This window comes from Salinispora cortesiana, from assembly GCF_000484695.1.
Lineage (GTDB): Bacteria > Actinomycetota > Actinomycetes > Mycobacteriales > Micromonosporaceae > Micromonospora > Micromonospora cortesiana.
In genome coordinates this window covers 1-106,874 of sequence record NZ_AXVR01000011.1, presented here as the reverse complement: position 1 = coordinate 106,874, position 106,874 = coordinate 1, and the positions used below count along the sequence as shown (strand labels likewise).

97 protein-coding genes are annotated in these 106,874 nt (G+C 71.3%); 26 read left to right on the top strand and 71 right to left on the bottom strand.

Annotated features, from left to right (window positions below; translation table 11 throughout):
* Window positions 1-374 precede the first annotated feature (374 nt).
* The 3 genes from K228_RS0107925 to K228_RS0107915 form a co-directional block, all read right to left on the bottom strand.
* A complete protein-coding gene (locus K228_RS0107925; protein WP_025617949.1) occupies window positions 375-1,259 on the bottom strand; it encodes an acyl-CoA thioesterase in 885 nt (294 codons plus the stop codon).
* A gap of 52 nt (window positions 1,260-1,311) precedes the next feature.
* Complete coding sequence (gene pyk, locus K228_RS0107920) at window positions 1,312-2,760, bottom strand: pyruvate kinase (protein WP_025617948.1); 1,449 nt, start codon at window positions 2,758-2,760, stop codon at window positions 1,312-1,314.
* Window positions 2,761-3,132: 372 nt separating this feature from the next.
* Window positions 3,133-3,990, bottom strand: coding sequence for a lipase family alpha/beta hydrolase (locus tag K228_RS0107915; RefSeq protein WP_025617947.1), 858 nt, complete (start codon window positions 3,988-3,990; stop codon window positions 3,133-3,135).
* A gap of 263 nt (window positions 3,991-4,253) precedes the next feature.
* Here K228_RS0107915 and K228_RS0107910 point away from each other — a divergent pair, with 263 nt between their 5' ends.
* Genes K228_RS0107910 through K228_RS0107900 form a run of 3 tightly spaced genes read left to right on the top strand, consistent with a single transcriptional unit; the run spans window position 4,254 to window position 6,341 of the window.
* Window positions 4,254-5,231: an ABC transporter ATP-binding protein gene (locus K228_RS0107910; protein WP_025617946.1), complete on the top strand. Its 978-nt coding sequence runs from the start codon at window positions 4,254-4,256 to the stop codon at window positions 5,229-5,231.
* Window positions 5,228-6,079, top strand: coding sequence for an ABC transporter permease (locus K228_RS0107905; protein WP_025617945.1), 852 nt, complete (start codon window positions 5,228-5,230; stop codon window positions 6,077-6,079). Before K228_RS0107910 ends, K228_RS0107905 begins: the two co-directional genes overlap by 4 nt.
* Window positions 6,080-6,089: 10 nt before the next feature.
* A complete protein-coding gene (locus K228_RS0107900; protein ID WP_025617944.1) occupies window positions 6,090-6,341 on the top strand; it encodes a helix-turn-helix transcriptional regulator in 252 nt (83 codons plus the stop codon).
* 91 nt (window positions 6,342-6,432) lie between these two features.
* Here K228_RS0107900 and K228_RS0107895 read toward each other — a convergent pair whose 3' ends face one another.
* The 8 genes from K228_RS0107895 to trpC all read right to left on the bottom strand — a co-directional run bounded on the left by K228_RS0107895 (window position 6,433) and on the right by trpC (window position 19,097).
* Complete coding sequence (locus K228_RS0107895; protein WP_025617943.1) at window positions 6,433-7,230, bottom strand: SGNH/GDSL hydrolase family protein; 798 nt, start codon at window positions 7,228-7,230, stop codon at window positions 6,433-6,435.
* A gap of 169 nt (window positions 7,231-7,399) precedes the next feature.
* Complete coding sequence (locus K228_RS0107890; RefSeq protein ID WP_025617942.1) at window positions 7,400-8,905, bottom strand: glutamate synthase subunit beta; 1,506 nt, start codon at window positions 8,903-8,905, stop codon at window positions 7,400-7,402.
* Window positions 8,898-13,619, bottom strand: a complete 4,722-nt coding sequence (gltB, locus tag K228_RS0107885; RefSeq protein WP_025617941.1) for a glutamate synthase large subunit — start codon at window positions 13,617-13,619, stop codon at window positions 8,898-8,900. The genes K228_RS0107890 and gltB overlap by 8 nt, the downstream gene beginning before the upstream one ends.
* 197 nt (window positions 13,620-13,816) lie before the next feature.
* On the bottom strand, window positions 13,817-15,004 hold the full coding sequence (locus K228_RS0107880; protein WP_025617940.1) for an FAD-dependent oxidoreductase: 1,188 nt from the start codon (window positions 15,002-15,004) through the stop codon (window positions 13,817-13,819).
* A gap of 14 nt (window positions 15,005-15,018) precedes the next feature.
* Window positions 15,019-16,116, bottom strand: a complete 1,098-nt coding sequence (gene lgt / locus K228_RS0107875) for a prolipoprotein diacylglyceryl transferase (RefSeq protein ID WP_025617939.1) — start codon at window positions 16,114-16,116, stop codon at window positions 15,019-15,021.
* A 105-nt stretch (window positions 16,117-16,221) separates the two neighbouring features.
* Window positions 16,222-17,025, bottom strand: coding sequence for a tryptophan synthase subunit alpha (gene trpA, locus K228_RS0107870; protein ID WP_025617938.1), 804 nt, complete (start codon window positions 17,023-17,025; stop codon window positions 16,222-16,224).
* Between the two features lie 4 nt (window positions 17,026-17,029).
* Window positions 17,030-18,262: a tryptophan synthase subunit beta gene (gene trpB / locus K228_RS0107865; protein WP_025617937.1), complete on the bottom strand. Its 1,233-nt coding sequence runs from the start codon at window positions 18,260-18,262 to the stop codon at window positions 17,030-17,032.
* A 31-nt stretch (window positions 18,263-18,293) separates the two neighbouring features.
* Entirely contained in the window at window positions 18,294-19,097 is an 804-nt protein-coding gene (gene trpC / locus K228_RS0107860) for an indole-3-glycerol phosphate synthase TrpC (RefSeq protein WP_025617936.1), read from the bottom strand.
* Between the two features lie 468 nt (window positions 19,098-19,565).
* Between trpC and K228_RS0107855 the strand changes: the two genes are divergently transcribed.
* Window positions 19,566-19,799: a hypothetical protein gene (locus K228_RS0107855; RefSeq protein ID WP_025617935.1), complete on the top strand. Its 234-nt coding sequence runs from the start codon at window positions 19,566-19,568 to the stop codon at window positions 19,797-19,799.
* Between the two features lie 14 nt (window positions 19,800-19,813).
* On the opposite strand, the gene K228_RS0107850 is transcribed toward K228_RS0107855, so the two are convergent.
* The 3 genes from K228_RS0107850 to hisI are packed head-to-tail and all read right to left on the bottom strand — an operon-like array spanning window position 19,814 to window position 22,370.
* On the bottom strand, window positions 19,814-20,380 hold the full coding sequence (locus tag K228_RS0107850; protein ID WP_025617934.1) for a Trp biosynthesis-associated membrane protein: 567 nt from the start codon (window positions 20,378-20,380) through the stop codon (window positions 19,814-19,816).
* Window positions 20,377-21,930 (bottom strand): anthranilate synthase component I, encoded by a 1,554-nt coding sequence (locus K228_RS0107845; protein WP_025617933.1) that lies wholly within the window; start codon window positions 21,928-21,930, stop codon window positions 20,377-20,379. Before K228_RS0107845 ends, K228_RS0107850 begins: the two co-directional genes overlap by 4 nt.
* A complete protein-coding gene (gene hisI / locus K228_RS0107840; protein ID WP_025617932.1) occupies window positions 21,927-22,370 on the bottom strand; it encodes a phosphoribosyl-AMP cyclohydrolase in 444 nt (147 codons plus the stop codon). Before hisI ends, K228_RS0107845 begins: the two co-directional genes overlap by 4 nt.
* Before the next feature lie 118 nt (window positions 22,371-22,488).
* On the opposite strand from hisI, the gene K228_RS0107835 reads away from it, so the two are divergent.
* From K228_RS0107835 to K228_RS0107825, 3 genes are all read left to right on the top strand, one after another.
* Complete coding sequence (locus K228_RS0107835) at window positions 22,489-23,226, top strand: ABC transporter ATP-binding protein (RefSeq protein WP_025617931.1); 738 nt, start codon at window positions 22,489-22,491, stop codon at window positions 23,224-23,226.
* Window positions 23,223-23,978 carry an ABC transporter permease gene (locus K228_RS0107830; protein ID WP_025617930.1) on the top strand — a complete coding sequence of 252 codons (756 nt, stop codon included), beginning with the start codon at window positions 23,223-23,225 and terminating at the stop codon, window positions 23,976-23,978. The genes K228_RS0107835 and K228_RS0107830 overlap by 4 nt, the downstream gene beginning before the upstream one ends.
* 89 nt (window positions 23,979-24,067) lie before the next feature.
* Window positions 24,068-24,664 carry a TetR/AcrR family transcriptional regulator gene (locus K228_RS0107825; protein ID WP_025617929.1) on the top strand — a complete coding sequence of 199 codons (597 nt, stop codon included), beginning with the start codon at window positions 24,068-24,070 and terminating at the stop codon, window positions 24,662-24,664.
* Window positions 24,665-24,745: 81 nt separating this feature from the next.
* Here K228_RS0107825 and K228_RS0107820 read toward each other — a convergent pair whose 3' ends face one another.
* Window positions 24,746-26,512: an ABC transporter ATP-binding protein gene (locus K228_RS0107820; protein ID WP_033776645.1), complete on the bottom strand. Its 1,767-nt coding sequence runs from the start codon at window positions 26,510-26,512 to the stop codon at window positions 24,746-24,748.
* A gap of 96 nt (window positions 26,513-26,608) precedes the next feature.
* On the bottom strand, window positions 26,609-28,486 hold the full coding sequence (locus K228_RS0107815) for an ABC transporter ATP-binding protein (RefSeq protein WP_029723408.1): 1,878 nt from the start codon (window positions 28,484-28,486) through the stop codon (window positions 26,609-26,611).
* Between the two features lie 129 nt (window positions 28,487-28,615).
* Here K228_RS0107815 and K228_RS0107810 point away from each other — a divergent pair, with 129 nt between their 5' ends.
* Entirely contained in the window at window positions 28,616-29,245 is a 630-nt protein-coding gene (locus K228_RS0107810; protein ID WP_025617926.1) for a TIGR03085 family metal-binding protein, read from the top strand.
* 92 nt (window positions 29,246-29,337) lie between these two features.
* On the opposite strand, the gene yczR is transcribed toward K228_RS0107810, so the two are convergent.
* The gene (gene yczR / locus K228_RS0107805; protein ID WP_025617925.1) at window positions 29,338-30,795 is read right to left on the bottom strand and encodes a MocR-like transcription factor YczR; all 1,458 of its coding nucleotides are present in this window, start codon (window positions 30,793-30,795) and stop codon (window positions 29,338-29,340) included.
* A gap of 61 nt (window positions 30,796-30,856) precedes the next feature.
* On the opposite strand from yczR, the gene yczE reads away from it, so the two are divergent.
* Both yczE and K228_RS0107795 read left to right on the top strand, forming a co-directional pair.
* Window positions 30,857-31,504, top strand: a complete 648-nt coding sequence (yczE, locus tag K228_RS0107800) for a membrane protein YczE (RefSeq protein ID WP_025617924.1) — start codon at window positions 30,857-30,859, stop codon at window positions 31,502-31,504.
* Between the two features lie 143 nt (window positions 31,505-31,647).
* Window positions 31,648-32,109: a hypothetical protein gene (locus tag K228_RS0107795; protein ID WP_025617923.1), complete on the top strand. Its 462-nt coding sequence runs from the start codon at window positions 31,648-31,650 to the stop codon at window positions 32,107-32,109.
* Between the two features lie 34 nt (window positions 32,110-32,143).
* Here K228_RS0107795 and hisF read toward each other — a convergent pair whose 3' ends face one another.
* The 10 genes from hisF to hisD all read right to left on the bottom strand — a co-directional run bounded on the left by hisF (window position 32,144) and on the right by hisD (window position 39,565).
* Window positions 32,144-32,911 carry an imidazole glycerol phosphate synthase subunit HisF gene (gene hisF, locus K228_RS0107790; protein ID WP_025617922.1) on the bottom strand — a complete coding sequence of 256 codons (768 nt, stop codon included), beginning with the start codon at window positions 32,909-32,911 and terminating at the stop codon, window positions 32,144-32,146.
* A 112-nt stretch (window positions 32,912-33,023) separates the two neighbouring features.
* Window positions 33,024-34,028 (bottom strand): NADP-dependent oxidoreductase, encoded by a 1,005-nt coding sequence (locus K228_RS0107785; protein WP_025617921.1) that lies wholly within the window; start codon window positions 34,026-34,028, stop codon window positions 33,024-33,026.
* Between the two features lie 5 nt (window positions 34,029-34,033).
* Window positions 34,034-34,483 (bottom strand): MarR family winged helix-turn-helix transcriptional regulator, encoded by a 450-nt coding sequence (locus K228_RS0107780; RefSeq protein WP_025617920.1) that lies wholly within the window; start codon window positions 34,481-34,483, stop codon window positions 34,034-34,036.
* Between the two features lie 150 nt (window positions 34,484-34,633).
* Window positions 34,634-35,359, bottom strand: coding sequence for a bifunctional 1-(5-phosphoribosyl)-5-((5-phosphoribosylamino)methylideneamino)imidazole-4-carboxamide isomerase/phosphoribosylanthranilate isomerase PriA (gene priA, locus K228_RS0107775; protein WP_025617919.1), 726 nt, complete (start codon window positions 35,357-35,359; stop codon window positions 34,634-34,636).
* Window positions 35,360-35,374: 15 nt separating this feature from the next.
* Window positions 35,375-35,698, bottom strand: coding sequence for a hypothetical protein (locus tag K228_RS0107770; RefSeq protein WP_025617918.1), 324 nt, complete (start codon window positions 35,696-35,698; stop codon window positions 35,375-35,377).
* Window positions 35,695-36,360, bottom strand: a complete 666-nt coding sequence (gene hisH, locus K228_RS0107765) for an imidazole glycerol phosphate synthase subunit HisH (protein WP_025617917.1) — start codon at window positions 36,358-36,360, stop codon at window positions 35,695-35,697. Before hisH ends, K228_RS0107770 begins: the two co-directional genes overlap by 4 nt.
* Complete coding sequence (locus K228_RS28770) at window positions 36,357-36,530, bottom strand: hypothetical protein (protein ID WP_188116178.1); 174 nt, start codon at window positions 36,528-36,530, stop codon at window positions 36,357-36,359. The genes hisH and K228_RS28770 overlap by 4 nt, the downstream gene beginning before the upstream one ends.
* A gap of 31 nt (window positions 36,531-36,561) precedes the next feature.
* Window positions 36,562-37,173 (bottom strand): imidazoleglycerol-phosphate dehydratase HisB, encoded by a 612-nt coding sequence (hisB, locus tag K228_RS0107755; RefSeq protein ID WP_025617916.1) that lies wholly within the window; start codon window positions 37,171-37,173, stop codon window positions 36,562-36,564.
* Window positions 37,170-38,246, bottom strand: coding sequence for a histidinol-phosphate transaminase (locus K228_RS0107750; protein WP_025617915.1), 1,077 nt, complete (start codon window positions 38,244-38,246; stop codon window positions 37,170-37,172). The genes hisB and K228_RS0107750 overlap by 4 nt, the downstream gene beginning before the upstream one ends.
* Entirely contained in the window at window positions 38,243-39,565 is a 1,323-nt protein-coding gene (gene hisD / locus K228_RS0107745) for a histidinol dehydrogenase (protein ID WP_025617914.1), read from the bottom strand. Before hisD ends, K228_RS0107750 begins: the two co-directional genes overlap by 4 nt.
* Before the next feature lie 107 nt (window positions 39,566-39,672).
* On the opposite strand from hisD, the gene K228_RS0107740 reads away from it, so the two are divergent.
* On the top strand, window positions 39,673-40,371 hold the full coding sequence (locus K228_RS0107740) for an LON peptidase substrate-binding domain-containing protein (RefSeq protein ID WP_025617913.1): 699 nt from the start codon (window positions 39,673-39,675) through the stop codon (window positions 40,369-40,371).
* Here K228_RS0107740 and K228_RS0107735 read toward each other — a convergent pair.
* The 24 genes from K228_RS0107735 to mraZ all read right to left on the bottom strand — a co-directional run bounded on the left by K228_RS0107735 (window position 40,286) and on the right by mraZ (window position 65,635).
* Window positions 40,286-41,113: a DUF2567 domain-containing protein gene (locus tag K228_RS0107735; protein WP_025617912.1), complete on the bottom strand. Its 828-nt coding sequence runs from the start codon at window positions 41,111-41,113 to the stop codon at window positions 40,286-40,288. The two genes, K228_RS0107740 and K228_RS0107735, sit on opposite strands and share 86 nt — an antisense overlap.
* A 57-nt stretch (window positions 41,114-41,170) precedes the next feature.
* On the bottom strand, window positions 41,171-42,754 hold the full coding sequence (locus K228_RS0107730; RefSeq protein ID WP_025617911.1) for an AAA family ATPase: 1,584 nt from the start codon (window positions 42,752-42,754) through the stop codon (window positions 41,171-41,173).
* A 41-nt stretch (window positions 42,755-42,795) separates the two neighbouring features.
* The gene (locus K228_RS0107725) at window positions 42,796-44,028 is read right to left on the bottom strand and encodes a hypothetical protein (RefSeq protein WP_025617910.1); all 1,233 of its coding nucleotides are present in this window, start codon (window positions 44,026-44,028) and stop codon (window positions 42,796-42,798) included.
* Window positions 44,029-44,076: 48 nt separating this feature from the next.
* Window positions 44,077-45,021 carry an RluA family pseudouridine synthase gene (locus K228_RS0107720; RefSeq protein WP_025617909.1) on the bottom strand — a complete coding sequence of 315 codons (945 nt, stop codon included), beginning with the start codon at window positions 45,019-45,021 and terminating at the stop codon, window positions 44,077-44,079.
* The gene (lspA, locus tag K228_RS0107715) at window positions 45,018-45,731 is read right to left on the bottom strand and encodes a signal peptidase II (protein ID WP_025617908.1); all 714 of its coding nucleotides are present in this window, start codon (window positions 45,729-45,731) and stop codon (window positions 45,018-45,020) included. The genes K228_RS0107720 and lspA overlap by 4 nt, the downstream gene beginning before the upstream one ends.
* Window positions 45,732-45,793: 62 nt before the next feature.
* Window positions 45,794-46,213 (bottom strand): TraR/DksA family transcriptional regulator, encoded by a 420-nt coding sequence (locus K228_RS0107710; RefSeq protein WP_018251665.1) that lies wholly within the window; start codon window positions 46,211-46,213, stop codon window positions 45,794-45,796.
* Window positions 46,214-46,765: 552 nt separating this feature from the next.
* Complete coding sequence (locus K228_RS0107705) at window positions 46,766-47,086, bottom strand: DUF167 domain-containing protein (RefSeq protein ID WP_025617907.1); 321 nt, start codon at window positions 47,084-47,086, stop codon at window positions 46,766-46,768.
* The gene (locus K228_RS0107700) at window positions 47,073-47,621 is read right to left on the bottom strand and encodes a hypothetical protein (protein ID WP_188116180.1); all 549 of its coding nucleotides are present in this window, start codon (window positions 47,619-47,621) and stop codon (window positions 47,073-47,075) included. The genes K228_RS0107705 and K228_RS0107700 overlap by 14 nt, the downstream gene beginning before the upstream one ends.
* Before the next feature lie 112 nt (window positions 47,622-47,733).
* Entirely contained in the window at window positions 47,734-48,546 is an 813-nt protein-coding gene (locus tag K228_RS0107695; protein ID WP_025617905.1) for a DivIVA domain-containing protein, read from the bottom strand.
* A 41-nt stretch (window positions 48,547-48,587) separates the two neighbouring features.
* Window positions 48,588-48,896 (bottom strand): YggT family protein, encoded by a 309-nt coding sequence (locus K228_RS0107690; RefSeq protein ID WP_025617904.1) that lies wholly within the window; start codon window positions 48,894-48,896, stop codon window positions 48,588-48,590.
* 30 nt (window positions 48,897-48,926) lie between these two features.
* Complete coding sequence (locus K228_RS0107685; protein WP_025617903.1) at window positions 48,927-49,613, bottom strand: cell division protein SepF; 687 nt, start codon at window positions 49,611-49,613, stop codon at window positions 48,927-48,929.
* 187 nt (window positions 49,614-49,800) lie between these two features.
* Window positions 49,801-50,547 carry a YggS family pyridoxal phosphate-dependent enzyme gene (locus K228_RS0107680; RefSeq protein ID WP_025617902.1) on the bottom strand — a complete coding sequence of 249 codons (747 nt, stop codon included), beginning with the start codon at window positions 50,545-50,547 and terminating at the stop codon, window positions 49,801-49,803.
* A gap of 9 nt (window positions 50,548-50,556) precedes the next feature.
* Window positions 50,557-51,672, bottom strand: a complete 1,116-nt coding sequence (gene ftsZ, locus K228_RS0107675; RefSeq protein ID WP_018730744.1) for a cell division protein FtsZ — start codon at window positions 51,670-51,672, stop codon at window positions 50,557-50,559.
* Window positions 51,673-51,898: 226 nt separating this feature from the next.
* Window positions 51,899-52,681, bottom strand: coding sequence for a cell division protein FtsQ/DivIB (locus K228_RS0107670; RefSeq protein WP_025617901.1), 783 nt, complete (start codon window positions 52,679-52,681; stop codon window positions 51,899-51,901).
* A gap of 32 nt (window positions 52,682-52,713) precedes the next feature.
* Window positions 52,714-54,258, bottom strand: a complete 1,545-nt coding sequence (gene murC / locus K228_RS0107665; protein WP_025617900.1) for a UDP-N-acetylmuramate--L-alanine ligase — start codon at window positions 54,256-54,258, stop codon at window positions 52,714-52,716.
* Complete coding sequence (gene murG / locus K228_RS0107660) at window positions 54,255-55,361, bottom strand: undecaprenyldiphospho-muramoylpentapeptide beta-N-acetylglucosaminyltransferase (RefSeq protein ID WP_025617899.1); 1,107 nt, start codon at window positions 55,359-55,361, stop codon at window positions 54,255-54,257. The genes murC and murG overlap by 4 nt, the downstream gene beginning before the upstream one ends.
* Window positions 55,361-56,767, bottom strand: a complete 1,407-nt coding sequence (locus tag K228_RS0107655; RefSeq protein WP_425414504.1) for an FtsW/RodA/SpoVE family cell cycle protein — start codon at window positions 56,765-56,767, stop codon at window positions 55,361-55,363. Before K228_RS0107655 ends, murG begins: the two co-directional genes overlap by 1 nt.
* A 227-nt stretch (window positions 56,768-56,994) precedes the next feature.
* Window positions 56,995-58,119 (bottom strand): phospho-N-acetylmuramoyl-pentapeptide-transferase, encoded by a 1,125-nt coding sequence (gene mraY / locus K228_RS0107650; RefSeq protein ID WP_025617897.1) that lies wholly within the window; start codon window positions 58,117-58,119, stop codon window positions 56,995-56,997.
* Window positions 58,116-59,531, bottom strand: coding sequence for a UDP-N-acetylmuramoyl-tripeptide--D-alanyl-D-alanine ligase (locus tag K228_RS0107645; RefSeq protein ID WP_025617896.1), 1,416 nt, complete (start codon window positions 59,529-59,531; stop codon window positions 58,116-58,118). Before K228_RS0107645 ends, mraY begins: the two co-directional genes overlap by 4 nt.
* The gene (locus K228_RS0107640) at window positions 59,528-61,111 is read right to left on the bottom strand and encodes a UDP-N-acetylmuramoyl-L-alanyl-D-glutamate--2,6-diaminopimelate ligase (RefSeq protein ID WP_025617895.1); all 1,584 of its coding nucleotides are present in this window, start codon (window positions 61,109-61,111) and stop codon (window positions 59,528-59,530) included. Before K228_RS0107640 ends, K228_RS0107645 begins: the two co-directional genes overlap by 4 nt.
* 52 nt (window positions 61,112-61,163) lie before the next feature.
* Complete coding sequence (locus tag K228_RS0107635) at window positions 61,164-63,314, bottom strand: peptidoglycan D,D-transpeptidase FtsI family protein (protein WP_025617894.1); 2,151 nt, start codon at window positions 63,312-63,314, stop codon at window positions 61,164-61,166.
* A 2-nt stretch (window positions 63,315-63,316) separates the two neighbouring features.
* Entirely contained in the window at window positions 63,317-63,904 is a 588-nt protein-coding gene (gene ftsL, locus K228_RS0107630) for a cell division protein FtsL (RefSeq protein ID WP_025617893.1), read from the bottom strand.
* The gene (gene rsmH, locus K228_RS0107625; protein WP_029723406.1) at window positions 63,894-65,000 is read right to left on the bottom strand and encodes a 16S rRNA (cytosine(1402)-N(4))-methyltransferase RsmH; all 1,107 of its coding nucleotides are present in this window, start codon (window positions 64,998-65,000) and stop codon (window positions 63,894-63,896) included. Before rsmH ends, ftsL begins: the two co-directional genes overlap by 11 nt.
* Before the next feature lie 206 nt (window positions 65,001-65,206).
* Window positions 65,207-65,635 (bottom strand): division/cell wall cluster transcriptional repressor MraZ, encoded by a 429-nt coding sequence (gene mraZ, locus K228_RS0107620; protein ID WP_018721518.1) that lies wholly within the window; start codon window positions 65,633-65,635, stop codon window positions 65,207-65,209.
* A 351-nt stretch (window positions 65,636-65,986) separates the two neighbouring features.
* Between mraZ and K228_RS0107615 the strand changes: the two genes are divergently transcribed.
* Genes K228_RS0107615 through K228_RS0107605 form a run of 3 tightly spaced genes read left to right on the top strand, consistent with a single transcriptional unit; the run spans window position 65,987 to window position 68,704 of the window.
* A complete protein-coding gene (locus K228_RS0107615) occupies window positions 65,987-67,234 on the top strand; it encodes a MurT ligase domain-containing protein (RefSeq protein WP_025617891.1) in 1,248 nt (415 codons plus the stop codon).
* Entirely contained in the window at window positions 67,224-67,946 is a 723-nt protein-coding gene (locus K228_RS0107610) for a type 1 glutamine amidotransferase (RefSeq protein ID WP_025617890.1), read from the top strand. Before K228_RS0107615 ends, K228_RS0107610 begins: the two co-directional genes overlap by 11 nt.
* Window positions 67,943-68,704 (top strand): TVP38/TMEM64 family protein, encoded by a 762-nt coding sequence (locus K228_RS0107605; protein ID WP_025617889.1) that lies wholly within the window; start codon window positions 67,943-67,945, stop codon window positions 68,702-68,704. Before K228_RS0107610 ends, K228_RS0107605 begins: the two co-directional genes overlap by 4 nt.
* Window positions 68,705-68,859: 155 nt before the next feature.
* Here K228_RS0107605 and leuS read toward each other — a convergent pair whose 3' ends face one another.
* From leuS to mbhE, 7 genes are all read right to left on the bottom strand, one after another.
* Complete coding sequence (gene leuS / locus K228_RS0107600; RefSeq protein ID WP_025617888.1) at window positions 68,860-71,724, bottom strand: leucine--tRNA ligase; 2,865 nt, start codon at window positions 71,722-71,724, stop codon at window positions 68,860-68,862.
* A gap of 295 nt (window positions 71,725-72,019) precedes the next feature.
* A complete protein-coding gene (mnhG, locus tag K228_RS0107595) occupies window positions 72,020-72,376 on the bottom strand; it encodes a monovalent cation/H(+) antiporter subunit G (protein WP_025617887.1) in 357 nt (118 codons plus the stop codon).
* The gene (locus tag K228_RS0107590; RefSeq protein ID WP_025617886.1) at window positions 72,373-72,630 is read right to left on the bottom strand and encodes an MrpF/PhaF family protein; all 258 of its coding nucleotides are present in this window, start codon (window positions 72,628-72,630) and stop codon (window positions 72,373-72,375) included. The genes mnhG and K228_RS0107590 overlap by 4 nt, the downstream gene beginning before the upstream one ends.
* A gap of 3 nt (window positions 72,631-72,633) precedes the next feature.
* On the bottom strand, window positions 72,634-73,020 hold the full coding sequence (locus K228_RS0107585) for a Na+/H+ antiporter subunit E (RefSeq protein ID WP_025617885.1): 387 nt from the start codon (window positions 73,018-73,020) through the stop codon (window positions 72,634-72,636).
* The gene (locus tag K228_RS0107580; protein WP_025617884.1) at window positions 73,017-74,501 is read right to left on the bottom strand and encodes a monovalent cation/H+ antiporter subunit D family protein; all 1,485 of its coding nucleotides are present in this window, start codon (window positions 74,499-74,501) and stop codon (window positions 73,017-73,019) included. The genes K228_RS0107585 and K228_RS0107580 overlap by 4 nt, the downstream gene beginning before the upstream one ends.
* Entirely contained in the window at window positions 74,480-74,803 is a 324-nt protein-coding gene (locus K228_RS0107575; protein ID WP_025617883.1) for a sodium:proton antiporter, read from the bottom strand. Before K228_RS0107575 ends, K228_RS0107580 begins: the two co-directional genes overlap by 22 nt.
* Window positions 74,800-77,550 carry a hydrogen gas-evolving membrane-bound hydrogenase subunit E gene (mbhE, locus tag K228_RS0107570; protein ID WP_025617882.1) on the bottom strand — a complete coding sequence of 917 codons (2,751 nt, stop codon included), beginning with the start codon at window positions 77,548-77,550 and terminating at the stop codon, window positions 74,800-74,802. Before mbhE ends, K228_RS0107575 begins: the two co-directional genes overlap by 4 nt.
* Window positions 77,551-77,874: 324 nt before the next feature.
* Here mbhE and K228_RS0107565 point away from each other — a divergent pair, with 324 nt between their 5' ends.
* Genes K228_RS0107565 through K228_RS0107555 form a run of 3 tightly spaced genes read left to right on the top strand, consistent with a single transcriptional unit; the run spans window position 77,875 to window position 82,697 of the window.
* Window positions 77,875-78,927, top strand: coding sequence for an AAA family ATPase (locus K228_RS0107565; RefSeq protein ID WP_025617881.1), 1,053 nt, complete (start codon window positions 77,875-77,877; stop codon window positions 78,925-78,927).
* A 1-nt stretch (window position 78,928) separates the two neighbouring features.
* On the top strand, window positions 78,929-80,224 hold the full coding sequence (locus tag K228_RS0107560) for a DUF58 domain-containing protein (protein ID WP_025617880.1): 1,296 nt from the start codon (window positions 78,929-78,931) through the stop codon (window positions 80,222-80,224).
* A gap of 16 nt (window positions 80,225-80,240) precedes the next feature.
* Window positions 80,241-82,697 (top strand): transglutaminase TgpA family protein, encoded by a 2,457-nt coding sequence (locus K228_RS0107555; protein WP_025617879.1) that lies wholly within the window; start codon window positions 80,241-80,243, stop codon window positions 82,695-82,697.
* A gap of 52 nt (window positions 82,698-82,749) precedes the next feature.
* Here K228_RS0107555 and K228_RS0107550 read toward each other — a convergent pair whose 3' ends face one another.
* From K228_RS0107550 to K228_RS0107510, 9 genes are all read right to left on the bottom strand, one after another.
* The gene (locus K228_RS0107550) at window positions 82,750-83,145 is read right to left on the bottom strand and encodes a DUF3040 domain-containing protein (protein WP_018730718.1); all 396 of its coding nucleotides are present in this window, start codon (window positions 83,143-83,145) and stop codon (window positions 82,750-82,752) included.
* 114 nt (window positions 83,146-83,259) lie between these two features.
* Window positions 83,260-84,519 carry a DNA polymerase IV gene (locus K228_RS0107545; RefSeq protein ID WP_025617878.1) on the bottom strand — a complete coding sequence of 420 codons (1,260 nt, stop codon included), beginning with the start codon at window positions 84,517-84,519 and terminating at the stop codon, window positions 83,260-83,262.
* Window positions 84,520-84,580: 61 nt separating this feature from the next.
* On the bottom strand, window positions 84,581-85,819 hold the full coding sequence (locus K228_RS0107540) for an alkaline phosphatase family protein (protein WP_025617877.1): 1,239 nt from the start codon (window positions 85,817-85,819) through the stop codon (window positions 84,581-84,583).
* A complete protein-coding gene (locus K228_RS0107535; RefSeq protein WP_033776637.1) occupies window positions 85,816-86,586 on the bottom strand; it encodes a methyltransferase domain-containing protein in 771 nt (256 codons plus the stop codon). Before K228_RS0107535 ends, K228_RS0107540 begins: the two co-directional genes overlap by 4 nt.
* A gap of 29 nt (window positions 86,587-86,615) precedes the next feature.
* Window positions 86,616-86,795 (bottom strand): hypothetical protein, encoded by a 180-nt coding sequence (locus K228_RS0107530; RefSeq protein ID WP_025617875.1) that lies wholly within the window; start codon window positions 86,793-86,795, stop codon window positions 86,616-86,618.
* 97 nt (window positions 86,796-86,892) lie between these two features.
* The gene (locus K228_RS0107525; protein WP_025617874.1) at window positions 86,893-90,267 is read right to left on the bottom strand and encodes an error-prone DNA polymerase; all 3,375 of its coding nucleotides are present in this window, start codon (window positions 90,265-90,267) and stop codon (window positions 86,893-86,895) included.
* Window positions 90,268-90,291: 24 nt separating this feature from the next.
* On the bottom strand, window positions 90,292-91,878 hold the full coding sequence (locus tag K228_RS0107520; protein ID WP_025617873.1) for a DNA polymerase Y family protein: 1,587 nt from the start codon (window positions 91,876-91,878) through the stop codon (window positions 90,292-90,294).
* Window positions 91,875-92,657: a hypothetical protein gene (locus tag K228_RS0107515; RefSeq protein WP_025617872.1), complete on the bottom strand. Its 783-nt coding sequence runs from the start codon at window positions 92,655-92,657 to the stop codon at window positions 91,875-91,877. Before K228_RS0107515 ends, K228_RS0107520 begins: the two co-directional genes overlap by 4 nt.
* Before the next feature lie 125 nt (window positions 92,658-92,782).
* Window positions 92,783-93,232 (bottom strand): SAV_6107 family HEPN domain-containing protein, encoded by a 450-nt coding sequence (locus tag K228_RS0107510; protein WP_025617871.1) that lies wholly within the window; start codon window positions 93,230-93,232, stop codon window positions 92,783-92,785.
* Window positions 93,233-93,787: 555 nt separating this feature from the next.
* Here K228_RS0107510 and K228_RS0107505 point away from each other — a divergent pair.
* Genes K228_RS0107505 through K228_RS0107480 form a run of 6 tightly spaced genes read left to right on the top strand, consistent with a single transcriptional unit; the run spans window position 93,788 to window position 99,160 of the window.
* Window positions 93,788-94,276, top strand: a complete 489-nt coding sequence (locus tag K228_RS0107505; RefSeq protein WP_025617870.1) for a YbaK/EbsC family protein — start codon at window positions 93,788-93,790, stop codon at window positions 94,274-94,276.
* Window positions 94,277-94,282: 6 nt separating this feature from the next.
* Window positions 94,283-95,041: a hypothetical protein gene (locus tag K228_RS0107500; protein ID WP_025617869.1), complete on the top strand. Its 759-nt coding sequence runs from the start codon at window positions 94,283-94,285 to the stop codon at window positions 95,039-95,041.
* Entirely contained in the window at window positions 95,038-95,607 is a 570-nt protein-coding gene (locus K228_RS0107495) for a GNAT family N-acetyltransferase (RefSeq protein ID WP_025617868.1), read from the top strand. The genes K228_RS0107500 and K228_RS0107495 overlap by 4 nt, the downstream gene beginning before the upstream one ends.
* On the top strand, window positions 95,604-96,482 hold the full coding sequence (locus K228_RS0107490; RefSeq protein ID WP_025617867.1) for a carotenoid biosynthesis protein: 879 nt from the start codon (window positions 95,604-95,606) through the stop codon (window positions 96,480-96,482). The genes K228_RS0107495 and K228_RS0107490 overlap by 4 nt, the downstream gene beginning before the upstream one ends.
* Before the next feature lie 52 nt (window positions 96,483-96,534).
* Window positions 96,535-97,662: a glycosyltransferase family 2 protein gene (locus tag K228_RS0107485; RefSeq protein ID WP_025617866.1), complete on the top strand. Its 1,128-nt coding sequence runs from the start codon at window positions 96,535-96,537 to the stop codon at window positions 97,660-97,662.
* A 10-nt stretch (window positions 97,663-97,672) separates the two neighbouring features.
* On the top strand, window positions 97,673-99,160 hold the full coding sequence (locus K228_RS0107480) for a phytoene desaturase family protein (RefSeq protein ID WP_025617865.1): 1,488 nt from the start codon (window positions 97,673-97,675) through the stop codon (window positions 99,158-99,160).
* 139 nt (window positions 99,161-99,299) lie between these two features.
* Here K228_RS0107480 and K228_RS0107475 read toward each other — a convergent pair whose 3' ends face one another.
* Window positions 99,300-99,989 (bottom strand): CDP-alcohol phosphatidyltransferase family protein, encoded by a 690-nt coding sequence (locus tag K228_RS0107475; protein ID WP_025617864.1) that lies wholly within the window; start codon window positions 99,987-99,989, stop codon window positions 99,300-99,302.
* 44 nt (window positions 99,990-100,033) lie between these two features.
* Complete coding sequence (metF, locus tag K228_RS0107470) at window positions 100,034-100,951, bottom strand: methylenetetrahydrofolate reductase [NAD(P)H] (protein ID WP_025617863.1); 918 nt, start codon at window positions 100,949-100,951, stop codon at window positions 100,034-100,036.
* Window positions 100,952-101,132: 181 nt separating this feature from the next.
* Here metF and K228_RS0107465 point away from each other — a divergent pair, with 181 nt between their 5' ends.
* Window positions 101,133-102,215: a polyprenyl synthetase family protein gene (locus K228_RS0107465; RefSeq protein WP_025617862.1), complete on the top strand. Its 1,083-nt coding sequence runs from the start codon at window positions 101,133-101,135 to the stop codon at window positions 102,213-102,215.
* Between the two features lie 53 nt (window positions 102,216-102,268).
* Here the strand turns inward: K228_RS0107465 and K228_RS0107460 are convergent, their stop codons facing one another.
* The gene (locus K228_RS0107460; protein ID WP_025617861.1) at window positions 102,269-102,649 is read right to left on the bottom strand and encodes an Rv2175c family DNA-binding protein; all 381 of its coding nucleotides are present in this window, start codon (window positions 102,647-102,649) and stop codon (window positions 102,269-102,271) included.
* 208 nt (window positions 102,650-102,857) lie between these two features.
* Here K228_RS0107460 and pknB point away from each other — a divergent pair, with 208 nt between their 5' ends.
* Window positions 102,858-104,843 (top strand): Stk1 family PASTA domain-containing Ser/Thr kinase, encoded by a 1,986-nt coding sequence (gene pknB / locus K228_RS0107455; protein WP_025617860.1) that lies wholly within the window; start codon window positions 102,858-102,860, stop codon window positions 104,841-104,843.
* Window positions 104,840-105,703: a deoxyribonuclease IV gene (locus K228_RS0107450; protein ID WP_025617859.1), complete on the top strand. Its 864-nt coding sequence runs from the start codon at window positions 104,840-104,842 to the stop codon at window positions 105,701-105,703. Before pknB ends, K228_RS0107450 begins: the two co-directional genes overlap by 4 nt.
* A gap of 18 nt (window positions 105,704-105,721) precedes the next feature.
* On the opposite strand, the gene K228_RS0107445 is transcribed toward K228_RS0107450, so the two are convergent.
* Window positions 105,722-106,741 (bottom strand): threonine aldolase family protein, encoded by a 1,020-nt coding sequence (locus K228_RS0107445; protein WP_025617858.1) that lies wholly within the window; start codon window positions 106,739-106,741, stop codon window positions 105,722-105,724.
* Window positions 106,742-106,874 lie beyond the last annotated feature (133 nt).

The window sequence follows — 106,874 nt, the reverse complement described above, 5'->3', positions numbered from 1 at the left end:
CCCACAGGGGGTCAGGCGGCAAAAGGGGTGCAAGCACCGTCCGGCGCTCAAAAGATCACAAGAAAAAGAGGGCGGCGACCGCGGGTCTCACGGGGGACGCGCACGGCGCCGGGTCCAGGTGTAACGACCGGCCGGCCACCATCATTCCCGGCGACCCGCACCCGGCGTCACCCACCTGAGCGAGGCGCCTGCTCGGCCGTACGCAGGGTGTAACACCCCCACGCCCCCCGAGATTCCACCACCACCATGCCCCCGACCACACCCCAACCGACACAAAACGGTCATCGGGCGCTGCGGGTCGTGAGCTGTTGGGGCCAGCCCTTTCCGGCGGTGAATCGGTGGAAAGGGCCAGCCCTCCCTTGATAGGTAGCGCGTCAGGCCCCAACCTTTCGCAGCAGGCCCTCCTGCACCGCGCTGGCGATCTGCCGGCCGTCCCGGGTGAACATCCGACCGGCCGCCAACCCACGCGCTCCGGATGCCGACGGGCTCCAGCAGTCGTAGAGGAACCACTCGTCGGCGCGGAACGGCCGATGGAACCAGAGGGCGTGATCGAGACTTGCGCCCACCACCCCGCCGGGTCCCCACACCTCTCCGTGCACTGAGAGCACCGAGTCCAGCAAGGTGAGGTCGGAGGCGTACGTCAGGGCACAGGCGTGCAGCAGTGGATCATCCGGGAGCTTGCCGTCGATCCGCATCCACACCCGCTGGTTCGGCTCGGCCGGACGGTCACCGGGGCGCACCCAGCCGGGCTCGCCGACGTAGCGGACGTCGATCGGCCGGGGAATCAGTGCCCAGATACCCAGCCGCTCCGGGTAGCGGGCGAGCCGGTCGGTCATCGTCGGCACCTCGTCCGGGCCGGGCACGTCCGGCGGGGAGGGCGCGTGATGGTCCAGCCCCTCCTCCTGACGTTGGAAAGACGCCGACATGAAGAAGATCGGTTTGTCGTGCTGAAGCGCCACCGACCGGCGGACGGAGAAGGAACGACCGTCGCGGACGCACTCGACCTGGTAGTCGATGGGCTCACTCGGATCGCCCGGTCGCACGAAGTAGCCGTGCAGGGAGTGCACGGAGCGCTCCGGATCAACCGTCCGCCCGGCGGCGACCAGCGCCTGGCCGGCGACCTGCCCCCCGTACACCCGCTGTGGGCCGACCTGCGGGCTCATCCCCCGGAAGGTTCGCTCGCCGGTCGGGCTGAGGTCCAGCACCTCCAGCAGTTGATCGACCGCGGCCTGACCGACCACCGCGCCAGGCTCGCTCACCGGGCCTCCAGTCGCGACCAAGGGGATCGCGGGCCCGGCTCGCTCCGAACGCTCACTGGAGCGCCCGGGCCGCAGCGAGGTCGACCAGCGACCCGAGCTGATGCACGCGCAGGGTGTTGGTCGAGCCGGGGGTTCCGGGCGGGCTACCGGCGACGATCACGACGTAGTCGCCGGGGTTGGCCCGACCGAGGCCGAGCAGCGCCTCGTCGACCTGCCGAAACATGCCGTCGGTGTGCTCAACGAAGGGCATCAGGAACGTCTGCACCCCCCAGGAGAGGGCGAGCTGGTTGCGCACCTCCGGCACCGGGGTGAACGCGAGCAGCGGCAGGTCGCAGTGCAGCCGGGAGAGTCGCCGGACGGTGTCGCCGGTCTGCGAGAACGCCACCAGGGCCTTGGCGTCGATCGCCCGGGCGATCGACGACGCGGCGATGGTGAGCGCGCCCCCGTGGGTACGCGGATCGTGCTGGAGCCGCGGCACGCCGATCGAGCCCGCCTCCGTCGTCGCCACGATCTTTGCCATGGTGCTCACGGTGAGCACCGGGTACTTTCCGACGCTGGTCTCGCCGGAGAGCATCACCGCGTCCGCGCCGTCGAGCACGGCGTTGGCCACATCGGAGGCCTCAGCCCGGGTGGGCCGGGAGTTCTCGATCATCGAGTCGAGCATCTGGGTGGCGACGATGACCGGCTTGGCGTTCTCCCGGCAGAGCTGCACCGCGCGCTTCTGGACCAGGGGCACCTGGTCCAGCGGCATCTCCACGCCGAGGTCGCCACGGGCAACCATGATCCCGTCGAAGGCCAGGACGATCGCCCCGAGCTGATCCACTGCCTCTGGTTTCTCCACCTTGGCCAGCACCGGCCGGTGCACGCCCTCCTCGGCCATGATGGCGTGAACCAACTTAATGTCGTCGGCGGAGCGGACGAAGGAGAGCGCCACCAGGTCGACACCGAGGCCGAGGGCGAACCGCAGGTCCTCGGTGTCTTTGTCCGAGAGCGCGGGGACGCTGACCGCCACGTTCGGCAGCGACACACCCTTGTTGTTGGAGACCGGTCCGCCCTCAGTGACCAGGCAACGGATGTCGTTGCCGGTGACGTCGGTGACCTCGACCACGACCCGGCCGTCGTCGATCAGCAGCCGGTCGCCGGGCTTCACCTCCTGGGGAAGCTTGCGGTAGGTGCAGGCGACCCGGTCCCGGGTGCCGAGAATGTCATCACTGGTGATCACCACCGAGTCACCGGTACGCCACTCGTGCGGGCCGTCGGCGAACCGGCCGAGCCGGATCTTGGGGCCCTGAAGATCGGCGAGAACCGCGACCGGCCTCCCCGCCGCCTCGGCCGCCTCCCGAACCAGCCGGCAGACCGCCTCATGATCGGCGTGGCTTCCGTGGCTGAAGTTGAGCCTCGCCACATCCATTCCGGCCTCAACAAGGCCACGAATACGCTCCGGTGAGGAGACGGCGGGGCCAAGTGTGCAAACAATCTTTGCGCGGCGTGTCACGCCCATCAGGCTAATCTCTCCTCCGGGCCGGTCCGCGGGCCGACCCCTGTCGCAATGCGAACACGTTCTCCGACGTTGCGCGGCTGCACGGCCGGCAGCGGATAACCGCCGGGAACGTCGTGGGGGGGCGGGCGTCGGCGACCGCGCGCCCCGAGATCGTACCGCCCGCGGTAAGTCCGTCAGAAAGGCATGGGTGAACAGCGCGGAGACATTCGACCTCGGTCGCTGGCTTTCCCGTTCCCCGCCCCACTGCGACCAGGGAAGCGCACGCCCCGGGAGAGCCGAAGCAAACTGGCACGCGTCCTGGGAGACAACCGGACGGTCCGGCACAGCCTGGTGGGGCGGTCGACGATGCCGACCGCCCCACCAGGAACGCGCCTAGACTGCCCAGCAGTTGGGGCGGATCGACTCGTCGCGCAGCGCCTGCCGAATCACCGTGTAGGTGGTCCCGTCCAGCACCAGCCCGAGGTGCCCGACCAGCCGCAGCGGACACCAGGACTGGATCAGCACGTTGCTCGCCCCGTCAGCCAGCGCGGCGTTGCCCACCGGCCGCACCAACTGGTCCTGCCACGAACGGATCGTGGTGTAGCTGACCGAGCCGGGGGTGTCGTCACCGGCGTTGAGGTCGGCCAGGAAGTCCGAGCCGATCGTCATCTGCTGACAGGCCACCACGCCGGCGCAGCTGCCGAGCCCGAGGAAGGCGATGATGTTGGCCACGTACGTCCCGTACTGCGGGCTGCCGAGGCTGACGTATCGACCGACGGCTCCGGTGCCACCGAGTCGCTTCAGGTAGTAGCGGGCCACCAATCCCCCCTCGGAGTGCCCCACCAGATCCACCCGGGCGGCACCGGTGGTGGCGCGCACCTGGTCAACATAGTCGGCGAAGGCGCGGGCCGAGGTCGGGATGTCGCCGAAGCCCAGCCCCGGCAGTTCATAGATGAAGGGGCGGAAGCCGTCGGCGTCCAGGCGGGCGGCGAGTGGCTCGTAGGCGAAGGCGAAGCCGCTCAACCCGCCAACGATGATCACGGGGTTGTCGGCTACGTCAGCCGGGCCGACTGCGTCGGAACTGCTCGCCGGGGCGTGGTGGGTGGACGTTTGCTCCGCCGTAGTACCGGCGGGTGCCGCACTGGCGGCGCCCCCCGGGACGGCGGGTGCTGCGCTGGCGGCGACGCCCGGGACGGCGACGGTGGCGCCGAGCGCGAACGCAAGCACGATGGCGGTCTTTCGAAGCAACATGGCTGCACCTCCATGAGGGTGGTGGGTGCGGTGCGTCCGATCGACCGGTGCGAACGATGATGCGGGCAGAAATTCTTATTCGTCAATGCCTGGCTACCCTCCAGTAACCTGTTGTTCCATCAACGGCACACTCCGGCCGTCCGGACAAAGACCCCATAGGGGAAAGCAACTTCGCGGAACCACCGCACCACGGCGCAGGCACAACCCCTCCAGGTGAGAGTCGCTGTACCTAGATCTGTAGTAGAGGTGCTATCTTCCAGAGTATGACTACAGTCGAATGGTCGGAGGCGGTCGAGGCCCCCCGAAATCCCGACGATCGCCTGGTCCTCGACGTTCGAGACCTACGCATGCGCTACGGCACTGTGGACGTGCTGAACGGCATCGACCTCACCGCCCAACGAGGCGAGGTGATCGCGCTGCTCGGGCCGAACGGTGCCGGCAAGACCACCACCATCGAGATCCTTGAGGGGTTCCGGCTGTCCTCAGCCGGAACGGTCCGGGTGCTCGGTGTTGATCCCGCCCGCGGCGACGAGCGGTGGCGCGCCCAGATCGGCGTGGTGCTCCAATCCTGGCGTGACCACGGCCGATGGCGGGTGCGGGACCTCCTCTCCCACCTCGGCGACTACTACGCGCCGTACGCGACCGACCAGATCCAGCGCCCGTGGCCGGTGGACGACCTGCTGGCCGCCGTCGGGCTGACCGCACATGCCAACGCTCGGGTGTCCCGGCTCTCCGGTGGACAACGGCGGCGACTCGATGTGGCGGTCGGCATCGTGGGCCGGCCAGAGCTGCTCTTCCTGGACGAGCCGACGGTCGGCCTCGACCCGGCGGCCCGACGCGAGTTCCACGAGCTCGTGCACCGCCTCGCCGACCTGGACCACACCACCATCCTGCTGACCACCCACGATCTGGCCGAAGCGGAAAAGCTCGCCGACCTGATCGTCATCCTGGCCAACGGCCGGATCATCGCCCGGGGCTCGCCGGACCAGCTCTCCCGCCGGCTGACCACCGATGCGGAGATCCGCTGGACCTGCGACGGCCAACGCCACGTACACGCCACCATGGACGCCACCGGCTTCCTGCGCGACCTGCTCCGCGACCACGGCGACGGGGTACAGGAACTGGAGGTACGCCGCGCCAACCTGGAGGACGCGTACCTGGCCCTGGTGCACGAGGAAGAAACCGGAATCCGTACCGGCCGGGCCGAACGGGTGTGGCAGCAGCAGGAGGAGAACCGATGAACCCGAAGACCACCGCCCTCCGGGCCGGCCTACGGCGCGGCGTGATCGAGTTGCGCAGCACCTTCACCAATGGCCAGGATCTATGGAACTACTTCTTCCCCACGGTGGTGCTGCTGGTCGCCGTCTTCTTCATGCGCGGGGCGACCGTGCCCGGCACCGACTTCTCCCTCGGCGCGCGGACCCTGCCCAGCGCGCTGGGCATGGGCCTGCTCTTCGGCGGGCTGCTCGGGTTGGCCCAGCACCTCGTCGTGGACCGGGAGGACGGCACCCTGCTACGGGCCAAGGCCATTCCGAACGGGATGCTCGGCTACCTGATCGGCAAGCTGGTGCTGGTCTCGTCGGTCGCGATGATCGGCCTGGTCATCCAACTGACCCCCGGGATGTTCTTCCTGGACGGGCTCCGGCTGGGCGACCCCAGCGCCTGGCTCACCCTGGCCTGGGCGGTGCCGCTCGGGCTGATAGCGACGCTCCCGCTGGGCGCGATGATCGGCTCTCTGATCGAGAACCCGCGCAACATGGGGCTGTTGGTGCTGCCGGTGATGGGCCTCATCGCCGTCTCCGGCATCTTCTACCCGATCGACGGTCTGCCCGGCTGGCTCCAGGGTGCCGCCCAGGTCTTCCCGCTCTACTGGCTAGGCTTGGGTATGCGCTCCGCGCTGCTTCCGGCTGACCTGGCGGCGGTCGAGATCGGCGGGTCCTGGCGCCATCTGGAGATGGTTGCCGTCCTCGGGGCGTGGGCGGTGCTCGGGCTCGTGCTGGCGCCGGTGCTACTGCGCCGGATGGCCCGCCGGGAGTCCGGCTCGCGCGTCGCGGCCCGACGGGAGCAGGCCATGCAGCGGGTCGGATGAGAGGGCAGCAATGAGCGAGACCGTGCACAACCGAATCGCGGTGCTGCGCGCCGAACGGGGCATCTCCCGACGGCAGCTCGCCGACGGGCTCGGTGTGCACTACCAGACCATCGGCTACCTGGAGCGGGGAGAGTTTCGACCCAGCCTACACCTGGCGCTGCGAATCGCCGCCTACTTCGAGGTGCCGGTCGAGGTGGTCTTCTCGATCGAACCGTTTCCCCGCATCGGCGACCCCGCCATCGGGAACCGTCGCCCAGCGTGAACCAGGAGCGGCGGCCAGCGCCGCCAGCGTCCGTACCTGCCCCCGCGGTCGGTCGGCAGCCCATCAGGGACTGCCGACCGCCGGACAGAGGTCAGCCGGTGACGGCGTTCAGCGCCGGCAGGTAGCCGTCGCGGTAGCCCTCGTCGTTGGGGTGGTATGCCTCGATGAGCCTGGTGACGTCGTTGATCCAGGGCTCGTCGCCGCAGACGCCGTGGCCGGCGAAGTAGGCACGAGGGTCGGCGAAGGTGGCACCGGCCGCGGCGGCGCGGCCGGCGATGATGTTAGTGAGAAGGTCGGCGGCCTCGTTGAGCTGCTGCCGCTTGGTGGCGCTCATCCCGAACAGGCCACACCAGCCGGTCTCGAAGAGGCGCGGGTAGCCGAGCACGATCAGCCGGGCGTTCGGCGCCCGGTCCCGGATCGCCGCGTAGGTGGTGTCCAGCCGGCCGGGCAGGGTGGTCTGGGCGAAGTCCCGGGCCTCGTCGACGGCCTCCGTGCAGGCCGAGGTGCTGCCGAACCGGCAGGTGAGCATCACGCTGGCGAAGCCGGCATCATTACCACCGATGGTGACTGTCACCATCGTGGTGCTGGCGCTGAGCGAGTCGACCTGGCTGTTGATGACATCGGCGGTGACCGCGCCCCCACAGGCCGGGAACTGGAAGCTGGTCACCGCATTCGCCGCAGCCCAGCGCGGGGCGTAGGACTTCTGACTGCGCAGGCAGCTAGACCCGTCGTACGGGCCGGCGCCGACGCCGGAGGAGTACGAGTCGCCCAGCGCGACGTAGTTGATGGTCGCGGCCTGCGCGGCGCTGGGGACCAGCACCGCGCCGACAACGGCGACGCAGAGGGCGACCAGGGCCGCCAGGGCACGGGCGGGCGCACGGGGTGGCATGTGGACCTCCACAGGGCCGGGGGTGGGGAGCCCAGAGACCGCGCGCGTGGCCAGGGTAGAGCTTGCTACTAGCTGGTAATACTACCGAAACAATTCACTAATGTGAATACGCCGTGCCGCTGGCCGTCCCCGGCGGCCAACGGTGGAAGCAGCCGCGCCCGCAGCCCCCTCAGCCAGCGAGCGGCCGAGCATCCGAAGCCACCGGTGCCGGCAGCGAGCCCCGCCCGTCCAGGTACGAATGGATGGCGGCAGCGGCGGCCCGGCCCTCGGCGATCGCCCACACGATCAACGACGCGCCCCGGTGCATGTCCCCGGCGACGAAGACGCCGTCCACGTCGGTCTGCCAGTCCGAACGGGCCTCCACCGCGCCCCGTTCGGTGCGGGACACCCCGAGCTGCTCAAGCAACGGCTGCGGCTCGGTGCCGTCGAAACCGATCGCCAACAGCACCAGGTCGGCCGGCAGCTCCCGCTCGCTGCCCGGCACCGGGGTGACGACCCGCCGGCCGGCGCTCTTCTCCACCGTCACCTCGGCGATCCGGACCGCCCGCACCGCCCCGCTGCCGTCGTCCACGAACTCCTGCACGGCGACGGCGAAGACCCGCTCCCCGCCCTCCTCGTGCGCCGGGTACTCGCGCAGGATCCACGGCCAAGTTGGCCACGGATCCCGTGCCTCGTCCCGCTCCCGGGACGGCTGCGGGTAGAGGTCGAGCTGGTACACCTCGGCGGCGCCCTGCCGATGCGCGACGCCGAGGCAATCCGCGCCGGTGTCGCCGCCACCGATGATGACGACGTTCCGGCCGGCCGCATCGATCGGCGTATAGTCCGGCAGCACCGCGGTGGCCGGCGGGTTGCCCCGCGCGGCGGCGACCACCCGGTTGGCCGCAACGAGATACCCCATCGCCTGGTGCACACCGCGCAGCGATCGCCCGGGGGTTGCCGGGGTGTCCCGGCTGGCCAGGGCACCGCAGGCGAGCAGCACCGCGTCGTGCTCGGCCCGCAGCTGCTCGGCGGTCACCTCGACACCGACCTCCACCCCGGTCCGGAAGCGCACCCCCTCGGCGGCGAGCTGCGCAAGCCGCCGGTCGATGTGGTGCTTCTCCAGCTTGAAGTCCGGGATGCCGTACCGCAGCAGGCCACCGAGGGCGTCGTCCCGCTCGTACACAGTGACCGCATGCCCGGCCCGGGCCAGCTGCTGCGCGGCGGCGAGCCCGGCGGGCCCGGAGCCGACCACCGCCACCGAACAACCGCTGGCGGACGGCACCGACCAGGGCCGTAGCCCACCGCGGGCCACGGCAGCGTCGGCGATCTCCACCTCAACCTGTTTGATCGTGACCGGCTGCTGGCCGCCGAGGCCGAGTACGCAGGCCGCCTCGCAGGGGGCCGGGCAGAGCCGACCGGTGAACTCCGGAAAGTTGTTGGTGGCGTGCAGCGTCTCCACTGCGGCGTCCCAGCCACCGGTGCGGACCAGGTCGTTCCAATCCGGGATGCGATTGCCCAGCGGGCAGCCATCATGGCAGAACGGAATGCCGCAGTCCATGCAGCGGGTGGCCTGCTCCCGGATCAGCTCCTCACCGGCCGGTGGGTAGACCTCCCGCCAGTCCATGATCCGCACCGGCACGGGCCGCCGGGCGGGAAGCTGCCGGTCGTACCGCAGGAAACCAAACGAATCAGGCACGAGCTACCTCCTGAACGGCCACCCGCGCGACGGGCGACACCGGCGTGGACGGTGCGGACGACGCGGGCTGCGCTGCCGGCACCGCCAGGGCGCTCATCACCGCGTCGTCCACGTCGTAGCCGGCGGCTTCGGCAGCCCGCATGATCTCCAGCACCCGGCGATAGTCCCGGGGCACCACGGCGGTGAACTCCTCCACCGCCTCCGACCAGCGCTTGAGCAAGTCCTCGGCGACCGCGGAGTCGGTCTCGGTGTAGTGCCGCTGGACCAGGTCGTAGAGGGCTGCCTGCTCCTGCTCGCTCAGGGGCGCCAGGTCCACCAACTCCGTGTTAACCCGCCGACGATCCAGCCGCCACACGAACGCGGTCCCACCGGACATCCCGGCCGCGAAGTTCCGCCCCGTCGGCCCCAACACCACGACGGTACCGCCGGTCATGTACTCGCAGCCGTGGTCGCCGACGCCCTCGACGACAGCAGCCGCCCCGGAGTTACGCACCGCGAACCGCTCCCCCGCCCGACCGCGGAGGAAGACCTCACCTGCCGTGGCCCCGTAGAGGATGGTGTTGCCGGCGATGATCTGATCCTCCGCCCGCCGACCCGGCATGGCCTCCGCGTTGACGAAGGGCGCGGCCCGATCCGGGCGGAGCACCAGCCGCCCACCGGAGAGCCCTTTGCCGACATAGTCGTTGGCGTCGCCGTGCAGGCGCAGGGTGACCCCGGACGGCAGGAACGCACCGAACGACTGCCCGACGGTGCCGTACAGGTCGAACTCGATCGTGTCGGTGGGCAAGCCGGCCCCACCGTGACGACGGACCACCTCGCCCCCGAGCATCGCGCCGACGCTGCGGTGCTCGTTGCGCACCGACACCTGCGTCCGCACCCGGGTGCCGGAGCGCAGCGCCGGCTCGGCGAGTGCGATCAGCTCGTTGTCCAACGCCAGCCCGAGACCGTGGTCCTGGGCGCGGACGCCCCGCCGAGCGGTCTCCTCGGGTAGCTCCGGCAGGCGCAGGATGGGGCTCAGGTCGATACCCGCCGCCTTCCAGTGATCAACTGCGGGGGCGACATCGAGCAACTCGGTCCGGCCGATCGCCTCGTCGATCGAGCGCAGACCCAACTCGGCGAGGTACCCACGGACCTCCTCGGCGAGGAAGAGGAAGAAGTTCTCCACGAACTCCGGCCGGCCGGTGAACCGCTCACGCAGGACCGGGTTCTGGGTGGCGATGCCGACCGGGCAGGTGTCCAGATGACAGACGCGCATCATCACGCAGCCCTCGACGATCAGCGGGGCGGTGGCGAAGCCGAACTCCTCCGCCCCGAGCAGGGCCGCGACCAGCACGTCCCGCCCGGTCTTGAGCTGGCCGTCAACCTGCACGGTGACCCGGTCCCGGAGCTTGTTGAGCAGCAGGGTCTGCTGCGCCTCGGCCAGGCCCAGCTCCCACGGGGTGCCCGCGTGCTTGAGCGAGTTCAGCGGGGACGCACCGGTGCCGCCATCGTGCCCGGAGATGAGGATGACATCGGCCTTCAGCTTCGCCACACCCGCCGCCACCGTACCCACCCCGACCTCACTGACCAGCTTGACGTGCACCCGCGCCGCCGGGTTGACGCACTTGAGGTCGTGCACGAGCTGGGCCAGGTCCTCGATGGAGTAGATGTCGTGGTGTGGTGGCGGAGAGATCAGGCCGACGCCCGGGGTGGCGTGGCGGGTCCGGGCGATCCATGGCCAGACCTTGTTGCCGGGAAGTTGACCGCCCTCGCCGGGCTTGGCACCCTGCGCCATCTTGATCTGCAGGTCATCGGCGTTCACCAGGTACTCGGTGGTGACCCCGAACCGACCGCTGGCGATCTGCTTGACCGCGGAGCGGCGGGTCGGATCGTGTAGCCGCTCGACGTCCTCACCGCCCTCGCCGGTGTTGGACTTGCCGCCGAGCCGGTTCATCGCGATCGCGAGGGTTTCGTGCGCCTCCACCGAGATCGACCCGTAGGACATGGCGCCGGTGGCGAAGCGCCGAACAATCTCGCTGGCCGGCTCGACCTCCTCGATCGGCACCGGCGGGCGCACTCCGGTACGCAGCGTGAACCGACCCCGCAGCGCACCCCCTTGGGCGGCCAACGCGTCAACCTTCGAGGTGTACGCCCGGAACACGTCGTACTGCCGGCTGCGGGTGGCGTGCTGGAGCAGGAAGACGGTCTCCGGGTTGAACAGGTGCAGCTCGCCCTCACGCCGCCACTGGTACTCGCCGCCAACATCCAGCCGGTCTGTCGTCGCCGTCCCCGGCTCCGGCCAGGCGTGGGCGTGTCGAGCGGCGACCTCAACGTGGATCCCGTCCAGGTCAACCCCGCCGATCTTACTGGGAGTGCCCCAGAAATACCGCTCGATCAGCTGGCTGTCCAGCCCAACCGCCTCGAAGACCTGGGCGCCGCAGTACGACGACACGGTCGAGATGCCCATCTTGGACATGATCTTCAGGACACCCTTGCCGAGCGCCTTGACGTAGTTGCGAACCGCGGTGCCCGGCTCGACGCCGACCAGCGCCCCAGTCGAGATCATGTCTTCCACCGACTCGAACGCCAGGTACGGGTTGACCGCCGCCGCGCCGTACCCGACCAGCACGGCCGCGTGGTGCACCTCCCGGCAGTCGCCGGACTCCACGATCAGCGAGACCTGGGTCCGGGTCTGCTCCCGAACCAGATGCTGGTGCACCGCCGCGGTGAGCAGCAACGACGGGATCGGGGCGAGGTTGGCGTTGGAGTCCCGGTCAGAGAGGACCAGGATGCGCACGCCGTCCTCGATGGCCTCGGAGACGTGCCGGCAGATCTCGGTCAGCCGCGCCCGGATGCCTGCGCCACCCTCCCGGATCCGGTACAGGCCAGAGACCCGGACCGCCTTGAATCCGGGGAGATTCCCGTCCTCGTCGATGGAGAGAATCTTCGCCAGCTCGTCATTGTCGATCACCGGATAGGGGACCACGAGCTGCCGGCAACTCGCCGGCCCCGGCTCGAGCAGGTTGCCCTCCGGCCCGATCGTGGACTGGAGACTGGTCACCAACTCCTCCCGGATGGCGTCCAGCGGCGGGTTCGTGACCTGGGCGAAGAGCTGGTGGAAGTAGTCGTAGAGCAGCCGAGGTCGGGTGGACAGCGGGGAGATCGGGGTGTCCGTTCCCATCGAGCCGATCGGCTCGGCGCCGACCCGCGCCATCGGCGCGAGGAGAATCTTCAGCTCCTCGTCGGTGTAGCCGAACGCCTGTTGCCGGCGGCGTACCGAGTCGTGGGTGTAGACGATGTGCTCCCGCGCCGGCAGGTCGGTCAGCTCGATGAGGCCGGCGTGCAGCCACTCCTCGTACGGCTGGGCCGCCGCCAGCTCGGCCTTGATCTCGTCGTCGTGCACGATCCGGCCGCCCACGGTGTCCACCAGGAACATCCGACCGGGCTGCAGGCGCCCCTTGGCGACCACGGTGGCCGGATCCAGGTCCAGCACGCCCGCCTCACTGCCGAGCACAACCAGCCCGTCGGAGGTCTGCCACCAGCGGCCGGGACGTAGGCCGTTGCGGTCCAGCACCGCCCCGACAATCTCGCCGTCGGTGAAAGCCACCGACGCCGGCCCGTCCCAGGGCTCCATCAGGCTGGCGTGGAACCGGTAGAAGGCCCGTTGCTCAGCGGGCATGTCCGGGTCGTTCTCCCAGGCCTCCGGAATCATCATCAACACCGCGTGCGGCAGGCTTCGCCCCGCCAGGTGCAGCAGCTCCAGGACCTCGTCAAAGTTGGCGGAGTCGGATGCCCCCGGCGTACAGACCGGGAATATCCGACGAATGTTGCCAGGCAGCGCCGCACCAGTTCCACGGGCGAGCATCGACTCTCTCGCCTGCATCCAGTTCCGGTTGCCACGGATGGTGTTGATCTCGCCGTTGTGGGCGATGAATCGGAACGGGTGCGCCAGGGGCCAGGACGGGAACGTGTTCGTGGAGAAGCGGGAGTGCACCAGCGCGATGGCGCTGCACATCCGCTCGTCGGTCAGCTCCGGGTAGAACTCCGGCAGCTGGTCCGGGGTGAGCATGCCCTTCCAGACCATCGTGCGGCCGGAGAGCGACGGAAAGTACGCCGGTACGCCGCGCTCCGCCGACTCCCGCTCGGCCTGCTTGCGGACGCGGTACGCCACCCGCTCCAACTCGAGCCCGGTCAACCGGGAACCAGCCGGGCCCGTCGCCGAGTCGGTGAGCCGGTGCGCGGTGACGAAGAGCTGCCGGACCCGGGGCATCGCCGCGAGCGCCGTCGCGCCCAGGCCAGCCGGATCCACCGGCACGTTCCGCCACCCAAGCAGGTCGACGCCCTCGACCAACGCGTACTTCTCCACCACCTGGCGGGCCCGGAGCTCGGCCTCGTCGTCGTCCGGCAGGAAGACCAGGCCGGTCGCGTATTCGCCGATCGGGGGCAGTGGGAAGTCCACCACCGCGCGCAGCAGCGCGTCCGGCACCTGGATCAGGATGCCCGCACCGTCACCGGTGTTCGGCTCCGCACCCCGGGCACCCCGATGGTCCAGCCGACGCAGCGCGGCGAGCCCGTTCGCCACCACCCCGTGCGACCGCCGGCCGCGCAGGTCCGCCACGAACGCCACGCCACACGCGTCTCGTTCGTACGCGGGGTCGTAGAGCCCGGCTGTGGACCCGTTCGGGTCGGAGTGCGGGACCTGCTGCGGGATGTGGTGCGGGTACGGAACGGCCACCCGGGCCTCCTGTCGTCACTCAGGCTGAATCTTGGTCGGGACGACGTCGGCCCTCAAGGGTCATTTGAGTCTACGTTAGGGGGGGCCGCACAAGGCCAGTGCAGATTGATCACACCTTCCAGAGTGTGAGAAAGATACTCATCCCTACCCCACACCGCCCTCGGCCGGCTTCCCCGCAGGTTGGCGGCCGGAGCTGGTCAGGACGGGGGATGCCACTTGTCGGCGGTCGTGCCGGCACTGCCCAGCAGCCGGGGGGTGAGGGCACCGAGGACAGCATCGCGGGCGCGGAGCGCGAGCCGACCACGGGCCTGGAGCACCGCCGACATCCGTCGGGTCTGCCGAACCGTCGCCGCCACCCGGGGCCGTCGGGTCCGGTCGTAGGCGACGACCGCGTCCGGCAGCCGGGACTCCCGGAGCAGCGCGGCCAGGGTGGCGGCGTCCTCGAAGGCGAGGCAGGCCCCCTGCCCGAGGTGCGGGGGCATGCCGTGCGCCGCGTCACCGAGCAGCACCGCCCCGCCAGGACCGGTGGGGAAGCCGTACGTGCGGGGCAGCGGACGTAGTTCGCGGATCTCCCGCTGGACCAGGTCGGCCGGGTCGGTGGCGTCGAGCAGATCGGCGATGGGTGCGGGCCAGCCGGCGTACCAGCGACGCAGGAGGGCGAGCTGGGTCTCTGGCGACTCCGGCCGGGGCGCACCGGCGGCGGTGGCCACCCAGTAGATCCCGCCGCGGCTGGAGGCCCCGGAGGAGCCCCGTTCGCCCAGCGACACGTAGATGAAGCGGTACCCGGCACCGAGGATCTCCCCGGTCGGCGGCAGGTCGGCGGGGAGATGGGGCGTCCGGTACCACGGGATCACCGCCCGCCACGCGGCCGAGCCACAACTGACCACCGCTGCCTCCGGTGCGAGTTGCGCGCGAGCCACGCTGTCGAGGCCGTCGGCGGCGACTACCAGGTCCGCCTCGTAGGTGTGCCGGCCGTCACCGACCGACGGACGGGCGCCCGGCTCCGCGCGAACCGAACGGAGGGTCACGCCGGTCCGCAGTTCAACACCGTCGCCCAGCCCGGCGATCAGCGCATCGTGCAGGTCCTCCTGGTGCACCACCACCGGGCTTCGGTCCGCCGGGACCGGGCGGGGACGCACCAGTTGGTGTCCGTCGGGTCGGCGCACCCCGCTGCTCGACAACGGTGTGGCGATCGCGTCGAGCCCGGCCCCGAGGCCGAGGGCGCGCAGGGCGCGCACTCCGTTGGGCCAGAGCACCACCGCGGTGGGTTCCGGACGGATCCGATCGGCGCGCTCGACCAGCGTGACCTGCCAGCCGGAGCGCGCCAACGCACCCGCGACCGCAAGGCCACCGACACCGGCGCCGACCACGACCGCGCTACGCATGCGGCCCTCCTCGCTCAGCTGTCGCGCTGGTCGGCGGAGCGGGCGGCATCCGCCGGCCGGTCGGTGGGCGGGTCGTCACCGGAGCGCCCGGTCTCCGGCCCCGACGGTGCCTCGCCCGTCTCCTGCCAGTGCCGGAACTGCTCCTCGCTGACCACCTGGTAGCCCTCCGGGGCTCCCGGCTGGGCACTCGCCTCACGAGCGGAGAGGTCGACCTGCGACACGTCAGACTCGGGCGCGGACGCCGACACCTCGTGAATCGGGATCAGGTATTCGCGCGGCCCGCGCACCCGCACGAAATAGATCAGCGCACCGAGAAAGACCACCGCCGCGGTCCAGACGTTCAGCCGTAGGCCGAGGATCATGTTCGCGTCGTCGGTACGGATCATCTCGATCCAGAACCGGCCGGCCGTGTAGCCCAGCACATAGAGCGCGAAGGCCCGGCCGCGGCCCAGCTTCAGCCGCCGGTCGAGGAGGAAGACGAGGGTGGCCACACCCAGGTTCCACAGCGCCTCGTAGGCGAAGGTCGGATGGTAGAGCCCGGCCTCGAGGATGGGTGTCCCGGCGTCGTCGCGCAGGGCTCGGCCCGTCTCCGGGTCCATCCGGTGGATCTCCAGGCCCCAGGGCAGGGTGGTGAGCCCGCCGTAGAGCTCATTGTTGAACCAGTTGCCGAGCCGCCCGATCGCCTGGGCCAGCGGCAGTCCCGGGGCGAGGGCGTCGGCCACCACCGCGAACGGAATACCGAGCTGACGGGCGGCATACCACGCACCGAGCGCGCCACCGGCCACGGCACCCCAGATACCGAGACCCCCCTCCCAGATGGCGAAGGCCTTGAGCGGCTCGCCACCGGTGCCGAAGTATTTCTCTGGTGAGGAGATCACGTGGTAGATCCGGGCACCGATGATGCCCGCCGGCACCGCCCACACGGCGATGTCGAGCACCGCCCCCGGCGCCACCCCGCGTTGCCGCAGCCGCCGCTCGGTGACCCAGCAGGCCACCACGATGCCGACGAGAATGCAAAGCGCGTACGCACGGATCGGCACCGGGCCCAGCTGCCACACCGCGGTGGTCGGACTGGGCAGGGCCGCCAGAGGGGTCTGCGAGGCGAGGGTCACGAGTGAACAGGCTACCGCCGATCGGCCCCGCCGTGGCACCCCGGCCCGCGCGACCGGTGGCGCTCGCCTCGGGACCGCCGGGCCGATGGGTGGCCCGGTCGGGCGTCAGGAGGCCGGGGTCCGGACGCCAGCCGCGAGTTCGGCGCTCAGCTCACGCAGGGCGGTCAGCCCCGCCGGCAGGCTCGCGGCATCGAGCAGGCAGCGGATCAGGGCACTGCCGACGATGACGCCGTCGGCGAACCCGGCCGCCGTACCGGCCTGCTCCCCGGTGCCGATCCCGAGGCCAACACCGACCGGCAGGTCGGTGACTGCCCGGACCCGGGACACCAGCACCGGAGCCGCCGCCGAAGCCTGCGTACGGGCCCCGGTGACCCCCATGATCGCGGTGGCGTAGACGAACCCCCGGCAATGCTCGACGGTCATCCGCAGCCGAGCGTCGGTGGAGGAGGGCGAGACGAGGAAGGTTCGGTCCAGCCCGTACGCGTCGGAGGCGGCCAGCCACTCCTGTGCCTCGTCGGGAATCAGGTCGGGCGTGATCAGCCCGGTGCCGCCCGCTGCGGCGAGGTCCCGGGCGAAGGCGTCAACACCGTACTGCTCGACCGGGTTCCAGTAGGTCATCGTCACCACGGGTGCGCCGGTGGCGGCGACCGCGTCAACGATGCGCAGCGTGTCGGCGACCCGTACCCCGCCGGCCAGGGCGATGTCACTGGCCCGTTGGATCACCGGACCGTCCATCACCGGGTCGGAGTACGGAATCTCCACCTCGATGACGTCCACGCCCGCTTCGACCATGGCGGTCATCGCGGCGATGCTGCCCTCGACGGTCGGGAACCCGGCGGGCATACAGCCGACCAGGACGGCCCGGCCCTCGGCCCGCGCCTGGTCGAACGCGACCCCGATGCGACTCACGCTGTCACTCCTTGTCGAGGACGCCGAAGTACTCCCCGGCGGTGTGTACGTCCTTGTCACCACGGCCGGAGAGGTTGACCACCACGACCGGCTCCCGACCCAGCTCGGCGGCGAGCTCCGGGGCGATCGAGACCGTGCCGGCCAGCGCGTGCGAGCTCTCGATCGCGGGGATGATGCCCTCGGTACGGCAGAGCAACTCGAAGGCGGCCATCGCGTCGGCGTCGGTCACCGGCCGGTACGTCGCCCGGCCGGTGTCGTGCAGCCAGGCGTGCTCCGGCCCGACGCCCGGATAGTCCAACCCCGCCGAGATCGAGTGCGACTCGACGGTCTGACCGTCGGCGTCCTGAAGCACGTAGGTCCGGGTCCCATGCAGCACGCCCGAGGAACCACCGGTAATGCTGGCCGCGTGCCGGCCGGTCGCCGGCCCGTCCCCGCCGGCTTCGAAGCCGTACAGGCGCACGCTCGGGTCGTCGACGAAGGCGTGGAAGACACCGAGCGCGTTGGAGCCGCCGCCGACGCAGGCGGTGACCGCGTCGGGCAGCGCACCGACCAGGTCAAGGCACTGCTGGCGGGCCTCGTCGCCGATGCCTCGGACGAAATCGCGGACCAGGGCGGGGAAGGGGTGCGGACCGGCCGCCGTACCGATCAGGTAGTGGGTGTTGTCGACGTTGGCGACCCAGTCCCGCATCGCCTCGTTCATCGCATCCTTGAGGGTGCGTGACCCGGTGGTGACCGGCACCACGGTGGCGCCCAACATCCGCATGCGCGCCACGTTCAGCGCCTGCCGTTGGGTGTCCACCGCACCCATGTAGACCACACACTCGAGATCGAACAAGGCGGCAGCGGTGGCGGTGGCCACCCCGTGCTGACCGGCGCCGGTCTCGGCGATGACGCGCCGCTTGCCCATCCGCTTCGTCAGCAACGCCTGGCCGAGCACATTGCGGACCTTGTGCGCCCCGGTGTGGTTGAGGTCCTCCCGCTTCAACAGCACCTGTGCACCGATCTTGGCGGAGAGACGCTGGGCGGGGTAGAGCAACGAGGGGGCGCCGGCGTAGTCGCGGAGCAGGGCGGCGAACTCGGTCTGGAACGACTCGTCCCCCATCGCGGTACGCCAGGCGCTGTCGAGCTCGTCCAGCGCGGCCACCAGGGCCTCGGGGACGAACCGGCCGCCGAACCGGCCGAAGTGACCGGCGGCGTCCGGGTATCGACCGGTCGCGGTGGGCGTGTCGACGCTCATCGCGGCTCCCTTCGTTCTGACCAGCGCGCGCTCAGCGCACCGGACGGGGTGTCGCCGGGTGGTTACCGGCGTTGACCAGCTCGGCCACCGCCTCCCGGGGGCTCTTCTGGGTGACCAGGCCCTCGCCGACCAGGACCGCGTCGGCACCGGCCGACGCGTACCGGATGAGGTCGTGGGGGCCGCGCACCCCCGACTCAGCGATCTTGACAACCCGGCTCGGCAGGCCGGGCGCGATCCGCTCGAAGACCGAACGGTCGACCTCCAGCGTACGCAGGTCGCGAGCGTTGACTCCGATCACCTGGGCGCCGGCCTCCAACGCCCGGTCCGCCTCCTCCTCGTCGTGCACCTCGACCAGGGCGGTCATGCCCAGCGACTCGATCCGCTCCAGCAGGCCGACCAACACCTTCTGCTCCAACGCCGCCACGATCAGCAGCACCAGATCGGCGCCGTGCGCCCGCGCCTCATGCACCTGGTAGCTGGAGACCACGAAGTCCTTCCGCAGCACCGGAACATCAACCGCGGCCCGGACGGCGGCGAGATCGTCCAGCGATCCGCCGAACCAGCGCCCCTCGGTGAGCACGCTGATCGCCCGGGCACCACCAGCGGCATAGTCGCTGGCGAGGTCGGACGGATCGGTAATCTCCGCCAGCCGCCCCTTGGACGGTGAGGAGCGCTTTACCTCGGCGACCACCGCCACGCCGGGCCGACGCAGGGCCGCGTACGCGTCCAGCGGTGGCGGGGCGGCGGCGGCCAGTTCTCGAATGCGCTCCAGCGGGACCTGCTCCTGCCGCCGAGCCACATCCTCACGCACTCCGGCCAAAATCTCATCCAGCACGCTGGGCTTCGCCGAACCGGCGTCACTTCCCCCCGCGTGCGCATGCTCCGCAGTCACCAACGCTCCCCTCTCCGGGCGTCATGGGCCGATGCTAGGCGGCGTACCCGACGCAGGCCGCCGGGGGTATGGCGCTTCTCACGAATCGGCTTGCGGCATAATGCCCAACCTCCAGTGAAGGCGAGCTCACACACAGCCACCACCTCCCGGTCACCGATCGAGGCCGACGATCACCGACCACAGCCATCGTGGGCATTGATGTAATGCTATCCGGCAGGGCGATCGCCGGCCGGATGCCCCGGGGCAGGGCTGTGAGCAAGCTCAAGGCCAGCGGACTCTTCCCAGGTCAGCGCCGCGGAGGCAGAGTTGACGCGGCGGACACCCCGACGAAACGTGAGTCGACGAGCATTTCCCTCGGGCAGACTCGATTCGGCATCCGCCCGCGCCACCCAACGATCTCCGGGATTGATCATGAGCACTGGGAGCATCGACCTCACCACCATCTCCCGTACGGTCGCCTCGCTCGCCGTCGGCATGGTGCACACGCTCGAGCGCGCCGTGGTCGGCGAGGCGCAGATGCGCACCGCGCGGGGCAACGCGTGGGAGGCCGTCTGCGCCGACCGGGCCCGCGCCGACCAGCGGGCCGAGTTGGACCGGATCGTGGCCGAGCTCACCGCAAGCCACGAGCCGCGGCCGATGGGCTGAGGCGACGGACGGCGTCAGTCGTCCGTCGGATCCGCACCCCGATCCAACGCGTCCCAGGCGTCACTGGTGCTCCGGCCCGGCACCGGGCCGGTCACCGCCCCCGCAGACCGCTCGTATCGGGCGCCCATCACCGACCAGCGGTCCCCCCGGGCCGCGGTCAGCACACCGGCGGCCGCGGCGCACCCGCCGCCGAGCAGGCAGAGCAGCGGCCACTGCCGACTGACCTCGCCGCTGAACCCCGCGAGCAGGCCATACCCGCCACCAACCGCCACCGCCACCGCGAGCCCGGTCAGCACGCCACCCAACAGCCGCCGTACCCGGCCCCGAGTGGCCAGCACCGCGCCCCATCCGGCGAGGGTGACCAGGGCCAGTGCGGGCAGCCAGGGAAGTAGCTGCACACCGGTGCGGGCAACGCGGACCGGGGGCAACGGGGCGGGGCGGGGCGCCAGCTCGACCACCCAGGCCCGGGTCACCGCCCACATTGAAAGGCCCGCCCCGGCCACCCCGAGGAGCACGGCGTAGACGAGTTCCCGCCGGGCGGTCCCGGGCCGCCCCGGACCAGCCTCGTCCCGGGCGCTCACCGGGCCGCACGCAGGGTCTCGGCCGCGGCGATGGCGGCCAGCACCGCGGCAGCCTTGTTCCGCGTCTCCTGCTCCTCGGCGGCCGGATCCGAATCCGCCACCACGCCCGCGCCAGCCTGCACGTGGGCACGCCCGCCGTGGATCAGGGCGGTACGGATCGCGATCGCCATGTCGAGGTCACCGCCGAAGCCGAAGTAGCCGACGGTGCCGCCGTAGAGCCCACGCCGTACCGGCTCCAGCTCCTCGATCAACTCCATCGCCCGCACCTTCGGGGCACCGGAGAGGGTGCCCGCCGGGAAGGTCGCGACCAGCGCGTCAAAGGCGGTGCGGTCCGCGGCGAGGACGCCGACCACTGTGGAGACGATGTGCATCACATGGCTGTACCGCTCGATCGTGGCGAACTCGGGCACCTCGACCGTGCCAGGTCGACAGACCCGCCCCAGGTCGTTGCGGCCCAGGTCCACCAGCATCACGTGCTCCGCGCGCTCCTTCGGGTCGGCGAGCAGCTCGGCGGCGAGTTGGGCGTCGGCCTCCGGCGAGCTGCCACGCGGCCGGGTGCCGGCGATCGGATGCAGCAGGGCACGCCGCTCCCCGTCCACCTCGGTGGTCACCTTCAGGTGCGCCTCGGGAGACGAACCGACGATGTCGAAGCCGTCGAAACGCAGCAGGTACATGTACGGGCTGGGGTTGGTGGTCCGCAGCACCCGGTACACGTCGAGCGGGTCGGCGTCGGTCGCCCGTTCGAATCGCTGCGACAGCACGATCTGGAAGCACTCACCGGCCCGGATCGCCTCCTTGGCCGCCAGCACCGCCTTCTGGTAGCCACCCTCGGGCGTTCGGCAGCGCACGTCCCCGACGGGTGCTGCGCCAACGGTGGAGGCCATCGGGGGAATCGGCCGGGACAGCGCAGCAGTCATCGCGTCCAGCCGCCCGACCGCGTGGTGGTATGCGGCGGTGACCGCCGCCGCCCGATCCGGCGCCTCCGGCGGTGGCAAGACGGCGTTGGCCACCAGGAGCGCCGAGCCGTCGTAGTGGTCGAGCACCACCAGGTCGGTGGCGAGCATCATTCCCAGCGCGGGCAGGCCGAGGTCGTCCTCGGTGCGCTCGGGCAGCCGCTCGAAGTGCCGGACCAGGTCGTACCCGAGGTAGCCGACCATGCCGCCGGTCAGCGGCGGCAGCCCGACGGTGTCGTCGGGAGGCGGCCCGGCGAGAGCGGCGACGGTGTCCCGAAGCACCGCGACCGGGTCACCGGCCGTGGGTAGCCCCGCCGGGGGCTGCCCCGTCCACACCGCGGCACCGTCGCGTTCGGTCAGGGTCGCCGCGCTGCGGACCCCGATGAAGGAGTACCGGGACCAGGTCATGCCGGTTGAACCGACACCCTGCTCGGCAGATTCGAGCAGGAAGGTGCCCGGACCGCCGGCCAGCTTGCGGTAGACGCCGACCGGCGTCTCCGCGTCGGCGAGCAGCCGCCGGGTGACCGGCACGACCCGCCTTCCGGCGGCCTGCTCGGCGAAGGTCGTCGCGTCCGGACGGACGATGCCGTCGGTCATGGCCGGACCTGCCGTTCGTCGGCGGACGCACCGGTGACCGGCAAGCTGTTGTGGAAGCAGGATCGCCGGCCGGTGTGACACGCCGGGCCGACCTGATCAACATCGACCAGCAGGGCGTCTCCGTCACAGTCGAGGGCGACGGCGCGGACGTACTGGTGGTGTCCGGAGGTCGCGCCCTTGACCCAGTACTCACCGCGGCTGCGGGACCAGTAGGTGGCCCGACCGGTGGTCAGCGTCCGATGTAGCGCCTCGTCGTCCATCCAGGCGAGCATCAGCACCTCGGCGGAGCCGTGCTGGCGGACCACCGCGGCGAGGAGCCCGTCCGACGTACGGCGCAGGCGCGCGGCGATGGCTGGGTCCAGGTGGGACGGCCGGGCCGGACCGCCGCTCGGGTCCGAGCCGGGCTGGGCGCCGGGTGACGGCGCGTCAGGTACGGGCATAGTCACTCATTCTCCGATACCCGATGGGCGGGTGGTAGGGCACCCGTGTGCCTTGCCCACCCAACAGAATTCAACTACCGTTGAGTTCAACAGTCGATCTTCTACCCGGAGGTGCGCAATGCAGGACGCCATCGCCCTTCGTGACCTGGTTGTCGACCGGGGCGGGCGACAGGTGCTGTCCGGAATCAACGCCACCGTGCCGCACGGGACGGTGACCGGCCTGCTCGGGCCGAGCGGCAGCGGAAAGACCACGCTCCTGCGGGCACTGGTCGGGGTGCAGGTCGTCACCGCCGGCACGGTCACCGTCCTGGGCCACCCGGCTGGCGCCCCACAGCTACGCCGCCGGGTCGGCTACCTGACCCAGGCGCCGAGCATCTACGCGGACCTGACCGTCCGGGAGAACGCCCGCTACTTCGCCGCCCTACAGGGGCGGGGCACCACCCAGGCCGATCAGGCCGTGACCGACGTCGGGCTGCGGGCAGCCGCCGGTCAGCTGGTCGCCACCCTCTCCGGTGGCCAGCGCAGCCGCGCCTCACTGGCCTGCGCGCTGGTCGGCGACCCCGAGCTGCTCGTGCTCGACGAGCCGACCGTCGGTCAGGATCCGGTGCTGCGCGCGGAGCTCTGGGCCCGGTTCCACGCGATGGCCGCGGCCGGCACCACCCTGCTCATCTCCAGCCACGTGATGGACGAGGCCGCCCGCTGCGACCGACTCCTGCTGATCCGCGAGGGGCGGCTGATCGCGAACGACACACCAGCGGCGGTACGTGCGGCAACCGGCGTGGACGACCTGGAGGAGGCGTTCCTACGAATGATCCAAGCAGGCGAGGCCGGTACGGCCGGCCAGGAGGCGTCGTGAATCCCCGGATCCTCGCCGCCACCACCGGCCGCATCCTGCGCCAACTGCGCCACGACCGGCGCACGGTCGCGTTGCTCGTGGTCGTGCCCGCAGCCCTCCTCACGGTGGTCTACTACATGTACGTCGACCAGCCGACACCACCGGGCCAACCGGCGCCGTTCGATCGGATCGCACTGGTGCTGCTGGGATTCTTCCCCTTCATCATCATGTTCCTGGTGACCAGCATCGCCATGCTGCGCGAACGCACCAGTGGCACGCTGGAACGGCTACTCACCACCCCGTTGGGCAAACTCGACCTGCTCTTCGGATACGGCATCGCGTTCGGCCTGGCCGCCGTGGTACAGGCGGCGGTCGCAGCCGCGGTGGCCTACTGGCTGTTCGATCTCGACACCGCCGGTAGCAGCGGGCTGGTCATCCTGATCGCGGCGGTCAACGCCGTGCTCGCCGTCGCGCTCGGGCTCCTCTGCAGCGCCTTCGCCCGGACCGAGTTCCAGGCCGTACAGTTCATGCCGGTCGTGGTCGCCCCGCAGCTGCTGCTCTGCGGGCTCTTCGTCCCCCGCGACGAGATGGCCGGCTGGCTCCAGGCGGTCAGCGACGTTCTGCCCCTGTCGTACTCGGTCGAGGCGTTGCTGGAAGTCGGCTCGAACGCCGAACCGACCGCGACAATGTGGCGCGACCTGGCGATCGTGGGCGGCGCCGCGGTGCTGGCGCTGATACTCGCCGCCGCCACCCTGCGCCGACGCAGCGGCTGACCCGACGACGCAGCGGACCCGGTGCCGCGATCGAAGGCGGCCAAGGGCACGATCGGCAGGACAGAGACGACAACGAGCGAAGGGCGAGGATGGTACGGCGGATCGGACGGCGACCCGGCAACCCGGACACCCGGGCGACGATCCTGGCGGCTGCCCGGACCACCTTCGCCGAACGGGGCTTCGACAAAGCCTCCATCCGTGCCATCGCCGCCACCGCCGGCGTGGACCCGGCACTGGTGCACCACTACTTCGGCAGTAAGGACAAGCTCTTCCTCGCCGCGATGAACGCCCCCGCCGACCCAGCCGAGGTGGTGCCGACCGTACTCGCCGGAGACCCCGACCAGATCGGGGAACGGCTGGTCCGCGCCTTCCTCGGCATCTGGGACTCCCCCGCCGGCACCCCCGCGGTGGCGCTGCTGCGCTCGGCGGTCAGCAACGAGTGGACCGCTCGGCTGCTGCGCGAGTTCCTCACCACGCAGGTGCTGCGCCCGGTCCTCGACCACCTCGACGTGGACCCGGCGCAGGCACCGCTCCGTGGGTCGCTGGTGGCCAGCCAGCTCTTCGGCCTGGCGATGGCGCGCCACGTGCTCCGACTCGAGCCGATCGCCAGCGCTGCCCCCGAGACGCTCATCGGCTCCGTCGGCCCCACCATGCAGCGCTACCTCACCGGTCCGCTGGAGGGCTAGCCACCCCGCCAAAGGGGCGGGGACGGCGCGCTGGAAGGCCGGGTCGCCCCCCACTGGGGGCTGGGTCTCGCCCAGCCGCAGTCACCGGGTCTGCTCCAGCCACGAGGCGTAGAGCTGCCCGTACACCGACTCGGCATCGCGGACCAGCTCCCCATGCGCACCCCGCTGCACAATCCGCCCTCGATCCACCACGATCACCTCATCGGCGGCCTGTGCCGTGGAGAGCCGGTGCGCGATGGCGAGCGTTGTCCGGCCCCGGGTCACCGCGTCCAAGGTGCGTTGCAGACGCACCTCGGTCGCCGGATCGACCGCGCTGGTCGCCTCGTCGAGCACCAGCAGATCCGGGTCGGCGACGTACGCGCGGGCGAGCGCGACCAACTGCCGCTCGCCCACACTCAACGCCTCACCGCGCTCCCCCACCGCGGTGTCCAGGCCCGCCGGGAGGCTGTCCAGCCAGTCCGCCAGCCCCAGCTCCACAAAGGTGGCGGTGAGCTGCTCGTCGGTGAGGTCTGGCCGAGCGAAACGGACATTCTCTGCGACCGTGGCGTCGAAGAGGAACCCGTCCTGCGGGACCATCACCACCCGCGAGCGCAGCGAGCCGAACCGCACCTCCCGCAACGGCACCCCGGAGAGCAGCACGTCCCCCGCCGTCGGATCCATCAGCCGGGTGAGCAGCTTCGCGAACGTCGTCTTCCCACTGCCGGTCTCGCCGACCACCGCCACCCGGCTCTTCGCCGGAATCTCCACCGAGATGTCATGCAAAACCGGTGCACCGCCCGGATAGGCGAAACCCACCCCGACGAAACGGATATCCAGCGGACCCGGCGGAAGCTCCCGCCCCGACTCGCCGGGGTCCGCGACATCCGGCTCGACATCCAACACGTCGAGTACCCGTCGCCAGCCGGCGATCGCGTTCTGCGCCTCGTTGAGCACCTCGGTGGCGATCTGCACCGGCTGCACGAAGAGGGTCACCAGGAACAGGAACGCGGTCACCTCACCGACGCTCAACGTACGGTCAGCGCCGAGCAGCACTCCCAGCACCACCACGCCGGCCAACGCCAACCCGGCCGCGATCTCCCCGACCGAGCTACCCAGGACGCTGATCCGGATAGCCCGCTGCTGGGCCCGCCGCTGGCTGTCGATCGCCTCGTCCAGCCGACGCGCGGTGCGCCCGGAGATGCCGTACGCCCGGATCACCGACGCGCCCACCACGCTCTCGGCGATCGCGCCGAGCAGTATGCCGGTGCGCTGCCGCACCACCCCGTACGCGCCGGCGAGCCGCCGCTGGAGCCGCCGGATCACGAACACCGCCGGGCCGAACGCCGCGTACACCACCAGGGTCAGCTGCCAGGAGTAGGCGAGCATGACCCCTGTCGTGACCACCAGCTGACCGAGGTTGATCAGCAGGATCACACCACCCCACTGGAGGAACTGGGTGATCTGGTCGACGTCGCTGGTCACCCGAGACACCAACGACCCACGCCGCTCGGACTGCTGGTGCAGCATCGACAGGTCGTGGACGTGTCGGAAGGCGCGAACCCGCACGTTGGAGAGGGCGGTCTCACTGACCGTGAACAGCCTCCGCATCATGAGGTAGCCACAGGTAGTGGTCACCACGAGCACCGCCGTGGTGACGGTCACCACCGTCCAGACCACATCCAGGCGGAGGCCGCCGGCGATGCCGTTGTCGATGCCCTGCTGCACCGCAACCGGCACGGCCGCCCGACCAACCATGTAGACCAGCGCCAGGCCGAGCGTGCCCGCCAACCCGACCCGCAACTCCGGGGAGAGCGCCAAGCCCCGCCGCAGCGTCCGCCAGGTCGACTCAGCCGCCACCTCCGGCGCCACAGTGCTACTACTCACCGGTCCACCCTCCGCTCGCGACTGCGGGGCTCGCAAGCTCACTCCTCGCACTCACCGGTCCACCCTCCGCTCGCGACCGACTCACCGGTCCACCTCCAGTTCGAGGCCGGTTGTCAGCGGCGGTGGGACCTCGTCGTACCCCTGCTGCTGGGCCTGCTCCGCATCGGCCTGCTCGTAGGCGGTGACCAGATCGGCGTATCCGGGCACGGTGGCGAGCAGGTCGGTGTGCGTGCCCCGGGCTATCACCCGCCCGTGCTCCAGGTAGACCACCTCGTCGGCGAGGGCGATGGTCGCCCGCCGGTAGGCGACCACCAGGATCGACGTCGCCGCTCTCCCCGGCTCCGCGGCCCGCAGCCCGGCCAGGATCGCCGCCTCCACCCGCGGATCGACCGCGCTGGTCGCGTCATCCAGCACCAGCAGACGCGGCCGACCGACGAGGGCTCGGGCCAGGGTGAGCCGCTGCCGCTGCCCCCCGGACAGCGACGTGCCCCGCTCACCGACCCGGGTGTCCAGGCCCTCCGGGAGCGCGGCGACGAACCCCTCCGCACCCGCCAACCGCAGCGCCGCCCAGACCTGCTCATCACCGAGGCCGGGACGGTCCAGGGTGATGTTCGCCCGCACCGAATCGTCAAAGACGAACGGCACCTGCGCCACATGCGCGACAGTACGGGCCAGCGAGTCCGCGGTGAGGTCGCGTATGTCCACCCCGTCCACCTCGACGGCGCCCGCACGCGGGTCAACCAGCCGAACAGCGAGCGAGGTGATGGTGGACTTCCCCGCGCCGGTCGGCCCGACCAGGGCGACCGTCCGCCCCGCCGGCACGGTGAAACCGACCTCACCCAGCACCTCGGCGCCGGGCAGGTGCGCCTCGGCCGGCTCGTACGCGAAGTGGACGTCGCGGAAGGTGAGGGTTGCCGGGCCGGCGTCGTCGGGGTCGAGCGTCATCGGGCCGTACGGCATCTCGCCGGTGGCGTCGAGTACCCGGCGGACCCGTTCCCAGCCGGCGACGCTGCGCGGCAGCTCGGCCAGGACCCAGCCGATCGCACGGACCGGGAACGCCAGCACGGTGAAGAGGAAGGCGACGCTGACCAGCTCCGCCACACTGATCGCGCCCTGCCGCAACCGAAGGGTGCCGACCACCAGCACGGCGAGCGTCCCGAGGCCGGGCAGGGTCTCCAGCATGGGGTCGAAGACGCCGCGCAGCCGCCCCACGGACACCAGCGCGTCCCGAAGGTCGCGGGCGCGGGCGGCGAACCGCTCGGTCTCCTGCGCCTCCCGACCCATCGTCTTGACCACCAGCGCGCCGTCGAAGCTCTCGTGGGCGATACCGCTGACCTCGGCCCGCAGCCGCTGGGCGCGGGCCTGCCGGGGGGCCATCCGACGGGAGTAGACGACGTTGAGCGCGAAGAGCGCCGGGAAGACACCCAACCCGACCAGAGCGAGCGCCCAGTCGGTGACGAAGAGTGAGACCACCGCCCCGACCAGCATCACCAGCGTGCCCACGGCGAAGGGCAGCGGGGCCACCGGGTACCACGCGGCCTCGACGTCGGAGTTCGCGTTGGACAGCAGGGTGCCGGTCGCGTTGCGCTGGTGCCAGGAGAGCGGCAGGTCAAGATACCGGCGGGTGACCCGCCGACGGTAGGCGGCCTGGAGCCGAAACTGCATGTAGCCGGCCCCGAGCCGGCGGCCGAGGATGCCGACCACCCGCAGCACGCTGAGCCCGAACAGCGCAGCGGCGGCCAGGGCGAGCGCAGCGGTGGGCACCGAGCCCTCGGCGATCGCCGGAACGACCACGTCGCCGACCACCGCACCCACCACATACGCGCTGGTGACGATCAGCAGGCCGAAGAGCACACTGGAGCTCGCCGCGACCGCGAAGATCCTGGGTTGTTCCCGAATCGCCCGGCCGAGGACGACCAGCCCTCGCCAGAGCACGTCCCGACTCGTCCCGCTCGCCACGTTCTCCCCCGCCGTAAGTCGCCATTATCTCTCCTATCCTTACCCGCTGGAACCAGGTCTGCCGACTCGGGCGGGCATCCGATGCGGTGCAACCGGCGTAGCCGGACGTGCTGGGCCTACCATCAAGGCATGCCGCAGTACGCCCGATCGGAGCGAAAGACGCTCGCCGACCTTATGCAGACGCTGGGACCGGACGCACCCACGCTCAACGAGGGTTGGGCCACCCGGGACCTCGCCGCCCACCTGGTGCTGCGGGAACGCCGCCCGGACGCCGCCGGCGGCATCCTGCTACCGCCGCTACGCGGGTACGCCGAGCGGGTCCGCCGCCAGCTCGCCGCCCGCCCCTGGGAGCGGCTGGTTGACCAGGTGCGTCAGCCGCCGGTGTGGAGCCCGATCAGCAATCCGCTGCTCGACGAGGCGGCCAACACGATGGAGTTCTTCATCCACCATGAGGACGTTCGCCGGGCGCAAGCCGACTGGCAGCCCCGCGACCTGCCGGCGGGGCTGCAACAGGCGCTGTGGAAGCGGGCAGCGGGGCTGGCCCGGCTGACGCTGCGCCGTTTCCCAGCCGAAGTGCTGGTCCAGGCCCCGGGGTATGGGCAGCGACCCGCTGGCCGGGGCGGTGAGCAGCTCCGGTTGGTGGGTGCCCCCGGTGAGCTGGTGCTCTTCCTGAGCGGACGGCAACGGGCGGCGCGGGTGCAGATCGACGGCCCGCCGGGCCCGGCCGACCGGCTGCGCGACGCCCAGTTGGGGCTGTGAAACGCCCGCACGGTCGAAAAGTTCCACCCGCCAGCCGTACCTGACCTGGCCGGACGGCCGAACACTCCCGTCTGGGCTGGCGCTGCGCGGGTTCAGGCGATGACGGCCGGCTCCGACCACTGCGGCCGACCGGCGCGGTCCAGGTCGTAGCGGACGGCGGCGATCCGGTCGACCGCCTCCACCAGGTCGGCCTCGGGCAGGGTGAACGGCAACCGCAGGAAGCGCTCCAGCGTGCCGTCGAGACCGAACCGGGGACCGGGGGCGAGGCGAACGCCCACCTGCTCGGCGGCGCGGGCGAGTGCGCTGGAGACCGGACCGTCGAGCTCCGCCCAGAGGTTGACCCCGCCGTGCGGCGCGGTCACCCGCCACTCGGGCAGGCGCTCGGCGAGGGCACCGAGCAAGACGTCCCGCTGGGCGGTGAGCTGGGCTCGCCGGGCAGCCACGATCGCCGGCCTCCGCGCCAGCAGGTGGACGGCGACCAACTGGTCCAGCACCGGACTCGCCATGTCCACCCCGACCCGGACAGCAGCGAGCCGCTGCACCTGTGGCGCGGACGCACGAATCCAGCCGATCCGCAGCCCGCCCCAGTACGCCTTGCTCATCCCCCCGACGGTGAACACCCGGGAGTGTCGGTCGAAGCTGGCCGTGGGCGGGGGCATCACCCCACTGGCCAGGGACAGGTCCACAAACGACTCGTCGATCACGAGCTCGGAGCCGACGGCGTGAGCGGTGGAGACCAGCCGTTCCCGCAGCTGGGCCGACATCAGGTGTCCGGTCGGGTTCTGAAAGTCGGGGATCAGGTAGGCCAGCTTGGGTCGCCCCTGGCGGAGGGCGCCAAGCAGGAGGTCAGCGTCCCAGCCGAGGGCATCCGGGGCGAGGCCGTGAGTGCTGATGCGGGCCCGCCGGGCGTGCAGCGCGGCCAGGGCGTTCGGGTAGCTGGGCGCCTCCATCAGGACACTGCTGCCCGGACTGTGCGTGAGGCGGAGCACCAGGTCCAGGGCGTGCTGGGTGCCGTTGGTGACCATGACCTGCTCGGGTGAGGTGGGTAGGCCCCGTTCGTCGTACGTGCGGGCGACGGCCTCCCGCAGTTCGCTGATGCCGGTCGGGTGGTAGCCCGCCCCACCCAGGTAGCGGGGCAGGTCTGCGGCGGCGGCTTGGGCGGCGGGCAGCAGCTCGGGCGGGGCGGCCAGGGCCGCGACTCCAAGATCAAGCATCTCGCGGTCGTCCAGCGGAGTCCACAGGCCGCTTCCCGCCATCCGGTGGTTGCCGGGAAGCATGGTCCAGCTGCCCGCACCCCGCCGGCTGGCGAGGTGTCCGCTGTCCCGGAGTTCCCGATACGCCGCGGTGACCGTGGTGCGGCTGATCCGCAGGGCCTCGGCCAGCTCGCGCTCGGCCGGCAGACGGGCGCCCAGCGGAAGCCGCCCGTCGGCGAGCAGCCCCCGGATGGCGGCGGCCAGTGCCGCGTAGTCGGGGCTGCGCCGACGACCGGGGAGCGCATGCCACTGGCCGAGCAGCCGGGCCAATTGGTTTCCGCGTATCTGACTCGTCATGGGGGCCACTCCACCATTATTGGCTCTACTGGTTGCCTGATTGGTTACTAGATTGGCATGCGTGAACCAGATTGGCAATCTCAGCTATCGACCCGCGCGACGGCTGACCCAGCTCTACGCTGGGCTCAGCCTCTACGGCGTGAGCATGGCTCTGTTGATCCGCTCCGGCCTCGGCCTGGACCCCTGGGACGTCTTCCACCAAGGGCTCGCCGGACACACCGGGCTCTCCTTCGGCACGGTGACCATCGCGGTCGGGACGCTGGTACTGCTGCTGTGGATCCCGCTGCGGCAGCGGCCGGGCCTCGGCACGGTCAGCAATGTGGTGGTGGTCGGGCTCGTGGTGGACGCCACCCTCGCCCTGCTACCGGCGGACCTGCCGCTCGCCACCCGAACCGCCCTACTCGTCGGCGGGATCGTCGCCAACGGCACGGCGACCGGACTCTATCTCGGCACCCGGCTCGGCCCCGGCCCCCGCGACGGCCTGATGACCGGCTTCGTCGCCCGCCGGCCACGATTCTCGATCCGGCTCGTCCGCACCATCATCGAGGTCGCCGTACTGGGACTGGGCTGGCTGCTCGGCGGCGCGGTCGGCCCCGGCACGGTGGCGTATGCCCTGGCCATCGGCCCGCTGACCCAGTTCGTGCTGCCCCGCGTGACGGTCCCTCCTCCGCCCACCCCCACCCCCACCCCAGTCCCGGCTTCCGGTTGAGCCGTGCGCTCCCGCGCACTGCCCCCGTCACGCCGACCCCCCAGCGGCTGTCCGGCTCACCGCTAGCGACGCACAGGACGACCCGTTGTAGCCCAACGAGAGGAGGTGTTTCCTTTCCGGCGCAGGATCGGCACAATCTGGCCATGGGGGAGAGACAGTGGCAGTGGACGGACGCGTGGATCTTCGTTTCGTTGGTGATCGCACATGGGGCCGGCCGGCACCGTCGAGCAGCGTCCAGCCGACGGCCCTTAGGTGTCCGTCTCACCGACGTTCTCTCCACCGCCGACCACCTCAACCGCGCGATCCCCGAACGGCAGGAGGTCGAGGTTGCGATCCGCCGGTTGGTCGGCACCGGCCTGGTCAGCGTCACCGACGGCTGGTTCCGGATCACACCGGAGGGAGAACGGCTCTGGCGCACCCGCCCCCACGCCGGCCTGGCCACCACGGTCGACACCGTGCAGGGCGCGTTGAGCCGTCGGCACACCCCGGGCGACGCGGACTGGCATCTGGACGAGGCCGAGCACGCGGCGGCGGTCCAGGAGTATGCGGTACGTTCCATCCCGACGCCGCGACGTTCCCCCAGGAAGCACGCCCGCCGGGACTGACGGGCGCGGCCCATCCGCTGGCCGCCGAGGCAGGTCAGCGAACCGGGTGACCGGCCTCGCGAAGCGCGTCCTTGACTTCACCAACGGTGAGTTGGCCGAAGTGGAAGACGCTCGCGGCGAGCACCGTGTCGGCACCGGCGTCGATCGCCGGTGGAAAGTGGCCCGCCTCCCCCGCGCCCCCACTGGCGACCACCGGCACGTTGACCACCGCCCGCACCGCGCGAATCAGCTCGAGATCAAAACCGGTCTTGGTGCCGTCGGCATCCATCGAGTTGAGCAGGATCTCACCCGCGCCCAGCTCGGCACCGCGCCGAGCCCAGTCAATGGCATCGATGCCGGTACCACGCCGGCCGCCGTGCGTGGTCACCTCGAACCCGCTGGTCGTGGCGGCGGAGGAGGCGCGCCGCACGTCGAGGGAGAGCACCAGCACCTGCCGACCGAACCGGTCAGCGATTTCCCCGATCAGCTCGGGGCGGGCGATCGCCGCGGTGTTCACGCCGACCTTGTCCGCCCCCGCGCGCAGCAGCGCGTCCACGTCACTGACCTGCCGCACCCCGCCACCGACGGTGAGCGGAATAAAAACGGACTCCGCCGTGCGGCGGACCACGTCCAGCATCGTGCCGCGGTCACTCACCGAGGCGGTTACATCCAGGAACGTCAGCTCGTCAGCCCCCGCCCGGTTGTACGCCGCGGCCCGCTCCACCGGGTCACCCGCGTCCCGCAGGTTGAGGAAGTTGACGCCCTTGACCACCCGCCCGGCGTCCACGTCGAGGCAGGGAATCACGCGTACGGCCAGGGACATGCCGCCAGCCTAGCCAACACGATTCGCCGGTGGTCGTCGTGTACTGCCGACCACCGGCGAATCGCGTTGGACAAGACGCATCCCTACCGCCGAGGCACGGCGGGACCAGGGCTCACACCCGGACCAGCATCTTGCCGAGGTTCTCACCGCGGAGCATGCCCAGGAAGGCCGCCGGAGCATTCTCGATGCCGTCAATGATCGTCTCGTCGTAGCTGAGCTTCCCGTCGCGCAGCCAGCCGCCGACCTCCTGCACGAACTGCTCGCCCAGATGCCCGTGGTCAGAGACGATGAAGCCGCGCAGGGTGAGCCGGTTTCTGATGATCATCGCCAGGTTGCGCGGGGCGGCCGGTGGCTCGGTCGCGTTGTACTGTGCGATCATCCCGCAGATCGCGGCCCGGCCGTTCTGCCGCATCGCGCCGATCGCCGCCTCCAGGTGCTCGCCGCCCACGTTGTCGAAGTAGACGTCGATCCCGTCCGGCGCGGCGGCACCCAGCGACTCCCGCACCGGGGCGTCGTGGTAGTCGAAGGCAGCGTCGAAGCCGAGCGCCTGCAGCCGTTCGACCTTGGCCGGCGAGCCGGCACTGCCGACCACCCGGGCTGCGCCGCGAAGCTTGGCGATCTGGCCCACCATGCTGCCCACCGCACCGGCTGCACCGGAGACAAAGACGGTCTCCCCCGGTTGCATCGCGGCGACCTCGAGCAGTCCGGCGTACGCGGTGAGCCCGGTCATTCCCAACACCCCGAGGTAGGTGCTGAGCGGGGCGAGGGCAGGGTCTACCTTCCGGACGGTCGTGGCGTCCAGCAGCGCGTACTCCCGCCAGCCGAGCCCGTGGAACACGGTGTCGCCGAGGGCGAAGCCGTCGGCCTCGCTCGCCACCACCTCACCAACCGCCCCGCCGTCGAGCGGCGCGTCCAGCGCGAACGGCGGGACGTAGGAGGCAACGTCATTCATCCGCCCCCGCATGTACGGGTCGACGGAAATGAAGGTGTTCCGAACCACGATCTGCCCCGGACCCGGGGTGGGGATGTCGGTGGAGACCAACCGGAAGTTCTCCTCGGTCGGCCAACCCTGCGGCCGCGAGGCTAGCTGGATCTCACGGTTGGCGGTCTTGCTCATGATTGCTACTGCTCCTTGTATTGGTGGATCGTTCTGGTGATCCGAGTGAGGGTGTCGCGCAGGATGACGAGATCGTCGGCGTCGAGCCCGGTCGCCTGGGCCAGCTGGCGGGGAACGTCGGCCATGCGTTCACGCAGGGCCCACCCCGCCGGGTTCAGCTCCACCGCCACCCGTCGCTCATCGGCCGCCGACCGCCGCCGGACCACCAGGCCCGCCACCTCCAGCCGCTTGAGCAGTGGGGAGAGCGTTCCGGAGTCCAGCTGCAGCCGGGCGCCGAGGCCAGAGACCGTCGGTGGCTGCTCCTGTTCGCATTCCCAGAGCACCAGCAGCACGAGATACTGCGGGTAGGTCAACCCGAACTCGGCGAGGATGGGCCGGTAGACATCGGCCATGGCGCGCGACGCGGTGTAGAGCGCGAAGCACACCTGCCGCCGCAGCACCAGATCATCGGTCACCAGAAAAGCGTAGCGCGCAGTTTAGTTGTGCACAACTAAACTGCGCGCTACGCGCCCTCCTGACTCCCCAAGCACCGGTACGAGGGACAACGCACCCCCGTGGGCCAAGGATGCCGGCGGGCAGCGGCGCGGCAAGGGCGCCGGGTGAGATCAGGCGTCGGCCAGTGTCCGCAACGCCTCGGCCACGGTGAAGGCACCCGCATACAGCGCCTTGCCGGCGATTACCCCCTCCACCCCGACCGGCTCCAGGGCGGCCAGCGCACGCAGGTCGGCCAGGGTCGAGACACCACCGGACGCGATCACCGGAGCGCTGGTGCGGGCGCAGACGTCACGGAGCAGGTCCAGGTTCGGCCCGTGCATCGTGCCGTCCTTGGTGATGTCGGTGACCACGTACCGGGACGCACCGGCCCGGTCCAGCCGCGCCAGCACCTCCCACAGGTCGCCGCCGTCACGGGTCCAGCCCCGGGCGGACAGGGTCTGCCCTCGCACATCAAGGCCGATCGCCACCCGGTCGCCGTACTCGCCGCAGACCCGATCGCACCACTGGGGATCCTCCAGTGCGGCGGTGCCGACATTGACCCGAGCGGCCCCGGTCGCCAGTGCGGCCCGCAACGACGCATCGTCCCGGACTCCGCCGGAGAGCTCCACCCGCACGTCCAGGCGACGCACCACATTGGCGAGCAGCTCCGCGTTGGAGCCCTGACCGAAGGCCGCATCCAGGTCAACCAGGTGAATCCACTCCGCCCCGTCCCGCTGCCAGGCCAACGCGGCGTCGAGGGGGTCGCCGTAGACGGTCTCACTGCCGGCGGCGCCCTGCACCAACCGGACGGCTTGCCCGGCAGCGACATCGACGGCGGGCAACAGGGTGAGGCTCACAGAAATCTCCTCAGCTCAGGAACGACGGTCCAAGGCGATCACCACGATCGCCGGCAGTACGAGCAGCAGGAGCGCGACCAGCCCGAACCGCAAGGCAAGATCATCTACTAGGGTCCAGATCATCAGGATCACGGCCACCGTCGACAGCACGATCGCGGCGCGCTCGCCTCGGGTTCGCCGGGGCAGCCGGCCGACCCGCCCCCGGTGTACCGTCGGGATCAGCCGACGAAGCAGCGCGCGCCGCTGGGCCTGCCGGGCGAGCTGCCGCTGCCGCGCCGCCCGCCGCTGCGCTGCCTCCGCCTCCCGAGCGGCCCGACGCCGTGCCCGCTCCTTACTCACCGATGCTCCCCAGCAGAGCGGCCGGTCGCCGGCTGGGCGCTCGCCGAGAGCGTACCCAACCAGTTTCGCAGCAGTGCGGCACCAGTGTCGGCGGACTTCTCCGGATGGAACTGGACGGCGCTGAGTGGACCCCGCTCCACAGCCGCCACGAACTCCGCCCCGTGCTGGGCGGTGGTCACGGCGACCCCGGCAGCCGCCAGCGCGGCCGCCCCGCCCACCGCATAGGAGTGGACGAAGTAGAACCGGCTCTGGGCCAGGCCGGCGAAGAGCACCGAATCGGCCGGCGGAGAGACCGTGTTCCAGCCCATGTGCGGCAGCCGCACCGCGGAGAGTTGACCCACCTGCCCGGGCAGCAGCCCAAGACCATTGGTCACCACACCGTTCTCGATACCGCGCTCGAAGAGCACCTGCATGCCGACACAGATGCCGAGCACCGGACGCCCGGCGCCGACCCGCTCGACAATCACCGGACCGGCACCCAGCGCCGCTATCCCCGCCATGCAGGCGGCGAAAGCCCCGACGCCGGGGACCACCAGGCCATCCGCATCGGCGGCAGCGGCCAGATCGTCGGTCACCGTCACCTCCGCGCCGACCGCCGCGAGGGCGCGCTCCACGGAGCGAAGATTCCCCGACCCGTAGTCCAGCACCGCGACCCTGCTCACGAACCCTCCCCTGGCAGCAACCACAGGCCCCCGGCGACCGCCGCCAACATGGCCAGCGCCGCGGTGGTGAGCACCACCGCACGAGGCACCCCCTGCCGGTGCAACGAGAGTGCCCCGCCGACCAGCACCCCGGCCAGAATCAGCAGCAGGGTCGGTAGCACCCCACCCATCAGCGCCACCCTCCACCAACGACCACGGTCCTCACAGTCTTCCCTTCGTGCTGGGCACCACGCCGGCAAACCGAGGGTCCATGGCCGTCGCCTCGCGCAACGCCCGGGACACCGCCTTGAACTGCGCCTCCACCACGTGGTGGGCGTCGGGGTGCCCGCCCGGCCGGGCCGCCCGCAGCACGTCCACGTGCAGCGTGACCCGGGCCGACTGACCGAAGGACTCCCAGACATGTCGGGTCATGCTGGTCGGGTAGACCGGTCCGATGTACGGGGCGAGCGCCGGCTCGTCGTGCACGACGTACGGCCTCCCCGAGAGGTCGACGGCGGCCCGGACTAACACCTCATCCATCGGAACGGTAGCCGAGCCGTACCGCCGGATGCCCGCCCGGTCACCCAGCGCGCGATCAACCGCGGCGCCCAGCGCCAACGCCGTGTCCTCCATCGTGTGATGTGCGTCGATGTGAAGGTCACCGACGGTGTGCACGGTGAGGTCAAACCCGCCGTGCCGGGCGATCTGGTGCAGCATGTGGTCATAGAAGCCGACACCGGTCTCGATATCGGCCTTTCCGCTACCGTCGAGGTCGATCTCGACGAGAACCTTGGTTTCCTTGGTGACCCGCTCGACCCGGGCAGTGCGACTCATGACGAAAGCTTCTCCACAGCGATCAGGAAGGCATCGGTCTCGGCGGGGGTGCCGGCGGTGACCCGCAACCAGCCGGGCAGGCCGACGTCACGAACCAGGACCCCGGCGTCGAGCAGGACCTGCCATGCGGCGCACTGGTCCCCGCCGACCTCGAACAACACGAAGTTGGCGTCGCTGTCGGCGACCCGGTGACCGCGGGCCCGGAGCTCGGTCACGATCCGGTCCCGCTGCACCTTAATCGCCGAGACGGTGCTCAGCAGCTCGTCGCGATGCGCCAGGGCGGCCCGCGCCGCCGCCTGCGTCAGCGCCGAGAGGTGGTAGGGCAGCCGGACGAGTTGCACGGCCGCCACCACCGCCGGGTCGGCGGCCAGGTAGCCCAGCCGGCCGCCGGCGAACCCGAACGCCTTGCTCATGGTACGGGTCACCACCAGCCGGGGGTGGTCACCCAACAACGACAGGGCGCTGACCGTGCCGGCCCGGGCGAACTCCGCGTAGGCCTCGTCGACCACCACCATCCCCGGCGCCTCGGCCAGCACCGCGGTGACCACGGCCAGGTCCAGGACGGTGCCGGTGGGATTGTTCGGCGAGCAGAGAAAGACCACGTCCGGACGGTGCTCACGGACCTGTGCCACCGCCTCGGCGACGGTCAGCCCGAAGTCGACGCCGCGCCGGGCCGGTGCCCACCGGGTGCCGGTGCCGAGCGCCAGCAGCGGATGCATCGAGTACGCCGGCAGGAAACCGAGCGCGGTCCGCCCCGGCCCACCGAAGACCTGGAGCAGTTGCTGGTGGACCTCGTTGGAGCCGTTGGCCGCCCATATTTGATCAAGATTGAACTCGGCACCCAGATACGCCGCCAGGTCGCCACGGAGCGCCACCGCGTCCCGGTCCGGGTACCGGTTGAGGTCCCGCAGCTCGGCGGCGATCGCCCTGCCGATCGTCTCGGCCACCGCGTCCGGCACCGGGTACGAGTTCTCGTTCGTGTTCAACCGCACCGACACGTCCAGCTGCGGCGCCCCGTACGGGGTCAGCCCGCGTAGGTCCGCCCGGATCGGCAGATCGTCCAGGCTGGTCACGATGCTTCCTCCGACAGCCGAGCGGTGACCGCCTGGCCGTGTGCTGGCAGGTCCTCCACCCTCGCCAGGGCGACCACGTGCGGCGCCACGTCCCGTAGCGCCTCCTGCGTGTACTCCACCAGGTGGACACCGCGCAGAAAGGACTGCACCGACAGGCCTGACGAGTGCCGAGCACAGCCCCCGGTAGGCAGCACATGGTTGGAGCCGGCGCAGTAGTCGCCGAGCGACACCGGCGACCAGGCACCGACGAAGATCGCCCCGGCGTTGCGCACCCGCAGTGCCCACTCGCGGGCGTTCTCGGTCTGGATCTCCAGATGCTCGGCCGCGTAGGCGTCCACCACCCGCAGCCCGGCCGCCAGGTCCGCAACGAGGACGATGCCGCTCTGCTCTCCGCTGAGCGCGGTGCTGACCCGCTCGGTGTGCCGGGTCGCCGGTACCTGCCGGGCCAACTCCTGGTCCACCGCGTCGGCCAGCTCCACCGACGGTGTGACCAGCACGCTCGCCGCGAGCGGGTCGTGCTCGGCTTGGCTGATCAGGTCGGCGGCCACATGCACCGGATCGGCGGTGTGGTCGGCCAGGATCGCGATCTCGGTGGGGCCGGCCTCGGCGTCGATGCCGACCACGCCCCGCAGCAACCGCTTCGCGGCGGTGACCCAGATGTTGCCCGGGCCGGTGATCAGGTCAACCGGCGCACAGAAGGCGGTGCTGTCGGGGTCAACCGAACTGCCGTACGCGAGCATCGCCACTGCCTGCGCGCCGCCGACGGCATACACCTCGGTCACCCCAAGCAGGGCGCAGGCGGCGAGTACCCGCGCGTCGGGCAACCCGCCGTTGTCCCTGCGCGGCGGACTGGCCACAACCAGCGAACGCACCCCGGCCTCCTGCGCGGGCACCACGTTCATGACCACCGTTGACGGGTACATCGCCAGACCACCGGGCACATAGAGCCCGACCCGATCAACCGGCACCCAACGCTCGGTGACCGTGCCACCCGGCACGACCTGCGTGGTGTGGTCACTGCGGCGCTGCGCGGCGTGCACCCGGCGAGCCCGGTTGATCGACTCCAACAACGCCGCGCGGACCTGCGGGTCGAGCTTCCCCTCGGCCTCGGCGATCACCTCCACCGGGACCCGCAGCAGCTCCGGCGAGACCCCGTCGAACCGCTCACTCGCCGCCCGGATCGCTGAGTAGCCATGCTCCCGCACCTCCGCCACGAGCGGGCGGATCTGCTCGACAGCCGCGGAGACATCGAGCCGGGCACGGGGCAGCAGGCGGCGCGGGTCACGAACCCCGCCACGTAGGTCGATCCGGTGCAACACCCTTGCGAGTCTAGGCGGCTCGGGTCCGGGCTGACCGGCACCGCCCACACGACGAGACGATGAGCCGAGACACACCCTCCGGAGGAGGATCGGGCTACCCTCGACCCGTGACTGCGCGGCTGCCGGTGTTCCCGCTCGGAACCGTCCTCTTCCCCGGTCTGGTGCTGCCGCTACACATCTTCGAAGACCGGTACCGCGCCCTGGTGCGCCACCTCCTCACCCTGCCGGAGCAGCGGCCGCGCGAGTTCGGCGTGGTGGCGATCCGGGCTGGTTGGGAGGTCGCTCCCACCGCACCGGACGGCCTCCCGTCACCCGGCGAGGACGTCACGCTGCACGAGGTGGGCTGCACCGCCGAGCTGCGCCAGGTGACCGAGCTGCCGGACGGGGGCTACGACATCGTCACCGTGGGTCGGCAACGGTTCCGGATAGACAGCATTGACCGGACCAGCGCGCCCTACCTGACTGCCGAGGTCCAGTGGTTGCCCGAGCCGCCTCCCCCGGACGAGGCCGGAGAGCTGTCCGCCCAGGTGACCGCGGTCTTCCGGCAGTACCTGGGCCTGATCCGCGCCGACCCGGAGGAGGCCTCGGAGCAGCTCCCGGAGGATCCGACGGTCCTGTCGCACCTGGTCGCCGCGACGGCCGCGCTGACCCTCGCCGACCGACAGCGGTTGCTCGCCATCGACGACACCGCTGCCCGGCTCCGCGCCGAGCTGCGGCTACTCACCCGCGAGGCGGCTCTGCTGCGCCAGGTCCGGGCGGTTCCGGTGCCGCTGAAGGAGCTGGCGTCTCCGCCGACGCCCAACTGACGCCCGGCCCGGTCGACCAGTCGGGAATCGGCTCCGGACGCAACGATGGCCAACGGGACCAGCCCGCCAGCAGGGTGTAACCGACCGCCGCGCCAAACGCGGGCAGCAGCACGTTGCCGTACGGCACCGGCAGTGGACCCCACCACCCCACTCCCCCGGCCCGCAGTTGCGCGGGTTGTCCGAAGGTCTGCCCCTCCGCGGCGGTCGCCAACAGGTACTCGAAGGTTCCCAGCCCCACCCGTTGGCCGACCTGCCAGGCGACCAGCGCCGCCCCCAGCGACCCAAGCACGGCGGCAGCCAACCCGATCGGACCCCGGTAGCGGCGCAGCAGGAACCAGAGGCCGACCGCGACCAAGACGCCGAAGGCGAGACCGAGCAGGCTGAACCAACCGTCGGCTGCGATCGGCTGCTCCGGCTGCGACTCGCCGTAGACAGCGCCCGACTCGGTCTGCACCACCGGGGTGTCCGGGGCCAGCGTGGCCCAGAGCAACCCCAGCGGGACACCGAGGATCACCACCCCGAACGCTCCCGCCGCCGCCCAGACGAGCTGCGGCCGAAGCCGGGGCCGCGGCGCCTCGGCAACGGGCGGCGCGCCATACCAGGTCAACGAGGCGGGCGGTTCCGACCCGACGGCCGCAGCACGATCTGGGTACGACGAGGTGGGGCCATCGCCCGGCGACTCGCCGTCCGGTGGTACGGCCCGGGAACTGGGCCGGTCGGGGTCGGGGGTGTCCGCGCTCACCCGGTGATCCTCTCAGGAGTGGCGGCGCCGTGGGGCGCCGGTGGACGACACGCCCACTCAGCGGGCGAACGGCTCCAGCATCACCGCGGCGGCGCTCAACCACGCCTCCCGGGTCGCCGGCTGAAGCTGGTGGTACTCGATTGACGATCCGGACTCCAGGATCGGGTCATACGGCACCACGGTCACCGCCCGAGTCCGGGTGGCGAAGTGTCGTTCCAGGTCGGCGCGGAGCTCACTGCGCCCCGGGGTCGGGCACGAGATCAGGGTCACCGCGTTGTCAGCCAACTCCCCCATGCCTACCTCGTGTAGCAGGTCGAGCATCCAGTCAGCGCTGAACGCGGCATCCTCCCGCGGCACCGTGGTGACCACGAGCTGGTCGGCCGCCTGCATGACGGTACGCCAGTTGGGGCTCTCCACGTTGTTACCGGTGTCCACACAGATCACGTCGTGGGTGCGGCGGAGCAGCTCCAGCACCCGCCGGACGGTGAACTGGTCGAGCCGCTGGGCGAAACGGGGACTCTCCTCACCCGCCAGCACGTCGTACGAGCCGTCCGAGGCGTGCCGGAGATAGTCGTCGAGCTGGTCCAGCAGCTCCGGCCCTTCCTTGATCTCGATGTGCGCGAGGTCGCCGATCAGGTGCCGGATGGTACGGGCGTGCCGGGCGCTTCCCGCACGCAGCCCGAGCGTGCCCCGTAGCTCGTTGTCGTCCCAGGCCAGCACGCCCCGGCCACGCACGCTGCCGACGGTCGCGGCGGCCAACACGGTCGCAGTGGTTTTGTGTACGCCACCCTTGGGATTCGCGAACGCCAGCACCCGGGGACTACCGAGTTCCCCCCGCAGTACGGTGGCCGCGCGTTCCGATCCGCTCGTCGCTGACGGCTGCCGCCACTCCACCCTGGCGTAGCCCCGGTTGACCGCGGGCTGGTACGCCGGCTCAGACGGGTACGCCGGCTGAGACCGATATCCAGGATCAGCCGGACCCGCCGGTTCGGAGCGATACACCGGCTCAGAGCGATAGTCGTGCTCGGACCGATACCCGGGATCAGCCTGATAGGCCGGCTCAGACCGATACCCGGGCTCCGACCGGTACGCCGAATCAGACTGGTAGCCGTTCTCTGCCGGCGGCGCGTGCCGGTAGCCGTTCTCTACCGGCGGCGCATGCCGGTAGCCGTTGTCGAGCAATGCGTAGCGGGACTGCACCGGCGGCGACTCTGGTTCGGAGAAGCGAGGCTCCGGACCCGGAGCCAACGGGTTCCGATAGCCCGCAGCAGCCCCATACGCCGGCTCGGCCGGCAGTCCCCGCTCGGCCCGGTATGCCGGCTCACCTCGGTGCCCCGCGTCCCGCGGATCAGCCCCGTAGGTTCGCGCCTCCGCGTCGTACGCCAACTCGGCGGGCGGCGAGCCGGGCCCCGGCAGGTGCGATCCGGCTGCCGGCACGCGGGCCGCGTAGCCGTTGCCGGCTGCCCGTCGCGGCAACGGCTCGGCTGGGGCCGCAGGCCCCGACCGGTCCGGCCCGGCCGGCTCAGCCCCGCGGCTACCGAGCCGCGCCCGGTCGAGCAACGCCCGCCACCGCGGTGCCGGTTCGGCCGGCTGACTCCAGCCGGTCTCGCTGCCCTCCACGGCTCGCCCTCCCAGCTCCATGCTGCCCCGCCTGACAGGCTACGAACGAAAGCCTATTAGGGCTATACCGGTCCGCCTGCCACCGGGCCGACCTCACCTTCCGAAACCGGCTCGGATGCACCGCTGTCGACCGCGTTCGCCGAGGTGACCGGCGTGGTTGGCGCCTCGGCCGGGTAGCTGAAGCTTGATGAAATCGATGGGGACTTCCGCACCTCCGGGACCGGGGCGGGGTCGGACTCCTCCGTCGGCGGCGGCGGGCTGGGGGTGGCCGGTTCGGGGTCCGGGGTGGAGACGGCCGGATCCGAGACCGCCGGGGTGGGGGTGGCCGGCGTGGAAGTGGTGACCGGATCCGGGACCACCGGATCGGGAACAACCGGGTCAGGAACAACCGGGTCAGGAGCAGCCGGATCCGGGACCACCGGATCGGGGGCCACCGGATCGGGGGCCACCGGATCGGGGGCCACCGGATCGGGCGTGGTCAGATCAGAGTCCGTAAAGGGGTGCGCGACCACCTCCTGCTCAGGCAGGGGCGGGGTGAAGACGGCGCGGTCCAGCCGGTGCACCTCCGGCGCCGGGTCAACGACCCGCACATCCGGTTGGGACGCCACCTGGCGCAGCTCGACCGGCTCTGCGCGAACCACCGCCGCGTAGACACAGGCGCACCCGCCGCGGTATGCCTTGGCTTCGGCCTCCGCCATCTGCGCCGCGCTGAGATACAGCGCGCTCTGCTCGCGCTGCTCTGGTCTCCCGTCACTGACCGCGGCGGCCTGAGCCCGGTAGTCTCCCGCCTCCCGTTCCTTACGAGTCGCCAGATCGGCCATGGCGGTGATCACGTCACCCGGCAGGTCCGGCACGTCGATCCGGACAACCTCGGTCTGCCGCTCCGGTAGCGGCACCCGACCGATGACAGCGGCGACCGGCACGTTGCCGAAGACGTTGGCGGCCTGATGGGGCGTCAGGTATGTCGACAGCGAGACCAGCGCAAAGGTGTCGTCCTCCGGAGACGGGGACGCCGTCGGAAGAGCTTCCAGGTCGTCCGTGGCGTCCTGCAGATAGCCGGGAATTGACTCCCCGGCGGCCACCCCGACCCGGGTCATCTCGTCCGCGGTGGGGGCACCGCCCTGCGGAGCACCGATCCCCCACACCGCGGTGACCGTCACCGCAAGGCAGGAGAGCAACACAGCCGCGAGGAGGACCCCAGGTTGGGCAGGGCCCTGGGCCAGCCGGTTCGCCGTGCCCACAAGATGGGGTAACAGCCGCTGGTCCAGCTGGCGCAGCAGGTCACCGGAGCGCACGGACGGAGATCCCCTCGTCGCGTTGGATCGGTCAGGTCATTCCCGCGCTTAGTCCCGCAGGATTCCCAGCGCGCGGTCCAGGTCGTCAGGGTAGTCGCTGACGAAGCAGACCTCCGCCCCTGTTCGGGGATGGCGGAACCCCAACTCCCGGGCATGCAGCCACTGCCGATCCAGGCCGAGCCGCTTGGCGAGGGTGGGATCGGCTCCGTACGTGAGGTCGCCCACACAGGGGTGGCGCAGCGTCGAGAAGTGCACTCGGATCTGGTGCGTACGGCCCGTCTCCAGCCGTACGTCCACCAGGCTGGCCGCCGGAAAGGCCTCAAGTGTGTCGTAGTGGGTGATGCTGGGCTTACCACCCGAGACCACCGCCCAGCGGTAGTCGTGGTGCGGGTGCCGATCGATCGGGGCATCGATGGTGCCGCGCAACGGATCGAGATGCCCCTGCACCACGGCGTGGTAGCGCTTCTCCACCTCGCGGTACTTGAACGCCCGCTTCAGGAAGGTGTAGGCCTGCTCACTCTTGGCCACCACCATGATCCCGGTCGTGCCGACGTCGAGCCGATGCACCACGCCCTGCCGCTCGGCCGCGCCGCTGGTGGCGATCCGGTGGCCGATCGCGGCAAGCCCACCGATCACGGTCGGTCCGGTCCAACCGGGACTGGGGTGGGCGGCCACACCGACCGGCTTGTCCACCACCACGATGTCGTCGTCGGCATACACGACGCCCAGGCCGGACACCGCCTGCGGCACGACGGCCGGCGGAGCCGCTGGCGCCGGCAGCGTCACCTCCAGCCAGGACCCGGCCCGAATCTTGTAGGAATTAGCCCGCACCGTGCCATCAACCAGTGCGGCGCCCGCGTCGACCAGGGCCGCCGCGGTCGTCCGGGAGAGCCCGAAGAGCCGCGCGACGGCCTGGTCGAGACGGAGTCCGTCGAGCCCGTCCGGGACTGGCAGCGATCGCTGGTCACCGCCGGCCGCGTATGCCGCCGTCATGCCCGCTCCCGCGGCGCGGTGGGGGTCGCCCGTCGTCCGTCCCGGCCGAGCCGGCTGCCGTCGCGCTGGCGGCCGGTCAGCTCGAGGAATACCGCGAGGACGACGCCGCAGACCAGCGCGCTGTCGGCCACGTTGAACACCGGAAATGCCCGACCGTACGGCTCGAGGACACTGATCATGTCGACCACGTGTCCGACGAACCAGCCCGGAGCACGAAAGATCCGGTCCATCAGGTTTCCGAGTGCCCCGCCAAGCACCAGCCCCAACGACACCGCCCAGGGCAGGGAGCGCAGGCGCAGCGCCGTCCAGAGGATCCAGCCGATCACGAGGATGGTGATCAGCGAGAAGACCCAGGTGTAGTCGGCGCCGATGCTCCACGCCGCGCCGCTGTTGCGGGTGAGGCTGAGATAGACCAGGCCGCCCAGGAGTTCGACCGGCTCCCGGCCTTCCAGCGCCTGAAGTGCCAGGTGCTTGGTCCCGAAGTCGAGCGCCAACACGGTGAGGCCGATGCCGAACAGGATCAACGCGGCGGGGCGGCGGGGCGTCGCACCGGCGGCCTCGACGGGCCGGTCCGCCTCAACGGGCCCACCCCCCTCGACGGGCCGGTCCGGCTCGACGGCGCCGTCCGGCTCGGGGGCCGGGCGGCCCGCCGGCTCGGCGGATCCGGCCGCCTCGGCGCGGCCGGATCCCGGGGTCGGTCCTGCGGTCATCTGCTCCCCATCGACGCTCGCGGCGGCGGCGCCGCCTCACCGGGCTGCTGGGGAGCGAGGTCTCAGCGCCGCTCCGCCAGTTGCTTGCAGGTCACACAGAGGGTCGCCGACGGGAAGGCAGCCAGCCGCTCCACCGGGATCGGGTTGCCGCACCGCTCGCACCAGCCGTAGCCACCCTCATCGAGCCGCTCCAGCGCCCGCTCGACCTGCGTGATCCTTTCCAGGATGCTGTTCGCGAGGGAAATCTCCTGCTCCCGCTCGAACGTCTTGGTGCCGGTATCGGCCTGGTCGTCCCCGGCCGAGTCGGTCAGCCGGTCGCGCTGCAGCTCGGTGATCTCGCTCAACGTCTGATCATACTCGGCACGAAGCTCGTCTCGCCGCGCTGCCAGGGCTACCCGGATCTTCTCGGTCTCCGCCGCGCTGCGGGTGGACTTGGTCGCCGGCTTACGGCCGGCGGTCCTCGTGTCGGCTGGCTTCGCCATCGTCGCTCCCTTAGCCGCGGAGCCGCGGAGGACCGCGGCACCTGGACAGAGGCCGCCGCGCTCGGCGCCCCCAGGTACAAAACGGGCGCGCAGCCATAGGGCCGCGCACTCCGGAGGTTCGCAAGGATACGGAACGTACAGGCGTCCGACAATGTGGCGCACCGACGCCCTGACGCCCACCCCGAATTAACTCATCTCGGGCAAAAGGAACGCTAGCAGACTAAATGCTCCGAAACTCGCCGTAATCGCCAAACCCGTACGCCGCTCACCGCTGCCAGCTTGACGGTTCGCAGCCACCGCTCCGCCTCGTTCCGCCGCCGCGGCAGCGTCCGGCGCCGCGGCAGCTTCCCGGCCCCTCGGACCCAAGGAGAGCAGGCTGCCGCCCGCGGAAGTAGCCACCACCGCACCAGGAGCACCCGTTGCCCAGAGCAGGGCAGGGCAAGGCAGGGCAACGGGTCAGGAACCGGGGACCGGAAGCCGAGGGCCGGGCCAAATACCAGGGGTGGGCCAAGTACCAGACGCGAGGCCAGGGCACGTGGTGGTCGGTCCGCCCTATCCGTCGCGGAGCTGGTGCAGCGTCTGGGCGATCTCGGCGCTGACCCCACCGACATAAAAGATCTTGTCTCGACTGGCCGCCCCAGCGCCCAGGGAAACCGCTCTCCGCCGGACTCCGAGCGCTTCGGCGAGGACACGAAGCGCCGCCTCGGTGGCCCGCCCATCCACCGGTGGTGCCGTCACCGCGATAACCAGAGCAGGGCCATAAGGCCCCGGGTAACGGCCCCCAACCCGGGACCGAGACGATCCCGGCTTGATCCGGACCGCGACGGTCAACGGTTCATCGCCGTGGGCGTCGGGCGCCTCAGGCACCGGCACCGCCGCTGGCGATCCGTCCTTCCTCGGTCAACAAGGTGGCGACCGGGGCGCAGTGGGCACAAGGGGTAAAGCCGAGGTCTACCGCCTCGGCGACGGGAAGCGGCTCGGGCTCGCCGAGTAGCCGCGAACAGCCGGCCAGGTGGTAGCGGGGGTGGGCGTCAACCACCCACACCTCCCGGCCGAGTCGGGCCAGCCGTGCTGCCTCCGCCGGGGAAACTGACTGTGGAGCTGGCTCGTCGTTCGCAACCGGTTCGGAGACTGCGACCGGCGGCCCGGGTGGTTGCCGCCACCCGGTGCCGCCATGGTCGATCAGCGGGGGAAAGTGCTGCCCGGGAAGCATGAAGCTCCCCGGTTGCCGGTCGGCACTCCCACCGCCTCGATCAGTCTCGGACGGCGGTCGCTCCGCCGCAGCCCGGGACGCGGCTGCCTGGCGGGCACCCACGACGAGCGCGACGGCGGCCAGCAGACTGGCCGCGATGGAGACAATCAGCAGGAGGCTGGATCCATCAGCGAGGCCAGCCACCAGCAGCACCACCGCAACGAGAATGAGCAGGATACTGGCGACTATCAAAGCCCACCCCCGCGCCTCGTTCCGATTCTGAGCGAGACCGGGCGGCCGTCAGCGCGACGACCGCCGGCCGGTGTGGTCAGCGACCGGCTTCCAGCGCGCCGGAGCGACCGCCGCCGTAGGAGCCGGCGAGACCGGCTGCGGCAAGTCCATTGCCTCCACCAGCGCGCCCACCACCATCGGTCCGGTCGATCTCGACATCCGGGCCCTGCCCACGGCTGTCAAGATCACGCAGCTGACTTTCGAGGTACGCCTTGAGGCGGGTGCGGTACTCGCGCTCGAACTGCTTGAGCCCCTCGATGTGCTCCTGCAACGCAGTGCGCTTGGTGTCCAGGCCACCCATAGCCTCCTGGTGCCGCTGACGGGCGTCCCGCTCCAGGGCATCGGCCTTCGCCCGCGCCTCGCGGGTGACCTCCTCGGCCTTGGACCGGGCCTCGGAGAGCACCTGGTCGGCTTCGCGGCGGGCGTCGGTGACGTGATCATCGGCGGTCCGCTGGGCCATCATCAGCACCCGCAGCGCCTGCTGCTCACCGTCGCCACCGGCCGGCACGGCACCGGCGCCGCGGACCTGCTCCAGCTCCGCCTGCATCGCGCGGGCGGCCTGCTCGGCCCCGGCCTTGTCCCGCTGGACCCGGTCGAGCTGGGCCTTCACGTCGTTGAGCTCGGCGGCGAGCCGGGCGTCACCGCCGGGGCCGACCGGACCGGCGGGGCCGCCGCCACGGCCACCGCGCTCCACCTGAGCGCGCAGCTCGTTGTTCTCCTCGATCAGACGGGCCAGCTCACGCTCGACCTCATCCAGGAAGGCATCGACCTCCTCCTCGTCGTACCCCCGCTTGCCGATCGGCGGCTTTTTGAAGGCGACGTTGTGGACGTCGGCCGGGGTCAGCGGCATCGAAACTCCTCGGGTCAGTTGCGGCCGCGAAAGCGCATCGGTCATCCAGCGGTCCGGTAGATCGACGGCCCTAACACGAACTCCATCAGCACGAACAGGATAACCAGGAGCACAAGGGAGGCCAGGTCGATGCTCACGGTACCAATTCGCAGCGGAGGGATCACACGCCTCAACGCGTGGAGCGGAGGATCAGTGACGCTCCACACGGTTTCCAGCCCCGCCGACGCCCCCCGTCCTGGTTGCCAACGCCGGCCGTACTGGAGCACAGCACTCAACACAAATCGGGACAACAGGATAAGAAGAAAGACAAACAAGACCAGATAAAGAACCTGCAGCAGGATTGACAACACGGCTGGCGACGTCCCTTGCACTCGGGCTGATCAACTGAGGCTGAAGAAGCCGCCCTCAGCGATCTTGGCTTTGTCCTCCGCGGTGACCTGGACATTGGCCGGCGAAAGCAGGAACACCCGGTTGGTCACGCGCTCGATCGTACCGCGCAGCCCGAACGCCAGCCCGGCGGCGAAATCAACCAGTCGCCGGGCATCCGCCTCATCCATCTCCGTCAGGTTGATGATGACGGGGACACCGTCTCGGAAGTGCTCGCCGATCGTCCGCGCCTCCCGGTAGGTCGTCGGGTGCAGCGTGGTGATCTGGTAGCGCTGCTCCTCCTCCACCGGCACCCGCTCCCGGACCGGCGCCTGGGGCGCCAAGGCCAGGTTGTCGCGGGTGTGGTAGGTCAGGGCTCCAGACGACTCGGGGGCGGACCGGGTGATCGATCGGACGCTCGTGCGCTCGACCCGCTCCGACTGCTCGCCCTCCTCGCGGTGGTCGACGTCACTCGACCGTGCCGCAGCCCGCTCCAGACGTCCCCGGTCGCCGAGCCGCGAGCGGGGCGGAGCGGCCTCCTCGACGTCGTCGTCCTCTTCTCCGAAGTCCTCGGAGTATCGGCTCGACCGATACCGCGACTCGCGGTAGCTCCCCTTGTCGTAGCCACCATCGTCGTAAGCCCGCTCGTCGTCCTCCTCGACCAGACCGAGCCAGACCCCCGCCTTGCGCAGCGCACCCATCCCGCGCCCTTCCCGTCCGCCCTACGGCACGCACCCCTGTGCCGTGTCGTCTGCCGCAAGTGGATCACTTCTGCTCGCCGGATCGGCACCCCCCGGGCGCGCGCTTCGCGTCGCGCGCCCCAACCCCGACGAGAGGAATGCCACTCCCACCAAACAACACCGATGTAATTTGCTCCTGGCGGTCAGGCTACCGCAGCGTGGGGCGCATTCCGAGTAACGCGCTGCCTACCCGGACATGTGTCGCGCCGTGCCGGATCGCCGATTCCAGATCCCCGCTCATACCAGCCGACAACATCATCGCCTGCGGATGCTGGACCCGGAACCCGGACGCCACCTCCGCCAACCGGGCAAACGCCCGGTCCGGCTCCCAGCCCAGCGGCGCCACTGCCATCAACCCGCCGAGCCGCAGCCCGTCGGCACCCGCCACCACCTCGGCCACCGGATCGAGTCCCGCGTCCGGGTCGGCGGAGTCGGGCAACGCACCGCCGCGACCCACCGCCCCATCGATGCTGACCTGAAGGAGCACCTCCAACGGCTGGTCCCGTTCTGCCGCCGAGGCCCGATCCAACGCCCGGGCCAACCGGACGCTGTCAACCGACTGCACCACGTCGGCGTACCGGACCACCGACTTCGCCTTGTTCCGCTGCAGCTGGCCAATGAAGTGCCACCGAGGTGTCACCCCCGCCGCGGCCACCTCGGCGGCCTTCACCGCGGCCTCCTGGTCCCGGTTCTCCCCCACCTCGACTGCCCCGAGCCCCACCAGGGCGACAACGTCACTCGCCGGGTACGTCTTGGTTACCGCGATCATGGCCACCTCCCCGGGGTCTCGACCGGCCGCCGCACAGGCGTCGGCGATTCGGGTACGGACTCGGGCAAGGCCAGCTGCAAGATCAGCGTTCCGGTTGGTGGGCGTCGCGGCGGGGGTGTTGGTCATCGGCAGGACTCAGGAACCGTTCTTGAGGAAGTCGGGAACATCGACATCGTCGAAGAGAACCCGACGCGGCGACTGCTGCGGGGCGGGGGTGGTGGGCGGCGCCGGTACCGCCGGCGTGGCCGGTGCCGGCTGATTCTGATTCGTCTTGCGGGCCGGCTCGGCCGCCTTGTATGCGGGCGCGCCTCCGTCGAAGCCTGCGGCGATGACGGTAACCCGCACCTCGTCGCCGAGGGCGTCGTCGATCACCGCACCGAAAATGATGTTGGCTTCCGGGTGGGCCGCGTCGGTGACCAGTTGCGCCGCATCGTTGATCTCGAACAGTCCCAGGTCGGAACCGCCCGCGATCGAGAGCAGCACGCCGCGGGCACCGTCCATGCTCTGCTCCAGCAACGGGCTGGAGATGGCCGCCTCGGCCGCCTCCACCGCCCGGTTTTCACCCCGGGCACTACCGATTCCCATCAGCGCGCTGCCGGCACCGCTCATCACACTCTTGACATCGGCGAAGTCCAGATTGATCAGACCGGGAGTGGTGATCAGGTCGGTGATCCCCTGGACACCGGAGAGGAGCACCTGGTCCGCGGTGCGGAAGGCATCCATCATGGAGATGTTCCGGTCACCGAGCGCGAGGAGCCGGTCGTTCGGGATCACGATCAGCGTGTCGCACTGGTTCCGCAACTCGTCAATGCCGGCCTCGGCCTGCACCTGGCGGCGCTTGCCCTCGAACGAGAACGGCCGGGTGACCACACCGATGGTGAGCGCGCCGAGCTTGCGGGCGATGTTCGCCACCACCGGAGCTCCCCCGGTGCCGGTGCCACCACCCTCGCCGCAGGTCACGAAGACCATGTCGGCGCCCTTCAGAACTTCCTCGATCTCGTCGCGGTGGTCCTCGGCCGCGTTCTTTCCGACATCCGGGTTGGCACCGGCGCCCAGACCACGGGTCAGTTCCCGCCCCACGTCGAGCTTGACATCGGCGTCACTCATCAACAGTGCCTGCGCATCGGTGTTGATCGCGATGAACTCGACGCCCTTGAGCCCAACCTCGATCATTCGGTTGACGGCATTCACGCCGCCACCACCGATACCGACGACCTTGATGACCGCCAGGTAGTTGTGCGGAGGTGTCATCTGAAGGTCCTTTCCCCCTCGAGATTGGCATGGGCCGCGCCACTCGGCTTGCCCAGGATCAACGGTTGACGACGCGGCCATCACCAGGGTTCGGGTGTAAACCCTCACCCTCTACTAGAGGGTTACATTTATGTCAACCACTGATCCTCTTCGGGGCAACGTAAGCGCCTCCGCCCGATGTGCCAAGCAACCCGGCGGCGTGTCGCCCCGGCGGGCAGATCACATATCACCGAACGGTCACCACGTCCGGAGCGCTGACATCGATCGTGGCCGCCGCCCCGTTCAGCAACGCGGTGGCGACCTGCGCCTTGTCTGCCCCCCGGGTCGCGTCCCCCCACACCACCCGCCGCTCATCGCGCAGGTGAAGCGTGAGTCGGGCCAGCCCTTCCACCGTGATGTTCACGAGCTCACCCCGCAGCTGCGGGGTGAGCTCGGCGAGCACCGCCAGAGCGGCCTGGGTCTCCGGATCGGCCGGGCCCGGTGCCGCCAGCCGGATCACCGGTAAGCCGTCGGGGGGCGCCGACAGCCGGCGAAAGACGACCCCAGCAGCATCCACCACGAGAAACCGGTCCTCCTGCGGCACCACCGCCACACCGGTCCGCTCGGTCAGCCGAACCACGAGGGCATCCGGCCAGTCCCGCGTCACGTCAACCCGCTCGACCGCCGGCAGGGCCCCGATGCGCGCCGCGGTGGCGGCAAGGTCCACCCGGGCCAGTGGCGTGCCGTCGGGCACACCCGCGACATCACGCACCTCGACCGGGGTCACCAACTCGGCCCCCTCCACCCGCACCTCACGCACCCCGAACAGGCCAGTGCCGACCAGTATCCAGCCGACCAACCCCGCCAGCGCCAACCCGCCAGCCGTGAGCGCCCAGGGCAAAACGGCGCGCATTCGGCGCCGCCGGGCCCGGGCCATGAACCGTCGGGTTGAGGCGGGCACCGCGTCCCGGCCGGCCCGAACCAGCTGCCACCGGCGGACCGGCCCCCGGCGGCCGACACCCCCCTCCACCCCGGAGGTACGCCGACGCGTAGGCCCCGAACTCATCCGGCGGTGGAAACATCTGGAGTGGAGCCACCCGGGATGTCGGGGACGGTGCCCCCGATCGTCGTCGCACCCCCGACGTCACCGCCGGGCACGATGCCGGTGGGGCTCGCCGCGGCCCGCTTCGACAACGCGTCGAGCAGTTGGTCGCCCAGCAGCGAACTGGGCGGCGCGCCCATCGTCACCACGACATCACCCGGCTTGGCCCGGCGGGCCACCTCGACCGGGGCCGCCTCCCAGGAGTCCACGAAGACCTTCCGGTCGGCCGGCAGCGGCACCGCCTCGATCAACGCCGCCGACCCCTCCCCCGGCTCCCGCAACTCCCCGGGGCCGAAGACCTCCAGCAGCACCAACTCGTCGGCGATGGCGAGGGCCTCGGCGATCTCCGCCTGCAGATCCCGGGTGCGGTAGAGCCGATAGGGCTGGAACACCACGATCAGCCCTCCGTCGCCGGCCACCTCCCGCAGCGTCCGCAGGGCCAGCGCAATAGGTGTCGGGTGGTAGGCGTACTCGTCGTAGACCAGCACATCGTCCGCGACGCCCTTACGCTCGAAGCGCCGCCGCACGCCGGGGAAGGCCGCCAGCGCGGCCTGCGCCGCCTCCAGCGGCAGGTCCAATAGGTATTCGGCAAGCACCGCCGAGGCGCTGTTGAGACCCATGTGCCGCCCCGGCACCGGCAGCCGGAACTCGCCCAACGACCGGCCATCGATCTCGGCGAGATAGCGAATGCCCCGGGTGGATGAGGCCATCTCGGTCAGCCGTAGGTCCGCGTCGGTCGCGGTGCCATACGTGTGCACCCGCCGCCCCTCGGCCCGCAGCGTCTCGGCCAGCCGCCGGCTCCCCGGGTCGTCAGCACAGGTGATGATGAAACCGTCCGGGTCGGTGAGGCGGGCGAAGTCAGCGAAGGCCGCTTCCAGATTGGCCAGGTCACCGTAGGTGTTCAGGTGGTCGGCCTCAATGTTGGTGATGATCGACACGAATGGCCGATAGATCAGAAAGGAGCGGTCGCTCTCGTCCGCCTCCACCACGAAGTACTCACCCGTGCCGTGGTGTGCACCGGAACCGACCTCAGATATCTCCCCGCCGATCACGAAGGACGGATCCACCCCGGCCTGCTGGAGCACCATGGTCACCATCGAGGTGGTGGTGGTCTTGCCGTGGGTGCCCGCCACCGCGACCGTCCGCCGGCCGGTCATCGCCGCCGCAAGTGCCTCGGAACGGTGCAGCACCCGCAGGCCACGACGGCGCGCCTCCACCAGCTCCAGGTGGTCGGGGGGGATTGCCGAGGAGTAGACGACGGTGTCCACACCGTCGAGGTTGGCCACCTCGTGACTCATGTGGATGGTGCCACCCAGTGCCCGCAGGCCCGCCAGGGATGGCCACTCGCGCAGCTCGCTGCCGGAGACCGAGATCCCGCGGGTGAGGAAGAGCCGGGCCAGGCCACTCATCCCGACCCCGCCCGCCCCGATCAGGTGGATGGCGCCGAGATCCTCCGCGGTCAGCCCACCGGCCGGCGAGAACCTCGCCGCACTCGTCCCGCTCACCGGACCACCGCCTCATAGACAAAGTTGAGTAGTGCTTCGTCGCCGTCGCGATGCCCGTACGCGGCTGCGGCAGCCCCCATCATGGCCAGCCGATTCGGGTCACGGATCAACGGGATCACCGTGTTCTCCACCCAGGCCGGTGTCAGCTCGGCGTCGTCAACGAGTAGTCCGCCCCCGGCCTCCACCACCGGCAACGCGTTTCGTCGCTGCTCCTGGTTGCTGTGCGGGTACGGCACGTAGATCGTCGGCAGCCCGACCGCCGCCACCTCTGCGCAGGTCATCGCCCCGCCCCGGCCGAGCATCAGGTCGGCCGCGGCGTACCCCAGCTCCATCTGCGACAGGTACGGCACCGTCACGTACGGTGCGGGCAGGTCGGTCGGCACCGACACCGCCTCATTGCGTGCACCGACCACGTGCAGCACCTGCACTCCGTTCCGGGCCAGTTCCTTGGCCGCCCCGGTGACCGCCAGGTTGATCGAGCGGGCGCCCTGTGATCCGCCGGCGACGAAGAGCACCGGCAGGTCTGGACGGAGACCGAAGTGGGCGCGGGCGGCGGTGCGCATGGCAGCCCGGTCCAGACCGGCGATGCCCCGGCGCAGCGGCACCCCCACCACCCGGGCACCGCGCAGCGACTCGGCCTGCGCCGGTTGGTGCGGGAAGCCCACCGCGACGTGCTTGGTGAACTTCATGCCCAGCCGGTTGGCCACCCCCGGCGGCACATTGACCTCGTGGATGACGATCGGCAGCTCACGTCGCCAGGCAGCGAGGTACGCCGGAACCGAGACGTATCCGCCGAACCCCACCACCGCATCGGCCTGCACCTCGTTGATGACCTTGCCGGCCGCCCGGGCCGCGGTCCACATCCGGCCCGGGGTCTTCACCAGGTCCAGGTTGACCGAGCGGGGGAGCTGGTACGCGGGGATCTGACGCAGGTCGTACCCGGCGGGCGGGATCAGCTCGTTCTCCAGCCCCTTGGGGGTGCCCAGACAGGTGATCCGGATGCCGGAGTCGTGTCGGCGCAGGCAGTCGGCGAAGGCGAGCAGCGGGTAGATGTGCCCCCCGGTGCCACCTCCCGCAAGCACCACCGAACGCAGCGGACCCATCACCGTCTCCTCTCCTCCGCCGACCCACGCCGGGCCCGATTCGCCCGAACCGCACGCGGTGCGGCCTGGTCGTCTCCATGCCGCCCCCGGGGCGCCCGGGCCCGGGGCGCAGGTGGGGCACCCGGGCGACGCCGGCCGGGAAGCGGCGGCAATGGGGCCCAGACTAGTCGGACCCATCGGGCCGGCGGACGGGCATGCAGGGCTCTCGCCGCATCAGGTTCGGCTCGGGCGAACGAGGCGAGCATGCCGACCGCGGCGAGCGTGACGATCAGGGCGCTCCCGCCATCGGAGATGAACGGCAGCGGCACACCGGTCAGCGGCAGCAACCCGATCACGCCACCTATGTTGATCACGGCCTGGCCGATCAGCCAGGCGGTCGCCGCGGCGGCGGCGAGCTGCCGGAACCGGCCGGTCACTCGGCGGGCGATCCGCAGCCCGGTGTACGCGAGCACCGCGAAGAGCGCCACGACCACACCGCACCCGACAGCACCCAGCTCCTCAGCGATGATCACGAAGATGAAGTCATTCTCCGCGGCGGGAAGCGAGCCCCACTTCAGGGAGCTTTTGCCCAACCCGGTGCCGAACCAACCCCCGTTCTCGATCGCGTAGCGCGCTTGCAGCATCTGGTAGCACTCGTGCAGCTTGCAGGTATCGAGCGGCGGCGGGTCAAAGAAGTTCGTCAGCCGGTCCAGCCGAAAATTACCCTCGTCCTCCTGGCCCGCCTTGCTCGACCCAGCGCCGAATGAAGCGACCGCCACCAGCAGACCGACACCGAACAGGCCGATCGCGCTCAGCACCGCGAAGACCCGCATCCGCACCCCGGCCGCCCAGAGCAGCCCGACGACCAGGGCCAGCAGACAAAGCAGCGTGCCCAGGTCGTTGTAGCCGACCAGCACGAACAGCAGCCCCAGCACCGGGAAGAACGGCGTGGCCAACTCCCGCCACCAGCCGAGCCTGGCGCCCTTTCGGGCGAGCACGTCCGCACCCCACAGAACGAGGGCGAACTTCGCCAGCTCGGAGGGCTGAAGCTGGAACGGCCCGACGTACAGCCAGTTTAGTTGTACGGAGAACGGGCCGACCTGTTTGACGCCGGCCAGCGAGCGGAGCGCGAGCAACAGATTCAGGAGCAGCAGCAACCCCACCGTGCCCCAGAGCGCCGGCCAGGCGACCGCCTGGAAGGTGCGGACCGGCAACCGCTGGCACGCCCAGAAGGCCACGATGCCGAACACCGCAAAGATGGCCTGCTCGGTCAGGGACGCGGTGGCATCGCCGCGTTTGGCAAAGTCCTCCACGCTGGTCGCCGAGAAGACCATGGTGAGACCGATCAGCAGCAGCAGGCCGGCGCTGAACAGCAGGAGGTAGTAGGAGGCCAGCGGCCGGTCCAGCAGGCCACGCAGCGCCGCCAACCCGCCGGCACCGCTCAGTCCGCGCAGGGGCGGAGCGTCAGGAGGTTCCTCGGGTGGCCGCGCCACCCGAGGAACCTCGGCGGTACGCGTACCCCCCGACGGCCGACGCCGCTCCGCCCCCGGGCTGTCCTCGATATCTGGTCCCTCCCCCACCCGCCCATCATCGCGGGTGGAGGAGGGGTGGTCCCCGCAACCGTCTCCTCGGCGTGTCGAGAAATTCGGTCCGGTCAACCGACGCGGGCGAGGAACTCGCTGTAGAACAGGCCCAGGGCGATCGCCACCCCGATGCCGGCGATGATCCAGAACCGCACCACGATGTTGACCTCGCTCCAGCCGGCGAGCTCGAAGTGGTGCTGCAACGGTGACATCCGGAAGACCCGCTTGCCGATGGTCCGGAAGGAGATGATCTGAATCACCACGGACATCGTGATGATGACGAAGAGCCCGCCGATGATCGGCAGCAGCAGGATCGTCCGGGTCGACATCGCCATTCCGGCGATCAGACCACCCAGGCCCAGCGCCCCGGTGTCGCCCATGAAGATCCGGGCCGGCGAGGTGTTCCACCAGAGGAACCCGACGCAGGCGCCGGCTGCCGCGCCAGCGATCAACGCGATCTCCAGCGGGTCCCGAACCGCGTAGCAGTACTCCTGGGTGTAGTTCGGGTCGGCGCACCAGTGCCGGTACTGCCAGAAGGCGATCAACGCGTACGCCGCGAGCACCATCACCGAGGCGCCGGTGGCCAGACCGTCCAGACCGTCGGTGAGGTTGACGCCGTTGGTGGCTGCCATCACCACGAAGATGAAGAGAATGACCGCGCCGACCTTGGTGAGCTCCAGCGCGGGGATGTCCCGGATGAAGCTCAACGTCGTGCTGCCGACCGTCTCGGTGTTGGTCAACGTGCCCTGAGAGTCGGTCATGGTGCTCGGGAAGTAGAGCGCGATCACCCCGAACACCGCCCCGACCAGGATCTGACCGAGCAGCTTGCCGCGCTTGTTGAGGCCGCCACTGTGCCGCTTGCGGACCTTCAGGAAGTCGTCAATGAAACCCACCGCGCCGGAGAACACCATCAGCCCCAGCAGCACCAGCGCCGTGATGGTCGGTTCGACCTGAGCGATCTGCGCGTCCGGCAGCGTGGTCAGGGCCAAGTGACCGGCGACGTACGCGATGACGGTGGCCAGGATGAAGACCACCCCGCCCATCGTCGGCGTGCCCTTCTTGCCCTGGTGCATCACCGGCCCCTCGGCCCGAATGGGCTGGCCGGCCTTCAACCGGGTGAAGACCTTGATCGCAATCGGGGTGCAGAACAGCGAGACCAGGAAGGCCACCCCGACCGCGACGATGACTGCCCTCATGCCAGGCCACCGTCCGCTCCCGCGCCCCGATCGGTCACGGCGTCGGCGCGCAGCGCGTCCGCCACCTCCCAGGTGCGGTACCGCGAGCCCTTCACCAGGACGACGTCACCGGGCCGCAGGTCTCCCCGCAGCACCTCGACGGCGCCCGCCTGATCGGTGAGCTGCACCGATTCTCCTTCCCAGTCACGTACCGATGTTGCGCCCTGATGGATTGGGGCCGCCGCCTCGCCCACCACGAGCAGGCGGTCCACCCCGAGGTCGGCGGCGAGTCGACCGACCTCGACATGCCCGTCCTGCTCGTACGGCCCCAGTTCGGCCATGTAGCCGAGCACCGCGATGGTGCGCCGCTGTCGGAACCCGGCCAGCGCCCGCAGGGCGGCGGCCATCGAGGCGGGGTTGGCGTTGTACGAGTCGTCGATGACGGTGACCCCGTCCACCCGCTCGAAGACGTCCATCCGACGACTCGAGACCAGCCCGAGCTCACCCAGGGCGGTCGCCAGCTCGGTCACCGGCATTCCCAGTTCCCGGGCCACCGCGGCGGCGGCGAGCGAGTTGGACACCTGGTGCCGGCCGGTCAGCCCGAGCCGCACCGGCGCGCGCCCCTCCGGTGTCACCAGCGTGAACGACGGCCGGCCCCGCTCGTCGAGCAGCACGTCAACGGCGCGTACGTCCGCATCGGCCGCCTCGCCGAAGCGGACCACCCGCGCCCGGGTTCGCGTCGCCATCGCGGCGACGAGGTCATCGTCGGCGTTGAGCACGGCCAGCCCCTCCGCCGGCAGCGCCGCCACCAGTTCCCCCTTCGCCAGGGCGATGGTCTCTCGGGAACCGAACTCACCGATGTGGGCCACCCCCACGTTGAGCACCACGGAGATCTGCGGCGGTACCACCTCGCAGAGGTAGCTGACGTGCCCCACCCCGCGGGCCCCCTTCTCCAGCACGAGGTAACGGGTGCCCGGGTCGGCCTGGAGCGCCGTATAGGGATGCCCCAGCTCGTTGTTGAACGAGCCGGGCGGGGCGACCGTCGGCCCGAGTCGAGCGGTGAGGGCAGCGATCAGATCCTTGGTGCTGGTCTTGCCCGAGGAGCCGGTGAGACCGACGACGGTCAGCTCGGGCAACCGGTCCACCACCGCGCGGGCCAGTCGCCCCAGCGCCAGCTGGGCATCGGCTACCAGCACCATCGGCACGCCGGGCAGCACCCGGGTGCCGAGCACCGCCACCGCACCCGCCCGGATCGCCCCTTCGGCGTAATCGTGCCCATCCACCCGTTCCCCGGGGAAGGCGACGAAGAGCCCGCCCGGGCCGACCTTGCGGGAGTCGAACTCGACCGAGCCGGTGACCGCGACGCTCGGGTCAGCGGCGGCCAACCGGCCGTCGACCGCTGCCGCCACCTCGGCCAGGCTCAGCCGGATCACGGCTGCCCCACCTGGTCGCCGAAGCGGGCCCGCAGCGCGGCGGCCAGCTCAGTGCGGTCGTCGAAGGGATGCATCTGCCCGCCAACCTCCTGCCCCTGCTCGTGCCCCTTGCCCAACAGCGCCACCACGTCCCCCGGCGCAGCGAGCTCGACCGCCGCCGCGATCGCCGCACGCCGACCGGGCACCTCCAGGACCTGCACCTCGGTGTCGGCCCGACGCACGCCGGCGAGCACCTCGGCCCGGATCTCGGCGGGATCCTCGGTCCGCGGGTTGTCGTCGGTCACCAGCACCACATCTGCTCCCTGGGCGGCGGCGACGCCCATCAGGGGCCGCTTGCCCCGGTCCCGGTCGCCGCCGGCGCCGAGTAGGCAGATCAGCCGGCCGGTGCTGAACTCCCGCAGGGCGGCCAGCGCGGCGACGATCGCATCGGTCTTGTGCGCGTAGTCGACGACGCCGCGCACCGGGCCGGGGGACGGCACCAACTCCAGCCGACCGGGGACGCCGCCGCAGTCAGCCACCCCAGCAACAGCGGCCCGCGGCGCCACCCCGGCCGCCACCAGCACGGCGACGGCGAGCAGCGCGTTGGCGACGTTGTGCCGTCCGGGCAGGGCCACCCCGGCGGGCAGGATCAGCCCGTCCGGGCCGTGCAGGGTGAAGCGCTGCGCGTACCCCTCGCCACCGACCTCGTCGGCCCACCAGGTGGCGGAGCGGTCGCCGGCCGCGGAGTAGGTCACGGTGGCGGGTCGACGCAGCGGAATCAGCGCCGGGTCGTCGTGGTTGAGCACCTCCACCTCGCAACGGCCGTCGAAGAGCTTCGCCTTGGCGGCGAAGTAGTCCGCGGAGTCGGCGTGGAAATCGAGGTGGTCGGAGCCGAAGTTGGTGTAGCCGCCGACGGTGAACCGGACGCCGCCGACCCGCCCCATGGCCAGGGCGTGGCTGGACACCTCCATGACCACGGCGGTGACGCCGCGCTCTCGGGCAGCGGCGAGCATGGCGTGCAGGTCGGTCGCCTCGGGCGTGGTCCGGACACTGTCGATCGCCAGATCGCCGAGGCGGGTCTCCACCGTGCCGATCAGACCGGTGGTGTGCCCGGCCGCCCGCAGCCCTGACTCGACCAGGTACGCCGTGGAGGTCTTGCCCGCGGTTCCGGTCACCCCGATCACCGTCAACCCGGCGGTCGGGTCGCCGTACACCACACTGGCCAGGTCCCCCAGCACGGCCCGCGGGTCTGGCACCACCAGCATGGGCAGACCGGCTTCCGCGGTCGCGGCCGCGCCATCCGGGTCGGTGAGCACAGCCACCGCACCAGCCTGGGCCGCGGCCGGAACGAATTCGGCACCATGCCGCCGGGCACCCGGCAGGGCCGCGTACAGGTCGCCGGGGCGGACCTCCTGGCTGGCGTGCGTCACCCCGGTGACCGTCGGTTCCGCTGGCGGGGACCGGAGGTCAACGGCGTCCGCGCGGGACTCGGCGGCGAGCCGAGCGGCGAGGCTACCGAGCCGGATTCCGGTCACGCTACGAGGGCGAGGATTGCCGGACACGGCGTCAGACCCTACCCGGTCGTCCGGTTCCGGCCGCACAGCCGCCCCGGTGGTTCGTCGGCACGCACCGATGATGTCCCGTCTACGCTGGTCAGCGGGGAAAGACGTCAAAGTTGGGCGGTGGGACCGGCGACTGCGGCACCCGATAGTGCTGCAAGGTGAACCGCATCATGTCGGCGAACACCGGCGCGGCGATGTCGCCGCCACCGCCCCCGGGAGTGTGGGCGAAGACAGCGATCACATATCGGGGCTTCTCCACCGGGGCCATCCCGATAAACGCCGCCACCTCACCGGGCTGCTTCTGCCCGTCTACCCGCCGAGTGCCGGTGCCGGACTTCCCGGCCACCCGGTAGCCGGAGACTGCCGCGGCCCGACCGGTCGCGCCGTCGACGGTGGTCACCGCCTCCATGATGGTACGCAGCTCGGCGGCGGTCTCCGGGGTCAACACCTCCCGGGTCGTCGGCGCCTCCGGCGTGGTCCGCTCTCCCTGTGGCCCGACGATCTCCTTCACCAGCCGCGGCGCCACGTACGTGCCGTCGTTGGCGATGGTCGCGTACGCGGCAGCCATCTGGATCGCGGTGACGTCCACGCTGTGCCCGATCGGCACCGACCCGTACGACGAAGCACTCCACTGGTCGGCGGGGAGCAGCGCACCGCTCGCCTCCCCGAGTAACCCGACACCGGTCGGCTCACCGAGCCCGAAGCGCTTCTGGTAGTCGATGAGCCGGTCCGGACCGAGCTGGTCGGCGATGGCGATGGTGCCGACATTGGACGAGTACGCCATCATCCCCGCCAAGCTCATCCGTTTACCGTTCGCCCTGGTGGTGTCGGCGAACGTGGTGTCACCGAGGCGGACGGTGTTGGGGACGGGCAGGGTGGTGTCCGGGGTGATGACGCCCTCCTGGAGGGCGGCGCCGAACGTGATCGCCTTGTGCACCGACCCCGGTTCGACCACGAAGCCGGTCGCCACGTCGTCCCGGTCGGCCGGGTCGCTCTCCTGCCAGTCCGCGACGTCGTAGGTCGGGTAGGAGGCCTGGGCGAGAACCTCGCTGGTGCCTACCTCCAGGATGACCGCGGTTGCGGTCGAGCCGTTGACCGCCGCCATCGCCTCGGCCAGCTTGGCCTGCACCACGTATTGCAGGTCCCGGTCGAGAGTGAGGCACACCGAGCTGCCCGGTTTCGCCGCGGTCGTCTCGCTGAAGCCGCCGGGGATCTGCGCGCCCCGCCACCCCACCTCATACCGTTCCAGACCGTCCTTGCCGGCGAGCACCTCGTCATAGCCGGCCTCGAGCCCTTCCAGGCCGACCATATCCGGGCTGGTGAAGCCGATCAGGTTGGCGGCCAGATCCCCACCGGGGACCTCCCGTCGCTCATCTCGCTCGACGCCGACACCAGCCAGCTCAAGGTCCTCGATCTGCTCGGCCAGGTCAACGTTCACCCCCCGTTTGAGGTACACGAACTCCAGTTCGTCGCCGTTGGTCTTGCGCTTGCGCATCTTCTCGGCGAGCTCCGCCGCCGGGATACCGAGCGGTTCGGAGAGCGCCTGCGCGGTGGTCACCGGGTCGTCGATCAGGGTCGGGTCGGCGAAGACATACCGAGCCTCGACACTGTGCGCCAGCACCTCGCCGTCCCGGTCGTAGATCGAGCCACGAGGCGCCGGCAGAGTCACAGTTGTCAGTCGATCCTCGACTCCGGCACCGGCGTAGTCCGGATTCTCCACGACCTGCAGCACGACGAGCCGAATACCGATGACGGTGAACAGGGTCAGCACCAGCGCGGTGCCGAGCCGCAGCCGACGGCCGGGGTCGGCCAGACGGGGTGGCCTCAGCCGGCGGCGTCGCGTCGGCCGAGCTGAGGTTGGGCGCGGCGGGCGTCGCCGCGGCGGTGGTTCCTCCGCCGGTGGGCGCCGAGGCACGGTGCGCACCACGGAGGTGCGACGCGGCGGGTTCGCCCGCCGGGCAGCACCGCCCCGCCCACCGCTGAGCACCTGGAGTGCCGGACGGAACGGGTCACCGGAGCGACTGTGATCTCCTCGCGGTGTCCGACGGGGCTCCGCGCGACCTGCGCGGGCGTCCCCCAGCCGCTGCTCGCCGATGCTGCGACCGCGGGGGGTGTAGGCCCGGGCACCAGAGATGCCACCACCCGACTCTGCCGGGCGGGGATCGGCTGAACTGTCGGCGCGGGACGGGCCGCGCCGGGACCCCTTGGCGTCCCGGCGCGGCTCCTCCGATCTCGGCGGCACAGCTACCCCCCGCTACCCGGCTGACCGGCCCCCGACGCTAGCCCGCTGCCCGGCTGCGGCACATCGATGGCCGCGCCGCCGTCGGGAAGCTGGATGTAACCCGGCTCGAGCTCGACAAGACCAAGCTTGCGCGCGGCTTCGAGCAGATTGCCCGGCGCCTTCGCCTCGGTGATCTGTTGGTTCAGCTGCTGCTGCTTCAGGTTGAGGGTGGTCTGCTCCCGCTGGAGTTGAGACAGCCGAATCGCGTTCTCATTGATCTTGGTGTTGACCAACAGGATGCCGAGCACCCCGCCGACCACCAGGACGACGACCAACGTGGCAAACGGTGCGCGCGGCACCGATACCGGAGCCGGTGGCGCCACCCGCAGCCGAGTCGTTCGGGTGCTGGTCCGCGCGCTCGGGCGCAGCGCCGCGGTGCCCTGGGTCGGGAACGCACGCGTACCCCCCGCGCGGGTCGCCCCCGGCCGCCCCGCCGGCAGCGTCTGGGTGCCGGCGCGCGTGGCCCGCTCCGCCGCGGTCCGGCCCCCCGCCCGCGGTGTGCGCTGCCCGCCACCGGCCCCGTTCCGGCGGTCGCGCTTGTCAATCGTCATGTCCCTCCCCCTCGTCATCCGTCCCTGTCCCGTCATCCCCCGAGGCCGGCCGTCGCACGGCCGGACCCGTCCCCGGTTGGTGCATCGCTCGGACCCGCCGCCGGTACCGTTCGCGGTCGGTACGCTGGCGCTGCTGCAGGGTCGGGTCGAGCCGTTCGGCGGCCCGCAGCCGCACCGAGGCGGCCCGTGGGTTCGCCGCGACCTCCGCCTCGCCGGGCAGCTCCGCCCCTCGGCTAAGGAGCCGGAAGGTCGGGCCGGTCCCGGGCAGTTCGACCGGAAGGTCGATCGGACCCTTGCTGCGAACCCGGTCCGCGAGCGCCACCTTGGTGAGCCGGTCCTCCAACGAGTGGTAGGACAGGACCACCATCCGGCCCTCGATCGTGAGCCGGTCGAGCGCCGCCGGCAGCGCCGTCTCCAACGCCGCCAACTCTCGGTTCACTTCAATCCGTAGCGCCTGAAAGGTCCGCTTTGCCGGATGACCACCGGTGCGCCGCGCCGGCGCGGGGATTGCCTGCCGGACCAACTCAGCCAACCGCGCCGACGAGGTGATCGGGGCCCGGTCCCGCTCCCGAATGATCGCGGACGCGATCCGCGGCGCGAACTTCTCCTCGCCGTAGACCCGCAGCACCCGGGCCAGCTCCGGATGCGAATAGGAATTGACCACCTCCTCGGCGGTCACTCCCCGGCTCTGGTCCATCCGCATGTCCAACGGGGCGTCCTGCGCGTAGGCGAACCCGCGGTCGGGCGCGTCAAGCTGCAACGAGGAGACCCCGAGGTCAAAGAGGATCCCGTCCACCGCGGGATGGCCGAGCCGATCGAGCACCTCGGGCAACTCGTCGTAGACGGCGTGCTCCAGGTGGACCCGGTCCGCGAAGCGGGCCAGTCGCACACGTGCGTGCGCCAGCGCCTCGGTGTCCCGGTCCAGCCCCACCAGCATGGTTCGCGGATGCGCCGTCAGTATCGCCTCGGCGTGCCCGCCCAACCCCAGCGTGGCATCGACGTAGACCGTCTGACCCGTCCGGTCCAGCGCGGGAGACAGCAGCTCGAGACAGCGCTCAAGCAGCACCGGCACGTGCGCACCGCGTAGCTCCCCCATGTCGCCCCCCACTGGTTCCGTCCCGTCTGTCGTGCCGTGCCTGTCGTCGGACGGTGCCCCCGCCGTCGTACCACCAGATCCCCATCCGCTCCCGCCCACCTTCCGGCAACGGCCCCCGATCGGATCGTGCGCCTGGCACCGGGGAAGGGATGCCAGGAACTCGAAAAGCGGCTGGAGATCTCGCGGTACGCCAGGCGCCGTCGCGCCTACAGACCGGGCAGCACCCCCTCCTCGATGTCAGCGAATTCGTCTTCGCTCTCGGCGAGGTAGCTCTCCCAGGCGACCCGGTCCCAGATCTCCACCCGGGTGTGCGCACCGATCACCACCAGATCCCGGTCGAGTGCGGCGTACTCCCGCAGGTGACCCGGGATGGTCACCCGACCCTGCTTGTCGGGGACCTCGTCGTGCGCGCTGGCGAAGAAGACCCGACTGTAGGCCCGGGCCGCCTTGTGCGTCATCGGCTGCGCGCGTAGCTGATCCGCGATGCGCTGGAACTCTGGCGTCGGGAAGACATAGAGGCAACGCTCCTGCCCTTTGGTGATCACGACACCCCCCGCCAGCTCATCCCGGAACTTCGCCGGAAGGATCAGCCGGCCCTTGTCGTCCAGGCGTGGAGTGTGGGTGCCGAGGAACACGGCCCAAACCCCCTCGCCCTTCAAGCGGCGTTCGCGGCGCCGCTGACCCCCGGGCCGGTGGGCCCTCCCGGCCGCACCATCGGGCCCCACTCTACTCCACTTCCCTCCACCCGCAACCAGAATCGCCCGCGTGGCGCGGCTACCGCCCCGCCAAAACCGCACGTCAAAGCGGGTGGAGCGGAGTGGAGGGCGGCACCGCCCCCGGGAAGGCCCACCGTCCGACATAGATCGGACCCACTCCCCACCCCGATCCACCCAACGGCACCGGGCAACGAGCCGAAGCGTTCCGCCCCAGCAGCGATCTGGAGAGTCCGCGGGTGGAGTAACCTCGCTCGCGTGACGGACGCGAGAATGCCCCTACGGGCGAAGGTGGCCAGCTCTGTGTCGCGGACCGCCGCGGCCCTGTCGCGGGCCGCGGGCCGCGGGGACGGCTCGGTCATCGGTGGTTGGATCGGCCTCAAGATCGACCCGGAGCTCCTCGCGCACCTCGCCGCGGGCCGCGCCATCGCCCTGGTCTCCGGCACGAACGGCAAGACCACGACCACCCGACTCGCCACCGCCGCGGTCGGCGTGCTCGGCAAGGTCGCCACCAACTCGTTCGGCGCGAACATGCCCACCGGGCACACCTCGGCGCTCGCCAAGGCCGGCAGCACCCCGTACGCGGTACTCGAGGTGGACGAGCACTACCTCGCGCAGGTGCTGGACGCCACGGACGCCCACGTGGTGGCGCTCCTCAACCTCTCCCGCGACCAATTGGACCGGGCCCGGGAGGTCGCCATGATGGCGCAGCTCTGGCGGGCGGCGCTGATCCGCCACCCCGAGCTGCGGGTCATCGCCAACGCAGACGACCCGATGGTGGTCTGGGCCGCCACCCCGCCGACCAATCACGACCAGCGCATCACCCCGCCCCAGGTCGTCTGGTTCAGCGCTGGCCAACGTTGGCACGACGACTCCTGGGTCTGCCCCGAGTGCGGCTCGACCATCGCCCGGCAGGACAACCAGTGGTGGTGCACCGGCTGCCCGCTGCGCCGGCCACAGCCGCAGTGGTCCGTCGAGGACGACGGCGTGATCGACCCGACCGGCGCCTGGCACAAAGTCCAGCTCCAACTCCCGGGCACGGTCAATCTCGGCAACGCCGCCACCGCCCTCGCCGTCGCGGCCGAGTTCGGCGTACGACCGGTTGACGCCGTGCTCCAGCTCGGCTCAGTCACCTCGATCGCCGGCCGGTACGCCCAGGTCGAGCGAGACGGGCGGCTGATCCGCCTGCTGCTGGCGAAGAACCCGGCCAGCTGGCTGGAGGCGTTCGACATGGCCGACGAGGCGCCGACACTGCTGTCCATCAACGCCCGCGATCCGGACGGGCTGGACACCTCCTGGCTCTTTGACGTCGACTTCAGCCCCCTGCGGGGTCGGCAGGTGCTCATCACCGGCGACCGAGCGTTCGACCTGGCCGTCCGACTCGACGTGAACAACGTGCCGTTCCGGCACGTACGCTCCTTCACCGAGGCGATCCAGTTGGTCCCGCCAGGCCGACTGGAGGTCATCGCGAACTACACCGCGTTCCAGGACATCCGAGCGGAGTTGGACCGTGTTCTCTGACAGCCTGCGCATCGTCTGGGTCTACCCGGATCTGCTCTCCACCTACGGTGACCGGGGCAACGCACTCATCCTGGCCAGCCGCGCCCAGCGGCGCGGCTACCCGGTCGAGGTGCTGGAGGTCCGCTCCGACCAACCGCTGCCCGCCACCGCCGACATCTACCTGGTCGGCGGCGGCGAGGACGGCCCCCAGGCGCTCGGCGCGCAGCGGCTCATCGCCGACGGGGGCCTACACCGCGCCGTCGCGCAGGGCTCGGTGGTCTTCGGTGTCTGCGCCGGCTACCAGATCCTCGGCTCCTCCTTCTTCGCCAAGGGCACCAAATACGCCGGCCTGGAGCTGCTGGACCTCTCCTCCGACCGGGGCCCCTCCCGCGCCATCGGCGAACTGGCCGGCAACATCGACCCACGGCTGGGTCTCCCGCCGCTGTCCGGTTTCGAGAACCACGGTGGACGTACCCGCCTGGGCCCAGGGGTGTCACCGCTGGCCCAGGTGACCGCCGGAATCGGTAACGACACCCGGACCGAAGGGGCCTGGCGGGGAAAGCTGCTCGGCACCTACTCGCACGGACCAGCCCTGGCCCGCAACCCAGCCCTGGCCGACCTGCTGCTGCGCTGGGCAGTCGGCGTCAACCAGCTCCCCCCGCTGGACGACACCTGGTCGGACCGGCTCCGCGCCGAACGCCACGCCGCAGTGGCCACTGCCGCCCGACCATGACCCACGACGGCCGCCGCGCTCCGGGCACCCCCCACCACCTCGGCCGCCGGGTCCTGCCCCCGCCCCGCGGGTGGCGGGGGCAGGACCCGGTGGCCAGCCGATTCGGCCTGCTACTGCTCCTGCTCGCCGGGTTCGGGGTGGCGCTGCTCGTGATTCCCCGCCCGGACCCGACCGCCCTGCCCCACCTGGCCGACCAGTTGGGCGGGTACGCCCCAGTCACCGCGATCGGCGGCGGGGCACTCCTGCTCGTTGCGCTGGTCCCCCGCACCTTCATCACCCTGGCTGCCGGTGCCCTCTTCGGCGCCGTGGAGGGGGCCGCCTACGCGCTCGGCGCGGCACTGCTGGCAGCCGCCATCGGCTTCACGGTCGGTCGGTTCCTCGGTCGGGCGTTCGTCGCCGACCGAATTCGCGGTCGCCTCGCCCGGCTGGACGGCTGGTTCACCCGGCAGAACGTGCTCGGCGTCGTTACCGTACGACTGCTGCCAATCGCCGGCTTCGGCCTGGTCAGCTACGGCTACGGCACCACCGGGGCGCGGGTGCTGCCGTTCCTCGTCGGCAGCGTTGTCGCCTCCGCGCCGACCGCCTTCGGATACGCCGCCGTCGGCGCCGCGGTCACCTCGCCCGGCGAGGTCAACTGGTTCGCCGCCGCCCCGGCCGGACTCGGCCTGATCGCCAGCGCGGTGCTCATCCACCGCTGGTGGCGCGCCGAGCGGGCCGGTGGGGCCGGCAGCCCAGGACGGACTCGGCGCCGGCGCTGACCAGACGCACCCGGCACGCCGGGTGCACAGCCGCGCCACCCGTGCCGGGGCAGCCCCACATCGATCATGGAGTTGTGGTGGGGTGGCGCTCCCCGGACCGGGCACCTACCGGGCACCACAACTCCATGATCAGCAGTGTGGGCTGACGAGCGACCTCAGGCCACCACGGAGACCATTCGGCCGCGGACCACGATGACCTTGCGTGGTTCCCGGCCGGCCAGCGCGGCGGCGACCGCCTCCAGCGCCGCCGCCCGGACGGTCTCCTCCGCCGCGTCGGCCGGCACCTCGATCCGACCCCGCACCTTGCCGTTGACCTGCACCGGGTACGTCACCGACTCGGCCACCAGCAAGGCCGGGTCGGCGACCGGGAAAGCGGCGTAGGTCAACGAGGACTCGTGGCCCAGCCGGCGCCACAGTTCCTCGGCGACGTGCGGAGCGAACGGCGCCAGCATCAGCACCAGCGGCTCGGCCACCTCGCGCGGCGTCTCCGGCAGCCGGGTCACCGCGTTGGTCAGCTCGATCAGCTTCGCGATCGTGGTGTTGAACCGCATCGCGTCCATATCGCCCCGGACCCCATCCACGATCCGGTGCAGCAGTCGACGGGTCGCCTCGTCGGCCGGGGCGTCCACCACCCGGGACGCGCCGCTGCGCTCGTCCACAATCGCCCGCCAGACCCGCTGCAGGAATCGGAACGACCCCACCACAGCCCGCGTCTCCCAGGGGCGGGAGACCTCCAGCGGGCCCATCGACATCTCGTACACCCGGAACGTGTCCGCCCCGTACGCGGCACACATCTCGTCCGGTGTCACCACGTTTCGCAGGGACTTACCCATCTTGCCGTACTCGCGGTTGACCTGGACATCACCCAGGTAGTAGGCGCCGGAGCGCTCGACCACCTCCTCCGCCGGCACGTACGCCCCACGCGCGTCGGTGTACGCGTACGCCTGGATGTAGCCCTGGTTGAACAGCTTGCGGAACGGCTCGAAGCTCGACACGTGCCCCAGGTCGTACAGCACCTTGTGCCAGAACCGGGCATAGAGCAGGTGCAGTACGGCGTGCTCGGCGCCGCCGACGTACAGGTCGGTGCCCCCGCAGTCGCCCTCGCCGCGCGGGCCCATCCAGTACCGCTCGGTCTCCGGGTCGACGAAGCGGTCGGCGTTGGTCGGATCCAGGTAGCGCAGCTCGTACCAGCAGGAGCCGGCCCACTGCGGCATCACGTTGGTCTCCCGGGTGTAGCGCTTCGGACCGTCGCCCAGGTCCAGCTCCACCTCGACCCAGTCCCGCCGTCGCGACAGCGGCGTCTCCGGGTTCGACTCCGCATCCGTGGGATCGAAGGTGCGGGGCGAGAAGTCATCCACCTCGGGCAGCTCGACCGGCAGCAGCTCCTCCGGCAGGGCGATGGCGGCGCCGGTCTCGTCGTACACGATCGGGAACGGCTCACCCCAGTACCGCTGCCGGCTGAATAGCCAGTCCCGCAGCCGATACGTCACCGCGCCCGAGCCGTGGCCCCCCGCCTCCAGCCAGGCGATGGTCCGGGCCTTCGCCTCGGCGACGCCCAGGCCGTTCAGGTCCAGGCCGCGCTCGGGCACGGCGCTGTTGATGGCCGGACCGTCGCCGGTGTACGCCTTACCGTCGAAGCCCTCGGCCGGCTGGACGGTACGGACGATGGGCAGGTCGAACACCTCGGCGAAGGCCCAGTCCCGCTCGTCCTGACCGGGCACCGCCATGATCGCGCCGGTGCCGTAGCCAGCCAGCACATAGTCGGCGATGAAGATCGGAATCTGGGTCCCGGTGACCGGGTTGGTGGCGTACGCCCCGATGAAGACGCCGGTCTTCTCCTTCGTCTCGGCCTGCCGCTCGAGGTCGGTCTTCGCCGCGGCCGCCTTGCGGTAACCCGCCACCGCCGCCCGTGGGCTGGCCTGCCCGCCGGTCCAGGCCTGGGGAACCCCCGCGGGCCAGGCCGCCGGTACCAGTTCGTCCACCAGGTCATGCTCGGGCGCCAGCACCAGGTAGGTGGCGCCGAAGATCGTGTCGGGCCGGGTGGTGAAGACGCTGATCCGCTGCTCGCCCCCCGGACCCGAATCCGGGGCGGAGGTGGGGAACCCGATGTGCGCGCCGATGGAGCGGCCGATCCAGTTCCGCTGCATCAGCTTGATCGGCTCGGGCCAGTCCAGCTTCTCCAGGTCGTCCAGGAGCCGGTCACCGTACGCGGTGATCCGCATCATCCACTGCTTCAGGTTCCGCTTGAAGACCGGGAAGTTCCCCCGCTCAGAGCGACCGTCGGCGGTGACCTCCTCGTTGGCCAGCACGGTGCCCAACCCCGGGCACCAGTTGACCGGGGCCTGCGAGACGTACGCCAGCCGGTGTTGGTCAACGACGGCCCGCTGCTCGGCGGCGGTCAGCTCACCCCACGGTCGCCCGTCCGGGGTGCGCCGGGAGCCGCCGGCGAACTCCGCGATCAGCTCGGTGATCGGGCGGGCCCGCTTCGCCTCGCTGTCATACCAGGCGTTGTAGATCTGCAGGAAGACCCACTGGGTCCAGCGGTAGAAGTCGGCGTCGATGGTGGCCACCGAGCGGCGCTCGTCGTGGGCCAGCCCCAGCCGGCGCAGCTGCGCCTTGTACCGGGCGATGTTCGCCTCGGTGGTGGTCCGCGGGTGGGTGCCGGTCTGCACCGCGTACTGCTCGGCGGGGAGCCCGAAGGCGTCGAAGCCCATCGCGTGCAGCACGTTCCGCCCGGCCATCCGCTGGTAGCGGGCGAAGCAGTCGGTGCCGATGTAGCCCAGCGGGTGGCCGACATGCAGCCCGGCCCCCGACGGGTACGGGAACATGTCCAGTACGTACAGTTTCTCCGCTCCCGCCCGCGGATGCTCGGGGTCGGCCAGCGGGCCGGTCGGGTTGGGGGCGTGGAAGGTCCCCTCGCGTTCCCAGGTGTCCTGCCAACGACGCTCGATCTCGTCGGCCAGAGCCGCCGTGTAGCGGAAGGGGGGAATCTCGCTGGCCGGTGCGGCTGCCTCAGTCATGGCTCTCCTCGCTTCAGTCGGCGCGGATGGTCTCGTGCGGTGTCGGTCGATGCTCGCCACCGGCCGGCGGGACCTGGCCGGCGACAGGCACAAAAAAGCCCCTCGCACAGGAGGGGCCGCCGTGCTGTCGCGCGTTCAGCGCATCAGCACGGCCCGGTAAGAAGCAGGAAGACTCCGGCCATACCCCGGAGTGTACCGCCGACCCCCGGTAGCGCGCCCGCGGCCACCCGGGCTGGTCATCCCAGGCCGGCCATCCCCCGGCCCGTCCTGCCCGCACCGGTCATCTCCCGGCCGGTCATTCCCGGCCCGCCCGCCGACGCGCCGCCGGGACCCGCCCACCAAGTTCGTCGTAGCGCGTGCTGTCGGCCAGCGGGCTACCCGCCCGGTAGGCGGCGCGGGCCAGGGCGTACCCGCCGACCGGCGCCGAGACGAGTTGCAGCCCGATGGCGACCAGGCCCACCAGTACCGTCCGGGGGCCGGGCAGCAACAGCAACACCGCCAGCAGGACACAGATCAGGCCCAGGCTGCCCGACTTCGCGACGGCGTTCATCCGGTTGTAGACATCGGGCAGTCGGATCAGCCCGAGGGAGCTGATCACGATCAGGCCGACGCCGATGACCAGTAGCGCGGAGGCGACCAGCATCCGGATCATGGCCGCCGCCGATGCACCAGGCGGGCCAACGCGACCGTGGCCAAGAAGCTGACCATGGTGCCGGTGAGGACCAGGTCCAGTAGTCCGGGCGCGTCCAACCGAACCGCCAACACCGCCACCGCCGCCAGGAACACGAAGAAGCCGTGGTCGAGCGCGGCGGCGCGGTCGGCGTCGGTGGGGCCGACAATCAGCCGGCCGAGCACCACGGTCATCGACAGGGCGAGCACCACCAGCACCACGTCGAGCAGGAGCATCCGTCACCCACCTCCCTCACTACCGGTCCGGCCGCCGCCGACCGGTCGGACGGCGGCCAACAGCCGCCCCTCCAGCTCCGCCACGGCACGGCGAAACGCTGTCGCGTCCGCGGCGTACATGCCGTGCACCCACATCACCCGCGGATCCCGCCGCACCGCCAGCGCGAGGGTCCCCGGGGTCAGGGTGACGAAGAGCGTGAGCAGGGCCACCTCGGTGTCCGTCCGGGCGCGCAGCGGAACCCGAACCACCGCGGGCTGCAGCCCCAGGCCCGGAGTGACGATCTCCCGGGCCACCACCAGGTTCGCCTGCACCAGCCGACCCGCGAACCAGGCCAGGAACCCCACGATCCGCGCGGCCCGGACCGCGGCCCGTCGCACCACGCCGCTCATCGGCCGCTCACCGCCCGCACATACCCGGCCGGCTCCAGCAGTCCCGCCGCGGCGGCGTCGGCCACCTGCAACAGCGGCCCGCCCAACGGCCCAAGCAGCAGCGCGCACCCGCCGAGCACCAACGGCGGTCCGAGCAGCGCCGCGCCGGGGCGGGCGGTTTGCTCCCGGGCCGGTCGCGGTACCTCACCCCAGAACGCGACCCCCCAGATCTTCAGCATCGACAGCAGCGTCACCAGGCTGACCAACACCGCCACCGTCAGCACGAGCCAGTCACCGACCTCGTTGGCGGCTCGCAGCACCAGAAACTTGGCGAGGAACCCGCCGAACGGGGGCAGCCCGGCCAGAGACAGGGCGGCGACGCCGAAGGCCACCGCGAGCAGCGGGTTGGACGAGGCCAGCCCACCCAGCCGGCTCAGCCGGTCGGTGCCGCGGGTGGCCCGTACCACCGCCGCGCACAGGAACAGTGCCGCCTTCACCAACACGTACTGGGCCAGGTAGAAGATGGCGGCGGCGAGACTCGCGGCGGTGAACAGGGCGAGCCCAAGCAGCACGTACCCGATCTGGCTCACCATGTGGAAGGCCAGCACCTTCCGCATCGAACGGACGCCGATCGCGCCGAGCACCCCGATCACCATGGACGCCAGTGCCACCGCCACCAGCAACGGGTGGTACGCCGGATCACCGCCGTACAACACGGCGTAGATCCGGATGATCGCGTACAGCCCCACCTTGGTGAGCAGACCGGAGAAGAGCGCGACGACCACCGGTGACGCGACCGGGTAGGCGCGGGGCAGCCAGTCGTGCAGCGGCACGAGCGCGCTCTTGAGCGCGAACGCCAGCAGCACGACACCGCCGGCGACCGCGGCGGCGGGGATCTCCCGGGCCATCCCGGCGAGGTCCGCGAGCCCGACCGTACCGGTGACCCCGTAGAGCAGTCCGACACCGGCCAGCAGGATCGTGGAGCCGAGCAGACTGGTGGCGATGTATACCCGGCCCGCGCCGGCACGCCCCGGGCCCCCGGAGAGCGCCAGCAGCACGTAGGACGGAACGAGCATGATCTCGACCAGCACGAACAGGTTGAACAGATCGGTGGTGAGGTAGGCGCCGTACGCGCCCGCCGACAGCACCATCGTCAGCGGCAGGAAGGCCCGCCGGCGATCATCCCCGGTCCCGACGGCGGCCACCAGGCAGGCGAGCACCACCATCGCCGAGACCGTGACCAGCAACGCGCTCAATGGGTCGGCCGCCAGGGTGATCGCGACAACCGGCGGCCAGTCGCCGACCCGGAGCACCGGAACCTCGCCATCGGAGGTCGCCAGGAGCAGGACGACACCCACCGCGATGACCACCGCCGTGGCGAGCAGCGCCACCACCCGTCGCAGCATCAGCCGGCCGGGGAGAGCAAGCAGCACGGTGGCGGCGAGTAGCGGACCCACCACCGGACCAATCAGCAGGAGGCTCACCGCGGCCCCCTGTCCCACGTCTCCGGTCGTCGACTCCCCCGCCGGGAGGCACGGCGCAGCAGCCGCAGCAGGTAGACGGTGATGCCGAAGGTGATCACGATGGCGGTCAGGATGAAGGCCTGGGGCAGCGGGTCGGCGCTCTCCGCGCCCCCGCCGTCAACCGGCGGCTCCCGCCGGTGCAGCCCGCCGGCGGCCAACAGCAGCACGTTCACCGCGTGCCCGAGCAGCACGAAGCCGAGCACCAGCCGCAGCTGCCCAGGGCGAAGCAGGAGGAAGACGCCGGCCGCCACCAGCACCCCGACGATCAGCGGCCCGCTCATCGGACCCGCTCCCGAACCGGCCCGGGCGCAGGGCCGGCGGGCGCGCTGTCCAGTCGGCGGACCGCCGCCACGACCAGGGCCAGCACCATCAGGTACACCCCCAGGTCGAACAGGAGAGCCGACGACACCGAACCGACGCCGGGCAGGGAGAGCTTGACCGGAGTCAAGAAGGCCCGGCCCACGGCCAGCGGCGCCATGCCCGCGACGAGCGCCAGGAACAGGCCGACGGTGAGCAGTGGCGCTCCCCGAAGGCGGCCCAGCAGCGGCGCTCCCGCGGGGTGCGCCAGGTGGCCGAGTCCGACCGCGGTACCGGCGAGCAGTGCGGCGATGAACCCGCCCCCGAGCTCCTGGTGGCCGCGGAGAAACAACACCGCGGACGCGGCGAGCATGACCGGAGCCAGTACGCGGTATGCCAGCGCGAGCACCGGATCGACGGCGTGCCGTACGGCGCCGGGACGATGCCGTACGGCTTCGGCCGGCCGGGCGAGCCCGATCAACCCAACCGCGACCACCGCGAGTACGACCGCCTCACCGAGGGTGTCCAGGGCCCGGAAATCGACGAGGATGGTGTTGACCAGGTTCTGCCCACCGGTGGCCGAGGACGCCTCCCGCAGGTACCAGTCGCCGACGGGCGACAGGTCGCGACGGCCGGTCAGCGCCGCCGTCGCCGCCGTCGCCACCACCCCGGCGAGCACCGCCAGCCCGACGCCGGCGATGATCCCCACCCGACGGCCCGGCGCGACCAGCCGGCCGGGCCGGCCCCGCAGGGCGAGCATGACCACCACCGTGGTGAGCACCTCGACCAGCATCAGGGTGAGCGCCACGTCCGGTGCCCCCGTGGTGAGAAACCAGACTGCCAGGATCAGGCCGACCGCGCCGGTCAGCGCGACCGCCGCGAGCGCCGACCGGGTGGTGACCAGGCCGGCGAGGGTGACCAGTAGCAACCCGAGCACGAGCCAGTCCCCGGGCCGGGTGGCATCCGGGTGCCGGCTGGGTAGCGGGCCGAGGAGCAGCACGGCGACTGCCGCCAGCGCCACCACGGCGAGCAGTGGCCGGGCCAGGTAGGGAGCGGGCGCCGTGACCTGGGCGGGTCGGGCCACGACCGCCCCGAAGCGCACCAACGCGCGCCGCCACCGCTCGAGGTGTCCGGTGAACGGAGACGTGGTCGGTATCGCCGCGAGCACCGGATCGGTCCGACGCCGGTACCAGAACAGCAGCGTCCCAAGCAGGACAGTGAGCACGGAGAGCCCGAGCGCCGGGGTGAAGCCATGCCAGAAGGCCAGGTAGGGCGCCTGCCCCTGGGGCCGGGCATCGCTGGCGGCCCGCTCCACCATCGGGCTGAGGAGGGCGACGGTGGGGCCGAGAGCGGTGGCGAGGACCGCTGCGACAGCTGCCGGAGCCAGGAATGACCAGGCCGGTTCGTGCAGCTCACGCTGCCGGGTCGGGCCGGAGAGGACACCATGGACCAACCGCGCGGCGTACGCGAAGGTGAGCGTCGCGGCGAGCACCGCCAGGCCGGCGGCGACCCACCCGAGCAAGGGCACCTCGTCCACCGTGACGAGCGCCTCGAAGATCGCCTCTTTGCCGACGAAACCGATCGTCGGCGGCAGACCGGCCAGCGACATCGCCGCCAACACGGTAAGCGTCACGGTGATCGGCATCGCCCGCCACAGCCCGGTCAGGGCCCGGATGTCCCGGCTGCCCGCCTGCCGGTCGATGATTCCCACCAGCATGAACAGCGTCGCCTTGAACAGGGCGTGCGCGATCGTGTACAGGATCGCCGCCGCGTCCGAGGCGGGCGTACCGACGCCGATGACGCTGACCAGCAGGCCGAGCTGGCTCACCGTGGAGTACGCGAGCAACGCCTTCAGATCGTGTTGGCGCAGCGCCAACAGCGCGCCGACGATCGCGGTGAGCAGCCCGAGGCCGATCAGCGTGAGGTCCCAGGGCCACTGGCCGCCGAACAGCGCCGAGAAGCGCATCAGCAGGTAGATGCCCGCCTTCACCAGCGTGGCCGCGTGCAGGTAGGCGCTGACTGGGGTGAGGGCGACCATGGCGCCAGGGAGCCAGAAGTGGAACGGCACCTGCGCCGACTTCGTGATGGCCGCGAAGATCACCAGGGCACCCGCCGCCCAGGCGGGTCCGGTCGCCAGCCGGCCCGGATCGGCCAGGATCAGATGAAGGTCGCTGGTGCCGAGGCTCGCGGCGAGCACGACCACCGCCACCAGCAGTGCCACGCCACCGGTGGTGGTGACGACGAGGGCCTGGATCGCCGGCCCGCGGGCCGGCAAGCGACCGTCCTGCCCGATGAGGACGAACGACAGGATACTGGACAGCTCCCAGAAGACGAAGAGCAGCAGCAGGTCGTCGGCGAGCACCAGACCCAGCATCGCCCCGGCGAACAGGGTCATCGTCACGTACACCCGGGTGTGCCGGCTGTCCGGGCTCAGGTAGCGCGGACAGTACGCCATCACGAACGCGCCCACTCCCAGCACCAGCAGGGCGAAGATCAGACTGAGTGCGTCCATCCGCAGCTCCGCGTAGACCCCCAGCGACGGTAGCCACGGCCAGGAGATGAGGACCGCCTGGTCGGCGAGGAGCGCGGGGCGCTGGGAGAGGAGCAGACCCGCCCCGGTCAGGTAGCCGACGGCGAGCACGTACCCGGCGTTGCGCCCCAACCACCAGGTCAGCACCGGCGCTGCGGCGGCGAGGAGGAACTGCCCGCCGAGGACGACAGCGAGAATCATGCCGGCCCGCAGCAACCGGGCCGGCGTCGCCCACGAGCACCCGGCACCGCCACGGCTGCCCTCGCCTTCTCCCTAACTCCACCGACCGCGTCGGGGCTGCGGACTACCCGTCCGGCCCCCTTCGACACCTCAACCGACGGACAAATATTCCGGACGTATGCGATGGAACGCTGGTGGCGGTCGGATGCGGTCACAAAACATCGCTAGCCTGAGAGTCCGGTGAGACTTTCTGCGGCAGACGAGGCTTGCGCGTGACCACGCGAACCAACGGCGGGTCCAGCCGCTCCGAACGGAGCCGCCGTCGAGGCGACGAGGAGGACGTCCGTGACACAACAGACCCGGGACGAGGTGGGCGGTCTGCTGCCACACGATGAGTTCCGCGCCGTTGGTGACGCAATCGTGACGAACATCGAACAGGTTATCGAGGGCAAGACCGCCACCGTGCAGCTCGCCCTCGCCGTTCTGCTCGCCGAGGGCCACCTGCTCATCGAGGACGTCCCCGGAGTCGGCAAGACCAAGCTGGCCAAGGCACTGGCGCGCTCGATCGACTGCTCGGTACGCCGCATCCAGTTCACCCCCGATCTGCTACCCAGCGACGTCACCGGGGTCAGCGTCTACAACCAGGAGACGCACGACTTCGAGTTCCGCCCCGGCGCTGTCTTCGCCAACCTGGTGGTCGGCGACGAGATCAACCGGGCCTCGCCGAAGACCCAGTCAGCGCTGTTGGAGTGCATGGAGGAGCGGCAGGTCACCGTGGACGGCGTGACCTATCCGTTGCAGACGCCGTTCATGGTGGTCGCCACCCAGAACCCGATCGAGATGGAGGGCACGTACCCGCTGCCGGAGGCGCAGCGCGACCGCTTCACCGCTCGGATCGCGATGGGGTACCCGGACGCCGGGGCCGAGTTGGCGATGCTCGACGGGCATGGTGCCACCGACCCGCTGGAGTCGCTGCGGCCGGTCTCCGATGCCAGCACCGTCCGCCGACTCATCACCCACGTCCGGCAGATTCACGTCGCTGACGCCCTCAAGCGGTACGCGGTCGAGCTGGTCACCGCCACCCGAGAGGCTCCCGACCTCCGCCTCGGCGCGTCGCCCCGAGCGACCCTCCAGTTGCTGCGCACCGCACGCGCGGTCGCCGCGCTCGAGGGACGCGACTACGTCCTCCCCGACGATCTGCAGGCACTGGCCGTACCGGTGCTGGCGCACCGAATCATCCCGACCGCCGACGCCCAGCTGGCCCGACGCACCACCGACACCATCGTCGCCGACCTGGTGCACCGGCTGCCGCTGCCGCAGGAACATCGGCGTTCGTCGTACGACACCCGGCCCACCACCGACAGCGGCCGCGCCCGGTACGAGCCGCGGAGGGCGTGAGGTGCGCGACGGGCTGCGCGGGCTGACCACGCGGGGCCGGTCGTTCCTCGCCGCAGCGGTCGCGGCGGGGATCTCGGCCACCCTCCTCGGTGAGCGGGACCTGCTCCGAGTGGCGGTGCTGCTCGCGGTCCTGCCACTCCTGGCAGCGCTCTACGTCGGCCGCAGCCGGTACAAGCTGGCCTGCAATCGTTCACTGGAGCCAGAGCGCGTACCCGCCAGCGCCAGCTCCCGGGTGGTGCTGCGGCTACAGAACCTGTCCCGCCTGCCCACCGGCACGCTCCTGCTGGAAGACCGGCTGCCGTACGCGCTGGGCAGCCGGCCCCGGGTCGTGCTGGACCGGCTCGGCGCGCAGCAGGCCAGCTCGGTGGCGTACACGGTGCGGGCCGACGTACGCGGCCGATACAAGATCGGCCCACTGGTGGTCCGGATAACCGACCCATTCGGTCTGTGCGAGGTGACCCGGGCCTTCCCCAGCACCGACCAGTTGACGGTGGTCCCGCAGGCCACGCCGCTGCCCACGGTCCGGCTTCCCAGCGAGTACGCGGGCAGTGGCGACAGCCGGGCCCGGTCGGTCGCGGTGCACGGCGAGGACGATGCGGCGACCCGGGAGTACCGGTTGGGCGACGACCTACGGCGGGTGCACTGGAAGTCAACCGCGCGCACCGGTGAACTGATGGTCCGCCGCGAGGAGCAGCCCTGGGAGAGCCGCGCCACCGTGCTGCTGGACACCCGGGCGTACGGGCACTGCGGTGACGGGCCGACGGCCAGCTTCGAGTGGGCAGTCTCCGCCGCCGCGAGCATCGCCGTGCACCTGCGGCAGGGGGGCTACCGGCTACGGTTGCTCACCGGCTCCGGTACGGACATCGACGCGACGGAGGCGACCGGGCACGGGCTCCTCCTGGACAACCTCGCCGACGCCTGCCTCGACCAGCGGACTGAGATCGCCACGCTGGTCCGGGAGGCGCGGCAGCACGTCGCCGGCGGTCTGATCATCGGCCTGTTCGGGACGCTCAGCGCCGTTGAGGCCGAACTGCTGGCCGCGCTACGCGGCAACGGCACCACCTGCGTGGCGTTTCTCCAGAACACCTCCACCTGGCTCACCCTGCCGGCCGGTGCCCGGGCCGAGGCCGACGACGCGCACGCCACCGCCGCGCTCGCGCTGGTACGAGGTGGCTGGCGAGTGATCGGCGTAGACCACGGCTCCCGGTTGCCGGTCCTGTGGCCGCAGGCCGGCCGGGGCTCGCAGGGCTTCGCTGTCCGGGCCGCGTCGGCCGAGACCGTGGCGAGCAGACGATGAACCGGAGGCCGCACGCATGATCTCCCAACGGAACCTGGGCCTGGTCGCTGCCGCCGCGACACTACTCGCCGCGGCGCCATTGTCGGCCATCTTCGACCGCTCGACCTGGCTGTTCCAGTCGACCATCGCGGTCGCGGTGGTGGCCGCGGTGGCCGCCCTGGCCCGGCTGGGGCGGGCCCCGCGGTGGGGGCAGGTGCTGGCCATGCTCGGTGGCCTGTTGCTCGCCCTGACGTGGCTGTTCCCCTCCGGTGCCGAGCTGCTGGGAGTGGTACCGACCCCGGCCACCATCGGGCACTTCGGGGCGCTGGCGGAGGCGTCGCTGGTAGACATGCGCACCCACCGCGTGCGGGTGCCTGACACGGACCCGTTGCTCTTCCTCACCGTGCTCAGCATCGGCGGGATCGCCGTGCTGGTCGACCTGATGACGGTCGGGTTGCGCCGGCCCGCGCTCGCCGGCCTGCCGATGCTGGCCGTCTACTCGGTCCCGGTGGCCGTCTACGTGGACAGTGTCCCTCCGCTGCCGTTCGTCATCGGCGCGGCCGGCTACCTGTGGCTGTTGGCCGCCGACAACGTCGACCGGGTCCGGCGGTTCGGCCGGCGATTCACCGGCGACGGCCGGGGGGTGGACGGGTGGGAGGCCTCCCCACTTGCCGCCGCTGGTCGCCGGCTCGCGGCGGTGGGGGTCGCGGTCGCGGTCCTGCTGCCGCTGGCGGTGCCGGGCATGACCGGCGACCTACTCGACCGGTTCGGCTCGGGCACCGGGGAGGGCGCGGGTGGAGCGGGCCGGGGCACAGCCAGTCAGGTCGACCTCTTCTCGGCCCTGCAGGGCCAGCTCAACCAGGGCGAGGTCACCGACATGGTGAAGGTGACCACCAATGAGTCGGAGCCCTTCTACCTACGGTTCGGCACTGCCGACCAGTTGCGAAGCGACGGCTTCCGGGCGCGGCCTCCCAGTGGCACAGCGGTCAACCGGGAGTTCGGCCCGACCGTACCGGACCGGGAGGGCATCACCCGTTCCCGTTACCGGGCGACGGTTGAGGTGACGGAGAGTTTCGACATGCCGCTGCTGCCGGTGTACGCCGAGCCGGTGCAGTTCAAGCTGAACGGCAGATGGTCCTACGACCCGAACCAACAGGTCCTCTTCTCCAACCGGGAGCGTTCGTCGAGCAAGCGCTACGAGTTCGAGTACGTGCGGTCGACCTACTCCCCGACGGCGTTGCGGCAGGCCCGCCCGCTCCCAACCGAGCACAGCCTCCGCCGGCAGACGGCTGCGCCGACGGTGCCCGAGGTGGAGGCATTGGTGGACGAGCTCACCCAGGGCCAAAGCACCGAGTTCGACAAGGTGCGGGCCATCTATGACCACTTCGCCACGGAGAACGGGTTCAGTTACGCCCTCAGCACCGAGGGGGGCACCGGCGGTCAGGAGATCGTCGACTTCCTCACCAACAAGGTCGGGTTCTGTCAGCAGTACGCCGCCGCGATGGCGTGGCTGGTTCGCGCCGCCGACATTCCGGCGCGGGTCGCCTTCGGGTTCAGCACCGGCACCAAATCTGACGGTGACACCTACGTGCTGACCAACCGCAACCTGCATGCCTGGACCGAGGTCTACTTCGACGGGTTTGGCTGGGTACCGTTCGACGCCACTCCCGCGTATGGCGTGTCGGGGTCTGTCCGCTCCGACTGGGCCCCCGATCTGGATGCGGAGGAGGAGGAGGTCACCCCGGGGCCGAGCACGACAGCGGGGCCGGCAGGGTCGGGTTCCGGGACGAATCCGAACCAGGCGGAGGAGGGGCTGGAGGAGGAGCTGTCCGGGCAGCCGAGTGGCACCGGCACTCCCACCCGGACCGGGTCATCCTGGCTCTGGGCTGTCGGGGCCCTGGCCCTGCTCCTGCTGCTCACCGCCCCGGCGCTACAGCGGTCCGCCCTACGTCGACGGCGCAGTGGCAGACGGATGCCGTCGGCTGTGCCGGCCGGGGTAGCCACGGGCGGGGCGTCTTCGGGCGACCATCGCATGATGGTGCTGGCCGACGCGGACCGGGCACGGGCCGACGCGCACGCGGCCTGGGACGAGTTGCTGGACACGCTGGTGGACTTCCGGCAACAGATCAACGGGGCGGAGACACCGCGCGCCACCGCCAGCCGGCTCGCCCGAGACACCTTCCGTGCGGACACCGAGGCCACGTCGGCGGTACGGCTGCTGGGCCGGGCCGAGGAGCTCGCCCGCTATGCCCCGGATCCACACCCCGGGGAGCCGCTGCTGCCGGCCCTGCGCCGGGTCCGGGCCGCGCTCGTGGCGGGGTCCGACCGTCGCACGCGTCTGCTGGCGGCAGCCCTGCCCCCGTCGATGGTGCTGCGTTGGCGGGGCGCCGTCGCAGACGCCTCGGCCCGCCTGATGTCGTCCTACGGCCGATTCCGGGCCGCGACCCTACGCTGGAGCCCGCGGCGGCTGCTCACGGATCGCCACCCCCGTTGACCACACCCCGCCCCAACCGGCGACGACCGGTTGGGGCGGGACGGTCAAGGGCTCACCGGCGCCCCTCCGGGCGCTGCCGCCACCGGTCCTCCATCCGGTCCAGGATTGACGGTCGACGACCCGACCGCCCACGGGGCCGGCGGCGCGTCGTCGTCCCACCCACGACATGCAGGTCGGGGGACTGCGACCGCCGGTGTGACTGCGCCCCGAAGCCCAACGCGGCCAACATGACGACGAAACCCGCCACCGCTAGTGGCGGGGTCTTAATCACCGCGCCATAAACCAGCAGGGACAGGCCGACGACGACCACGCCGGCAGCGATGAGCAGACGACGCCGCGCGTGGAAACGCGGGTCGCTGGCGCGCACGGCCGAGGCGAACTTGGGGTCCTCGGCAAGCGACCGCTCGATCTGATCGAACAGCCGCTGCTCGTGCTCCGAGAGCGGCACGGCACTCCTCCCCGGTCACGTTGGTCGGCCCGGGCGGCCGACAGACCGTGGCAGCCAACCAGCTGCTTACCCGCAAGTCTACGAGGGCCCTCGCGCGTCGGAAAGCGGGACGACCTACGGCCGGCGCTGATTTTCCCTCAGGTGCTGGTCACGGGCGCTCAACAGGCTGGCGGGACCGATGACGGACCGCCCGAAACGGGCCGCGGCGGCGTCAACGGCACGTTCGGCTTCCCGCCATCCCCGCGCGGGCTCGCCGAGGACGAGTTGCCGAGGTGCGTCCCGGACGGGCACGATCTGCTCGGCCCGGACGCCGACCAGCCGGATCGGTTCCCCGGGGTCGAGGAGGGTGTAGAGCGCCCAGGCAGTGTCGAACATCTCCCGACCGACATCGGTCGGAACATCGAGACTGCGGGAGCGGCTGACGGTACGAAAGTCGGCCAGCCGCACCTTCAACGCCACCGTCCGCCCCACCTGGCCGGAGCGGCGCAGCCGGGCACCTACCTTCTCGGCGAGCCCGAGCAGAGCCCGACGGATCTCCCGCCGATCGGTCACGTCGACGTCGAACGTCATCTCCGCACCGACCGACTTCTCCCCCCGCTCCGGGGTGACCCGCCGCGGGTCCCGTCCCCACGCCAGCTCGTGCAGGTGCCGAGCGGCGGCGGTACCGAGCGCCCGACGGAGCATCCCCTCCGGCGCCTGTGCCAGCTCGCCGACGGTGACCAGGCCGAGCCGGCGCAGCGGCTCGGCCGACCGCTCCCCAACCCCCCAGAGCGCCTCCACCGGCAGCGGATGCAGGAACTCAAGCACCCGCGCGGTCGGAACTACCAGCAGCCCGTCCGGTTTGGCCCGGGTCGAGCCAAGCTTCGCGACAAACTTGCTCGACGCCACCCCGACCGAGCAGGTGAGCCCCACCTCGGTCGCCACCCGCTCGCGGATCAGCCGGGCGATCGCTGACGGCGGGCCGAACAGCCGCTGGGCGCCGGCCACGTCGAGGAAGGCCTCGTCCAGGGAGAGGGGCTCGACCAGCGGGGTGACATCCCGGAAGATCTGCATAACGCTGCGTGAGGCGGTCGTGTAGGCGGTGAAGTCGGGCGGCAGGAACACCGCGTGCGGGCAGAGCGCCCGGGCCCGCGCGGTCGGCATCGCGCTCCGGACGCCGTACCGTCGGGCCGGGTAGCTCGCCGAGCTGACCACCCCCCGCGGCCCGAGCCCGCCGACCACGACCGGCCGCCCGCGCAGCTCCGGCCGGCGGTACACCTCGACTGCGGCGAAGAACGCGTCCATGTCAACGTGCAGCACTCGACATCCGGAGTCGTCGGCCTCCGGCCCGAAACGCGGGTCGCCGCCGCGCGGCAACGACTGGCTGCGGCCCATACCCGGAAGGCTAGTGCGGATGTCCCCGCCCCGGCCAGCGGCGCGGCAGCGAAACCGCAGCTCAGCCCCGGACCACCAGCAGTGGGATCGTCATCTCCGCCGCGGTGTCCGAACCGTGGTACGCCACCAACCGACTCGCCATCGGCGGCTCGGACCGAGTGGCCAGCACGGCGTAGCTGCCGTTGCAGCACACCACCACGTCCCCGATCCGGCCCAGGTGCTCCTCGGGGACCGGGCCGAACCAGCCAGCCGCCACCAGCTCCGCCCGGGTGGTGACCCGGGCGGCAGCGCCGAGCACGGCCGACCAGGTGGCCACCACGTCGTCCTCGGCACCGGGCCGCACGTGCAGGTAGCGCACTCGGGGCTCGCCGGCCACCACCGTCACTCCGGCGCGCAGGCGCGGGTCGGCGTCCAGGTCGAACCGGTGCTCGGCGGGAATGTCCAGCTGACCGTGGTCGGCGGTAACCAGCAACGCCGCGTCCGGCGGCAGCCCTGCCACGAGACGAGCCAGCAGCCGGTCAACATCGGCCGCGGCGGCGCGCCAGGGCGCCGAATCGACCCCACTGAGGTGACCGTGCCGATCGAGGTCTGGATGGTAGCCAGAGACCAGGGTGGGCCCGGACCCGACCGTCAGCGCCGCCAGCATCTCCCGACCCAACTCATCAACGCCCGCCGCACCCCGGTAGTCGCCGCCCCGATTGGCCGCCAGGGTGAGGCCGCTGCCGCCGAACTCGGGCCGGCTCACCACCGTCACCTGGACCCCGGCAGCCCGGGCCCGCTCCAGCTGGGTGGGGACGGGCTGCCAGCGCAGCGGCTCCGGGTCGCCGGCCCAGTCGATGTGGTTGAGCACCTGGTCGGTGCCGGGGATCCGCAGGGTGAACCCGAGCACGCCGTGTGCACCGGGGGCGGTGCCCGTGCCCAGGGTCACCAGGCTGGTCGGAGTGGTGGACGGAAAGCCGGAGGTGAGCGGCCGGCCGGCGGTTGCGGCCAGCCCAGCCAGAGTCGGTGCGTACGGCGTGGCAGTGGGGATCTGATGCCAGCCGAGCCCATCCACCAACAGCACGGCGATCCGGCGCACACCGTCGAGCGCTGCGGTCAGGCCGAGCACGTCGGTCGCGCCGGGCACTCCTAGCGCCGCGAGCGCGGCGGGCAGGATGTCGGCGAGGCTCGCCGCGCCGTACCGGGGGGCGAGGATCCCGAACGGATCGCTCGCCCCGGAGTCAGCCGCGGCGGGCGGACCCGCACCGGCCCACGGCGGCTCGGTGCCGGGCAGGCGCTTCTGCTCGGGCGGGCCGGTCATGCTCGCCGGCGGGCGAACAGGTGCAGTTGGGCGGCGAGATCCCGCCAGGGCGGTTGGGCGGCGAGCGCCAGCTCCAGCTCCAGCAGGGCGGCGGGCTGACCGTCGGCGACCGCGGCGGGCAGCAGGTCGGTGAGGACGCGTACGCCGTGGATCTCCTCGACCTCCAGGCCCGCGGCCGTGAGCAGCACAGCCGCCTCATCGGCGGTGAAGCGCCGCCGATGAGTATCCCGGGATCCGGCGGCTCCGGAGGAGCTGGCGGCGAGTAGTGCGGCGGCATCCAACTGGCCGGTCATCGCCCGACCGAGCACGGCGGCGGCTCGCCCGGCGACCAGCGCGCTCGCGGCCCCGCCAGGGCGCAGCGCGCCGGCCAGCGCGGCGACCACCGCTGCCGGGTCGTCAACCACCTCCAGGACGGCGTGGCAGAGCACCAGGTCCACGCTGGCCGGCTCCACGAGCCCGGCGAGCGCGTCACCGTCGCCCTGCACCGCGCGTACCCGGTCGGCGACCCCGGCGTCAGTAGCGCGGCGGGTCAGCGCGGCGAGCGCGTCGGGGTTGGCGTCCACGACAGTCACCTGGTGCCCCGCCTGGGCCAGTGGGACCGCGAAGCCGCCGGTGCCCCCACCCACGTCGAGTACGGTCAGGTCGGTGCCGGCACGGCGGTCCAGCTCGGCGCGCAGCACCGACCAGATGACGGCGGTACGCGGGGTCAGCGGCGGGCCAGCGAGTCGCCCTCGGGTCTGCTCCACCTCGACCAGCCTAGTCACCACGTCCAGCCCCGTCCGGAACGGCTGGCCGATCAGGCTTCGCCGCCGGTGACGACCTCCTCCTCGTGCCGCGAACGCACCGAGTTCGCCACGGGCCCCTCGGTGATCTCGTACTCCCGGGCCTCGGCGTGGTGGTTGGGCACCCACCCGGCGCCGAGCCGGGTCCGGGTCGTGTTGGCCACCCCACCGTTGTAGGCGCGATTCCCCGTCATCGGTTCGTCCCCTCGTACCGCGCGGGCCACGTTGCCAGCGCGGGCAGGAGTCTCCCGCCGCCCGAAGCGAAAAACCATAACCTGAATCACTTGACGATCACCGAAAGTCGCGGGCGGGCTGCCGAACATGGAGTTCAATTGGGTCCAGTCGATCAGCGGTGAGATTGATCACCCCCTCGTGCCGGCGGAGGAGACCCCGGACCACCAGTCCCCCGCTGTTCTTCGCCACCTGCCGATAGCGCTGCCACAACCCGGGGGAACAGGTGACATTGAGCATCCCCGTCTCGTCCTCCAGATTGAGGAAGGTGACCCCACCCGCGGTTGCCGGACGCTGCCGATGGGTGACGATCCCGCCAACCCGAACCCGCCGCCCCGGCTCCACCTGCGCGAGCCGGGCGATCGGCACCGCCCCCAGGGCGTCGAGCTGGTCCCGGACGAACCGGGCCGGATGGCTCTCCGGCGACAGCCCGGTCGCCCAGACGTCCGCGACGAGGCGATCGACCGCCGCCATCCCGGGCAGCGTCGGCGCGACCGTGCCGGGCACGGTGCCGGGCAGGCGGTCGGGATGCTCCTGTGCTGCTGCCCCGGCGCTCCAGAGCGCCTGCCGTCGGGTCACGCCGAAACACGCGAAGGCATCCGCGGTGGCTAGCGCCTCCAGTTGCGTGGCGGTCAGACCCACCCGCCGGGCTAGGTCCGACATATCCCGATACGGCCCGCGCACTGCCCGCTCGGTCTCGATCCGCTCGGCCACCTCCACGCCGAGCGTACGCACGCTGCCCAGCCCGAGCCGAACCGCCGGACCGCCCAGCCCCCACGCGTGCGGCGGCTCCCCCGGCTGGCTTCCCCACCGGGTGCTCGGGGTGGACTCCAGGACCGCCTCGGCACCGCTGGCGTTGACATCCGGCCGACGGACCTCCACCCCGTGCCGACGGGCGTCATCCACCAGGGTCTGCGGCGAGTAGAACCCCATCGGTTGGGCGTTGAGCAGCGCGGCCAGGAACGGTGCCGGGTGGTACCGCTTGAGCCAGGAGCTGGCGTAGACCAGGTAGGCGAAGCTCATCGCGTGGCTCTCCGGGAAGCCGTAGCTGGCGAACGCGGTGAGCTTGCGGTAGACATCGTCGGCCAGTTCACCGGTGATGCCCCGCTCGGCCATCCCGGCGTAGAGCCGATCGGCGATCCTGGCCATCCGCTCCGCCGACCGCTTGGCCCCCATCGCCCGACGCAGCTGGTCCGCCTCGGCCGCGTCGAAGCCGGCCAGGTCGATGGCGAGCTGCATGAGCTGCTCCTGGAACAGCGGCACGCCCAAGGTCTTCTCCAACGCGTTGCGCATCAGCGGATGCGGGAAGGTGACCGGCTCCTGGCCGTTTTTACGCCGGATGTACGGATGCACCGAGCCGCCCTGGATCGGGCCCGGCCGGATCAGCGCCACCTCCACCACCAGGTCATAGAAGCAACGGGGCTTGAGCCGGGGCAGGGTGGCCATCTGGGCGCGGCTCTCCACCTGGAACACCCCGACCGCGTCGGCCCGGCAGAGCATGTCGTAGACCTCGGCATCGTCCAGGGTCATATCGCCCAGTTCGAGCCGCGCCCCAATCATGTCGTAACCGTGGTGCAATGCGGCGAGCATGCCGAGGCCGAGCAGGTCGAACTTGACCAAACCGACGGCGGCGCAGTCATCCTTGTCCCACTGGAGCACGCTCCGGCCGGGCATCCGCCCCCACTCCACCGGGCACACCTCGATCACCGGCCGGTCGCAGATCACCATGCCACCGGAGTGGATGCCCAGATGTCGCGGAAAGGTCTGCACCGCGTCGGCGTACGCCACCACCGGCTCGGGGATGCCCTCGACCTCGACCGCGGCGACCGAACCCCACCGATCGATCTGTTTACTCCAGGCATCCTGCTGGCCGGGGGAGAACCCGAACGCCTTCGCCACGTCCCGCACCGCCGACCGGGGCCGGTACGAGATGACATTGGCGACCTGAGCGGTGTGCTCCCGCCCGTACCGGGCGTAGACGTGTTGGATCACCTCCTCTCGACGGGAGGACTCGATGTCCACGTCAATGTCCGGTGGCCCATCCCGCTCCGGGGCGAGGAAGCGCTCGAAGAGCAGCCGGTGACGGACCGCGTCCACGTTGGTGATCCGTAACGCGTAGCAGACCGCCGAGTTCGCCGCCGACCCTCGGCCCTGGCAGTAGATGTCCTGCTCACGGCAGAACGTGACGATGTCGTAGACCACCAGGAAGTAGCCGGGAAAGCCCAGTTCCTCGATCATGTTCAACTCATGTTCAAGCTGCGCGTACGCCTCGGGGTGTGCCTCCGGTGGGCCGTAGCGCTCGCGTGCCCCCCGCGCCGTGAGATGACGCAGCCAGCTCATCTCGGTGTGCCCGGACGCCACCGGATACGCCGGTAGCGCCGGGGCGACGAGTTGTAGGTCGAAAGCGAGCTCCGCGCCGAACTCGGCGGCTCGGGCCACCGCCCCCGGATAGGCGGCGAACCGAGCCGCCATCTCGGCACCGCTGCGCAGGTGGGCGGTGCCGGCAGCGGGTAGCCAGCCGTCGATCTCGTCCAGGCTCCGTCGGGCCCGGACCGCGGCGAGGGTGGTGGCCAACCGACGCCGCCCCGGAGTGGCGTAGTGCACGTTGTTGGTGGCCACGGTCGGTAGCCCGGCGTCCTCCGCCAGCTCGGCGAGGGCATCGTTGCGGTCGGTGTCGACCGGGTGGCCGTGGTCGGTCAACTCCACCGCGACCATCTCCGCGCCGAACAGCGCGGTCAGCCGATCCAGTTCCCGGGCCGCCGCGTCGACGCCCTCGGTGAGCAGCGCGGTCGGCACATGGCCCTTACGGCAGCCAGTGAGCACCAGCACGTGGTCCCGCAACTCGGCCGCGACCTCTGCCAACTCCCCGTAGACCGGACGGCCCTTCTCGCCACCGCGTAGCTGGGCCCGGGAAATGGTGGCGGCCAACCGGGCGTACCCCTCGTGACCGTGGGCGAGCAGCAACAGGTGCTGCCCAAGCGGGTCCGGCTCACCACCGGGCGCGCCCGGCAGGTCGAGGGAGAGCTCCGCGCCGAAGACCGTCGGCAGGTGCAGGGCACGCGCCGCCTCGGCGAAGCGCACTACGCCGTAGAAGCCATCGTGGTCGGTCACCGCGAGAGCGGTGAGCCCCAACCGGGTGGCCTCCTCGGCCAACTCCTCCGGGTGGCTGGCACCGTCGAGGAAGCTGAAGTTGGTGTGCGTATGCAGCTCGGCGTACGGCACCACATCATCCGGGCGGGCTGTCGCGGGCGGCGGATGGTATGGACGTCTACCGGCCCGCGCGGGGGCATCGCCGCCGTCGGCCTCCACCACCAGCGGGTCCACCATGTGCAGATGCCGCTCGCCGTCGCGAGCACGACGTTGCCCCCGAGCGGGTTCGCCGCTGAGCACCCGCTCCAGCTCCGACCACGGCAGATCCGGGTTGTGGAAGCTCATCGGTGGCCGCCTGCGCCACGGAGATCAGTCATAGCTCGCCTCCACCAGCCACCGGCCCCCCTCGACCGCGAGCAGCAGGGCGGCACCATCGGCGAGACAGACCTGGAACCGGGCTCGCCGCCGGGCCTCCGGCGGTTCCCACCACCGCTCGTCAACCGGCCATGGGCCAGTCCATCCGGTGATCGCCACCGGCCGGCCGGCCCCGATGGTGAGCCACGCCGGTACCGCACTCACCGCCAGACGTGCACTGACCACGACGGGCTCCTCGACGGCGTCCTGCACGGTAGCGGCCAGCGGCTCGGGGAGCACCACCGCTGGCGCCGGCGGTGGAAGCCGGCCCGGCCACGGCGGCTCCCCCGGCCGGCCCGGCAACCACCCCGACGTGGGGGACCCGGGGCGGGCCGGCCGGCGTTCATCGCCCCACGGCACCAGGCGTACCTGGTCGGCCGGGGAGCGCCCGCCGCCGAGTACCGCGGTGACCACCGCCTCGGGGCCAAGGAGACCCTGGATCCGGCTCAACGCCCGGTGGGCCCGGTCCCGCTCCTCCCCGGCCTCCCCCCACAGGCCGGGCTGTAGGGCCCCCAGCGCGACCACCCCGTCGGGCACCAGCCGTAGCCGGACGATGCCGGCGGTGGGCCGCACCGGTTCGGCACCCGACCGGCCACCGGAGAGCCACCCGTCGAGCTGCCACCGGGTCCGGTCGGCGATGGCAGCGGCGGTGAGCAGACCGTCGTGCCGCCAGGTTCGGTGCAGTTCCTGACCGTGCGCGGTCACCGCCTCAATACCGAGGCGGGTGCAGGCCAGCCCGTACGCGGCGAGGCGGTCGTGCAGCCGCTCGGCCAGTGCGCGGGCGACGAAGGCCGCCGCGTCAACCCGGTCGAGCGGTTCGTCCTGGTCCGCGGTGACCGTCAGGTCCACCGGGGGTCGCCGAACCGCAAGCGGGCGGTGGTCCCGGCCCATGGCCAGCCGGTGGGCCAGCGCACCGTCGGCGCCGAACCGGGCCAGCACGTCGCCGTGCGACAGCGCGGCGAAGTCGCCGAGGGTGCAGCTGCCGAGCCGACGCAGCAGGTCGGCCAGGGCCGGTCGACCGAGCGCCTCGACCGGCTGATCGGCGAGGAACCGCGGCGTCCCGCCCGGGGGGACCACCTGTCCGGTGCGGGCGGCCAGCCCGGCGACGAACTCCCCGTCAGCGATGCCGACCTGGCTCTCCACCGCACAGGCCTGGGCGACGTGCTCGATGATCTGCTCCGCCGCCGCCTCCTCACCGCCGAGGTGGCGGGCCGGGCCCCGGGCCGGTACCGCGCACATCCCGGGGCGAACCACCGCCACCCCGGCCACCAGCTCCTCGACTGCAGCCACCACCGGCTCGAACGCTCGGGCGTCTCGGGCGGGATCGTGGGCGAGGACGGTGAGTCGGGGGCATCGACTCTGCGCCTCCCGCCGCCGCAGTCCTCGGCGCACTCCCTCGGCCCGAGCCTGCTCGGAGCAGGCGACCACCCGGTTGGCGTGCAGTACCGCGACCGGGTCGGTGGTGGGCACCCCCTCCACCTGTTCAGCGGCGACCACCGGCCAGTCCGGGCACCAGAGCACCATCGTGCGGAGACCGGTCATGCCGAACCGGCCAGGGTGAGCGGCCAGGGCCCGTCGGTGGCCGGTGGCACCGCTCGGAGCCGGCCGGCACCGGTACGCCCAGTGGGCGAAGCCGCCCGGGCGCCACGGGTCGAATCCGGAACCACCTGGGTCGAACCGGCAGCGGGCAGCCAGATCGTCACCTCCCGGGGACGGGTGGCGGCGCCCCGCCCCCGCGCCGCCACGGTGACCTCCCGCCGCCGCAGCCGGCCCCGGCCGACACCGATTCCCTGCCAGACTCCCCGGGTCACCTGAAGGGTCAGGTCGGCACCGTCCCACCGTCCGTACGGGACGAGGACGCTGCCCCGCTGCCGGGCCCGAGCTGCCAGCCGACTGGCGACCGATGTGGACACTGTGGCCGGGACGGCGGCGACCACGACATCCACCCCGTCGATCAGCGTGGCGACGACGGTGGCCCATTCGGGTCCCGGGTTCGGCACGAGGGCGAGCCGGTCCAGGGCGATCCCGAACTCGGCGGCGGCGACCGCCCCGAAGGTTGGCACCCCGACCACGGCGCACCACGAGCCGGCCCGGGACGCCTCGGCGAGCAGCGCCAGGACCAGGGAGGTGGCGCCGCTGCGCCGGGGCTGGCCAGTGGCGACCGAAATCGTGCTGCCGCGGCGCAGCCCCCGGTTGGGCAGCAGGCCGGTCAGTTCGGGGGCAACCGGTAGCACCCGCTGTCCCCCGATCGGGTCCGGCGCACTCGCCGGACGCACCAGACCCGCCAACGCGGCGGAACCGACCACCATGCGGCCCGCCATCGGACCTACCCCCTGTCGTGCTGTCGTACTGATGGACCAGCGCAATGCAAATAGCTCAAGAACTCACAAAACGGACCTATTGGGAAATCCCCTGCTGCCGTCAGCGCCCTCGGCGTCGCCGCGGCTCAGGCCGCCCGACCACCAAGGGACGGCGCTCGCGCCGCACCGAGCGCGGCCTCCACCACCAGCACGAACTCCTCGGCGGCACGCAGCAGGTCGTCGGCCTCCCGGGCGGTGACGACCCGCGGGATGCCAGCCTCGGCAGCGGCTCGCTTACTGGCGGCCAGAGCGAAGAACCGGGCCCACTCGTCGAGCTCGGGAGCAACACCGGAGAGCAAGACCCAGACACTGGTGACCCGACCACGCCGAGTCGACACGGGGCGAGCACGGGCAGCGAGCAGCGCCGCGGCGGCCCGCAGAGCCGCCAGGTGGGCCGCCGCGTAGCGGAGACCGTCGGGGCCGGTGCGGGCAGCTTCGCCGAGCCCGCGACGAGCCACCGTGAGGAGCTGGACAGGGGTGCGCTGCGGCAGCATGTGGGCCGGCACCGTTGGCGCCGTAGCTGGCTTGGTCGGCATGCTCTGTCTCCTCCAGGGCCGAGGCGCCACCCGACGGAACTGATCCGCCGACGGACCGCCGGGGTCGAGTGGTGCGGAGGAAGACGCACCGGCGGGGCCGGCCGGGCATGGACGCTTCCCCACACCACACCCGGCCGGCATGACCGGCAGGTTCGTCGCCCGCCGCCGGGGGTCGAGGGCGGCGGGCGACGCTCCCGCCTGACGGGCCAGGGCTCGCGACTGCCCACGACCCTGGGCGCGACCCGCGATGCCGCACCCGCCCGGAGCAGCGCCGCGAAACACCACTCCGGCTGTCGGAACGAGCATGCGAAGCAACAAACCCTCGGCCAATCGAACACCCGTTCTAACTACTGCTGACAGTACACCCTCCCGCCAACAAAAACACAACGTGTGCCGCGCGTCGCCGCACGTCGGACGGGTCGAACACCGCAGCACCACCGCAGTCAACCTGGCGGCCTGACCGCCGTGGGCGCCGCTCGGGCTCACCGCCCACCGGCCACCACCGCTGGCGTGGCCAACGAAGGGCGCCCGGGGCGCACCGGTAAGAATGGCCGGATGCACCCACACCCGAAAGTACGGGCGACGCAGGAGGCACTGGACGGCGTTGGCGCACTCGACGGCTCTGGCGCACCCAGCCTCGTTCGCCTCTTGCCCGACGCGGTCCACACCGCCGCGGCAGCCGCCGCCGCCCTCGATGTCGAGATCGGTCAGATCGCCAACTCCCTGGTCTTCGAGACAGCCGACGGGCCGCTGCTGGTGCTGACCTCCGGAGCGCACCGGGTGGACACCGTCGGCCTCGCCGCGGCGATCGGCGTCACCCGGCTCCGGCGGGCCACGCCGGAATTCGTCCGCGAACACACCGGACAGGTCATCGGTGGAGTCGCCCCGGTCGGCCATCCCCAGCCGCTGCGCACCCTGGTGGACACCGCCCTCGACAAGTACGACGAGATCTGGGCCGCCGGCGGCGTACCCCGCGCGGTCTTCCCCACCACCTATCCGGAGCTGCTGCGGGTAACCGGCGGCACCCCGGTCGAGGTGGCGTGAGCGGGCTTGTCGAACGAGCCACGCCCGGTCAACCGCCGGGCGCCGGTCCCCGAGTTGGTCACCCTGCATGTGTGGCGGACCAACCGAGCCAGGCTGCCCCGGGCGCTGGCCCGGATGGCGGCCGACCCGCGCCGGCTCCGCGCGCTGCCCGGCGTCCGCTTCGCCAAACTGCTCGGCACCGGGACCGGCACCGGCTTCGGCCCACGCGATGCGGACCTGACCCGGTGGGCGGCGCTGACCGTGTGGGACTCCCCCGCCGCGGCCACCGGCTTCGCCGACTCCCCGGTGGGACGGGCCTGGGCACGCATTGCCCACGCCGCCGTCCGAGTCGACCTACGCCCGCTCACCAGCCGGGGCGAGTGGTCCGGCCAGCGGCCGTTCGGCGACCCGCCAGGCGGGCGATCCAGCGGCCCGGTGCTGGCACTGACCCGGGCCCGGCTCCATCCCGCCCGAGCGGTCACCTTCTGGCGGGCGGTACCCCCCGTGGCCCGCGCGCTGCACACCGCACCCGGCCTGCTCGCCCGCTTCGGCGTCGGCGAGGCGCCGCTGGGCTGGCAGGGCACGGTCAGCGTGTGGCGCACCCCGGCGGAGCTGGTCGCATTCGCGTACCGTCACCCCGAGCATCGCGCCGCGATCATGCGAACCCCCACCGAGGGGTGGTATGCGGAGGAACTCTTCGCCCGGTTCGAGGTACGCGACGTGGTCGGTGACCGGACGGTGCTGGGCTGGACCACGGACGGCGGAACGAAGGTGGGGACGGCATGAGGCTGGTGCGGTGGACACCGGACGACCTCGTTCGGCGGCTGGACGACGTGGTGGCCGTCTACGGCGAGGCGATGGGGTACCGCGCCGATCTACTCCGGGCGCGGCGCGGCTACATCGCCTCCCACGTCCGCCGCCCCGGCTTCCGCGCCGTCGCCAGCCTCACCTCCGAAGGCCACCTGGCCGGATTCGGCTACGGATACCACGGGAAGCCCGGCCAGTGGTGGCACGACCAGGTGGGGCGGATGCTGGACCCGGCCACCCGCCGCCGCTGGCTGGCCAGCTGCTTCGAGGTGGTCGAGCTACATGTCCGACCACCGGCACAGGGGCACGGACTGGGCGCCGGCCAGCTGCGCGCCCTGCTCGGGATAGCGGAGGGGAGCACCACCCTGTTGTCCACCCCGGAGGCAGACGAGCAGCGCTCCCGGGCCTGGCGACTGTACCGACGCTTCGGCTTCGTTGACGTCCTGCGCGACTTCCGCTTCCCCGGTGACGAACGACTGTTCGGGGTACTCGGCCGGGACCTGCCGCTCCCGCCACCCGCCGCCTCCGGGCGGGCCCCCACATGACCCGGCCCCCCGCCCTGCCGGGGCACACCCTCCGGACCGCCTGGGCGCTGCTGGCCGTGCTGGTGCTGGTGCAGATCTGCTACCCCCTGACCACGGGGCAGACCCGGGCCCGGCTGACCGTCGCCACAGTCCTGCTCGGCTACCTGCTCTCGGTCGGCCACGCGCTGCTCAGCCGGGGTCCCCGGACGGCGGCGGCGTTGCTCGTCACGGTCACCGGCGGCGGCTTCGCCATCGAGGCGCTCGGAGTGGCCACCGGATTCCCGTTCGGCAGCTACGACTACTCGGAGCAGCTCGGACCGAAGCTGGCCGGAGTACCACTGATCATCCCACTCGCCTGGACCTGGATGGCCTGGCCTGCCTGGCTGACCGCGGTCCGGCTCACCGGTGGTGGGCCGGCCGGGGGCATCGGGCCGACTGTCCGCCGAGTTGCGCTGGCAGCGGTCGGACTGGCCGCATGGGATCTCTTCCTCGACCCGCAGATGGTCGCCGAGGGGCACTGGGCCTGGCGGAACGCCACCCCCGCGCTACCCGGCCTGCCCGGCATCCCCATCAGCAACTACCTGGGCTGGCTGCTCTTCGCGGTGCTGGTGATGGCCGCCCTGCGGCCACTGGCCGGCACCGCCGTGGCCACCACCGACGGCCGCGACGCTCCGATGCTCGCGCTCTATCTGTGGACGTACGGCTCCAGCGTGCTGGCCCACGCCGTCTTCCTCGACCTACCCGCCTCGGCCGGGTGGGGCGCAGCGACTATGGCGCTGACCGCGGTGCCGCTGGCGGTGACGCTGCTGCCCCGACGCCTCCGGCCGGCACTGCTGCCCCGACGCGGCCGGACGACACCAGCGGGCCGGCGGCGTCGCGCCGACACGTCGGTATGAGCAATCCGGCCCGGCGTCGCGCCGCCGGCCCCCGCCGAGGTGGGGCGCCGACATGATCCTGTTGCTGGCGATACTGGCCGGCGTGGCCGCGCTGACCACACACACCCTGGTCAACGCCGGCCGTTGGCTGCGCCGCCCGGTCGGGACGCCGGCGACGGTGACCGAACCGGTGGCGGTGCTGCTGCCGCTGCGCAACGAGGCCGCCCGAGTCACCCCATGTCTGCGCGGGCTGCTGGCCCAGCATGGTGTGCCACAGCTACAGATCGTGGTGCTCGACGACGGATCAACCGACGGCACCCACGAGGTTGTCCGCACGGTCGTCGGCGACGACCCCCGAGTCACCCTGCTCGACGGCGCTGCTCCACCGCCGGGTTGGCTGGGCAAGCCGCACGCCTGCTGGCAGCTCGCCACCCGAGCCGATCCGGCTGCCACCGTGTTGGTCTTCGTCGACGCCGACGTGGTGCTCGCCCCCCACGCCGTGGCTGCGGCGGTCGGCGAGCTACGGGCCGCGCGGGTGGCGCTGCTGTCGCCGTACCCCCGGATCCTGGTCACGACGGTGGCCGACCGGCTGGTCCAGCCGCTGTTGCAGTGGTTGTGGCTGACGTTCCTGCCGCTGCCCGCGATGGAGCGGTCGGCCCGGCCGTCCCTGGCCGCGGCCGGTGGGCAGTTTCTGGTCGTGGACCGGGTCGGATACACCGCCGCCGGTGGACACGCGGCGGTGGCCGACCGGGTTCTGGAGGATGTCGAGTTGGCCCGAGCGGTCAAGCGGTCCGGCGGCCAGATCGCCCTCGCCGACGGCTCACAGCTGGCCACCTGCCGGATGTACGACGACTGGCCACAGCTGCGCGACGGCTACTCGAAGTCGCTGTGGGCCTCGTTCGGTCGTCCCTCGGCGGCAGCCACGGTGGTCGCGCTGCTGCTGCTGCTCTACACCGCCCCGGCGCTGGTCGCCGTGGCCGCGCTGGTCGGCGGTGCGCCGGGGACAGCCGCCGTCGCCGCTGGGGCCTACCTGCTCGGGGTCGCTGGGCGGGTGGTCAGCGCCCGGGCGACCGGCGGTCAGTGGTGGCCGGACGCGTTGGGGCACCCCGCGTCGGTAGCGGTCCTCGGTTGGCTGACCCTGCGGTCGTACCATCTGCGGAAGCGACGGCGCCTGAGCTGGCGGGGCCGTCCGGTCGGCTAGGAGGCACACCATGGCGCGGATCGTGATCGTCGGCGCCGGGGTGGGTGGCCTGGCCACCGCCGCCCGGCTGGCCGCCACCGGGCACCAGGTCACCCTCCTGGAGCAGGGTGAGACGGTAGGTGGCAAGCTCGGTCGGTACGTACACGGCACACCCGCCGGCCCCTTCCACTTCGACACCGGGCCCAGCCTGCTGACCCTGCCCCAGGTGTTCCACGACCTGTTCGAGGCCACCGGGGCGAAGCTCGACGAGTACCTGGACCCGGTCCCGCTCGACCCAATCGTGCGACACGTCTTCCCCCAGGGTGGACCAACGCTCGATTCGTGCGCCGACTCCGACGAGTTCGCCGCCCGCATCGGCGCGGCCTTCGGCGAGCGGGCCGCCGACCAGTGGCGGCACCTCTGGCGGCGTGCCGAGCGGGTCTGGACGGCCTCGGAGCGGGATGTCCTGCGCCGCCGGATCGACTCGCCCCGGGACCTGGCGATGCTGGCCTGGCGGCTGGGTGACCTGGCCGCTATCGGGCCGGGCCGCACGCTACGTGGAATCGGCCGCGCCCACCTGTCCGACCCCCGGCTCCGGATGCTGCTCGATCGGTACGCGACGTACGCCGGAGCTGACCCGCGCCGGGCGCCGGCGGCCCTCGTCGCCGTCCCGTACGCCGAGCTGGCCTTCGGCGGCTGGTACCTCCGCGGCGGCCTGGGCACCCTCGCCGACGCCCTGCTGACCCGCTGCCTGGAGCTCGGGGTGGTGGTACGGACCGGCGTCCGGGTCACCCGGATCGACGCGGCGGGCGGACGGGTGCACGGCGTACGCCTCGCCGGCGTGAACGCCCCCGTGCCGGCCGATGTGGTGGTGTCCAACGTTGACGCGCTCACCCTCTACCGGGACCTGCTGCCCACCCCGCGACGGCTGGCCACGCTGACCGACCGCAGCCTCGCCGGCTTCGTGCTGCTGCTCGGCGTACGCGGGGACTCTGGGCTGGCGCACCACAACGTCTTCTTCCCCGACGGCTACGACAACGAGTTCGACGCGGTCTTCGGGGCGCCCGGGCGGGGGGTTCGGGCGTGCCCGGCCCCAGACCCGACGATCTTCGTCACCGTGGCCGCCGACGAGACGGTCCGCCCGGCTGGACACGAGGCGTGGTTCGTACTGGTCAACGCCGCTCGGCAGGGCACCGCCGCGGATGCTGTCGACTGGCGACGCCCCGGCCTCGCCGAGGCGTACGCGGACCGGATCCTGGACGTGCTAGCCGCGCGGGGGGTGGACGTACGGGACCGGCTGCTGTTCCGGGAGATTCGTACGCCGGCCGATCTGGGCACCGCGACGGGCACACCGGGCGGAGCGATCTACGGCACCACGGGCAGCCTGCTCCGCCCACCAAACCGGGGGCCGGTCCGCGGGCTGTGGTTGGTCGGTGGCTCCTGCCACCCCGGCGGAGGGCTGCCGATGGTCGCCCTCTCCGCCCAGATCGTCGCCGACTCCATCGGCCCGGCCTGGTAGCGGGTAGACGCGGTCCACCGACGCCCACCCGCGGCGGTGTCACGGCTTCGCAGGCGACGCGGGATGCGGGGCACCGGAACGTGGGCCTGATTCCGTCGTCGGCGCACGGCACGAACGCCGCTCCGGTGGGCCGCGAGCGTCAGCTGGCGTTGATCAGTGCCCCCCGGACGGCGGCCAGTAGCTGTCCGAGGCCGAAGCCGGCCAGCAACGCCCAGACCGCGCTCGCCATGGTGATGGTGCCCGCGGCGAGGTCCGGCTCGATCAGCCCGGCCAGCCCGGCCAGCAGCAGGCCGGCGAGGGCCACCACGACCCGGGTCGGCCGCTCCCCCACGGTCACCGCACCGATCTCTCGCATTCCGGCGGAGGTCGCCCGGGCACGCACGTACTCGTGCAGCCAGGAGAGCGCACCACCGGCGGCCACCAGCGCGCCGGGCGCACCGAGCAGCCAGAACGCGACCAGCCAGGCCGCCTCACCGAGCCGGTCAGCCACCGAGTCGTAGACGTACCCAAGCCGGGTGGTGCGGTTGCTCACCACCGCTACCGCGCCGTCGAGACTGTCCGCCACCGAGGCGAGCAGCACCAGCAACGCGCCGAGGAAGGGCCCGTCCTGTGGGCGGACCGCGACCAGCGGCACGCCGAGGCAGAGCAGAACCCCGGCGACGGTCACCGCGGTCGGGGTGACCCGCAGCCGGCCCAGCACGTAGCCCCCGTGATACGCGAGGCGCAGCCAGGCACGGACGAGCGGGGCCGCGGCGCGCGGATCGAACCCACCGTGCAAGCGCGCCCAGGCCGTGGCGTACTGGTCCCAGTTCAGCTGTCTGCCCACCACGGATCAACCGTCGCACCGATCGCGCGGTGTCGTGGCGCGTCTGGTCACCCGGGGGTGCTGACTCGCAGATTCCGCCAGATCTCCCGGGTAGCTGTGGACCGGTTGAAGGTGATGAAGTGGATGCCGGGAACCCCCTCGTCCAGCAGCCGCTGACACATCTCGCTGGCCTGCTCGACACCGAGCTCACGGACCGCCTCCGGGTCGTCCGCGACCCGCTCGAAGCGCGCGGCCAGGGCCGGTGGGAAGGGCGCGCCGGAGAGCTGCTCCGACCGCTCGATGGTGCTGACCTTCGTTACCGGCATCACACCGGGGATGATCGGCGTGTCACAGCCGGCCGCGACCACCCGGTCCCGCAGCCGAAGATACTCGTCTGCGTCGAAGAACATCTGCGTGATCGCAAACTCGGCTCCGGCCCGGCACTTGCGGACGAAGTACGCCGTGTCGGAGTCGATGTCGGGCGAGCGGGGGTGCTTGTACGGGAAGGCGGCAACGCCGACGCTGAAGTCACCCGCGTCGCGGACCAGGCGGACCAGGTCCTCCGCGTAGTCCACACCATCCGGGTGCGGGACCCACTCGCCGGTGGGGTCCCCGGGCGGATCGCCACGCACGGCGAGCACGTTACGCACGCCCGCAGCGGCCAACCGCCCGATCACGTGACGCAGCTCGGCCACCGAGTGGTTGACTGCGGTCAGGTGCGCCATCGGCAGCAGCGTGGTCTCGGTGGCGACCCGTTCGGTAACCGCCACAGTCGTGTCCCGGGTTGAGCCACCAGCGCCGTAGGTGATCGAGACGAACGACGGGCGCAGCGACTCCAGCTCCCGGATGGCCTGCCAGAGCAGCCGCTCGCCCTGCGCTGTCTTCGGCGGCATGAACTCGAAGGAGAAGGTCGGCCGGCGGTCGCGGATCAGCTCCCCGATCGCCGGCTGCGGATTGGGGAGAACCGATGGAAGACCAAGCGCCACGCCATGACTCTAGCGGCGCACGGCCGCGATCCCTAGACCTTCCTCCGCCGCAAACGGTGACAAGGGGCACGGCACGGCCGACACCACGCAACACGGCAAAGTCGACGCCGCACGGTAGGGCACGGCGCGTCGCCAGGCCGCCGGTGCGTCGCTGGCCGTCGCGACCGGCTAGCGTCAGGGCGTGACCTACCCTGCTCCTGTTTCCCCGGTGGACCGTGCCGGGCTTCGGCAACGCGTCAACAAGGCACTGGCCGACTTCCTGGTGACCCGACGTGCCTGGATGACCAACGTTGACGCCTCCCTCGCCCCGTTGGCCGACGCGGTCGAGGCATTCGTCCTCGGGGGCGGCAAGCGGCTACGGCCCGCCTTCGCCTACTGGGGCTACCGGGGCGCGGGTGGAGTCGACACCGAACAGGTGGCGACCGCCCTGGCCGCGTTGGAGTTCGTGCAGGCCAGCGCGTTGATTCACGACGATCTGATCGATCGCTCGGACACCCGGCGGGGGGAGCCGGCGGTGCATCTGCGGTTCGCCGCCCGGCACCGGTCGGCGGACTGGGACGGAGACGCGGACGGATTCGGTGACGCGGCCGCCATTCTCCTGGGCGACCTGTGCCTCGTCTGGTCGGACGAGTTGCTGCACTCCGCCGGACTGGACCCGCACACCGTCGCCCGGGCACGGCCGGTATTCGACCAGATGCGGACCGAGGTCACCGTGGGCCAGTACCTCGACGTACTGACCCAGGCCACCGGGGACACGTCGGTCGAGCGGGCCGGGAAGGTTGCCCGCTACAAGTCGGCGAAGTACACCGTCGAACGCCCATTGCTACTCGGCGCCGCACTGGCCGACGCCACCCCCGAGGTCCACGCGGCGTACTCGGCGTACGGGTTGCCACTGGGCGAGGCCTTCCAGCTTCGCGACGACGTGCTGGGGATCTTTGGTGACCCGGCACAGACCGGTAAACCAGCCGGCGACGACCTCCGCGAGGGAAAGCGGACATACCTGGTGGCGGCGGCGTTGGAGATGGTCGACACCGCCGATCGGGAGGTGCTGCTCGACGGCCTCGGCGACTCCGACCTCGACGACGCGGGGGTGGCCCGGCTGCGGGAACTGATCGGAGCCAGCGGTGCGCTGGGCCGCGCCGAGCAGCGGATCCAGGAGCTCACCGACACCGCGCTCGCCGCACTGTCCACCGTTGACCTCGACACCGAGGCGCACCAGGCCCTGGCCGACCTCGCCATCGCTGCCACCCGCCGCCCCGCCTGACCCCCGCCCCATCCGGCCAGACCTCGACCGGACCGGGCGGGGAACCGCCGAGGTCAGAAGCCGAGGGCTTGGGCGCGGCGCTTGACCTCCCGGGCCTGATCGCCGGCCAGCGCCACGGCGGCGGTGCCGCCGGGCAGGGTGTCGTCGGGCTGATAGAGCCAGCGCAGAATCTCTTCGTCGTCGTAGCCGGCGTCGGTGAGGAGATTCAGCACCCCGGGTAAGTGCTTGAGCACTCCTCGGGTCGCCACCAGGTCCGCCGGCACCCGACGGGCACCGTCTCGGCGGACCGCGATCAGCTCCCGGTCCCGGATCATCTGGTGGACCTTGCTGATCGTCAGGTCAAGGCGCTCGGCGACGGCCGGCAGGGTCAGCCACGCAGCCGGTTCGGCGGCAGGGCTCACGGCGGGCTCGCCAGCGGGAACGGAGTCGGTCACCCGACCACCCTGCCACGCCGCCCCGACATCGAGCGAGGGCCCCCACGGCACCGGATCAGTGCCGTCGCGCACCGACCGGAGCTGCGAAAACGGCCATCCGGTGGGTCACTGGATTCAAGATATCAGTGCCGGCCTGTAGCATCGGTGTCCAACCATCTACCCCTGGACACTCCAACCATCTACCCCTGGACACATAGACTTCCTGCCGATGGACACACATGTCGCCGACACGTTGCTGGGCTCACTGATCGACGGGCGCTACCGCATCCGCGGTCGGGTCGCCCGGGGTGGCATGGCGACTGTATACACCGCAACCGACGAACGCCTCGATCGCACCGTCGCAGTTAAGATCATCCACCCCGCGTCGGGCCCGGGGGCTCAGGGGCAGACGGCAGGCTTCGTGGAACGCTTCGCCGACGAGGCGAAGACCATCGCCCGGCTGACCCACCCCAACGTCGTCGCGGTCTACGACCAGGGCATCCACGCCGACCGGCCATACCTGGTCATGGAGTACGTGCGCGGTCGCACGCTGCGCGACGTGCTCGCCGAACGGCACCGGCTCAACCCCGACGAGGCGCTCGCGATCACCGAACAGATGCTCGCCGCGATCGCCGCCGCGCACCGGGCCGGGCTCGTCCACCGGGATGTCAAACCAGAGAACGTGCTGGTCGCCGAGGCACCGACCGGAGGTGCGGCCAACCTGGTCGACAGCGTGGTGAAGGTCGCCGACTTCGGGTTGGCCCAGGCGGTGGAGGCGAGCGCCGACGACGCACAGGCCAACCAGCTGATGGCCACGATCGCCTATGTCGCACCGGAGCTGGTGACCGACGGGCACGCCGACCCGCGCACCGACGTCTATTCGGCGGGCATCGTGCTGTTCGAGATGCTCACCGGCCGCGTGCCGTACGACGGCCATCGCCCGGTCGAGGTGGCCTGGCAGCATGTGCGACAGGATGTACCGGCACCGTCGACCCTGGTGCCAGGACTACCGAAGGCCCTTGACGACCTGGTCATCCGCGCTACCCGGCGCGATCCCGGTGCCCGCCCAGCCGACGCGGGTGCACTGCTCGCCCAGGTGCAGGTGGCTCGGGAGGGGTTGGGCAACCCGAACACCCACACCACGGTGCTGCGCCGGGTGACCGAGAAGCCCCCGGTGAGCGAGCCGACCATGGTGGTCGCGGCCGTACAGCCGGCGCAGCGCCCCGCCTGGGCCCGGTTGCCCGAGGAGGCCCCACGGGGCGGCGGCCGACGACGGGCGGCCGACAACGAGAGTGCCTGGTCCCGGTTGGCCCCGCTGTCCGGTCGACTCATGGGTGAGCAGCGCGGCCGGCTTGCGGTGGCCGCTGTCGTCGTGATGCTGGGGCTGATCGCCGCGGTGGGTGGCTGGTGGGTCGGGGTCGGCCGATACACAGCGGCCCCAGAGCTGGTGAGCCTGGACCAAGCCACTGCGGAAGCGCAGGTGAAGCGGGCCGGTCTGGTCCTCCAGTACGCCGATCCGCGCCACGACGACCAGGTGCCGAAGGACGCCGTGCTGTCCCAGGATCCGGCCTCCACGTCCCGCATCGTGAAGGGTGGCACGATCACCCTCACCCTCTCGCTGGGCCCCGAGCAGTTCGCGGTGCCGGATGTCGTCGGCAAAGAGTTCGAGTTGGCCGCGACCGACCTGACCGAGGCCGGTCTGAAGGTGGTCAAGGGCTCCGCCAGCTACCACAACAGCCTGCCGGAGGGCATGGTGGTCGCCACCGACCCGAAGGCGGGCGTCGAAGTCAAGCCCGGACACGAGGTCACGGTAACTCTGAGCAAAGGCAGGGCGCCCATCTCGGTGCCGAACCTGGTCGGCAAGCCCCTGGACGAGGCCCGCTCGATCCTGAACCAGCTCGGGCTGGTACTCGTTGAGCCACCGACGGTGAAGGAGTCCGACAAGCCCAAGAACGAGGTCATCGGGCAGAGTCCAGCCAACGGTGACGGCGTGGAGAAGGGGACGGAGGTCAGCCTGGAGGTGAGCCAGGGACCACCACAGGTTGTCGTCCCCCGCGTGATCGGCATGCCGTGCCAGCAGGCCAAGCAGGTGTTGGAGGGGCAGTCCTTCCCGGTCGCGGTGCAGTTCAACCAGAACGGCACCGTCCGGTTCCAAAGCCCCGGTGAGAACTCCCAGGTGCCGCCGGGGACCCAGATCACCCTCGGCTGCCTGTGATGGCGACGATGCGACCGGTCGGTGCGCACACACCGACCGGGGGCGGGCTGGCGAAAGCTGCCCTGCCCTACCTAGACGCGACGGGCGCCGAGGTTGCCCAGGTCTACGTGTCCAATTCGCGGGGCTGGGCATTGCCGCCCGGCAACCCGACGCAGGACGCGCTGTTTCGCGACAGCTGCACCGAGCGCGGCGTCCCGGTATTCATCCACGCGTCCCTACTGGTCAACCTCGGCTCGCCCACGGCAGCGACGGTGGAGCGGTCAGCGCTAACGCTGGCACACGCGCTACGCCGAGGGGCGGCGATCGGCGCCCAGGGGGTGGTGTTCCACGCCGGCAGCGCGGTTGACGCCGGATACACCGACACGGCGATGCGCCAGGTCCGAGAGGTACTCCTTCCGCTACTGGACACCGCCGGTGACACGAACGGGCCGATGCTGCTGGTCGAACCGAGCGCCGGCGGCGGGCGCTCACTCGCCGCCCGGGTAGAACAGCTCGGCCCCTACCTGGACACGGTTGACCGACACCCGTGGCTCGGTGTCTGCCTCGACACCTGCCACGCCTGGGCTGCCGGGCACGACCTGGCCGTCGAAGGTGGCATGACCGCCACGCTCGACACGCTGGTGAACGCCGTGGGGGCGGACCGGCTTCGGCTGGTACACGCCAACGACTCAAAGGACCTCTGCGGCTCCACCCGGGACCGACACGAGAACATCGGCAAGGGCACCATCGGGGAGCCCGCCTTCGCCGAGCTGATGCGCCACCCAGCGACCTCCGGGGTGCCGACGGTGGTGGAGACCCCCACCGAGAAGCATGTAGGCCACGCCGGCGACGTGGCCGTTCTCAAGCGACTACGTACCTGACCCGGCCCGCGGTGCGGATCAGGTACGCAAGGCACGGGTGAGGACGTCGATCGCACGGTCGATCGCCGCGTCGTCCACACCGAGATGGGTGACCAGGCGCGCGGTACGCGGGCCGAGCACACTGACCAGTACCCCTTCCGCACGGACCGCGGCCGCGAAGGTGTGGGCGTTCATCGGCGTCTTGGTGAGATCCAACGGGACCAGGTTGGTACGCACCTCGGCCGCCAATACCCCGAACGGCGCCACCGCATCGGCGAGCCGGGCCGCCTTCGTGTGATCCTCGGCGAGCCGCTGCACCTGGTTTGCCAGGGCGTACCGGCCGGCAGCGGCGAGGATCCCGGCCTGCCGCATACCGCCGCCCATCCGCTTACGGATGAACCGGGCTCGTTCGATCTTGTCGGCACTGCCTACCACCAGCGAGCCGACCGGCGCGCCGAGCCCCTTGGAGAGGCAGACCGCCAGGGTGTCGAAGAGCATGCCGTAGGTGGCCAGCGGCACCCCGTCGGCGACGTGCGCGTGCCAGATTCGAGCACCGTCGCAGTGCACCGCGACCTGGGCGTCGTCGGCAACCCGACGCAGCTCACGCAGAGCCGCCAGCGAGATCACCCCACCGCCGCCCCGATTGTGGGTCTGCTCCACGGCGACCGCCCGGGTGGGCACCGCGAAGTAGCCGTCGGGCCGAATCATGCCGGCGACCACGTCGGGGTCGACCGCCGCGCCGACCGCCGGCCAGGTCCGCGACGAAATGCCGCCGTAGGTGGCAGCCGCACCGATCTCGTACGTCACCACGTGCGCATCCGCGTCGCAGAGCAGTTCACCGCCGGGCGGCACCAACAGCTGCAGCGAAATCTGGTTGGCCATCGTCCCGGTCGGGCAGAACAGCGCCGCCTCGTGGCCGAAGAGCGCCGCAACCTCGGTTTCGAGGGCGTTGACTGTGGGATCCTCGCCGTACACGTCGTCGCCCACCTCGGCGACGGCCATCGCCTCCCGCATTCCCGCGGTTGGGTGGGTAACGGTGTCCGAGCGTAGATCGATCATGATGTCCTCACTCCTCGCGTCAGCCACAACGATCCCTTCCGGCCGCCGACTGCGGGGCTCGCAAGCTCACTCCTCGCGTCAGCCACAATCATCCCCACCGGCCGCCGACTGCGGGGCTCGCAAGCTCACTCCT

Excerpts from the sequence above, each read along its gene's own strand:
- pyk (WP_025617948.1), bottom strand. The coding sequence starts at position 2,760 with ATGGGCGTGACACGCCGCGCAAAGATTGTTTGCACACTTGGCCCCGCC.
- K228_RS0107915 (WP_025617947.1), bottom strand. The coding sequence starts at position 3,990 with ATGTTGCTTCGAAAGACCGCCATCGTGCTTGCGTTCGCGCTCGGCGCC.
- K228_RS0107910 (WP_025617946.1), top strand. The coding sequence starts at position 4,254 with ATGACTACAGTCGAATGGTCGGAGGCGGTCGAGGCCCCCCGAAATCCC.
- K228_RS0107905 (WP_025617945.1), top strand. The coding sequence starts at position 5,228 with ATGAACCCGAAGACCACCGCCCTCCGGGCCGGCCTACGGCGCGGCGTG.
- K228_RS0107900 (WP_025617944.1), top strand. The coding sequence starts at position 6,090 with ATGAGCGAGACCGTGCACAACCGAATCGCGGTGCTGCGCGCCGAACGG.
- K228_RS0107895 (WP_025617943.1), bottom strand. The coding sequence starts at position 7,230 with ATGCCACCCCGTGCGCCCGCCCGTGCCCTGGCGGCCCTGGTCGCCCTC.
- K228_RS0107880 (WP_025617940.1), bottom strand. The coding sequence starts at position 15,004 with ATGCGTAGCGCGGTCGTGGTCGGCGCCGGTGTCGGTGGCCTTGCGGTC.
- trpB (WP_025617937.1), bottom strand. The coding sequence starts at position 18,262 with ATGAGCGTCGACACGCCCACCGCGACCGGTCGATACCCGGACGCCGCC.
- K228_RS0107855 (WP_025617935.1), top strand. The coding sequence starts at position 19,566 with ATGAGCACTGGGAGCATCGACCTCACCACCATCTCCCGTACGGTCGCC.
- K228_RS0107845 (WP_025617933.1), bottom strand. The coding sequence starts at position 21,930 with ATGACCGACGGCATCGTCCGTCCGGACGCGACGACCTTCGCCGAGCAG.
- hisI (WP_025617932.1), bottom strand. The coding sequence starts at position 22,370 with ATGCCCGTACCTGACGCGCCGTCACCCGGCGCCCAGCCCGGCTCGGAC.
- K228_RS0107835 (WP_025617931.1), top strand. The coding sequence starts at position 22,489 with ATGCAGGACGCCATCGCCCTTCGTGACCTGGTTGTCGACCGGGGCGGG.
- K228_RS0107825 (WP_025617929.1), top strand. The coding sequence starts at position 24,068 with ATGGTACGGCGGATCGGACGGCGACCCGGCAACCCGGACACCCGGGCG.
- K228_RS0107810 (WP_025617926.1), top strand. The coding sequence starts at position 28,616 with ATGCCGCAGTACGCCCGATCGGAGCGAAAGACGCTCGCCGACCTTATG.
- yczR (WP_025617925.1), bottom strand. The coding sequence starts at position 30,795 with ATGACGAGTCAGATACGCGGAAACCAATTGGCCCGGCTGCTCGGCCAG.
- K228_RS0107795 (WP_025617923.1), top strand. The coding sequence starts at position 31,648 with ATGGGGGAGAGACAGTGGCAGTGGACGGACGCGTGGATCTTCGTTTCG.
- hisF (WP_025617922.1), bottom strand. The coding sequence starts at position 32,911 with ATGTCCCTGGCCGTACGCGTGATTCCCTGCCTCGACGTGGACGCCGGG.
- K228_RS0107785 (WP_025617921.1), bottom strand. The coding sequence starts at position 34,028 with ATGAGCAAGACCGCCAACCGTGAGATCCAGCTAGCCTCGCGGCCGCAG.
- K228_RS28770 (WP_188116178.1), bottom strand. The coding sequence starts at position 36,530 with ATGGGTGGGGTGCTACCGACCCTGCTGCTGATTCTGGCCGGGGTGCTG.
- hisB (WP_025617916.1), bottom strand. The coding sequence starts at position 37,173 with ATGAGTCGCACTGCCCGGGTCGAGCGGGTCACCAAGGAAACCAAGGTT.
- K228_RS0107730 (WP_025617911.1), bottom strand. The coding sequence starts at position 42,754 with ATGGAGCTGGGAGGGCGAGCCGTGGAGGGCAGCGAGACCGGCTGGAGT.
- K228_RS0107720 (WP_025617909.1), bottom strand. The coding sequence starts at position 45,021 with ATGACGGCGGCATACGCGGCCGGCGGTGACCAGCGATCGCTGCCAGTC.
- lspA (WP_025617908.1), bottom strand. The coding sequence starts at position 45,731 with ATGACCGCAGGACCGACCCCGGGATCCGGCCGCGCCGAGGCGGCCGGA.
- K228_RS0107710 (WP_018251665.1), bottom strand. The coding sequence starts at position 46,213 with ATGGCGAAGCCAGCCGACACGAGGACCGCCGGCCGTAAGCCGGCGACC.
- K228_RS0107695 (WP_025617905.1), bottom strand. The coding sequence starts at position 48,546 with ATGCCGCTGACCCCGGCCGACGTCCACAACGTCGCCTTCAAAAAGCCG.
- K228_RS0107685 (WP_025617903.1), bottom strand. The coding sequence starts at position 49,613 with ATGGGTGCGCTGCGCAAGGCGGGGGTCTGGCTCGGTCTGGTCGAGGAG.
- K228_RS0107680 (WP_025617902.1), bottom strand. The coding sequence starts at position 50,547 with ATGACCAACACCCCCGCCGCGACGCCCACCAACCGGAACGCTGATCTT.
- ftsZ (WP_018730744.1), bottom strand. The coding sequence starts at position 51,672 with ATGACACCTCCGCACAACTACCTGGCGGTCATCAAGGTCGTCGGTATC.
- murG (WP_025617899.1), bottom strand. The coding sequence starts at position 55,361 with ATGGGTCCGCTGCGTTCGGTGGTGCTTGCGGGAGGTGGCACCGGGGGG.
- mraY (WP_025617897.1), bottom strand. The coding sequence starts at position 58,119 with ATGAGGGCAGTCATCGTCGCGGTCGGGGTGGCCTTCCTGGTCTCGCTG.
- ftsL (WP_025617893.1), bottom strand. The coding sequence starts at position 63,904 with ATGACGATTGACAAGCGCGACCGCCGGAACGGGGCCGGTGGCGGGCAG.
- rsmH (WP_029723406.1), bottom strand. The coding sequence starts at position 65,000 with ATGGGGGAGCTACGCGGTGCGCACGTGCCGGTGCTGCTTGAGCGCTGT.
- K228_RS0107615 (WP_025617891.1), top strand. The coding sequence starts at position 65,987 with ATGCCCCTACGGGCGAAGGTGGCCAGCTCTGTGTCGCGGACCGCCGCG.
- K228_RS0107605 (WP_025617889.1), top strand. The coding sequence starts at position 67,943 with ATGACCCACGACGGCCGCCGCGCTCCGGGCACCCCCCACCACCTCGGC.
- leuS (WP_025617888.1), bottom strand. The coding sequence starts at position 71,724 with ATGACTGAGGCAGCCGCACCGGCCAGCGAGATTCCCCCCTTCCGCTAC.
- mnhG (WP_025617887.1), bottom strand. The coding sequence starts at position 72,376 with ATGATCCGGATGCTGGTCGCCTCCGCGCTACTGGTCATCGGCGTCGGC.
- K228_RS0107590 (WP_025617886.1), bottom strand. The coding sequence starts at position 72,630 with ATGCTCCTGCTCGACGTGGTGCTGGTGGTGCTCGCCCTGTCGATGACC.
- K228_RS0107585 (WP_025617885.1), bottom strand. The coding sequence starts at position 73,020 with ATGAGCGGCGTGGTGCGACGGGCCGCGGTCCGGGCCGCGCGGATCGTG.
- K228_RS0107575 (WP_025617883.1), bottom strand. The coding sequence starts at position 74,803 with ATGAGCGGGCCGCTGATCGTCGGGGTGCTGGTGGCGGCCGGCGTCTTC.
- mbhE (WP_025617882.1), bottom strand. The coding sequence starts at position 77,550 with ATGATTCTCGCTGTCGTCCTCGGCGGGCAGTTCCTCCTCGCCGCCGCA.
- K228_RS0107555 (WP_025617879.1), top strand. The coding sequence starts at position 80,241 with ATGATCTCCCAACGGAACCTGGGCCTGGTCGCTGCCGCCGCGACACTA.
- K228_RS0107545 (WP_025617878.1), bottom strand. The coding sequence starts at position 84,519 with ATGGGCCGCAGCCAGTCGTTGCCGCGCGGCGGCGACCCGCGTTTCGGG.
- K228_RS0107540 (WP_025617877.1), bottom strand. The coding sequence starts at position 85,819 with ATGACCGGCCCGCCCGAGCAGAAGCGCCTGCCCGGCACCGAGCCGCCG.
- K228_RS0107530 (WP_025617875.1), bottom strand. The coding sequence starts at position 86,795 with ATGACGGGGAATCGCGCCTACAACGGTGGGGTGGCCAACACGACCCGG.
- K228_RS0107525 (WP_025617874.1), bottom strand. The coding sequence starts at position 90,267 with ATGAGCTTCCACAACCCGGATCTGCCGTGGTCGGAGCTGGAGCGGGTG.
- K228_RS0107520 (WP_025617873.1), bottom strand. The coding sequence starts at position 91,878 with ATGACCGGTCTCCGCACGATGGTGCTCTGGTGCCCGGACTGGCCGGTG.
- K228_RS0107515 (WP_025617872.1), bottom strand. The coding sequence starts at position 92,657 with ATGGCGGGCCGCATGGTGGTCGGTTCCGCCGCGTTGGCGGGTCTGGTG.
- K228_RS0107510 (WP_025617871.1), bottom strand. The coding sequence starts at position 93,232 with ATGCCGACCAAGCCAGCTACGGCGCCAACGGTGCCGGCCCACATGCTG.
- K228_RS0107505 (WP_025617870.1), top strand. The coding sequence starts at position 93,788 with ATGCACCCACACCCGAAAGTACGGGCGACGCAGGAGGCACTGGACGGC.
- K228_RS0107495 (WP_025617868.1), top strand. The coding sequence starts at position 95,038 with ATGAGGCTGGTGCGGTGGACACCGGACGACCTCGTTCGGCGGCTGGAC.
- K228_RS0107490 (WP_025617867.1), top strand. The coding sequence starts at position 95,604 with ATGACCCGGCCCCCCGCCCTGCCGGGGCACACCCTCCGGACCGCCTGG.
- K228_RS0107485 (WP_025617866.1), top strand. The coding sequence starts at position 96,535 with ATGATCCTGTTGCTGGCGATACTGGCCGGCGTGGCCGCGCTGACCACA.
- K228_RS0107480 (WP_025617865.1), top strand. The coding sequence starts at position 97,673 with ATGGCGCGGATCGTGATCGTCGGCGCCGGGGTGGGTGGCCTGGCCACC.
- pknB (WP_025617860.1), top strand. The coding sequence starts at position 102,858 with ATGGACACACATGTCGCCGACACGTTGCTGGGCTCACTGATCGACGGG.
- K228_RS0107445 (WP_025617858.1), bottom strand. The coding sequence starts at position 106,741 with ATGATCGATCTACGCTCGGACACCGTTACCCACCCAACCGCGGGAATG.